94 protein-coding genes, 5 tRNA genes, 3 rRNA genes, 1 pseudogene and 1 riboswitch (2 of these 104 cut by a window edge) are annotated in these 115,343 nt (G+C 55.8%); of the genes and pseudogenes, 44 read left to right on the top strand and 59 right to left on the bottom strand.

Annotated elements, in window-relative coordinates; all coding sequences use genetic code 11:
- The 3 genes from malM to malK all read right to left on the bottom strand — a co-directional run.
- A protein-coding gene (malM, locus tag VPX56_RS01645; RefSeq protein ID WP_326469483.1) for a maltose operon protein MalM crosses the window boundary here: on the bottom strand, positions 1–723 show its 5' portion. It extends 225 nt beyond the left edge of the window; the window shows 723 of its 948 coding nt (coding positions 1–723); its start codon is at positions 721–723; the stop codon falls past the left edge of the window.
- Between the two features lie 113 nt (positions 724–836).
- Positions 837–2,162: a maltoporin gene (locus VPX56_RS01640; protein WP_131635470.1), complete on the bottom strand. Its 1,326-nt coding sequence runs from the start codon at positions 2,160–2,162 to the stop codon at positions 837–839.
- Positions 2,163–2,233: 71 nt separating this feature from the next.
- A complete protein-coding gene (malK, locus tag VPX56_RS01635) occupies positions 2,234–3,343 on the bottom strand; it encodes a maltose/maltodextrin ABC transporter ATP-binding protein MalK (RefSeq protein WP_131635378.1) in 1,110 nt (369 codons plus the stop codon).
- A gap of 372 nt (positions 3,344–3,715) precedes the next feature.
- Between malK and malE the strand changes: the two genes are divergently transcribed.
- The 3 genes from malE to malG all read left to right on the top strand — a co-directional run bounded on the left by malE (position 3,716) and on the right by malG (position 7,481).
- Positions 3,716–4,906, top strand: a complete 1,191-nt coding sequence (gene malE / locus VPX56_RS01630; protein WP_263610734.1) for a maltose/maltodextrin ABC transporter substrate-binding protein MalE — start codon at positions 3,716–3,718, stop codon at positions 4,904–4,906.
- A gap of 125 nt (positions 4,907–5,031) precedes the next feature.
- Positions 5,032–6,576: a maltose ABC transporter permease MalF gene (gene malF / locus VPX56_RS01625; RefSeq protein ID WP_326469480.1), complete on the top strand. Its 1,545-nt coding sequence runs from the start codon at positions 5,032–5,034 to the stop codon at positions 6,574–6,576.
- Between the two features lie 14 nt (positions 6,577–6,590).
- Positions 6,591–7,481 carry a maltose ABC transporter permease MalG gene (gene malG, locus VPX56_RS01620; RefSeq protein WP_131635375.1) on the top strand — a complete coding sequence of 297 codons (891 nt, stop codon included), beginning with the start codon at positions 6,591–6,593 and terminating at the stop codon, positions 7,479–7,481.
- A 97-nt stretch (positions 7,482–7,578) separates the two neighbouring features.
- On the opposite strand, the gene psiE is transcribed toward malG, so the two are convergent.
- From psiE to pgi, 6 genes are all read right to left on the bottom strand, one after another.
- Positions 7,579–7,989, bottom strand: coding sequence for a phosphate-starvation-inducible protein PsiE (gene psiE / locus VPX56_RS01615; protein ID WP_000202963.1), 411 nt, complete (start codon positions 7,987–7,989; stop codon positions 7,579–7,581).
- A 192-nt stretch (positions 7,990–8,181) separates the two neighbouring features.
- The gene (locus VPX56_RS01610; protein ID WP_326469478.1) at positions 8,182–10,278 is read right to left on the bottom strand and encodes a YjbH domain-containing protein; all 2,097 of its coding nucleotides are present in this window, start codon (positions 10,276–10,278) and stop codon (positions 8,182–8,184) included.
- Entirely contained in the window at positions 10,278–11,015 is a 738-nt protein-coding gene (locus tag VPX56_RS01605) for a capsule biosynthesis GfcC family protein (protein WP_326469476.1), read from the bottom strand. The genes VPX56_RS01610 and VPX56_RS01605 overlap by 1 nt, the downstream gene beginning before the upstream one ends.
- Positions 11,012–11,650 (bottom strand): YjbF family lipoprotein, encoded by a 639-nt coding sequence (locus tag VPX56_RS01600; protein WP_326469474.1) that lies wholly within the window; start codon positions 11,648–11,650, stop codon positions 11,012–11,014. The genes VPX56_RS01605 and VPX56_RS01600 overlap by 4 nt, the downstream gene beginning before the upstream one ends.
- A gap of 63 nt (positions 11,651–11,713) precedes the next feature.
- Positions 11,714–11,956 (bottom strand): exopolysaccharide production protein YjbE, encoded by a 243-nt coding sequence (yjbE, locus tag VPX56_RS01595; protein ID WP_119937937.1) that lies wholly within the window; start codon positions 11,954–11,956, stop codon positions 11,714–11,716.
- A 366-nt stretch (positions 11,957–12,322) separates the two neighbouring features.
- Positions 12,323–13,972 (bottom strand): glucose-6-phosphate isomerase, encoded by a 1,650-nt coding sequence (gene pgi / locus VPX56_RS01590; RefSeq protein WP_263610739.1) that lies wholly within the window; start codon positions 13,970–13,972, stop codon positions 12,323–12,325.
- A 372-nt stretch (positions 13,973–14,344) separates the two neighbouring features.
- Here pgi and lysC point away from each other — a divergent pair, with 372 nt between their 5' ends.
- The 3 genes from lysC to VPX56_RS01575 all read left to right on the top strand — a co-directional run bounded on the left by lysC (position 14,345) and on the right by VPX56_RS01575 (position 17,051).
- Positions 14,345–15,694 (top strand): lysine-sensitive aspartokinase 3, encoded by a 1,350-nt coding sequence (lysC, locus tag VPX56_RS01585; RefSeq protein WP_326469471.1) that lies wholly within the window; start codon positions 14,345–14,347, stop codon positions 15,692–15,694.
- Positions 15,695–15,783: 89 nt separating this feature from the next.
- A complete protein-coding gene (panS, locus tag VPX56_RS01580; RefSeq protein ID WP_326469469.1) occupies positions 15,784–16,728 on the top strand; it encodes a ketopantoate/pantoate/pantothenate transporter PanS in 945 nt (314 codons plus the stop codon).
- Positions 16,729–16,778: 50 nt separating this feature from the next.
- Positions 16,779–17,051 (top strand): YjbD family protein, encoded by a 273-nt coding sequence (locus tag VPX56_RS01575; RefSeq protein WP_014830263.1) that lies wholly within the window; start codon positions 16,779–16,781, stop codon positions 17,049–17,051.
- On the opposite strand, the gene rluF is transcribed toward VPX56_RS01575, so the two are convergent.
- On the bottom strand, positions 17,052–17,924 hold the full coding sequence (rluF, locus tag VPX56_RS01570) for a 23S rRNA pseudouridine(2604) synthase RluF (RefSeq protein ID WP_238460832.1): 873 nt from the start codon (positions 17,922–17,924) through the stop codon (positions 17,052–17,054). It lies immediately after the preceding gene.
- A gap of 197 nt (positions 17,925–18,121) precedes the next feature.
- On the opposite strand from rluF, the gene VPX56_RS01565 reads away from it, so the two are divergent.
- Positions 18,122–18,424 carry a type II toxin-antitoxin system RelE/ParE family toxin gene (locus VPX56_RS01565; RefSeq protein WP_039264167.1) on the top strand — a complete coding sequence of 101 codons (303 nt, stop codon included), beginning with the start codon at positions 18,122–18,124 and terminating at the stop codon, positions 18,422–18,424.
- A 6-nt stretch (positions 18,425–18,430) separates the two neighbouring features.
- The gene (locus VPX56_RS01560; protein WP_119937959.1) at positions 18,431–18,718 is read left to right on the top strand and encodes an addiction module antidote protein; all 288 of its coding nucleotides are present in this window, start codon (positions 18,431–18,433) and stop codon (positions 18,716–18,718) included.
- Here VPX56_RS01560 and VPX56_RS01555 read toward each other — a convergent pair.
- Together VPX56_RS01555 and metH are read right to left on the bottom strand one after the other, a co-directional pair.
- Positions 18,715–20,346 carry a Na/Pi cotransporter family protein gene (locus tag VPX56_RS01555; protein WP_131635366.1) on the bottom strand — a complete coding sequence of 544 codons (1,632 nt, stop codon included), beginning with the start codon at positions 20,344–20,346 and terminating at the stop codon, positions 18,715–18,717. The genes VPX56_RS01560 and VPX56_RS01555 overlap by 4 nt on opposite strands.
- Positions 20,347–20,563: 217 nt before the next feature.
- Positions 20,564–24,247, bottom strand: coding sequence for a methionine synthase (gene metH, locus VPX56_RS01550; protein WP_326469463.1), 3,684 nt, complete (start codon positions 24,245–24,247; stop codon positions 20,564–20,566).
- Positions 24,248–24,440: 193 nt separating this feature from the next.
- Between metH and iclR the strand changes: the two genes are divergently transcribed.
- Positions 24,441–25,268 (top strand): glyoxylate bypass operon transcriptional repressor IclR, encoded by an 828-nt coding sequence (gene iclR, locus VPX56_RS01545; RefSeq protein ID WP_326469461.1) that lies wholly within the window; start codon positions 24,441–24,443, stop codon positions 25,266–25,268.
- A gap of 22 nt (positions 25,269–25,290) precedes the next feature.
- Here the strand turns inward: iclR and aceK are convergent, their stop codons facing one another.
- The 7 genes from aceK to VPX56_RS01510 form a co-directional block, all read right to left on the bottom strand.
- Positions 25,291–27,042 (bottom strand): bifunctional isocitrate dehydrogenase kinase/phosphatase, encoded by a 1,752-nt coding sequence (gene aceK, locus VPX56_RS01540; RefSeq protein ID WP_326469459.1) that lies wholly within the window; start codon positions 27,040–27,042, stop codon positions 25,291–25,293.
- 51 nt (positions 27,043–27,093) lie between these two features.
- Positions 27,094–28,398, bottom strand: a complete 1,305-nt coding sequence (aceA, locus tag VPX56_RS01535) for an isocitrate lyase (protein ID WP_326469457.1) — start codon at positions 28,396–28,398, stop codon at positions 27,094–27,096.
- Positions 28,399–28,429: 31 nt separating this feature from the next.
- Positions 28,430–30,031: a malate synthase A gene (gene aceB, locus VPX56_RS01530; protein WP_326469455.1), complete on the bottom strand. Its 1,602-nt coding sequence runs from the start codon at positions 30,029–30,031 to the stop codon at positions 28,430–28,432.
- Between the two features lie 270 nt (positions 30,032–30,301).
- On the bottom strand, positions 30,302–31,231 hold the full coding sequence (metA, locus tag VPX56_RS01525; protein WP_131635361.1) for a homoserine O-acetyltransferase MetA: 930 nt from the start codon (positions 31,229–31,231) through the stop codon (positions 30,302–30,304).
- Positions 31,232–31,621: 390 nt separating this feature from the next.
- A 5S ribosomal RNA gene (gene rrf / locus VPX56_RS01520) occupies positions 31,622–31,737 on the bottom strand.
- A 69-nt stretch (positions 31,738–31,806) separates the two neighbouring features.
- Positions 31,807–34,712 (bottom strand): 23S ribosomal RNA (locus VPX56_RS01515).
- A 200-nt stretch (positions 34,713–34,912) separates the two neighbouring features.
- Positions 34,913–36,452: ribosomal RNA gene (locus VPX56_RS01510) — 16S ribosomal RNA — on the bottom strand.
- The 16S, 23S and 5S rRNA genes sit together here, the layout of an rRNA operon.
- Positions 36,453–37,012: 560 nt before the next feature.
- On the opposite strand from VPX56_RS01510, the gene purH reads away from it, so the two are divergent.
- Together purH and purD are read left to right on the top strand one after the other, a co-directional pair.
- Positions 37,013–38,602: a bifunctional phosphoribosylaminoimidazolecarboxamide formyltransferase/IMP cyclohydrolase gene (gene purH / locus VPX56_RS01505; RefSeq protein WP_326469453.1), complete on the top strand. Its 1,590-nt coding sequence runs from the start codon at positions 37,013–37,015 to the stop codon at positions 38,600–38,602.
- A gap of 15 nt (positions 38,603–38,617) precedes the next feature.
- Positions 38,618–39,910, top strand: a complete 1,293-nt coding sequence (purD, locus tag VPX56_RS01500; protein WP_326469451.1) for a phosphoribosylamine--glycine ligase — start codon at positions 38,618–38,620, stop codon at positions 39,908–39,910.
- Between the two features lie 49 nt (positions 39,911–39,959).
- Here the strand turns inward: purD and VPX56_RS01495 are convergent, their stop codons facing one another.
- The 6 genes from VPX56_RS01495 to nudC form a co-directional block, all read right to left on the bottom strand.
- Positions 39,960–40,652 carry a DUF1481 domain-containing protein gene (locus VPX56_RS01495; protein WP_131635912.1) on the bottom strand — a complete coding sequence of 231 codons (693 nt, stop codon included), beginning with the start codon at positions 40,650–40,652 and terminating at the stop codon, positions 39,960–39,962.
- 11 nt (positions 40,653–40,663) lie between these two features.
- Positions 40,664–40,936, bottom strand: coding sequence for a nucleoid-associated protein HU-alpha (gene hupA / locus VPX56_RS01490; RefSeq protein ID WP_002445246.1), 273 nt, complete (start codon positions 40,934–40,936; stop codon positions 40,664–40,666).
- Positions 40,937–41,122: 186 nt separating this feature from the next.
- Positions 41,123–41,713 carry a YjaG family protein gene (locus VPX56_RS01485; protein ID WP_119938499.1) on the bottom strand — a complete coding sequence of 197 codons (591 nt, stop codon included), beginning with the start codon at positions 41,711–41,713 and terminating at the stop codon, positions 41,123–41,125.
- A 41-nt stretch (positions 41,714–41,754) separates the two neighbouring features.
- On the bottom strand, positions 41,755–42,426 hold the full coding sequence (gene nfi / locus VPX56_RS01480; protein ID WP_131635908.1) for a deoxyribonuclease V: 672 nt from the start codon (positions 42,424–42,426) through the stop codon (positions 41,755–41,757).
- A 9-nt stretch (positions 42,427–42,435) separates the two neighbouring features.
- A complete protein-coding gene (hemE, locus tag VPX56_RS01475; protein WP_326469448.1) occupies positions 42,436–43,500 on the bottom strand; it encodes a uroporphyrinogen decarboxylase in 1,065 nt (354 codons plus the stop codon).
- A gap of 38 nt (positions 43,501–43,538) precedes the next feature.
- Positions 43,539–44,312 (bottom strand): NAD(+) diphosphatase, encoded by a 774-nt coding sequence (gene nudC / locus VPX56_RS01470; RefSeq protein WP_131635906.1) that lies wholly within the window; start codon positions 44,310–44,312, stop codon positions 43,539–43,541.
- Between the two features lie 95 nt (positions 44,313–44,407).
- On the opposite strand from nudC, the gene rsd reads away from it, so the two are divergent.
- From rsd to VPX56_RS01420, 10 genes are all read left to right on the top strand, one after another.
- Complete coding sequence (gene rsd, locus VPX56_RS01465) at positions 44,408–44,905, top strand: sigma D regulator (RefSeq protein ID WP_263611653.1); 498 nt, start codon at positions 44,408–44,410, stop codon at positions 44,903–44,905.
- A 54-nt stretch (positions 44,906–44,959) separates the two neighbouring features.
- A riboswitch (TPP riboswitch) is annotated at positions 44,960–45,069 on the top strand.
- Positions 45,070–45,146: 77 nt separating this feature from the next.
- The gene (gene thiC / locus VPX56_RS01460) at positions 45,147–47,042 is read left to right on the top strand and encodes a phosphomethylpyrimidine synthase ThiC (protein ID WP_326469444.1); all 1,896 of its coding nucleotides are present in this window, start codon (positions 45,147–45,149) and stop codon (positions 47,040–47,042) included.
- Positions 47,042–47,677, top strand: coding sequence for a thiamine phosphate synthase (gene thiE, locus VPX56_RS01455; RefSeq protein WP_326469442.1), 636 nt, complete (start codon positions 47,042–47,044; stop codon positions 47,675–47,677). Before thiC ends, thiE begins: the two co-directional genes overlap by 1 nt.
- On the top strand, positions 47,670–48,425 hold the full coding sequence (locus VPX56_RS01450; protein WP_326469440.1) for a HesA/MoeB/ThiF family protein: 756 nt from the start codon (positions 47,670–47,672) through the stop codon (positions 48,423–48,425). The genes thiE and VPX56_RS01450 overlap by 8 nt, the downstream gene beginning before the upstream one ends.
- Entirely contained in the window at positions 48,409–48,609 is a 201-nt protein-coding gene (gene thiS / locus VPX56_RS01445) for a sulfur carrier protein ThiS (RefSeq protein WP_131635901.1), read from the top strand. Before VPX56_RS01450 ends, thiS begins: the two co-directional genes overlap by 17 nt.
- Position 48,610: 1 nt before the next feature.
- Positions 48,611–49,378: a thiazole synthase gene (gene thiG, locus VPX56_RS01440; protein ID WP_326469437.1), complete on the top strand. Its 768-nt coding sequence runs from the start codon at positions 48,611–48,613 to the stop codon at positions 49,376–49,378.
- Positions 49,378–50,511, top strand: a complete 1,134-nt coding sequence (gene thiH / locus VPX56_RS01435) for a 2-iminoacetate synthase ThiH (RefSeq protein ID WP_326469435.1) — start codon at positions 49,378–49,380, stop codon at positions 50,509–50,511. The genes thiG and thiH overlap by 1 nt, the downstream gene beginning before the upstream one ends.
- Positions 50,512–50,848: 337 nt before the next feature.
- Entirely contained in the window at positions 50,849–52,390 is a 1,542-nt protein-coding gene (locus VPX56_RS01430; protein ID WP_326469433.1) for a sensor domain-containing diguanylate cyclase, read from the top strand.
- A gap of 180 nt (positions 52,391–52,570) precedes the next feature.
- Positions 52,571–52,879 (top strand): PTS sugar transporter subunit IIB, encoded by a 309-nt coding sequence (locus VPX56_RS01425; RefSeq protein WP_010425948.1) that lies wholly within the window; start codon positions 52,571–52,573, stop codon positions 52,877–52,879.
- The gene (locus VPX56_RS01420) at positions 52,879–53,196 is read left to right on the top strand and encodes a PTS lactose/cellobiose transporter subunit IIA (RefSeq protein WP_131635897.1); all 318 of its coding nucleotides are present in this window, start codon (positions 52,879–52,881) and stop codon (positions 53,194–53,196) included. The genes VPX56_RS01425 and VPX56_RS01420 overlap by 1 nt, the downstream gene beginning before the upstream one ends.
- Positions 53,197–53,285: 89 nt before the next feature.
- On the opposite strand, the gene rpoC is transcribed toward VPX56_RS01420, so the two are convergent.
- The 13 genes from rpoC to VPX56_RS01355 all read right to left on the bottom strand — a co-directional run bounded on the left by rpoC (position 53,286) and on the right by VPX56_RS01355 (position 67,351).
- Entirely contained in the window at positions 53,286–57,509 is a 4,224-nt protein-coding gene (gene rpoC / locus VPX56_RS01415) for a DNA-directed RNA polymerase subunit beta' (protein ID WP_131635896.1), read from the bottom strand.
- A 76-nt stretch (positions 57,510–57,585) separates the two neighbouring features.
- Positions 57,586–61,614, bottom strand: a complete 4,029-nt coding sequence (rpoB, locus tag VPX56_RS01410) for a DNA-directed RNA polymerase subunit beta (RefSeq protein ID WP_131635895.1) — start codon at positions 61,612–61,614, stop codon at positions 57,586–57,588.
- Between the two features lie 319 nt (positions 61,615–61,933).
- Positions 61,934–62,299 carry a 50S ribosomal protein L7/L12 gene (rplL, locus tag VPX56_RS01405; RefSeq protein WP_006176746.1) on the bottom strand — a complete coding sequence of 122 codons (366 nt, stop codon included), beginning with the start codon at positions 62,297–62,299 and terminating at the stop codon, positions 61,934–61,936.
- Positions 62,300–62,365: 66 nt separating this feature from the next.
- Positions 62,366–62,863 carry a 50S ribosomal protein L10 gene (rplJ, locus tag VPX56_RS01400; protein WP_001207203.1) on the bottom strand — a complete coding sequence of 166 codons (498 nt, stop codon included), beginning with the start codon at positions 62,861–62,863 and terminating at the stop codon, positions 62,366–62,368.
- A 291-nt stretch (positions 62,864–63,154) separates the two neighbouring features.
- On the bottom strand, positions 63,155–63,859 hold the full coding sequence (gene rplA, locus VPX56_RS01395; RefSeq protein WP_006176745.1) for a 50S ribosomal protein L1: 705 nt from the start codon (positions 63,857–63,859) through the stop codon (positions 63,155–63,157).
- A 3-nt stretch (positions 63,860–63,862) separates the two neighbouring features.
- A complete protein-coding gene (gene rplK, locus VPX56_RS01390; protein WP_004097640.1) occupies positions 63,863–64,291 on the bottom strand; it encodes a 50S ribosomal protein L11 in 429 nt (142 codons plus the stop codon).
- A gap of 156 nt (positions 64,292–64,447) precedes the next feature.
- Positions 64,448–64,993 carry a transcription termination/antitermination protein NusG gene (nusG, locus tag VPX56_RS01385; protein WP_002438628.1) on the bottom strand — a complete coding sequence of 182 codons (546 nt, stop codon included), beginning with the start codon at positions 64,991–64,993 and terminating at the stop codon, positions 64,448–64,450.
- A 1-nt stretch (position 64,994) separates the two neighbouring features.
- Entirely contained in the window at positions 64,995–65,378 is a 384-nt protein-coding gene (gene secE / locus VPX56_RS01380; protein ID WP_032644497.1) for a preprotein translocase subunit SecE, read from the bottom strand.
- Between the two features lie 227 nt (positions 65,379–65,605).
- Positions 65,606–66,790 carry an elongation factor Tu gene (gene tuf / locus VPX56_RS01375; protein ID WP_326469424.1) on the bottom strand — a complete coding sequence of 395 codons (1,185 nt, stop codon included), beginning with the start codon at positions 66,788–66,790 and terminating at the stop codon, positions 65,606–65,608.
- 118 nt (positions 66,791–66,908) lie between these two features.
- Positions 66,909–66,984: transfer RNA gene (locus VPX56_RS01370), tRNA-Thr, on the bottom strand.
- 6 nt (positions 66,985–66,990) lie between these two features.
- A tRNA-Gly gene (locus VPX56_RS01365) sits at positions 66,991–67,065 on the bottom strand.
- A 117-nt stretch (positions 67,066–67,182) separates the two neighbouring features.
- Positions 67,183–67,267, bottom strand: a tRNA-Tyr gene (locus VPX56_RS01360).
- Positions 67,268–67,275: 8 nt separating this feature from the next.
- A tRNA-Thr gene (locus VPX56_RS01355) sits at positions 67,276–67,351 on the bottom strand.
- Between the two features lie 317 nt (positions 67,352–67,668).
- Here VPX56_RS01355 and coaA point away from each other — a divergent pair.
- Positions 67,669–68,619: a type I pantothenate kinase gene (gene coaA / locus VPX56_RS01350; protein WP_131634742.1), complete on the top strand. Its 951-nt coding sequence runs from the start codon at positions 67,669–67,671 to the stop codon at positions 68,617–68,619.
- 42 nt (positions 68,620–68,661) lie between these two features.
- On the opposite strand, the gene dppF is transcribed toward coaA, so the two are convergent.
- From dppF to VPX56_RS01305, 9 genes are all read right to left on the bottom strand, one after another.
- Positions 68,662–69,660, bottom strand: a complete 999-nt coding sequence (gene dppF / locus VPX56_RS01345) for a dipeptide ABC transporter ATP-binding subunit DppF (RefSeq protein WP_131634741.1) — start codon at positions 69,658–69,660, stop codon at positions 68,662–68,664.
- Positions 69,657–70,640: a dipeptide ABC transporter ATP-binding protein gene (gene dppD / locus VPX56_RS01340; protein ID WP_131634740.1), complete on the bottom strand. Its 984-nt coding sequence runs from the start codon at positions 70,638–70,640 to the stop codon at positions 69,657–69,659. The genes dppF and dppD overlap by 4 nt, the downstream gene beginning before the upstream one ends.
- Positions 70,641–70,650: 10 nt before the next feature.
- The gene (dppC, locus tag VPX56_RS01335; RefSeq protein WP_263611085.1) at positions 70,651–71,553 is read right to left on the bottom strand and encodes a dipeptide ABC transporter permease DppC; all 903 of its coding nucleotides are present in this window, start codon (positions 71,551–71,553) and stop codon (positions 70,651–70,653) included.
- A gap of 9 nt (positions 71,554–71,562) precedes the next feature.
- Positions 71,563–72,582 carry a dipeptide ABC transporter permease DppB gene (gene dppB, locus VPX56_RS01330; protein ID WP_063145377.1) on the bottom strand — a complete coding sequence of 340 codons (1,020 nt, stop codon included), beginning with the start codon at positions 72,580–72,582 and terminating at the stop codon, positions 71,563–71,565.
- Positions 72,583–72,742: 160 nt separating this feature from the next.
- Positions 72,743–74,350, bottom strand: coding sequence for a dipeptide ABC transporter periplasmic-binding protein DppA (dppA, locus tag VPX56_RS01325; RefSeq protein ID WP_131634738.1), 1,608 nt, complete (start codon positions 74,348–74,350; stop codon positions 72,743–72,745).
- Between the two features lie 620 nt (positions 74,351–74,970).
- Positions 74,971–75,047: transfer RNA gene (locus VPX56_RS01320), tRNA-Pro, on the bottom strand.
- A 91-nt stretch (positions 75,048–75,138) separates the two neighbouring features.
- Complete coding sequence (eptB, locus tag VPX56_RS01315) at positions 75,139–76,830, bottom strand: kdo(2)-lipid A phosphoethanolamine 7''-transferase (protein ID WP_131634737.1); 1,692 nt, start codon at positions 76,828–76,830, stop codon at positions 75,139–75,141.
- A 259-nt stretch (positions 76,831–77,089) separates the two neighbouring features.
- Complete coding sequence (locus tag VPX56_RS01310; RefSeq protein WP_263611083.1) at positions 77,090–78,292, bottom strand: L-lactate MFS transporter; 1,203 nt, start codon at positions 78,290–78,292, stop codon at positions 77,090–77,092.
- Positions 78,293–78,530: 238 nt separating this feature from the next.
- A complete protein-coding gene (locus tag VPX56_RS01305) occupies positions 78,531–79,229 on the bottom strand; it encodes an autotransporter domain-containing protein (protein ID WP_326472196.1) in 699 nt (232 codons plus the stop codon).
- Positions 79,230–79,390: 161 nt separating this feature from the next.
- Between VPX56_RS01305 and tag the strand changes: the two genes are divergently transcribed.
- Both tag and VPX56_RS01295 read left to right on the top strand, forming a co-directional pair.
- Complete coding sequence (tag, locus tag VPX56_RS01300) at positions 79,391–79,972, top strand: DNA-3-methyladenine glycosylase I (protein WP_326469416.1); 582 nt, start codon at positions 79,391–79,393, stop codon at positions 79,970–79,972.
- Positions 79,950–80,396, top strand: coding sequence for an N-acetyltransferase (locus VPX56_RS01295; RefSeq protein WP_131634734.1), 447 nt, complete (start codon positions 79,950–79,952; stop codon positions 80,394–80,396). The genes tag and VPX56_RS01295 overlap by 23 nt, the downstream gene beginning before the upstream one ends.
- Here the strand turns inward: VPX56_RS01295 and VPX56_RS01290 are convergent.
- A complete protein-coding gene (locus VPX56_RS01290; protein ID WP_326472195.1) occupies positions 80,359–82,638 on the bottom strand; it encodes a molybdopterin guanine dinucleotide-containing S/N-oxide reductase in 2,280 nt (759 codons plus the stop codon). The genes VPX56_RS01295 and VPX56_RS01290 overlap by 38 nt on opposite strands.
- 213 nt (positions 82,639–82,851) lie before the next feature.
- Between VPX56_RS01290 and VPX56_RS01285 the strand changes: the two genes are divergently transcribed.
- The 6 genes from VPX56_RS01285 (at position 82,852) to ghrB (ending at position 88,852) form a co-directional block, all read left to right on the top strand.
- Positions 82,852–83,514, top strand: a complete 663-nt coding sequence (locus tag VPX56_RS01285) for an OmpA family lipoprotein (protein WP_326469413.1) — start codon at positions 82,852–82,854, stop codon at positions 83,512–83,514.
- 130 nt (positions 83,515–83,644) lie between these two features.
- Positions 83,645–84,661, top strand: coding sequence for a LacI family DNA-binding transcriptional regulator (locus tag VPX56_RS01280; protein ID WP_326469411.1), 1,017 nt, complete (start codon positions 83,645–83,647; stop codon positions 84,659–84,661).
- A 102-nt stretch (positions 84,662–84,763) separates the two neighbouring features.
- Positions 84,764–85,513, top strand: coding sequence for a sugar phosphate isomerase/epimerase family protein (locus VPX56_RS01275; RefSeq protein ID WP_326469409.1), 750 nt, complete (start codon positions 84,764–84,766; stop codon positions 85,511–85,513).
- 3 nt (positions 85,514–85,516) lie between these two features.
- The gene (locus tag VPX56_RS01270; protein WP_326469407.1) at positions 85,517–86,455 is read left to right on the top strand and encodes a sugar kinase; all 939 of its coding nucleotides are present in this window, start codon (positions 85,517–85,519) and stop codon (positions 86,453–86,455) included.
- 115 nt (positions 86,456–86,570) lie between these two features.
- The gene (locus tag VPX56_RS01265; protein WP_263611075.1) at positions 86,571–87,851 is read left to right on the top strand and encodes an MFS transporter; all 1,281 of its coding nucleotides are present in this window, start codon (positions 86,571–86,573) and stop codon (positions 87,849–87,851) included.
- Between the two features lie 26 nt (positions 87,852–87,877).
- Positions 87,878–88,852 (top strand): glyoxylate/hydroxypyruvate reductase GhrB, encoded by a 975-nt coding sequence (gene ghrB / locus VPX56_RS01260; protein WP_326469404.1) that lies wholly within the window; start codon positions 87,878–87,880, stop codon positions 88,850–88,852.
- A gap of 58 nt (positions 88,853–88,910) precedes the next feature.
- Here ghrB and cspE read toward each other — a convergent pair whose 3' ends face one another.
- The gene (gene cspE, locus VPX56_RS01255) at positions 88,911–89,123 is read right to left on the bottom strand and encodes a transcription antiterminator/RNA stability regulator CspE (RefSeq protein ID WP_032615822.1); all 213 of its coding nucleotides are present in this window, start codon (positions 89,121–89,123) and stop codon (positions 88,911–88,913) included.
- Between the two features lie 244 nt (positions 89,124–89,367).
- On the bottom strand, positions 89,368–90,078 hold the full coding sequence (locus VPX56_RS01250; protein ID WP_131634726.1) for a DUF3053 domain-containing protein: 711 nt from the start codon (positions 90,076–90,078) through the stop codon (positions 89,368–89,370).
- Positions 90,079–90,409: 331 nt separating this feature from the next.
- Between VPX56_RS01250 and VPX56_RS01245 the strand changes: the two genes are divergently transcribed.
- Entirely contained in the window at positions 90,410–90,697 is a 288-nt protein-coding gene (locus VPX56_RS01245; protein ID WP_326469399.1) for an HTH-type transcriptional regulator, read from the top strand.
- A 40-nt stretch (positions 90,698–90,737) separates the two neighbouring features.
- On the opposite strand, the gene VPX56_RS01240 is transcribed toward VPX56_RS01245, so the two are convergent.
- The gene (locus VPX56_RS01240; RefSeq protein ID WP_326469397.1) at positions 90,738–92,357 is read right to left on the bottom strand and encodes an ABC-F family ATP-binding cassette domain-containing protein; all 1,620 of its coding nucleotides are present in this window, start codon (positions 92,355–92,357) and stop codon (positions 90,738–90,740) included.
- A gap of 531 nt (positions 92,358–92,888) precedes the next feature.
- On the opposite strand from VPX56_RS01240, the pseudogene VPX56_RS01235 reads away from it, so the two are divergent.
- Positions 92,889–93,068: pseudogene (locus tag VPX56_RS01235) on the top strand (hypothetical protein); the annotation flags it as partial.
- A complete protein-coding gene (locus VPX56_RS01230) occupies positions 92,996–93,406 on the top strand; it encodes a hypothetical protein (protein WP_318156274.1) in 411 nt (136 codons plus the stop codon). The pseudogene VPX56_RS01235 and the gene VPX56_RS01230, both read left to right, overlap by 73 nt.
- A gap of 93 nt (positions 93,407–93,499) precedes the next feature.
- On the opposite strand, the gene glyS is transcribed toward VPX56_RS01230, so the two are convergent.
- The 3 genes from glyS to VPX56_RS01215 all read right to left on the bottom strand — a co-directional run bounded on the left by glyS (position 93,500) and on the right by VPX56_RS01215 (position 96,957).
- The gene (gene glyS / locus VPX56_RS01225; RefSeq protein WP_326469395.1) at positions 93,500–95,569 is read right to left on the bottom strand and encodes a glycine--tRNA ligase subunit beta; all 2,070 of its coding nucleotides are present in this window, start codon (positions 95,567–95,569) and stop codon (positions 93,500–93,502) included.
- Between the two features lie 9 nt (positions 95,570–95,578).
- Positions 95,579–96,490 (bottom strand): glycine--tRNA ligase subunit alpha, encoded by a 912-nt coding sequence (gene glyQ / locus VPX56_RS01220; protein WP_006177784.1) that lies wholly within the window; start codon positions 96,488–96,490, stop codon positions 95,579–95,581.
- Between the two features lie 161 nt (positions 96,491–96,651).
- Positions 96,652–96,957 (bottom strand): YsaB family lipoprotein, encoded by a 306-nt coding sequence (locus VPX56_RS01215; protein ID WP_326469393.1) that lies wholly within the window; start codon positions 96,955–96,957, stop codon positions 96,652–96,654.
- 183 nt (positions 96,958–97,140) lie between these two features.
- On the opposite strand from VPX56_RS01215, the gene VPX56_RS01210 reads away from it, so the two are divergent.
- Entirely contained in the window at positions 97,141–98,136 is a 996-nt protein-coding gene (locus tag VPX56_RS01210) for an acyltransferase (RefSeq protein WP_326469392.1), read from the top strand.
- Between the two features lie 54 nt (positions 98,137–98,190).
- Here the strand turns inward: VPX56_RS01210 and xylB are convergent, their stop codons facing one another.
- Both xylB and xylA read right to left on the bottom strand, forming a co-directional pair.
- The gene (xylB, locus tag VPX56_RS01205; RefSeq protein ID WP_326469390.1) at positions 98,191–99,645 is read right to left on the bottom strand and encodes a xylulokinase; all 1,455 of its coding nucleotides are present in this window, start codon (positions 99,643–99,645) and stop codon (positions 98,191–98,193) included.
- A 72-nt stretch (positions 99,646–99,717) separates the two neighbouring features.
- A complete protein-coding gene (gene xylA, locus VPX56_RS01200; protein WP_263611089.1) occupies positions 99,718–101,040 on the bottom strand; it encodes a xylose isomerase in 1,323 nt (440 codons plus the stop codon).
- A gap of 371 nt (positions 101,041–101,411) precedes the next feature.
- Here xylA and xylF point away from each other — a divergent pair, with 371 nt between their 5' ends.
- The 4 genes from xylF to xylR all read left to right on the top strand — a co-directional run bounded on the left by xylF (position 101,412) and on the right by xylR (position 106,389).
- On the top strand, positions 101,412–102,404 hold the full coding sequence (gene xylF, locus VPX56_RS01195) for a D-xylose ABC transporter substrate-binding protein (RefSeq protein ID WP_131634717.1): 993 nt from the start codon (positions 101,412–101,414) through the stop codon (positions 102,402–102,404).
- A gap of 71 nt (positions 102,405–102,475) precedes the next feature.
- Positions 102,476–104,017, top strand: a complete 1,542-nt coding sequence (locus VPX56_RS01190) for a xylose ABC transporter ATP-binding protein (protein ID WP_131634716.1) — start codon at positions 102,476–102,478, stop codon at positions 104,015–104,017.
- A complete protein-coding gene (xylH, locus tag VPX56_RS01185) occupies positions 103,995–105,176 on the top strand; it encodes a xylose ABC transporter permease XylH (RefSeq protein WP_326469388.1) in 1,182 nt (393 codons plus the stop codon). Before VPX56_RS01190 ends, xylH begins: the two co-directional genes overlap by 23 nt.
- 34 nt (positions 105,177–105,210) lie before the next feature.
- The gene (gene xylR / locus VPX56_RS01180; RefSeq protein WP_131634714.1) at positions 105,211–106,389 is read left to right on the top strand and encodes a D-xylose utilization transcriptional activator XylR; all 1,179 of its coding nucleotides are present in this window, start codon (positions 105,211–105,213) and stop codon (positions 106,387–106,389) included.
- A 40-nt stretch (positions 106,390–106,429) separates the two neighbouring features.
- Here the strand turns inward: xylR and VPX56_RS01175 are convergent, their stop codons facing one another.
- On the bottom strand, positions 106,430–107,254 hold the full coding sequence (locus tag VPX56_RS01175) for a protein bax (protein WP_131634713.1): 825 nt from the start codon (positions 107,252–107,254) through the stop codon (positions 106,430–106,432).
- Positions 107,255–107,568: 314 nt separating this feature from the next.
- Between VPX56_RS01175 and VPX56_RS01170 the strand changes: the two genes are divergently transcribed.
- Positions 107,569–109,599, top strand: coding sequence for an alpha-amylase (locus VPX56_RS01170; RefSeq protein WP_326469385.1), 2,031 nt, complete (start codon positions 107,569–107,571; stop codon positions 109,597–109,599).
- 241 nt (positions 109,600–109,840) lie between these two features.
- Positions 109,841–111,097 carry a valine--pyruvate transaminase gene (avtA, locus tag VPX56_RS01165; protein WP_326469383.1) on the top strand — a complete coding sequence of 419 codons (1,257 nt, stop codon included), beginning with the start codon at positions 109,841–109,843 and terminating at the stop codon, positions 111,095–111,097.
- A gap of 4 nt (positions 111,098–111,101) precedes the next feature.
- On the opposite strand, the gene VPX56_RS01160 is transcribed toward avtA, so the two are convergent.
- Together VPX56_RS01160 and yiaJ are read right to left on the bottom strand one after the other, a co-directional pair.
- Positions 111,102–111,557: a 4Fe-4S dicluster domain-containing protein gene (locus VPX56_RS01160; protein WP_326469382.1), complete on the bottom strand. Its 456-nt coding sequence runs from the start codon at positions 111,555–111,557 to the stop codon at positions 111,102–111,104.
- A 3-nt stretch (positions 111,558–111,560) separates the two neighbouring features.
- Positions 111,561–112,379, bottom strand: a complete 819-nt coding sequence (gene yiaJ, locus VPX56_RS01155; RefSeq protein ID WP_131634709.1) for an IclR family transcriptional regulator YiaJ — start codon at positions 112,377–112,379, stop codon at positions 111,561–111,563.
- A 226-nt stretch (positions 112,380–112,605) separates the two neighbouring features.
- On the opposite strand from yiaJ, the gene yiaK reads away from it, so the two are divergent.
- The 4 genes in view from yiaK to VPX56_RS01135 are tightly spaced (at most 46 nt apart) and all read left to right on the top strand, a layout consistent with a single transcriptional unit that may run on beyond the window.
- The gene (yiaK, locus tag VPX56_RS01150; RefSeq protein WP_326469379.1) at positions 112,606–113,604 is read left to right on the top strand and encodes a 3-dehydro-L-gulonate 2-dehydrogenase; all 999 of its coding nucleotides are present in this window, start codon (positions 112,606–112,608) and stop codon (positions 113,602–113,604) included.
- A 10-nt stretch (positions 113,605–113,614) separates the two neighbouring features.
- Positions 113,615–114,082, top strand: a complete 468-nt coding sequence (locus tag VPX56_RS01145) for a YhcH/YjgK/YiaL family protein (RefSeq protein WP_326469377.1) — start codon at positions 113,615–113,617, stop codon at positions 114,080–114,082.
- A gap of 26 nt (positions 114,083–114,108) precedes the next feature.
- Positions 114,109–115,035 carry a DUF4862 family protein gene (locus tag VPX56_RS01140; protein WP_326469375.1) on the top strand — a complete coding sequence of 309 codons (927 nt, stop codon included), beginning with the start codon at positions 114,109–114,111 and terminating at the stop codon, positions 115,033–115,035.
- A gap of 46 nt (positions 115,036–115,081) precedes the next feature.
- Positions 115,082–115,343 carry the start of an MFS transporter gene (locus tag VPX56_RS01135; RefSeq protein ID WP_131634705.1) on the top strand. 1,058 nt of this gene lie beyond the right edge of the window, so only the first 262 of its 1,320 coding nucleotides appear in the window; it begins with the start codon at positions 115,082–115,084; the stop codon falls past the right edge of the window.

The raw sequence follows: 115,343 nt of genomic DNA, 5'->3' as shown, positions 1-115,343 counted from the left end.
GTAGGCAGGTGCAGCGGTATTGCCAACGGTCACAGGGCCTGCTCCAGAGGAGCCAAACAGCGGGCCAACCAGGACGCTGGACGCGCTGCTGGTTGAAACTTTCAGCTTCACAACGCCATCGGTGGTATGTCGGGCGATCGGATCGGGAATATCCGGTACCGCGTTACCTACCCCTTTGGCATAGGCTTTAGCCGGATCGAGAAGCGTCGTAGTTTGCTGTAAATCTTTCTCAGTAGTGAACACTAAAACGTAGAGTTTCTGCTGCCCCAGTGCAGGCGTCAGGCGCATCACCCCTTCAAGACGATCGGCACTCATCACACCAGGTTCCTGATATGAGAAGTATTCGCTTGGGAAGAATGCAGATGGCGTCATGTTTTGATCAAGTATCAGCACATTCGGTGCAAACACGCTGGTTTGTTTGTTTACTTCACTCGAAAGCGTCAGCGTCAGTTCGCCGATATTCGCAGGCACGCTGTAGGCCACAACCGGACCGCTGATGCCCGGGACATTCAGCGTTTGCCCGCCCGTTGAGAGCTGGGTAGTTTGCGCTTTAGACTGGTCGACAGGCGTCCAGACCAGCTGCTGCAGCGCCGCCGCCGGAATGGCTGGCGCAGACGTGGTGTTTTGCGGGACGAAATTCACATTGGCGAGCGTCACTGCAGGCGCGCTTGCCAGCAGCCCTGCGGATAAGCAAAGGGCAAGGAGAGTTTTGTTCATTTTCATTGTTATCACCTCAAAATGCACAGGTTCAGCGGTAGCCAGGCAATAGCGCGCCGTCCCAAGGATTGAGGGGCTTGCGCCCCTCAGTTTGGTCATTACGTCAGATTAAGACGGGATTACCACCAGATTTCCATCTGGGCGCCGAAGGACCACTCGTCGTTGTCGCCGCGGCTGTAGGTTGTTGCTTTGGTATCGCTTTTCGCGATGCCGTTGTCATAACCCCATTTCTCATCCCACTTAGCGTAGGTTGCAAACACGCGGATAGCCGGACGAGACCAGATGCTGTCGCCAGCCTGCCACTGTTGAGCAAGGGTGATTTTGTATTGGTTGTTGGTATCGTCAGTTTTCTGAGATTTGACGTTGTCGTAACCCACTTCCAGCAGGGTGCTCATGATTGGCGTCCATTTGTACATTGGGCGCACACCCACGGTGTACCAGGTGGTACCGTTGTTGTCGTCGCGATCGATATCCTGATACATACCGACATACATCAGATCCCAGCTGTCGCCAAGGGAGATTGCGCCGTGGTCAAGAATACGAACCAGAGAACCATTGTTGTTAATCTTGTTATCTACAACACCGATTTCAGTGTCTTTGTTATAGTCGTTGCCGGTGAAGGAACCCTGAGAAAGACCTTTACCCTGAGTGGTCATTGCATCGGTAGCATACTGGACAACAAACTTGTTGTAGCCTTTCAGCATGCTCTGGGTGTGTTCAGCGGTGAACATCCAGCCATCTTTGGATGCGCCGTCAGCGAAGCTATAACCGTCGGTTTTGTTAGCACGACCGTAGTCAGCACCCAGTTCCAGCGTGCCGCCTGGGTTGACTTCCATCTGCGCTAAACGCACGTCGAAGACGTCGTTCGCCGTGTCTTTGAAGTTATGATAGGTATTGTTGCTGGTGAAGATGTACGAACCGCCGGCTTCCTGAGAACGGGTAGCCGCCAGGGACAGTTTACCGAAGCCTACGTCGATGTTTTCCAGACCCGCACCAGGACCGGAAATATCCCAGTAGTAGAAGTCGATCATGTGGACGTCATGACGCTGATAGAAGCGCTTACCGGCCCAGATGGTGGAGCCTGGCAGCCATTCAATCAGGTTTTTACCCTGCACGTTGGCTTCACGGAACGCGGGGTCAGTGGCTTCCCAGTCGTTCTGCTGCGCAACGGAATACGCTACGTTGGTGTCGAAGTAGAAGCTCTTATCACCTTCTTTCCACACTTCCTGGCCCAGTTTCAATTCCGCATAGGTTTCACATTCGTTACCAAGACGGTATTTACTTTGGGCACCGGTTGCCTGGAAACACTGTTGTTCGCCGCCACTACCCGTCCAGCCGATACCAGAACGAGCATAACCGTGGAAATCCACAGCCAGTGCCTGAGCAGACATTACGCCCGCTGCGACGGCAACTGCCAGAGGAAGTTTGCGCAGAGTAATCATTATTCTATCTCCTGAGATCATTGCTTTTCTTTGAACACTTCACCTGTCGGCTTCGTGTCTTCTTTTGGGATTGCTTAAACGCCTGGCTCTTTGTGCAGCCGACGACATGCAGTGCCATCCTCACGGAACAGATGGCAACGCTCTGGCGGCAAGCCGATAGCGAATGTGGCACCCTCTTCTACCAACACCACATCATTCTGGCGGTAGACCAGGTTCTGACGGATGGCGGGGATCTGGATATGAATCTGTGTTTCGTGACCAAGCTGTTCGACGACCTGAACGACACCTTCCAGCGTCACATCCGCGATGTGGCTTGGGAGTAAATGTTCAGGGCGGATACCCAGGGACATATTTGCCCCGACCTGTACGTTGGCGCTGTCGACCGGGAGCCAGACCTGCTGGCGGTTTGGCAGCTCCACCTGTACCTGTTCAATGGCTGTCGCGGTCACTTTGACGGGCAGGAAGTTCATCTTCGGCGAGCCAATAAAGCCCGCAACAAAGCGATCTGCCGGGTAGTGATACAGCTCCAGCGGCTTACCTACCTGCGCAACGCGGCCCGCATCCAGCACCACGATTTTGTCGGCCAGCGTCATCGCTTCGACCTGATCGTGGGTGACGTAAATCATCGTGCGGCCAAGGCGTTTATGCAGACGGGAGATTTCGATGCGCATCTGAACGCGCAGGGCGGCGTCCAGGTTAGAAAGGGGTTCATCGAGCAGGAACACGCGCGGTTCCGCCACCAGCGTACGGCCAATTGCCACGCGCTGACGCTGACCGCCGGAGAGCGCTTTCGGTTTACGCTCCAGAAGGTGTGCCAGCTGCAATACTTCCGCCACCTGAGTGACGCGCTGGTTAATCACCTCTTTTTTCGCCCCCGCCAGCTTCAGGCCAAAGGACATGTTCTCAGCAACGGAGAGGTGGGGATAAAGTGCATAAGACTGGAACACCATGCCCACGCCGCGTTCGGCAGGTGGGATGTCGTTCATGCGGGTCTCACCAATAAACAAATCGCCGCTGGTGATCGTTTCAAGTCCGGCAATCATACGCAGCAGAGTAGATTTACCGCAGCCTGATGGGCCAACGAACACCACGAACTCACCTTCGTGGATATCCAGATTGATGTCTTTAGACACCACTACGTCGCCCCAGGCTTTCGTTACATTACGCAGCTGTACGCTCGCCATGCCCTTCTCCCTTCGTTACAACCTGTCACCGACAGAAACATTCAAGATAAGTTCACTATGGGGTATCCATTACTTCTGTGAATCCTCCACCCCCCGGCTTTTTGATGGGGGAGGAGATGGGAGGATGAGAGAGCAGGCTCTGCGACCGCGTCAGCAGGGCTGAGGCGAAATTCGTGAAGCCGCCTGCAAAATTCGGTGGGTTTTTATGTGCGCCAGCACTCATAACTTAAATTTATGCAACACAGATCACACAAACGGGGGGTGGGGCGTAGGGCTCAGGAGGATGGAAAGAGGATGTCAAATAAGGAGACTGAGTCACGTTGAACCACCTCAGTGTATCCACGAGCACATCACCAAAAAAGGATGGCAGATATGAAGATCAAGACTGGCGCACGCGTTTTCGCATTGTCCGCCCTGGCAGCAATGATGATTTCCGCACCGGCTCTCGCCAAAATTGAAGAAGGTAAGCTGGTTATCTGGATTAACGGCGACAAAGGCTATAACGGCCTGGCCGAAGTGGGTAAAAAATTCGAGAAAGACACCGGTATTAAAGTCACCGTAGAACACCCGGACAAGCTGGAAGAGAAATTTCCGCAGGTAGCCGCAACGGGCGACGGTCCGGACATTATCTTCTGGGCGCATGACCGTTTCGGCGGCTACGCGCAGTCTGGCCTGCTGGCTGAGGTCTCACCTGATAAAGCCTTCCAGGACAAGCTGTTCCCGTTCACCTGGGACGCCGTTCGCTATAACGGCAAGCTGATCGCTTATCCAATCGCGGTTGAAGCCCTTTCCCTGATTTACAACAAAGACCTGGTGCCAAACCCGCCGAAGACCTGGGAAGAGATCCCGAAACTGGATAAAGAGCTGAAGGCGAAAGGTAAATCCGCCCTGATGTTCAACCTGCAAGAGCCGTACTTCACCTGGCCACTGATTGCCGCCGACGGCGGTTACGCGTTCAAGTTTGAAAACGGCAAGTATGACGTGAAAGACGTGGGCGTGGACAACGCTGGCGCGAAAGCGGGCCTGACCTTCCTGGTTGACCTGATTAAGAACAAACACATGAACGCGGATACCGACTACTCCATCGCGGAAGCGGCGTTCAACAAGGGCGAAACCGCGATGACCATCAACGGTCCGTGGGCCTGGACCAACATCGACAAGAGCAAAATCAACTACGGCGTGACCCTGCTGCCAACCTTCAACGGCAAGCCGTCTAAACCGTTCGTGGGCGTGCTGAGCGCGGGCATCAACGCCGCCAGCCCGAACAAAGAGCTGGCGAAAGAGTTCCTGGAAAACTACCTGCTGACCGATCAGGGTCTGGAGGAAGTGAACAAGGACAAACCGCTGGGTGCCGTTGCGCTGAAATCCTTCCAGGATCAGCTGGCGAAAGATCCACGCATCGCGGCCACCATGGATAACGCCCAGAAAGGCGAAATCATGCCGAACATCCCACAGATGGCCGCGTTCTGGTACGCCACCCGTACTGCGGTTATCAACGCTGCAAGCGGTCGCCAGACTGTTGATGCCGCGCTGAAAGATGCTCAGGGTCGTATTACTAAGTAATGACGTAGTTCCCTCTCCCTTTGGGAGAGGGTTAGGGTGAGGGTTGTCGCTATCGGCACGCCCTCACCCCGGCCCTCTCCCCCAGGAGAGGGAGAAAAGATCAAACGTTGTAGAGGAAGAACCCCATGGATGTCATTAAAAAGAAACGCTGGTGGCAAAGCGACGCGCTGAAGTGGTCGGCGATAGGTCTGCTGTGTCTGCTGGTGGGTTACCTTGTTGTTTTAATGTACGTACAAGGGGAATATCTGTTCGCCATCATGACGCTGATCTTAAGCTCTGCTGGCCTGTATATTTTCGCCAACCGTAAAGCCTATGCCTGGCGCTATGTCTACCCGGGCGTGGCCGGGATGGGGCTGTTTGTCCTGTTCCCGCTGATTTGTACCATCGCCATTGCCTTCACCAACTACAGCAGCACCAACCAGCTCGCACAGGAGCGCGCCACTCAGGTGCTTCTGGACCGCTCTTATCAGGCGGGTAAAACCTTTAACTTTGGCCTGTACCCTGCGGGTGACGAGTGGAAGTTAGCGCTCACTGACGGTGAGAGCGGCAAAAACTTCATTTCCGACGCGTTCAAATTTGGTGGCGAGCAAAAGCTGTCCTTAAAAGAGGCTGCGGCCCTGCCGGAAGGTGAACGTGCCAACCTGCGCGTTATTACCCAGAACCGTCAGGCGCTGACCCAGCTCACCGCCGTGCTGCCAGACGAAAGCAAAGTGACCATGAGCTCGCTGCGCCAGTTCTCCGGCACGCAGCCGCTGTACACACTCGCAGATGACGGCACCCTGACCAACAACCAGAGCGGCGTGAAGTACCGTCCGAACAACGATATCGGTTTCTATCAGTCGGTGAACGCAGACGGCAAATGGGGTGATGACAAGCTCAGCCCTGGCTACACCGTCACCATCGGCTGGGACAACTTTACCCGCGTGTTTACCGACGAAGGCATTCAGAAACCGTTCTTCGCCATCTTCGTCTGGACGGTGGTCTTCTCGGTGCTGACGGTGATCCTGACCGTTGCCGTGGGCATGGTGCTGGCCTGTCTGGTCCAGTGGGAATCCCTCAAGGGCAAAGCGATTTACCGCGTGCTGCTGATTCTGCCGTACGCCGTACCGTCGTTTATCTCGATTCTGATTTTCAAAGGGCTGTTCAACCAGAGCTTCGGTGAAATCAACATGATGCTGAGCGCGCTGTTCGGCATCAAACCGGCCTGGTTCAGCGACCCGACCACCGCCCGCTCGATGATTATCATTGTGAATACCTGGCTGGGCTATCCGTACATGATGATCCTGTGCATGGGCCTGCTGAAGGCTATCCCGGACGATCTGTACGAAGCCTCGGCGATGGACGGCGCGGGTCCGTTCCAGAACTTCTTCAAGATTACGCTGCCGCTGCTCATTAAGCCGCTTACGCCGCTGATGATTGCCAGCTTCGCCTTTAACTTTAACAACTTCGTGCTGATCCAGCTGTTGACCAACGGCGGCCCGGACCGACTCGGTACGACTACGCCAGCAGGCTATACCGACCTGCTCGTGAGCTACACCTACCGCATCGCCTTCGAGGGCGGCGGCGGTCAGGACTTCGGCCTGGCAGCGGCCATTGCCACCCTGATCTTCCTGCTGGTTGGCGCTCTGGCGATTGTGAACCTGAAAGCCACACGAATGAAATTTGACTAAGGAGGGCACTGATTATGTCTATGGTCCAACCCAAATCACAGAAGCTGCGCCTCTTCGCAACGCACCTGGGGCTGCTGATGTTTATCGCGGCGATCATGTTCCCGCTGCTGATGGTTATCGCCATCTCCCTGCGCTCGGGTAACTTCGCGACCGGGAGCCTGATCCCGGACGAAATCTCCTGGGAGCACTGGAAGCTCGCGCTGGGCTTCAGCGTTGAACACGCCGATGGCCGCGTCACGCCGCCGCCGTTCCCGGTGCTGCTGTGGCTGTGGAACTCGGTGAAAATCGCCGGGATCACCGCGATTGGCATCGTGACGCTCTCCACCACCTGTGCTTACGCTTTCGCCCGTATGCGCTTCCCGGGCAAGGCCGCACTCCTGAAAGGGATGCTGATTTTCCAGATGTTCCCGGCGGTGCTGTCGCTGGTGGCACTGTATGCCCTGTTTGATCGTCTGGGCCAGTACGTGCCGTTCATCGGGCTGAACACCCACGGCGGCGTGATCTTCGCCTACCTTGGCGGCATCGCACTGCATGTATGGACCATCAAGGGCTATTTCGAAACCATCGACGGCTCGCTGGAAGAAGCGGCCGCGCTGGATGGCGCAACCCCGTGGCAGGCGTTCCGCCTGGTGCTGCTGCCGCTGTCGGTGCCGATTCTGGCGGTGGTGTTTATTCTGTCGTTTATCGCTGCCATCACCGAAGTACCGGTTGCCTCACTGTTACTGCGTGACGTGAACAGCTACACCCTGGCCGTCGGTATGCAGCAATACCTCAACCCGCAAAACTACCTGTGGGGCGACTTTGCCGCGGCGGCCGTACTCTCCGCCATCCCGATTACCGTAGTGTTCCTGCTGGCCCAGCGCTGGCTGGTCAACGGCCTGACGGCGGGCGGTGTGAAAGGTTAAGTTTCATCGTGTTATGCCACTGCAACCCTCAACTTTAGACGTATTGTATTGACCCATCTTGTGACTGTTGTTTGGCGCTCCCCGGAGCGCCCTTTTTTTATTCGCGCTTCAGCCGCTTCGAGTTGCACAGCCAGAGGGTGATCACCAGCAGCAGGATCGCCGCCGAGTAGATCAGCACGTCGAGCGGGGACTTATGATCGACGATGATCAGCCGCACTATCGCGGTGATGCCAATGTAGACAAAATAGCGCAGCGGGAAGTGAAAGCCGGACTGAAAGTACTTCACAATCAGGGCGATAAATTCAAAGTAGAGGAAGTAGACCACCAGCCCTTCAACCAGCGCGTATTTGCTGGTTTGCTCGGGGGCGAACAGCACATCCGCCAGATGCACCGTCTCTTTTCCAAGAAAGACGACCAGTATCAGGCCAAGGCTCAGCAGACCGAGGTTAAGCACGGTCTGGAGGATCGTTGAGATAAACTCAACGCGCGGGCGAGTCAGGGATGTCATACAGCACCTCATTCTCCAGGGCGAGGTTCCTGTATAACGCAAAAATGTGACGGGGATCTATATTTTTTGTTTATGTTTGGCGCAATCGAGAGGATTCCCCTCACCCCGGCCCTCTCCCCAAAGGGGCGAGGGGGAAAGATAGCGCCGAGCGATCCCCTCTCCCCTTTGGGGAGAGGGTTAGGGTGAGGGGCATCAGCGGAAGTTAATGTTCTTATCGCTGGTCATGTCATACAGCTGGAACTTACGTCCAAGCTGCTGGCCGCCGTCGCGCGTCAGCGGCGTCCAGCCAATCGCCGCACGGCTGCGGGTTGCGCCTGACGAGAACAGATCCAGCGGAATCGACACGTATACGCCCTTGGTGAAGTCCCCTTCCCCGTACTCGTCCGGCGAAACGTTGGTGATGGTGGCGTAGCCGCCCACCACCACGCCGCTGTCGAAGTGTTTGGAGATATCCAGCGTGCCGCCCTTATCGCCTGCCAGGTACTGGCCGACGCTGGCTTTCACCAGCACGTCCTGCGCGAACGATGGCGTCCAGTAGGCGGTCAGGTGGCCGGTTTTGACGCTGTAATCGGTGAATTTCATCATGTCCTGCGCGCTGCGCCAGTCACGCTGTTTCACGTAGTTGGCGTCAATCCCAAACGCCCAGTTGCTGTCGACAGGGCGGTAAAGCACCTCCGCACCCGCGCCGCCGTACATGGTCTCCAGATAGCCACCGTACGCCTGGCCGTAGAAACCGTTGCCGAAGTACTGGAAGTAGTTGGCCTGCAGGTTATTCACGTAGGCGTTGTTCTGCACGTATTCACGCACGCGGGTACGCACGCGCGGCAGCTTCGAGTCGTTCGGCGGGTTGGTGTAGTTAAATTTGTCGTAGTTGTTGGCGACGTTGCCGAACAGGCTGCCGGTGGTCAGCAGGTGGTCGGTGACCCACAGATCCGCCGTCGCCATCACGCCCAGCTGATACATGTAGAAGTTTTCCGGACCGCCGACGGACTGGTTCAGCACCGGATCGATGTGGAAATCGAAGCGCGATTTGTCGATATACCAGCCCTGCTCGGTAGAGTCCGGCACCACGGGCTCAATCCGTTTTTGCACCAGCTCGGTTTCATGCCCGAGCGGTTCACCTTCCAGGTGGCGCTTGAGGCTGGCGACGTCCGTTTCGGTGGTGACTTGCGGCAGGTTGAGGCGGTTCTCCGTCACGCGGATCGTGCGGATCCCCTCCGGCAGATCGTTCATCACGATCCGGTTAGCGCGCTCGATCCCTTCGCGGGAGTCGCGGTATTTCACCTGCTCGCCGGTGACGTACAGCGTATCGCCCTTGGTCTGAATTTTCGGATCGGCAAGGCCCGCGTTGTATTTCAGCAGCGTCAGCTGATTCGCCACCACGGAGTGCTGGATGATCGCATCCTGCGGCTCCGGCTGGTATTTTGGCCGCGCGTTGTCGTTATAGTGCGGACGCATGTCGTTGAAGTTGGTGCGCAGCGTGAAGCCAAACATCACGGTATTGCCGCGCTCGTAGCTGAGGTTAACGTCGGCCCAATCGGTGACGCGGTAAATGGCGCCGACGTTAAACTTGCTCTTCTGCTCAATCTTACCGGCGAAGTCCTGCGAGTAGTCGTTGCCTTCATACTCCAGCTTCAGGCGCAGCGGCTGCCACGGGGTCTGATACTCCACGCCGCCAAACAGCGAGGCGGGGCCGTGGAACATCTGGTCGCCGTTGATGGAACCGGCTTTCTGGTAGCTGTTATCGCGATAGCAATATTTGTCGCTGTAGGAGCAGAACGGGTTTTTCACGTTACCGCTGGTGCCGAGATAGCCCCATCCCAGGCCGAGCGAGAAGTCAAACGGTCCCCAGGCTTTGCTGGCCACGATATATTCCGCGTCAAACAGGCCGGTCCCGCCGATATCCTTCGCCCCGACGGACACCTGCGGCATCCAGTAGCTCTCTTCCCACAGGCGCAGCTTAAGATCGAAGGCTTTATCTTTGTAGGTCTGGTCGCCGGAGAAGGCGTCGACGCTGCTGTACGCTTTGGTACGCACGTCGGTATAGCGCAGCGTGGTTTCAAGCCACGGGAACAGCTGAACGGAGGCGGAGTAGTAGCGGTACTGATCGTTGTCGCGATAGTTAAGGCTCAACTCCCCTTCCCGCGCCATGCGCGCGGTGGGCGTTTGCAGTAAACCGACGCCGCCAAAGTCTGACTGAGACGGGCCAATGGGTGCCGGATAGGTTTCTGCGTGGCAGGCAGCGCTGACGCACAGCGCCAGCATGCTGTAGAGATAGGTTCTTTTCATTAATCCGGTATCCGCTGTATCAGGGAGAGAAGGATATCGGCGTTAAGCCCGTCATATGCCTTCGTCCAGAAATGGTCGGCAAAACCGACAAAAATGATGCTGCCAGGCATGGGTTCGATATGGCGTTTATTCCAGTACGCTACCGGTGCTTTTTGCGTACGCCCGTCAGGATAAACCACCCAGGCGTAGCTGTTATCCGCCCCGCTCAGCAGGCTCTGTTCGTCGAGATAGCTCGCCACATCGCGGCCGGGCGTGAAGGACTTTTTACCCGGACTGCTGATAAGCCCCATCACGGTAACGGTAGCGGGCCGGGCGGGAAGCCAGAGCGTGTAGTCGCCTTCCAGAGACGGATTGCCATTTTCCGCCACGCGGACATCGTCCGGGTCCAGATTCACCTTCTGACGCCCTGTCACTTTCACTGCCTGAAGCTGCTGGCGAACGCTGTTAATGGCCGCCGCATCGTCGCCGTCTTCCTGCGCGGCTAACCCCGTCAGCCGGGCGAGCAGCGCCTTATGTTTTTGTTCTGCCGCCACCGTTGACTGGCGCTCACTGATAACCGCTCCCGGCCACCAGCTGTTAGCCAGCCGTGGCTGGCCGACAAGATCGAGCAGGTGCCCGGCATTGGTCAGGGTTTTCGGTTTTTCATCGTCCGGCGTGTAGACCTTTACCGTCCCTGCAGACCACGCCAGCGGCGCGGTAAGGCTGGCAAGAAGCGCAACGTGGATGAGCGTTTTCATGATTTCGCCGCCTTGATCAGGGTGGTTTTCACCGGGAAGAAACCAGCGCCGAGATACTGCAGGGACTGGCGGATCTGCCCTTCCTCGTCGATCCAATAGCGGTTATGCCAGGTCGCCTGGTCGGTGACGATCTCTTCATCCAGCACCCGAACCTGAGTTTCATCGCTGCCTACGCTGACGCTGTCGGTGCCGTCCCAGCGGAACGTGGAACGCGCCGTGGCGTAGCGCACCTGCTTGTGCTCTGTCCAGCCCAGGGTGCGCGTCCAGCTTGCGCCGTCGGTAATTTGATTCGGTTTGATAAGCGGGTCTTCGGCGAGGTTGTTTACCTCAAGCAGGTTGTCACCGCCGAGCAGGGTTTTCACAATGCGGCCATGCTGCGTCACGATGGTGGCCTGATCCTGCGTCACCCATTTCTGCTGCCCGTTTTCGTCGAAAGCGAGCACCACAAACAGCTGCGGGCCATCGTTGAGCTGCATGTACTGGCTGGCATACGGCATGTTCTGCAGTTCGTCATCGGTCAGGTGTACGCCCGGCGTGCCGAACAGGCTGTCCCACAGTGAGTTTCCCAGCCCTTTAGTGGTGGCTGAGCACGCCTGCAGCAGCAGGCAAATCAGGATGATTGCAGGTCGCTTCACGACTCTTCTCCGAAGGGGCGAAATAACCACACCGAAGTGTGGTTATGATTAAAACACCCGGTATTACTGGGTGCTGGTCGTCGTAGTGGTCGTGGTTCCGGTATTGGAGCCATCACCGCCACCGGTTGCCGCCAGCGCGACACCCACGGCTGAGCTTACGGTGCTGGTGCTGGCTGCGGTAGAACTCCCCGCAGACGCAGACGTAGCCGCCGAACCTGCCGCTTCTCCGACCTGAACCGGAGCTGCATAGACAGACGACGCCGCAAGCGCAGATATGGCAAAAATGCCATACAGTACTTTCTTCATAACAATTTCCCTTCAATGAATGAATGGAGATTTGCCCAAAAAGAATTTCAGGCGGAATCGAGTATACACAACTAAAGCAGCGGGATTGCCGTGCGGAGAAATAGAGGAAGGGTTTTCAGACTATTGGATAAAATTGAAATATAAGAATAATTAAATAAATATATAACCAATTAAAATCAACAAGATAAAATTAAATGGCAATAAGAGGCTTATCCGTATATTCCTAAAATAAACCGCAGTGATTAACGGGTTAAGCGCCTTTTTCAGATAAAACTCATAACCGGAATTTGAGTTAACTAACAGACATCAGGAATTATCCGATAAAAAAATGCCGGCATATCGCCGGCATTTTTCATGACATATTAATTACGCACGCCATGCTTTATAGCGGTTAATCAAACCGTTCGTCGAGCTGTCGTGGCTGTCGATCGCCTTATCATCACCCAGCTCTGGCAGAATGCGGTTTGCCAGCTGTTTGCCCAGCTCAACGCCCCACTGGTCAAAGGTGAAGATGTTCAGGATAGCGCCCTGAGTGAAGATCTTGTGCTCATAAAGGGCAATCAGCGCACCCAGGCTGAACGGCGTGATTTCACGCAGCAGGATGGAGTTGGTTGGACGGTTGCCTTCGAACACTTTGAACGGCACAACGTGGTCCAGCGTGGCCGGATCTTTACCTTGGTCGCGGTATTCCTGCTCAACTACCTCGCGAGATTTACCGAACGCCAGCGCTTCTGTCTGGGCGAAGAAGTTAGACAGCAGCTTCGGATGGTGATCGGACAGGGCGTTGTGCGTGATAGCCGGGGCGATGAAATCGCACGGTACCATTTTGGTACCCTGGTGGATCAGCTGGTAGAACGCGTGCTGGCCGTTGGTGCCCGGCTCGCCCCAGATGATTGGGCCGGTCTGGTAGTCCACGGCGTTGCCGTTACGGTCAACGTATTTACCGTTAGATTCCATGTTGCCCTGCTGGAAGTAGGCAGCAAAGCGATGCATGTACTGGTCGTACGGCAGAATTGCTTCGGTTTCAGCGCCGAAGAAGTTGTTGTACCAGATACCGATCAGGGCCAGCAGCACCGGCAGGTTTTTCTCAGGTGCGGTGGAGGAGAAGTGTTTATCCATCGCGTGCGCGCCGGAAAGCAGCTCAACGAAGTTGTCGAAGCCCACGGAGAGGATGATGGACAGGCCAATCGCAGACCACAGTGAGTAGCGGCCGCCAACCCAGTCCCAGAACTCAAACATGTTCGCGGTGTCGATGCCGAACTCGCCCACCGCTTTACCGTTGGTGGACAGGGCCGCGAAGTGCTTCGCCACGTGCTTGTTGTCGCCAGCCGTTTTCAGGAACCAGTCGCGCGCGCTGTGGGCGTTGGTCATGGTTTCCTGGGTGGTGAAGGTTTTGGACGCGACCAGGAACAGGGTGGTTTCCGGGTTCACTTTTTTCAGCACTTCGGCAATGTGGGTACCATCGACGTTAGACACAAAGTGCATGTTCAGGTGGTTTTTGTACGGGCGCAGCGCTTCGGTCACCATGAACGGGCCGAGGTCAGAGCCGCCGATACCGATGTTTACCACGTCGGTGATCGCTTTGCCGGTATAGCCTTTCCAGCTCCCGGAGATGATCGCCTCAGAGAAGGTTTTCATCTTTTCCAGCACCGCGTTCACTTCCGGCATCACGTCTTTGCCGTCAACGATAATTGGGGTATTGCTACGGTTACGCAGCGCGACGTGCAGTACGGCGCGGTCTTCGGTGCGGTTGATCTTCTCACCGGAGAACATGGATTTGATGGCGTCGGCCAGCTCGGTCTCTTTCGCCAGATCCTGCAGTTTTGCCAGCGTCTCTTCGGTAATGCGGTTTTTGGAGAAATCCACCAGCATCAGGTCATCGAAGGTCGCGGAGAATTTAGCGAAACGATCGGCATCTTTCGCGAACAGGTCCGCGATGGTGACGTCTTTCATTTCATCAAAATGTTTCTGTAGTGCCTGCCAGGCGGCGGTCTGCGTTGGGTTGATGTTTTTCATTAGCAATACTCTTCTGTTGAGAATTGTGACTGCGGTCGATTGTAGCGCCTGCAAATAAAAATTGTGATGGTTTTTATGCCATTGCCCTGGCCTGCATCAAACGCAGGTGAAAAGACCCGAAAAGTATAGCTGCTGACGTGGCCTCCTGCGGCGGCGAAATGTGGGTCAAAACAGGCTTAAAAGGAGCATAAAATATGGGCCTGTTATAAGTCCTGTTTCTCAGGGGTACCCCCCCATGAAAAATCCGCATAATCCCAGCATTGACAGGACCTCCCCCACATTTTATTTATAGGGCCGTATTTTGCGCCTGCACCTGTTCTCGCTTCACTCTTGTGCCATGGTCGCTTATTCATTCCCTGACACGAGGTTGTTATGACGAGTTTTGTGGTCGCCAAGTTTGGCGGCACCAGTGTGGCAGACTACGATGCCATGAACCGCAGCGCCGATGTGGTGCTGGCCGATCCGAATACCCGCCTGGTGGTGCTGTCTGCATCCGCTGGCGTGACGAACCTGCTGGTTTCTCTGTCTGAAGGACTGGAAGCGACAGAACGTTTCGTAAAGCTGGACGCACTGCGCAAAATTCAGTTCGACATCCTTGAGCGTCTGCAAAACCCGAACGTGATCCGTGAGGAAGTGGAACGCCTGCTGGAAAATATCACCACCCTCGCAGAAGCCGCTTCGCTGGCGACCTCCACCGCCCTGACCGACGAGCTGGTCAGCCACGGCGAGCTGATGTCGACCCTGCTGTTTGTCGAGATCATGCGCGAGCGCAATATTCAGGCGCAGTGGTTTGACGTACGCAAAGTGATGCGCACCAGCGACCGCTTTGGCCGCGCCGAGCCGGACGTGGAAGCGCTGGCCGAGCTGACCAACCAGCAGCTGGTGCCGCGCCTGGAAGAAGGCATCGTGATCACCCAGGGCTTTATCGGCAGCGAAGCCAAAGGACGCACAACGACGCTGGGCCGTGGCGGCAGCGATTACACCGCTGCGCTGTTGGGCGAAGCCCTGCACGCCACACGCGTGGATATCTGGACGGACGTGCCGGGCATCTACACCACCGACCCGCGCGTGGTGTCTGCGGCAAAACGTATTGACGTAATCGCCTTCGAAGAAGCGGCTGAAATGGCTACCTTCGGCGCCAAAGTGCTGCACCCGGCCACGCTGCTGCCAGCGGTACGCAGCGACATTCCGGTGTTCGTCGGCTCCAGTAAAGATCCGAAAGCGGGCGGGACGCTGGTCTGCAAGAAAACCGAGAATCCGCCGCTGTTCCGCGCGCTGGCCCTGCGCCGCAAGCAGACGCTGGTGACGCTGCACAGCCATAATATGCTGCACTCTCGCGGCTTCCTGGCGGAAGTGTTTGGCATTCTGGCGCGCCACAATATCTCCGTAGATCTGATCACCACGTCGGAAGTGAGCATTGCGCTGACGCTGGATACGACCGGCTCTACCTCCACCGGCGATACCCTGCTGACGCAGTCGCTGCTGATTGAGCTGTCCGAACTGTGCCGCGTTGAGGTGGAAGAAGATCTGGCGCTGGTCGCCATTATCGGCAACAAGCTGTCGCGCGCCTGCGGCGTGGGTAAAGAGGTGTTCGGCGTGCTCGACCCGTTCAGCATCCGCATGATTTGCTACGGCGCGTCCAGCTACAACCTCTGCTTCCTGGTCCCTGCCGATCAGGCCGAGAAGGTCGTGCAGAAACTTCATCAGAATTTGTTTGAATAAAATTCGTTAGCACGATAAACAATACCTATAAGCCGGGCACAGACCCGGCTTTTTCATAACTAAACACAACACAATCGCAAGGAATACCTATGTTATCCGCCATCACCCGGCTGTTCCCGCTATGGGCGCTGCTGCTCTCCGTACTCGCATATTACACCCCCACCACCTTCACCAGCATCGGGCCGTGGGTCACCACGCTGCTGATGCTGATCATGCTCGGCATGGGCGTACACCTGAAGATCGACGACTTTAAACGCGTGCTGTCTCGCCCTGCGCCCGTCGCGGCAGGGATTTTTCTGCACTATCTGGTGATGCCGCTCGCGGCGTGGCTGCTGGCGATGGCCTTTAAGATGCCGCCGGATCTCTCCGCCGGGATGGTGCTGGTGGGCAGCGTCGCCAGCGGCACCGCGTCCAACGTCATGATCTACCTGGCAAAAGGCGACGTGGCGCTCTCCGTCACCATCTCGTCCGTTTCCACGCTGGTGGGCGTGGTTGCCACGCCGCTGTTAACCCGCCTGTACGTCGATGCGCATATCCAGGTGGACGTGATGGGCATGCTGCTGAGCATTCTGCAAATCGTGGTGATCCCGATTGCGCTGGGGCTCGTGATCCATCACCTGTTCCCGCGCGTGGTGAAGGCCATTGAGCCTTACCTGCCGGCGTTTTCGATGGTCTGTATTCTGGCAATCATCAGCGCCGTGGTGGCCGGTTCTGCATCGCACATTGCCTCCGTGGGCTTTGTCGTCATCATCGCGGTGGTGCTGCATAACACCATCGGCCTGCTGGGCGGCTACTGGGGCGGGAAGCTGTTTGGCTTTGACGAATCAACCTGCCGCACGCTGGCGATTGAGGTGGGCATGCAGAACTCCGGCCTGGCGGCGGCGCTGGGTAAAATCTACTTCTCCCCGCTGGCGGCCCTGCCTGGCGCGCTGTTCTCCGTCTGGCATAACCTGTCCGGCTCGCTGCTGGCAGGCTACTGGTCCGGCAAACCGATTGATGAGCAAGCGAAAAAAGATGCGGTGAAGCAGGGTTAATTTGCCGCGCTTGCTTTACACTGAAGCCTCTCTCTCAGGAGGCTTCAGCAATGGCTACACCACGATTGACCCAGAAAGATATGACGGAAGCCGAGCAGCGCGAACTGAAAACGCTTCTCGACCGCGCCCGCATCGCCCATGGCCGCACGCTGACGAACGCCGAAACCAATCAGGTTAAGAAAGAGTACATTGATAAACTGATGGCGCAGCGTGACGCCGAGGCGAAAAAAGCCCGCAAACTGAAAAAGCAGCAGGCTTATAAGCCGGATACCGAGACGACCTTTTCCTGGTCGGCCAATACCTCTACCCGTGGACGGCGCTAATCAGCGCCCTTTCTTTTTGCGGCCAGGCTGGGCAAAGCGTTTTCCGTTGGCCGGTTTGCCTCGACCTTTCTCTTCCGCCTGCGGTGCTTTCACCACCGGGCGCTTAATGGCCTGCGTTTTCGGTTTCGCTTTAGCTTTCGGCTTCGCTTCGGAGGATGAGTTCTCGATAAGCTTGAACAGCTCAATCAGTTCGTCGCCGGTTAAATCACGCCACTCGCCCAGCGGAATACCGGACAGGCTGACGTTCATGATGCGCGTGCGTTCCAGCTTCGTCACCTCGTAGCCGAAGTGCTCGCACATACGGCGGATCTGACGGTTTAAGCCCTGCACCAGGGTAATGCGGAACGCGAACGGTGCTTCTTTCCTGACCTTACACTTCTTCGTGACGGTACCGAGGATCGGCACACCGGCACCCATGCCGCGAATAAATTCGTCCGTGACCGGCTTGTTCACCGTGACAATGTACTCTTTCTCGTGGTCGTTACCGGCACGCAGAATTTTGTTGACCAGATCGCCGTGGTTGGTGAGGAAAATCAGCCCCTGAGAGTCTTTATCGAGACGGCCAATCGGGAAAATGCGGCTGCTGTGGTTCACGAAATCAACGATGTTGTCCCGCTCGCCGTCTTCCGTGGTGCTGACAATCCCAACCGGTTTGTTCAACGCGATAAACACCAGGTCTTCAGCATCACGCGGTTCGATGACCTGACCATTCACTTTTACCACATCGCCAGGCACCACCTGATCGCCGATGGTGGCGCGCTTGCCGTTAAGAAACACGTTACCTTGTTCAATGTAACGGTCAGCCTCGCGACGTGAGCAGATCCCGCTCTCGCTAATGTATTTGTTTAATCGGGTTGATTGAGTTGGCAGCATAGTTTCTCCTGTGAAGGGCGAAATATACCTTAGGTTTGGGCCGAAAAAAAAGGTTAGCCGACGGTAACTGAAGCGGGTTTTTTAGTTTGCGAGACGCTTTCAGGATTTAGCGTCAGGCCATTTATCCTTGTGCTAACTCCTTTTAGTTTACTCTCCAGAAACAATTAATTTGTAGTTTATAAATTACAGGGAGTAATATGAAGGAGATTGTTCAGACAGAATCCTTCCAACGCTGGGAGCAAAATTTAAAAGATCGGCGAGCGAAAACCATTATCGCTTCCCGCCTCTTTCGGTTGGCAAATGGTTTAGCGGGGGACATTAAACCCGTTGGGGAAGGTATAAGTGAGCTGAGGATCCACTATGGTCCGGGCTACAGAATCTATTTTAAAGACCAGGGCAATTGCATCATCGTGCTGTTGTGTGGTGGTGACAAAAGCAGCCAGGCCAGAGACATACTTATGGCAAAAATGCTGAGCAATGTATCCCAATGGCAGGAGTGAATGAGCATGCATAAATTAACACCCTACGATCCAGCCAACGCGCTGGTGGATGACGAGGAAATCGCCGTGTTTATGGCTGATGCATTAGAAACGGGCGACTCTGCGTATATTGCTAAAGCTCTGGGCGTCATCGCGCGCGCGAAAGGAATGTCGGCCATTTCACAGCAAACTGGCCTATCACGAGAACAGCTTTATCGTTCATTCAGCGATAAGGGGAACCCAACGCTCAAAACCACGCTGGCGGTCATGAAAGCATTGGGTCTTGGGCTAACAATCAAACACGCCGGAGATTAATACTCGTCCCGCTCGTCGTCTTCATCCGGCTGTTCCATCACGCTGTACGCCACCGCACAGAACAACGAGTTGAGACGCTTCATATCCCCCAGCAGCCCCAGGTGCAGGGAGCTGGTTTCGATACTCTGCACGTTCTGCTGGTGCAGACGCTCAACGTGGGCGTGCGAGTAGCGGCGGTTCAGAATGCGGAAACGATGCTTGTTGCGGCGCAGGCGGCGCGCGCTCGGCACGTCGCTGGAGAAAAAGACCGACATCGCCAGCTTCAGGTTGCTGACCAGCTGTTCATGCAGCGCTTCCAGCTCCTTGAGGCCTTCACCTGAAAACGCACGACGCGCGGCCAGGGATTTGTCGGCGATTTCGCTCCCCATGCGCTCAACGATATCCGAGGCCTGCTCAAGGTTAAGCGACATCTCGATAATCTCCGCCCAGCGGCGGGACTCCTCTTCCGCCAGCTCGTCCTGGGGGATACGCGCCAGATAAAGCTTAATGGCGGTGTACAGCACGTTGATATCGTCCGCCAGCCTGCGCAGCTCTTTCTCTTCGCGCGGCTCGCCGTGCATCACCTTCTGCAGCCCTTCAAGCATGGTTTCCATCGCATCGCCCATGCGCAGCGTTTCGCGTGCGGCATTGGCGATGGCCAGCGCCGGGGTGTCGAGCACTGAGGTGTCCAGATGCTTCGGTTTCAGGCGCGCATCAAGCTCCGGTTCGTCGCGGATGAGGCGCTCACAGAAGCGGGCCATCGGCGCGGCAAACGGCACCATCGCCAGGCAGCGCACCAGGTTGTAGAAGACGTGGAAATAGATCACCAGCTCCGCCTTCGCCAGCGGGAGATTGTCCATGAGGTTCGCCAGCGGGTGAACGAACGGCAGAATAATCAGGCTGCCCACCAGCTTAAACAGCAGGCTGCCGAGCGCCACGCGGCGGGCCGCTGCGTTGGCGGCGCTGTTGTTGAGCATTGCCAGCAGGCCGGAGCCGAGGTTAGCACCGATCACCAGGCACAGCGCCACCGGGAAGGAGATCGCCCCCGCGGCGGTTAAGGTCGCCGTCAGCAGGACCGCCGCCAGGCTGGAGTAGCTGATGATGGCAAACACCGCGCCGATCAGCGCATCCAGCATAATATCGCCGGTCAGCGAGGCAAAAATGACCTGCACGCCGTTGGCCTGGGTGATCGGCGTGACTGCCTGCACGATCAGCTCAAGCGCCAGCAGGATGAGGCCAAGGCCGATGCCGACGCGGCCCAGCTGCCCGGCACGCGTCTGCTTGCGGCCAAGGAAGAAGATAACGCCGATGAAGATGAGCAGCGGCGACAGCCAGGAGAGGTCGAAGGTCAGGACGCGCGCCATCAGCGCGGTCCCCACGTCAGCGCCGAGAACGATCACCAGCGCCGGCGCGAGCGCGACCAGATCCTGCGCCACGAACGAGGTGACGAGCATGGTGGTCGCGTTACTGCTTTGCACCAGCGCCGTGACGCCGATGCCCGCGCAGAAGGCGAGCGGCTTCTTCTCAACGCTGCTGCTGAGGACGGTACGTAAACGCGCGCCGTAAACGCGCATCACGCCAGTACGGACAATATGGGTGCCCCATACCAGCAGTGCGACTGCAGAAAGCAGGTGTAACAGGGTCAGCACGGAAGGTTTTCCTCCTTATCGTTATGTGTATTCCTGAGGCTTGTTGCGCGTTGTCCTGCCGGATGGCGGCGGTGCCTTATCCGGCCTACGCGTAGGCCCGGCAAGCGCAGCGCCGCCGGGCAAAATGGCAATAACCTTCTTCCAGTATAAGGGTTTAAACGTAAGAAAGAGACAGGGCGCCCCATGAGCGCCCTGTTTGTTGTAAGGAAAAGTGATTTTAGTCGGCGTCGTAGCCTAAATTCGGCGCCAGCCAGCGCTCCACTTCAGACACGCTCATCCCTTTGCGCAGGGCGTAATCTTCGATCTGATCCCGCTGCAGCTGCGCCACGGCAAAATACTTGCTGTCCGGATGGCTGAAGTACCAGCCGGAGACGGACGCGCCTGGCCACATGGCGAACGACTCGGTGAGCTTCATCCCGGTATGCGCTTCCACGTCCAGCAGCTGCCAGATGGTGCCTTTCTCGGTGTGTTCCGGGCAGGCCGGATAGCCCGGCGCCGGGCGAATGCCCTGGTAGTTTTCGCGGATCAGATCCTCGTTGCTGAGGTTTTCATTCGCCGCGTAGCCCCAGTGGACCTTGCGCACGCGCTCGTGGAGGTACTCGGCGAAGGCTTCCGCCAGGCGGTCGGCAAGCGCTTTGATCATAATTTTGTTGTAATCGTCGTGCTGCGCTTCGAACGCGTCCGCCAGCGCATCTTCTTCCAGGCCGCCGGTCACGGCGAAGGCACCGATATAGTCGGCTTTACCGCTTAGCTTCGGCGCGACGAAATCGGCCAGGCAGTAGTTGGCAAAGCCCACTTTCTCCGTTTGCTGGCGCAGATGGCGGCTGACCGCCAGCACGTGGGTGCGGGTTTCATCGCGGTAGATTTCTACGTCGTCGCCCACGCGGTTAGCCGGGAACAGCCCCACCACGCCGCGCGGGTTAAGGGTTTTCTCTGCGCTCAGCGCGTCGAGCATGTCGTTGGCATCCTTGAACAGGCGCTTTGCCTCCTCGCCTACCACCTCATCCTCCAGGATGCGCGGATATTTGCCCGCCAGCGACCAGGTCATAAAGAACGGCGTCCAGTCGATGTAGTTGCGCAGCGTCTCGATGCTGGCCGTCACGTCCTGCACGCCCAGACGGTGCGCCACCGGCGGCGTGTAGCTGGACCAGTCGAAGGCCAGATCGTTGTCGCGCGCCGCCTGAAGCGAAACAGGCGGGGTGCGCGGCTTCTTGCGGCCGTGCTGGATGCGGACGGTTTCGTACTCTTTACGGGTGCGCGCCACAAAATCGTCGCGCTGGGTGTCGGAGAGCAGCGCGGAGACCACGCCCACGGTGCGCGAGGCGTTCTGCACGTACACCGTCGGGCCGCTGTAGTTCTGCTCGATTTTCACCGCCGTGTGCGCTTTCGAGGTGGTCGCCCCGCCAATCAGCAGCGGAATGGTAAAGCCCTGACGCTCCATCTCTTTTGCCACGTTGACCATTTCGTCCAGGGACGGGGTGATCAGCCCGGAAAGGCCAATCAGGTCAGCGTTCACCTCGCGCGCGGTCTTGAGGATTTTATCCGCCGGGACCATCACGCCAAGGTCGATAATTTCGTAGTTATTACACTGCAGCACTACGCCGACGATATTCTTGCCGATGTCGTGCACGTCGCCCTTCACGGTGGCGATGACCATTTTGCCGTTGCTGGAGCCTTTCTCTTTGCTGGCTTCGATGTAGGGTTCGAGATACGCCACCGCCTGCTTCATCACGCGGGCGGATTTTACCACCTGCGGCAGGAACATCTTACCTTCGCCGAACAGATCGCCGACCACGTTCATGCCGTCCATCAGCGGGCCTTCGATCACCTCAATCGGACGGGCTGCCTGCTGACGCGCCTCTTCGGTATCAAGCTCGATAAATTCGGTGATGCCTTTAACCAGCGAGTATTCCAGACGCTTTTTCACGTCCCAGGAACGCCACTCGGCCTGCTGAACGTTTGCCGCCTCATCCGACTTGCTGCCGCGGTACTTCTCTGCCAGATCCAGCATGCGCTCGGTGGCGTCGTCGCGGCGGTTAAGGATCACGTCCTCGACGCCATTGCGCAGCTCGGCAGGGAGGTCGTCGTAAATTGCCAGCTGCCCGGCGTTAACGATCCCCATGTCCATTCCGTTGCGGATGGCGTAGTAGAGGAACACGGCGTGGATCGCTTCACGCACCGGGTCGTTACCGCGGAACGAGAACGACACGTTCGACACGCCGCCGGAGATCAGCGCATGCGGCAGTTCGCGCTTGATGTCTTCACACGCCCCGATAAAGTCCTGGGCGTAGTTGTTGTGCTCTTCAATCCCGGTCGCGACGGCGAAAATGTTCGGGTCAAAGATGATATCTTCCGGCGGGAAGCCCACCTCTTCGGTCAAAATCTTGTACGCGCGGCGGCATATCTCGATTTTGCGCTCGCGGGTATCCGCCTGGCCCACTTCGTCGAAGGCCATCACCACCACGGCGGCACCGTAGCGGCGCACCATCTTCGCGTGGTGGATAAAGATATCAACCCCCTCCTTCATCGAGATGGAGTTAACGATGCCTTTGCCCTGGATGCACTTCAGCCCTTTTTCGATGACTTCCCACTTGGAGGAGTCGATCATGATCGGCACGCGGGCGATGTCCGGCTCGCCGGCAATCAGGTTGAGGAAACGCACCATCGCCGCTTCGGCGTCGAGCATCCCCTCGTCCATGTTGATATCGATAATCTGCGCGCCGCTTTCCACCTGCTGGCGGGCGACGTCCAGCGCTTCGTTGTACTTCTCTTCTTTGATCAGGCGCTTGAACTTTGCCGAACCGGTGACGTTAGTACGCTCACCCACGTTCACAAACAGGCTGTCGTCGCCGATGGTCAACGGCTCAAGGCCGGAAAGGCGGCAGGCAACCGGAAGCTCGGGCAGCCTGCGCGGGGGCAGCCCGGCGACGGCGTTGCTCATGGCCGCGATGTGATCCGGCGTGGTGCCGCAGCAGCCGCCGACGATGTTCAGGAAGCCAGACTCGGCCCACTCGCGGATTTGCGCCGCCATGGTGTCAGCATCGAGATCGTATTCACCGAACGCGTTTGGCAGGCCGGCGTTCGGGTGTGCGGTGACGTAGCATTCCGCGATACGGGAAAGCTCCTGCACGTACTGGCGCAGTTCATCCGGCCCCAGCGCGCAGTTCAGGCCAAAGGAGAGGGCTTCGGCGTGGCGCAGGGAGTTATAAAACGCTTCGGTTGTCTGGCCGGACAGTGTGCGGCCCGAGGCATCGGTGATGGTGCCGGAAATCATGATCGGCAGGTCAACGCCCAGCGCCTCGAACTCCTCTTTCACCGCGTAAATGGCGGCTTTGGCGTTGAGGGTGTCGAATACGGTTTCAATTAGGATCAGGTCGGAACCGCCTTCCACCAGCGCTTTAGTGGACTCACGATACGCGGCCACCAGCTGGTCAAAGGTGATATTGCGGAACGCCGGGTCATTGACGTCCGGTGAAATCGACGCGGTGCGGTTCGTCGGGCCAAGCACCCCGGCAACGTAGCGCGGCTTGTCCGGCGTGCGGGCCGTCCACTCGTCGGCGCAGGCGCGCGCCAGCTTCGCGGCTTCCAGGTTGATTTCCGCCGACAGGGATTCCATCTGGTAATCCGCCATGGCGATGGTTGTCGAGTTAAAGGTGTTGGTCTCAACGATATCCGCACCCGCTTCGAAGTAGGCGTTGTGGATATCCTTAATAACGGACGGCTTGCTGAGCACCAGCAGGTCGTTGTTACCCTTCAGGTCGCAGGGCCAGTCGGCAAAACGCTCGCCTCGGAAATCGTCTTCACTGAGACGATAGCCCTGGATCATGGTGCCCATGCCGCCGTCCAGCACCAGAATTCGTTCATTTAACTGCGCACGCAGTTGCTCTACTTTGCTGCTCACACTTGCTCCCGACAACGCTCAACAAGGCCAAAAGGCTGCGTTCCATACTGGCACAATCTCGCTGGGTGGAAAAGTCACACGGCGGTAACATGAGACATGTTCACCATCACTCCTCCGATCAGTCATGAAAGCGGTTGCAAATTCACCAAATAAAACGAAAATGATTTCCACGATACAGAAAAAGGAGATCGTCATGGTCGCAACCGTTCCCGCCAAACGCGGCAGAAAACCTGCTGCCACCACCGCTGCACAGCCTGGCGGACAGGTTCAATCGCTCACGCGCGGTTTGAAGCTGCTGGAGTGGATAGCCGAATCGCACGGCAGCGTGGCCCTGACGGAGCTGGCCCAGCAGGCTGGCCTGCCGAACTCCACGACGCACCGCCTGCTGACCACCATGCAGCAGCTGGGCTTTGTCCGCCAGGTCGGCGAGCTGGGGCACTGGGCGGTGGGCGCGCACGCATTTATCGTTGGCAGCAGCTTCCTGCAGAGCCGCAACCTGCTGGCGATTGTGCACCCGATTCTGCGCAAGCTGATGGAAGATTCCGGCGAGACGGTAAACCTGGCGGTGCTGGACCAGAGCGACCACCAGGCGATTATTATCGACCAGGTGCAGTGCACGCAGCTGATGCGCATGTCGGCACCGATTGGCGGCAAGCTGCCGATGCACGCGTCCGGGGCGGGGAAAGCGTTTCTCTCACAGCTGAGCGAAGAGCAGGTGACGGGGCTGCTGCACCGTACAGGGCTTCACGCCTACACCCACGCCACGCTGGTGTCGCCCGTGCATCTGAAAGAAGACCTGGCCCTGACCCGCAAGCGCGGCTATTCGTTTGATGATGAGGAACATGCGCTGGGCCTGCGCTGCCTGGCGTCCTGTATTTTTGACGAGCACCGCGAGCCGTTTGCCGCGATCTCCATCTCCGGTCCGATTTCGCGCATGACCGACGACCGCGTGACCGAACTGGGTGCGCTGGTGATTAAGGCGGCGAAAGAGGTGACGCTGGCGTATGGTGGGATCCGTTAAGATTGAGTGCGGCCTGATGCCCTCACCCCGGCCCTCTCCCACCGGGAGAGGGAGAAAATCTTATGCAAAAACGCTGCTTTCGACGGTAGGCGTACACATCTTCCACGTGCCCATTTTTGATCCGCGTTTGCAGTCCGCGCCAGTAGCTGGCGCGGAAAAGATCCTCATGCATCTCTTCGAATAGCGGCCCGATGCGCGGGTCGGCGCATAGCCAGTGGCGAAACTCCTCCGGAAACACATCGCCCGGCGAGACGCTGTACCACGGCTCGCTGGACAGCTCATCCTCCGGGTAGCGGGGCTGTGGGATATCGCGGAAGTTCACCTCGGTCATGTAGCAAATTTCATCGTAATCGTAGAACACCACCCGCCCGTGGCGGGTCACGCCAAAGTTTTTAAACAGCATATCGCCGGGGAAAATATTGGCGGCGGCAAGCTGACGAATCGCGTTGCCGTATTCTTCAATAGCATCTCTTAAAGCCTGACCGTCGGACTGCTCCAGCCAGATATTGAGCGGCACCATGCGGCGTTCAATGTAAAGATGGCTAATCGCGATTTTGTCGCCAAGATCGGTGATTTTCGCGGGCGCTTCCTGCATCAAAAGCGCCATGAGCGCCGGGTCGATCTGCTGCTTCTCCAGCACAAAGTTTTCGAATTCCTGGGTATCCGCCATGCGCCCGACGCGATCGTGCTCTTTGACCAGCTGATAGCAGGCGCGAACGTGCGCGGCGGTCATCTCTTTCTGCGGCGCGAATCTGTCTTTAATCACCTTAAAGACCCGGTCGAAGCCCGGCAGCGTAAAGACCAGCATCACCATGCCGCGAATGCCTGGCGCTTCGATAAACTGCTCGTCGGCCGTGGTGACATAGCGCAGGTACTCCCGGTAGCTTTCCGTCTTGGCGTGCTTCTGGCAGCCAATCGCCATATACAGCTCGGCGGTGGTTTTACCCGGCAGGATCTCGCGCAGCCACTCCACCAGCGCGGCAGGCAGCGGGGCGTACACCATGAAGTAAGAGCGGGCGAAGCCAAACACGATGCTGGCCTCGGCGCTGGTAGTCAGGCAGGTATCGACAAACAGTTCCCCGTCGTCGGTACGGTGAATGGGCAGCAGAAACGGCACAACGGCCGATGGCGTCACCAGTTTGCCCACCAGCCAGGCGGCTTTATTGCGGTAGAAAAGCTCATTGGCAACCTGCAGGTAGCTGTGGCTGAGCACCTCCGCGCCGAAGGTTTCGTTGAGATGCGCGTGAATATAGCCGATATCCCGGGCTTTATTCTCCCAGGGCAGGCGCAGCGGCAGATCCGTTAGCACGCGGTGCAGGAGCTTTTCCCATCCGCGATCGGGAAAGAAATCCTTCGCCAGCGGACGCGGAATGGTACGAAAGCGTCGCTCGGGCTGGGAGCTGAAGATAAATAACCGCTCAGGAGATAACGAGCGGTGGTCAAATAACCGGCAATAGACGGAGTTGAAAAAGCTCTCCGCAATCTCGAAGCGAGGGTAGTCGGGTAACAGATGAGTGTAATGCTCTTTCACGCGCAGTAAAAAATCCGCGTCCGGGCTTTTACCGTCGGTAATGCAGCGCAGCTGCTCCACCACCAGGCCCACGTGGTGATCGTAGAGATGGATACGCTGCTTCATGGCCTGCTGAACCGCATGCCAGTCGGCGTGTTCGAAGCGCTGCTGCGCGCCGGATGTCACTTCAAGAAAACGACCATATTGGGCGTCGAAGCCCTGCAAAATAGTTTGGGCAATCAGTAATTCCAGACCACGCGACATATATTCCCCCTCACCCCAACCCTCTCCCCGAGGGGGGAGAGGGGGAAAAGATTAGAACTGTGCTTCTTCTGTGGATCCCGTTAAGGCAGTAACGGAGGAGGTGCCGCCCTGAATAATCGTGGTCACATTATCAAAGTAGCCGGTTCCCACCTCCTGCTGGTGAGACACGAAGGTGTAGCCGTCTTTGCCCGCCGCAAACTCCGGCTGCTGCACCTTCTCAACGTAGTGCTTCATGCCCTCACCCTTCGCGTAGGCGTGCGCCAGGTCGAACATGTTGAACCACATGCTGTGGATGCCTGCCAGGGTAATGAACTGGTATTTGTAGCCCATGTCGGACAGCTGCTGCTGGAAGCTGGCGATGGTTTTGTCATCCAGCTTTTTCTGCCAGTTGAAGGACGGCGAGCAGTTGTAGGCCAGCAGCTTGCCCGGGTATTTCGCGTGGATGGCGTCAGCAAAGCGTTTTGCCAGCGCCAGATCCGGCGTGGAGGTTTCACACCAGACCAGGTCCGCATACGGCGCATACGCCAGGCCGCGGCTAATCGCCTGTTCAATGCCGGCATGGGTACGGTAGAAACCTTCACTGGTGCGCTCGCCGGTGATGAACTCGCTGTCGTACGGGTCGCAGTCAGAGGTGATCAGGTCTGCCGCATCGGCATCGGTACGGGCAATCACCAGCGTCGGCACGCCGAGCACGTCAGCAGCCAGACGCGCGGCAACCAGCTTCTGAATCGCTTCCTGAGTCGGAACGAGCACCTTACCGCCCATATGTCCGCATTTCTTCACTGACGCCAGCTGGTCTTCGAAGTGAACGGCCGCTGCACCGGCCTCAATCATCGATTTCATCAGCTCGAAGGCGTTCAGCACGCCGCCGAAACCGGCCTCTGCATCCGCGACGATCGGCAGGAAGTAATCCGTAAAGCGCGGATCGTTAGGTTCGATACCGGCGGCCCACTGGATCTGATCCGCACGGCGGAAAGTATTGTTGATCCGATCCACCACCGACGGCACGGAGTTAGCCGGATAGAGCGATTGATCCGGATACATGCTGGAGGCCAGGTTGGCGTCCGCCGCGACCTGCCAGCCGGAGAGGTAAATCGCCTCAATTCCGGCCTTCGCCTGTTGCAGCGCCTGACCGCCGGTCAGCGCGCCGAGGCTGTTGATGTAGCCCTTTTTGGAGCCACCGTGCAGCAGCTTCCACATTTTCGCCGCACCGTTCTGTGCCAGCGTGCATTCCGGGTTGACCGAGCCGCGTAATTTCACCACTTCCTCTGCGCTGTACGGACGACGAATGCCTTCCCAGCGCGGCTGTGTCCACTCTTTCTTTAACTCTTCGATTTGTTGGGTACGGGTTTTCATGTGCAGATGCTCCATATTGTTATGTGGTGAGTTACGCCAGGAAGCGGTAGCCCGGCAGGGTCAGGAAGTCGATTAAGTCATCTGATGTGGTGATTTGCTCCATCAGGCGCGCGGCGTCGTCAAAACGTCCGCTGCAGAAGCGGTGTTCGCCCAGTTCGTCCTGGATGACGCGCATCTCTTCGGCCAGCATCTGGCGGAACAGAGATTTGGTCACCGGCTTGCCGTTGCTGAGCGTTTTTTGATGGTGGATCCACTGCCAGATGGAGGTGCGAGAGATCTCCGCCGTCGCGGCATCTTCCATCAGCCCGTAAATCGGCACACAGCCGTTCCCAGAGATCCACGCTTCGATGTACTGGACCGCGACGCGGATATTGGCACGCATGCCCTCTTCCGTACGCTCCCCCGTACACGGTGCCAGCAGCTGTTCTTCTGCGATTGGCGCATCGTCCTCGCGAGTGACGGATAACTGGTTTTTGCTGTCGCCAAGTGCGCGGTTGAAGACCTCCATCGCCGTATCGGCCAGGCCGGGATGGGCAATCCACGTGCCGTCGTGGCCGTTACGTGCTTCAAGCTCTTTGTCGGCCTTCACCTTGTTGAGCACCTGATTGTTGCGCTCTGCGTCTTTGCTCGGGATAAAAGCCGCCATGCCGCCCATCGCAAAGGCACCGCGCTTGTGGCAGGTTTTAATCAGCAGACGCGAGTAAGCGCTCAGGAACGGCTTGTCCATGGTCACAACCTGACGATCCGGGAGCACGCGATCGGCGTGATTTTTCAGGGTCTTGATGTAGCTGAAGATGTAATCCCAGCGTCCGCAGTTCAGACCTACAATGTGGTCGCGCAGGGCATGCAGGATTTCATGCATCTGGAATACCGCGGGGAGCGTTTCAATCAGCAGCGTGGCCTTGATGGTGCCGCGCGGCAGGTCAAAGCGATCTTCGGCGTAGCTGAACACTTCGCTCCACCAGGCCGCTTCCTGCCAGGACTGCGTTTTTGGCAGGTAGAAATAGGGACCGCTGCCTTTTGCCAGCAGGCTTTTATGGTTGTGGAAGAAATAGAGTGCGAAATCAAACAGGCTGCCCGGAATGGCTTCCCCACGCCAGGTGACATGTTTTTCAGGCAGGTGCAGGCCGCGCACGCGACAGATCAGCACCGCCGGATTGGGTTTGAGCTGGTAAATTTTGCCGGCTTCGTTGGTGTAGCTGATGGTGCCGTTCACGGCATCGCGCAGGTTGATCTGTCCGTCGATAACTTTGTTCCAGTCCGGCGCCAGCGAGTCTTCAAAGTCCGCCATAAAGACCTTAACGTTGGCATTCATGGCGTTGATCACCATTTTGCGCTCTACCGGACCGGTGATCTCAACGCGACGATCCTGTAAATCTTCAGGGATGCCGCGGATTTTCCACTCACCTCGACGAATGGAAGCAGTTTCCGAAATGAAGCCAGGCAACTTGCCATCGTCAATTTCCTGCTGCTGATGAATGCGTGCCGCCAGCAGCTTGTTGCGCTGCGGCGTAAAGCGTGTCACCAGTTCAGTCAGAAACTCTACCGCTTCCGCCGTCAAAACTTGCTGTTCTTGCTCGCCGTACGGCTTGGTAAAGGCCAGTTCATCGACCGTCGTTGCCTGTTGAGTCATTACTCTGCTCCTCATCAAAGATCCAAAATCACGCCCCCGATGCGAACGAAAGATCGTTGGGTAGTTTTCGCTCAGCAGAATTAAGACTATCCATAATTTTTCCAAAATCAAAAACAATTTCCATTTTAATGTCAATTATAATGCAACCTTCTGATTAATAATAAATTAAAGTTTTATCGAATGTTGAGCGGAATTTCGGAAATAAAAAAGGCACCCGAAGGTGCCTGATGTAAACAGCTGAAACGCTTTAGGATCGTTTAGTGCAGACGATTATTCCAGCGTAGGATTCATGTGGCGAAGATCGTATGGCGTAATCTGGTAGACGTAATAGTTGAGCCAGTTGGTGAACAGCAGATTTCCGTGGCTGCGCCAGGTTGCCCGAGGCGTGTTTTGCGGATCGTTTTTCGGGAAATAGTTGTACGGAACATCGGGATTGAGACCCGCTTCGACATCACGAAAATACTCTGATGCGAGGGTATGCGGATCGTACTCAGGATGCCCGGTCACGAATGCAATGCGTTTATCCTTGCTGGCAAACAGATAAGCATCTCCATCTTCCGTTTCGGCCAGGATTTCCAGATCGGTGTAATCGCGGATCAGCTGTGCCGGGAAATCAGCATAGCGAGAATGCGGGGCCAGGAAAGAGTCATCAAAACCGCGCGTCAGCAGCGCGTGGGGATGCAGAATGTTATGTTCGTATACGCCTGAAAGCTTGTCGCTACGGGTTTGCTTGGGAATTCCATAGAGGATATTCAGTGCGGCCTGTACAGCCCAACAGACAAACAGCGTGGACGTGACGTGATCTTTTGCCCACTCCAGCACCTGTTTGATCTGCGGCCAGTATGCGACATCGTTGAATTCAACCAGGCCGAGCGGCGCACCGGTGACAATCAGGCCATCGAAGTTCTCATCACGGATATCATCAAAGTTACAGTAGAAGTTATTCAGATGCTCAGACGGGGTATTGCGTGACTCTCGGGCATCGATCCGCAGCAGCTGAATATCAACCTGCAGAGGGGAGTTCGACAGAAGACGCAGGAACTGGTTCTCTGTTTCGATCTTCTTAGGCATCAGATTGAGAATAAGCACCTTCAGCGGGCGAATTTCCTGACCTGTGGCGCGTGAAGCCGTCATCACGAAGACGTTTTCTTCACGTAAGAAATTGACGGCTGGTAGCTCGTCCTGCACCCGAATCGGCATAACCTTAAATCCTCACAGCATACGTATAAACGTTTAGACATCCAGACAGCTAACAATACCCAGAAACGGTGTAAATGTCGAGTCTGCAAGCGGAAGGTGAGAAAGTTTCAAGGAGAGGATGGTGCGGTTTGATGCCCTCACCCCGTCCCTCTCCCCCAGGGAGAGGGAGAAAACAAAAGCAAAAAACCCCGCACCTTTCGGTACGGGGTTCTTCTATTTGATGCCTGGCAGTTGTATGCCGGGCTTCCTGCCCGGCACCCTGCGGGTAGCACTCCGTGCTGTGCAAATCCGCTCCCGGCGGATTTGTCCTACTCTGGAGAGCGCTCACCGACAAACAACACGTAAAACAAAAGGCCCAGTCTTTCGACTGGGCCTTTCATTTTATTTGATGCCTGGCAGTTCCCTACTCTCACATGGGGAGACCCCACACTACCATCGGCGCTACGGCGTTTCACTTCTGAGTTCGGCATGGGGTCAGGTGGGACCACCGCGCTAAAGCCGCCAGGCAAATTCTGTTAATCTGTATCAAAGCTGAAAATCGTGTCGTCTCTTCGCCAAAACACCTTCGGCGTTGTAAGGTTAAGCCTCACGGTTCATTAGTATCGGTTAGCTCAACGCATCGCTGCGCTTACACACCCGACCTATCAACGTCGTAGTCTTCAACGTTCCTTCAGGACTCTCAAGGAGTCAGGGAGAACTCATCTCGGGGCAAGTTTCGTGCTTAGATGCTTTCAGCACTTATCTCTTCCGCATTTAGCTACCGGGCAATGCCATTGGCATGACAACCCGAACACCAGTGATGCGTCCACTCCGGTCCTCTCGTACTAGGAGCAGCCCCCCTCAATTCTCCAGCGCCCACGGCAGATAGGGACCGAACTGTCTCACGACGTTCTAAACCCAGCTCGCGTACCACTTTAAATGGCGAACAGCCATACCCTTGGGACCTACTTCAGCCCCAGGATGTGATGAGCCGACATCGAGGTGCCAAACACCGCCGTCGATATGAACTCTTGGGCGGTATCAGCCTGTTATCCCCGGAGTACCTTTTATCCGTTGAGCGATGGCCCTTCCATTCAGAACCACCGGATCACTATGACCTGCTTTCGCACCTGCTCGAGCCGTCACTCTCGCAGTCAAGCTAGCTTATGCCATTGCACTAACCTCCTGATGTCCGACCAGGATTAGCTAACCTTCGTGCTCCTCCGTTACTCTTTGGGAGGAGACCGCCCCAGTCAAACTACCCACCAGACACTGTCCGCAACCCGGATTACGGGTCTACGTTAGAACACCAGCCATTAAAGGGTGGTATTTCAAGGACGGCTCCACGCAGACTGGCGTCCACGCTTCAAAGCCTCCCACCTATCCTACACATCAAGGACCAGTGTTCAGTGTCAAGCTATAGTAAAGGTTCACGGGGTCTTTCCGTCTTGCCGCGGGTACACTGCATCTTCACAGCGAGTTCAATTTCACTGAGTCTCGGGTGGAGACAGCCTGGCCATCATTACGCCATTCGTGCAGGTCGGAACTTACCCGACAAGGAATTTCGCTACCTTAGGACCGTTATAGTTACGGCCGCCGTTTACCGGGGCTTCGATCAAGAGCTTCGCGTTGCCGCTAACCCCATCAATTAACCTTCCGGCACCGGGCAGGCGTCACACCGTATACGTCCACTTTCGTGTTTGCACAGTGCTGTGTTTTTAATAAACAGTTGCAGCCAGCTGGTATCTTCGACTGATTTCAGCTCCACCCGCAGGGGCTTCACCTACATATCAGCGTGCCTTCTCCCGAAGTTACGGCACCATTTTGCCTAGTTCCTTCACCCGAGTTCTCTCAAGCGCCTTGGTATTCTCTACCTGACCACCTGTGTCGGTTTGGGGTACGATTTCGTGTTACCTGATGCTTAGAGGCTTTTCCTGGAAGCAGGGCATTTGTTACTTCAGCACCGTAGTGCCTCGTCATCACACCTCAGCGTTAATAAACGACCGGATTTACCTAATCGTTCCGCCTACATGCTTAAACCGGGACAACCGTCGCCCGGCTAACATAGCCTTCTCCGTCCCCCCTTCGCAGTAACACCAAGTACAGGAATATTAACCTGTTTCCCATCGACTACGCCTTTCGGCCTCGCCTTAGGGGTCGACTCACCCTGCCCCGATTAACGTTGGACAGGAACCCTTGGTCTTCCGGCGTGCGGGCTTTTCACCCGCATTATCGTTACTTATGTCAGCATTCGCACTTCTGATACCTCCAGCAGCCCTCACAGGCCACCTTCAACGGCTTACAGAACGCTCCCCTACCCAACAACGCATACGCGTCGCTGCCGCAGCTTCGGTGCATGGTTTAGCCCCGTTACATCTTCCGCGCAGGCCGACTCGACCAGTGAGCTATTACGCTTTCTTTAAATGATGGCTGCTTCTAAGCCAACATCCTGGCTGTCTGTGCCTTCCCACATCGTTTCCCACTTAACCATGACTTTGGGACCTTAGCTGGCGGTCTGGGTTGTTTCCCTCTTCACGACGGACGTTAGCACCCGCCGTGTGTCTCCCGTGATAACATTCTTCGGTATTCGTAGTTTGCATCGGGTTGGTAAGCCGGGATGGCCCCCTAGCCGAAACAGTGCTCTACCCCCGAAGATGAGTTCACGAGGCGCTACCTAAATAGCTTTCGGGGAGAACCAGCTATCTCCCGGTTTGATTGGCCTTTCACCCCCAGCCACAAGTCATCCGCTAATTTTTCAACATTAGTCGGTTCGGTCCTCCAGTTAGTGTTACCCAACCTTCAACCTGCCCATGGCTAGATCACCGGGTTTCGGGTCTATACCCTGCAACTTAACGCCCAGTTAAGACTCGGTTTCCCTTCGGCTCCCCTATACGGTTAACCTTGCTACAGAATATAAGTCGCTGACCCATTATACAAAAGGTACGCAGTCACCCCATAAAGAGGCTCCCACTGCTTGTACGTACACGGTTTCAGGTTCTTTTTCACTCCCCTCGCCGGGGTTCTTTTCGCCTTTCCCTCACGGTACTGGTTCACTATCGGTCAGTCAGGAGTATTTAGCCTTGGAGGATGGTCCCCCCATATTCAGACAGGATACCACGTGTCCCGCCCTACTCTTCGAGTTCACAGCATGTGTGCTTTCGTGTACGGGAGTATCACCCTGTACCCTGCGACTTTCCAGACGCTTCCACTAACACACAAGCTGATTCAGACTCTGGGCTGCTCCCCGTTCGCTCGCCGCTACTGGGGGAATCTCGGTTGATTTCTTTTCCTCGGGGTACTTAGATGTTTCAGTTCCCCCGGTTCGCCTCGTTAACCTATGTATTCAGTTAACGATAGTGTGTCGGAACACACTGGGTTTCCCCATTCGGACATCGCCGGGTCAAAGGTTCATATCACCTCGCCGGCGCTTTTCGCAGATTAGCACGTCCTTCATCGCCTCTGACTGCCAGGGCATCCACCGTGTACGCTTAGTCGCTTAACCTCACAACCCGAAGATGTTTCACTTCATGATTGCGAAAATTTGAGAGACTCGAACACACCATTAAAGGTGTGTCGTTTCAATTTTCAGCTTGATCCAGATTTTTAAAGAGCAAAACTTCTTAATGCACTCAAAAGTACATTCAGAAGTTCATCATTTATCAGACAATCTGTGTGGACACTACAAAGGCAGGTTCTTTAAGGTAAGGAGGTGATCCAACCGCAGGTTCCCCTACGGTTACCTTGTTACGACTTCACCCCAGTCATGAATCACAAAGTGGTAAGCGCCCTCCCGAAGGTTAAGCTACCTACTTCTTTTGCAACCCACTCCCATGGTGTGACGGGCGGTGTGTACAAGGCCCGGGAACGTATTCACCGTAGCATTCTGATCTACGATTACTAGCGATTCCGACTTCATGGAGTCGAGTTGCAGACTCCAATCCGGACTACGACGCACTTTATGAGGTCCGCTTGCTCTCGCGAGGTCGCTTCTCTTTGTATGCGCCATTGTAGCACGTGTGTAGCCCTACTCGTAAGGGCCATGATGACTTGACGTCATCCCCACCTTCCTCCAGTTTATCACTGGCAGTCTCCTTTGAGTTCCCGGCCTAACCGCTGGCAACAAAGGATAAGGGTTGCGCTCGTTGCGGGACTTAACCCAACATTTCACAACACGAGCTGACGACAGCCATGCAGCACCTGTCTCAGAGTTCCCGAAGGCACCAAAGCATCTCTGCTAAGTTCTCTGGATGTCAAGAGTAGGTAAGGTTCTTCGCGTTGCATCGAATTAAACCACATGCTCCACCGCTTGTGCGGGCCCCCGTCAATTCATTTGAGTTTTAACCTTGCGGCCGTACTCCCCAGGCGGTCGACTTAACGCGTTAGCTCCGGAAGCCACGCCTCAAGGGCACAACCTCCAAGTCGACATCGTTTACGGCGTGGACTACCAGGGTATCTAATCCTGTTTGCTCCCCACGCTTTCGCACCTGAGCGTCAGTCTTTGTCCAGGGGGCCGCCTTCGCCACCGGTATTCCTCCAGATCTCTACGCATTTCACCGCTACACCTGGAATTCTACCCCCCTCTACAAGACTCTAGCCTGCCAGTTTCGAATGCAGTTCCCAGGTTGAGCCCGGGGATTTCACATCCGACTTGACAGACCGCCTGCGTGCGCTTTACGCCCAGTAATTCCGATTAACGCTTGCACCCTCCGTATTACCGCGGCTGCTGGCACGGAGTTAGCCGGTGCTTCTTCTGCGAGTAACGTCAATTGCTGAGGTTATTAACCTCAACACCTTCCTCCTCGCTGAAAGTACTTTACAACCCGAAGGCCTTCTTCATACACGCGGCATGGCTGCATCAGGCTTGCGCCCATTGTGCAATATTCCCCACTGCTGCCTCCCGTAGGAGTCTGGACCGTGTCTCAGTTCCAGTGTGGCTGGTCATCCTCTCAGACCAGCTAGGGATCGTCGCCTAGGTGAGCCGTTACCCCACCTACTAGCTAATCCCATCTGGGCACATCTGATGGCAAGAGGCCCGAAGGTCCCCCTCTTTGGTCTTGCGACGTTATGCGGTATTAGCTACCGTTTCCAGTAGTTATCCCCCTCCATCAGGCAGTTTCCCAGACATTACTCACCCGTCCGCCGCTCGTCACCCGAGAGCAAGCTCTCTGTGCTACCGCTCGACTTGCATGTGTTAGGCCTGCCGCCAGCGTTCAATCTGAGCCATGATCAAACTCTTCAATTTAAGTTTGATGCTCGTGAATTAAACTTCGTAATGAATTACGTATGTTCACTCAGAGACTTGGTATTCATTTTTCGTCCGAGGACGTTAAGAATCCATGTCACTTTGAGTGCCCACACAGATTGTCTGATAAATTGTTAAAGAGCAGTGCAACGCGGCTTTCGCTCACCGTTGCGAGGTGGCGTATATTACGCTTTCCTCTTTCAGAGTCAACCCGTTATTTCAGGATTTTTTCTCTTCAACCGACCGGGTTGTTTGTGAAGTGATTCACATGTTCCGTGTTGATGGAGGCGCATTATAGGGAGTTCTCCGCAGGCCGCAACCGCTAAATGACATAAAAATGACTGACTGCTGCATTCCACAGCAAAACCCCGCCTTATACCTTTTTACACACAGACTTATCCACAATGATGCGAAAAAGTGAAAATGTGCGAGCGTTGCGCAAACGTTTTCGTTAAAATGCTCGCGCTTAACAAGGATGCCCCGTCAGGTGTGTTAGATGAGTTTTTCGCAGGAAAATTCATCTAACGCTCTCTGTAATCGTGAAATCCAGGGGATTTACCATGCAACAACGTCGTCCAGTCCGCCGCGCTCTGCTCAGTGTTTCTGATAAAGCCGGTATCGTCGAATTCGCCCAGGCACTTTCCGCACGCGGTGTGGAGCTGCTTTCTACAGGCGGTACCGCTCGCCTGTTAGCAGATAAAGGCCTGCCGGTAACCGAAGTGTCCGATTACACCGGTTTCCCGGAAATGATGGATGGACGCGTCAAAACCCTGCACCCGAAAGTGCACGGCGGCATTCTTGGCCGTCGCGGTCAGGACGACGGTATTATGGAACAGCATGATATTGCCCCAATCGACATGGTTGTCGTTAACCTCTACCCGTTCGCCCAGACCGTTGCCCGCGAAGGCTGCTCTCTGGAAGATGCGGTTGAGAATATCGACATCGGCGGCCCGACCATGGTGCGCTCCGCGGCCAAGAACCATAAAGATGTGGCCATCGTCGTAAAGAGTAGCGATTACGAAACCATTATTACTGAGATGGATGCCAACGAAGGGTCACTGACGCTTGAAACGCGTTTCGACCTCGCCATCAAAGCCTTCGAACACACCGCCGCGTACGACAGCATGATCGCCAACTACTTCGGTAGCCTGGTGCCGGCCTACCACGGTGAAAGCAAAGATCCTTCTGGCCGCTTCCCGCGCACGCTGAACCTGAACTTCATTAAGAAGCAGGATATGCGTTACGGCGAGAACAGCCACCAGCAGGCAGCCTTCTATATAGAAGAAGAGGTAAAAGAAGCCTCTGTTGCGACCGCTCAGCAGGTTCAGGGCAAAGCGCTCTCCTATAACAACATTGCCGACACCGACGCCGCGCTGGAATGCGTGAAAGAGTTCAGCGAGCCGGCCTGCGTTATCGTCAAGCATGCGAACCCATGCGGCGTTGCGGTAAGCACCTCTGTTCTTGATGCCTACGATCGCGCCTACAAAACCGACCCGACCTCCGCATTCGGCGGCATTATTGCCTTCAACCGCGAACTGGATGCTGAAACCGCGCAGGCCATCATCTCCCGCCAGTTTGTTGAAGTGATCATCGCGCCATCCGCATCCGAAGAGGCGCTGAAAATCACCGCGGCCAAACAGAACGTGCGCGTGCTGGTTTGCGGCCAGTGGGCGGAGCGCGTTCCGGGCCTGGACTTCAAGCGCGTGAACGGCGGCCTGCTGGTGCAGGACCGCGATCTGGGCATGGTGACAGAAGCCGACCTGCGCGTGGTGACCAAACGTCAGCCGACCGAACAGGAACTGCGTGACGCGCTGTTCTGCTGGAAAGTGGCGAAGTTCGTGAAATCCAACGCCATTGTTTACGCCAAAGAGAACATGACCATCGGGATAGGTGCCGGCCAGATGAGCCGCGTCTACTCCGCGAAAATCGCGGGCATTAAAGCAGGCGACGAAGGGCTGGAAGTGAAAGGCTCTGCCATGGCCTCTGACGCCTTCTTCCCGTTCCGTGATGGTATCGACGCGGCAGCTGCTGTGGGCATCACCTGCGTGATCCAGCCTGGCGGCTCTATCCGCGACGACGAAGTGATTGCCGCCGCCGACGAGCACGGCATTGCGATGATCTTCACCGACATGCGTCACTTCCGCCATTAATTCCCGGAGCAGAAAATGAAAGTATTAGTGATTGGTAACGGCGGGCGCGAGCACGCTCTGGCGTGGAAAGCGGCGCAGTCTCCGCGGGTTGAAACCGTCTTTGTGGCGCCGGGTAACGCCGGAACCGCGCTGGAGCCGACTCTGCAGAACGTCGCCATTGGCGTAACCGATATTCCGGCGCTGCTGAGCTTTGCCCAAAGTGAGAAAATCGATCTGACCATCGTGGGCCCGGAAGCGCCGCTGGTGATTGGCGTCGTTGATGCATTTCGCGCGGCGGGCCTGACTATCTTCGGGCCAACGCAAGGTGCCGCGCAGCTGGAAGGCTCCAAGGCCTTCACTAAAGACTTCCTCGCGCGTCATAACATCCCGACGGCGGAATATCAGAACTTCACCGAAGTAGAGCCAGCTCTGGCCTACCTGCGTGAAAAAGGCGCGCCGATTGTGATCAAGGCCGACGGTCTGGCGGCGGGTAAAGGCGTTATCGTGGCGATGACGATCGAAGAAGCCGAAGCCGCGGTTCAGGATATGCTGGCGGGCAACGCCTTTGGCGACGCGGGCCACCGCATCGTGATCGAAGAGTTCCTCGACGGTGAAGAGGCCAGCTTTATCGTGATGGTCGACGGCGAGCACGTCCTGCCGATGGCCACCAGCCAGGATCACAAGCGCGTGGGCAATGGCGATACCGGCCCAAACACCGGCGGGATGGGCGCTTACTCCCCTGCCCCGGTAGTGACGGATGAAGTGCACCAGCGCACCATGGACCGCATCATCTGGCCAACCGTGAAGGGAATGGCGGCAGAAGGCAACACCTACACCGGTTTCCTTTACGCAGGTCTGATGATCGACAAGCAGGGTAACCCTAAGGTTATCGAATTCAACTGCCGCTTTGGCGATCCGGAAACCCAGCCGATCATGCTGCGCATGAAGTCCGACCTAGTCGATCTGTGCCTGGCGGCCTGCGAAGGCAAGCTTGACGAGAAAACCTCCGAGTGGGAAGAGCGCGCGTCACTGGGCGTGGTGATTGCTGCGGGCGGCTATCCGGGCAACTACAATACCGGCGATGAGATCCACGGCCTGCCGCTGGAAGAAATTGACGGCGCGAAGGTGTTCCATGCCGGTACGAAGCTGGCGGACGACGATCGCGTGCTCACCAACGGCGGTCGCGTGCTGTGTGCGACCGCGCTGGGCCATACCGTGGCAGAAGCGCAGAAGCGCGCCTATGCGCTGATGGCGGATATTCACTGGAACGGCAGCTTTAGCCGTCAGGATATCGGCTATCGTGCGATTGCGCGTGAGCAGGGCGAGTAATTTCACACCCTCACTCTAACCCTCTCCCTCAAGGGAGAGGGGACTTAAATCAAAAACTCTTCTCTGTCGGCTGCCAGGTGCAGAAGTCTTCGTTCGCCACCAGCAGCAGCTGAGAGCCTTCCGGCGCTTCCAGCCACGCCACGCTCACCTCAACTGATGAATGACGCTGACGGCGTTCAATATGTTCGATCGCCCAGGATTCGAGCTCAGGCTTCACCGTCTGCCCTTCGCAGGTCGTCACCGACCTGTCGGCATGCCAGCGCCCCTGGCGCAGCACAACGCGTCCCAGACGCAGCGCATCGCTGGTCTGACGGATTTGCTCGGCACGGTAGCGGTAGAGGGCGATTTGATCGCTGGAAAGCTGCTGTTTTTGACCGCTGACTTCGCGCTGCATAAAGCTCAGCTCGCCGCGATCGTCAAAACGCACTTTCACGTGTTCGGGGGTTTTGCTGTAGACGTTCAGTTCAATCAGCGACAGGTCGTCTCCCTGCCAGCGATACTCTGCCGTTGAGGTATTGCCGCTATGCCACGGGCTAAAGGCGGAGAGGAGATGAACCTCATCGCTTGAATCTTTGCGCCAGATCCTGACCGCTCCCTGGTTATCAGCGTAGCCGCTGGCCGTAAACGGTGGGAGGGAAGAGTCGTGGCTACAGGCCGACAGCAACAGCACGCCTGCCAGCGCGAGCGTTCCACGCCAGAAAGACAAAAGGGGCGTTGCCGCCCCTTCGTTAAAACTGTTCACTGCCACGCGTCTTACTTAACTGCGTCTTTCAGTGCTTTGCCAGAAACAAATGCCGGCACGTTAGCTGCAGCGATTTTGATTTCTTTACCGGTCTGCGGGTTGCGGCCAGTACGCTCAGCGCGGTGGTTCACTTTGAAGGTACCGAAACCAACCAGTTGTACAGCATCGCCTTCTTTCAGAGACTCAGTAATAGCAGCCAGGGTAGATTCCAGAGCAGCTTTAGCCTGCACTTTAGACAGATCAGCCTTGTCCGCAATTACATCAATCAGTTGAGTCTTGTTCATAAGTTATCCTTTCAATGTGTTTATCGCTTGCTAAGCATCGAGTGCGACGAAAATGCCAAAAAAGCACTCTCCTGCATACACGCACCGATAGCCACTTTTTTTCGCCCCCCAAATGTAGACCAGACGGGGGGCAGAAGGGAAGAGTCGAGGTGCGACAAAACAGGCGTTAAATCACGTTTTGTTGTCTCATTGGTTAAAAATTATACCAATATTGCTCTCACCGGCCTCGCGTAAGTCCGCACGCAGCCCTTTGATCAGCTCAATATCGCGTTCTTCACACTCTGCCAGCAGGCGGAAAATCTCCCACTGAATATCCCATTCTTGCTCAACGGCCGGGTTTGCGCGCAGCTCTTCGTCGGTCATTTCGCGACCTTCCTGGGTCATTTCCAGCATCGCCACGGTCGTAATGGATGCCTTACTGACCTCAATCGCATGTTCCAGGGTTTCACCGCTCAGACGGGAGTGGATCAGCTCGCTCAACGCCACGCAGGCATCAATGGCCGGATAGACACCGTACAGGTCAAAATCATCCGCCGCCGGGATCGCCTCTTCCAGCTTTTCCAGCTGGGAGTCGAAGTTCACCTTCGCGTCTTTCACCGTCAGCGTTTCCCAGATGAGATCCAGGATGCGGCGATAAATCTGGCCTTCGCCAAACTCGGTCTGCTTGCAAAACGCGGCATAGTTGGGATACATGCGCTCGCACAGGCAGGCCATGAAGGTGACGTGCTGCCAGCTTTCCAGCTTCTCAAGGCGCAGATGAATCGGGTTTTGTAACATGATGATGTCTCGAATCGAAAATTAGCCGCAGTTTACCTGAATCACGGCTGAATTTCCTGCCAACGAATGAACGCCGGACGCGACGAGGCGACGGCATCGGCCCAGCGCGTCGGTTCCGGCAAACGATAGCCCTTCATGCAGCGCTGTACCCACGCCAGGGCGCTATCCATGCTCACGCGATGCCCGGTGGCAATAAACAGCGGATTACAGCGTGCCTTGCTGCGCCACACCCACGCCAGTTGCTCACCTTTATCGATAAGCGGTGCCAGCGCGCCCGGCTCGGCAGAGAGGGGCTCAAACTTACCGCAGAGGCGTTTCTTGGCGACGCCGATGGTGGGTACGTCCACCAGCAGCCCAAAGTGGCTGGCAACGCCTAAACGGCGCGGATGGGAAATACCGTGTCCGTCAACGAACAGCAGATCGGGTTTTTGCGAGAGCTGTTCCCACGCTGCGAGCAGCGCGGGATATTCGCGGAAGGAGAGAAAGCCGGGAATGTAGGGCATGGTGGTGGCGATACGCGCAACCTTGTACTCCACCAGCTCAAGCGAGGGGTACTTCAGTACTACCATCGCCGCCCGCGTCACTTCACCGCCCTGCTCGAACCCAACGTCCGCCCCGCCAATGTACTGCGGAGGATCTTTATCCAGACGATCCTCGCGGATCACCGATGAAGCCAGTTCGATTTGCTGAGCGCGTAGCGACGCGAGATCCATAACCACTCCTTACTTGTGATACTGGGCAGAAAGCCGATGCACCGCCTCCACAAATACGCCTGCGTGTTCTGGCGGTACATCCTGATGAATGCCGTGGCCGAGGTTAAAGACGTGGCCTTCACCCTGGCCGAAACCAGACAGTATAGTCGACACTTCTTCTTCAATGCGGGCTGGCTGCGCGTAAAGCATGGACGGGTCCATGTTGCCCTGCAGCGCCACTTTGTCGCCCACGCGACGGCGCGCCTCGGCAATATCGGTCGTCCAGTCGAGGCCCAGCGCGTCGCAGCCGGTTGCTGCCATCGCTTCCAGCCACTGACCGCCGCCTTTGGTGAACAGCGTCACCGGCACGCGGCGGCCTTCGTTTTCACGCAGCAGGCCGTCGACGATTTTATGCATGTAGTACAGGGAGAACTGCTGATAATCGCGCCCGGTCAGCACGCCGCCCCAGGTGTCGAAAATCATTACCGACTGCGCGCCCGCTTTGATCTGCGCGTTGAGATAGAGCGTGACGCTCTTCGCCAGCTTGTCGAGCAGCGTATGCAGGGCCTGCGGCTCGGCGTACATCATCTTTTTGATCACGGTAAAGGCTTTGCTGCTGCCGCCTTCCACCATGTAGGTTGCCAGCGTCCACGGGCTGCCGGAGAAGCCAATCAGCGGCACTTCGCCCTTCAGCTCACGGCGAATGGTGCGCACAGCGTTCATCACGTAGCCCAGCTCGCCTTCCGGATCGGGGATCGGCAGTTTATCAACGTCGGCTTTGCTCTTAATCGGTGAGCTAAAGCGCGGGCCTTCACCGGTTTCGAAATAGAGCCCAAGCCCCATGGCATCCGGGATGGTCAGAATGTCCGAAAAAAGAATGGCCGCATCCAGCGGGAAACGGCGCAGCGGCTGGAGCGTCACTTCGCAGGCCAGCTCGGCGTTTTTGCACAGCGACATAAAATCGCCGGCCTGCGCGCGCGTGGCTTTGTACTCTGGCAGATAGCGGCCCGCCTGGCGCATCATCCACACAGGGGTGACATCAACGGGCTGGCGCAGCAGCGCACGCAGATAACGATCGTTCTTCAGTTCGGTCATTTTGCAGTTCCTTATTGCGTCAGTCCGTCAGTGTATCACTACTCATACTCGGCCCGACACATCGCCACGGTATCTTCTATCAGGCGACGCGCGACCGTTCCCGGCGGCGGCAGCAGGGGTAAATCGTCGTAGCGATACCAGTTCGCCTCCAGCAGCTCTTTCGGGTCGATAACGATCTCGCCGCTGTCGTATTCCGCCATAAATGCGGTCATCAGCGACATCGGGAACGGCCACGGCTGGGAGGTGACGTAGCGCAGATTTTTCACCTTAATGCTGCTCTCCTCCATCACCTCGCGCGCCACCGCCTGCTCCAGAGTTTCGCCGACTTCAACGAAACCGGCCAGCACGGTATGAATGCCGTTGCGATGACGGGTATGCTGCGCCAGCAGGATGGAATCATCGCGACGGATGGCGACAATGATGCACGGCGCAATTTGCGGGTAGTAACGTTCGCGACAGTGGTCGCAGAGCAACGCCCACTCGGTTTTGCTCGGGTGCATGGTATGTCCGCAGTAGCCGCAGTATTTATGCGAGCGGTAAAACTCCGCCAGCTGCACGCCGCGCCCTGCCAGCTGGAACAGCCCAACATCCAGATCCAGCACCTGACGGACAGATCCCATATCGTGTCGGCGAGCCTGCTGGATCAACCACACCGGATCGCCCTGCCATTCGCCGATCTTCAGCGCGCGCAGCCCGACAAGATCGAACGTTTCCGCTGCACCGTAGGGCAACTCTCCGGCTGGCAGCCATAACTTTTGTTCGTGACTGACGATCCACCAACCCAGATCTGATTTTTCAATAATACGATCCATATCTATTGCACTACCTTCGCTTCACTGACATGTTGTTAGCATTGTGGTTACATTTTGGGTAAGCAGATTCAATTCTAAACCTTCTGGAGTCGAACATGTTAAACCAGCTAGAAAGCCTGACTGAGCGCGTTGGAGGAAGTAACAAACTGGTGGATCGCTGGCTACATGTACGCAAGCATCTGCTCGTGGCTTATTACAATCTGGTCGGTATTAAGCCTGGCAAAGAATCGTATATGCGACTGAATGAAAAAGCGCTGGACGATTTTTGTCAGAGCCTGGTCGACTACCTGTCCGACGGCCATTTCAATATTTATGAACGCATTATCGGCGAAATGGAAGGCACAAGCCCGTATTTAACGGCGACCAAACTTTATCCGCAGCTGGAAGCCAATACCCAGCGGATCATGGATTACTACGATTCCACGCTCGAGAACGCCATCGATCATGACAACTATCTCGAGTTTCAGCAGGCGCTGTCCGATCTCGGCGAAGCGCTGGAAGAGCGATTCACGCTGGAAGACAAACTAATCTCTCTCGCGCTGGACAATGATTTGAACGTCAACAGCGAAGAGAACGTCGTGCGCCCTGCTTGAGTTCTTAATCGTTAACGAGTAGTTTACAAACATTCGCCCCTCTCATGAGGGGGATTTTTCTTGTCGGAGTGCCCAGTGCGTAAGCACGGGCTGAGACCGTTAATTCGGGATCCGCGGAACCTGATCAGGCTAATACCTGCGAAGGGAACAAGAGTCAAAAGCTGTTGTATCGCCCAAGGGCGATCTCCTCTTGCTTCATCCGTCGTCTGACAAGCCATGTCCTTCACTTTTGGAATGAGCTATGTCTACCGCTAAACTGACCCGCCGCGAACAGCGCGCGCACGCCCAACGCTTCATCGACACCCTGGAAGGCACCGCTTTCCCTAACTCAAAGCGTATCTACATTTCCGGCTCGCAGGCCGATATCCGCGTACCGATGCGCGAAATCCAGCTCAGCCCGACGCTTATCGGCGGCAGCAAAGAGAACCCGCAGTTTGAAGACAACGAGGCCGTGCCGGTGTATGACACCTCCGGGCCGTATGGCGATCCCTCTGTTGCCATCAACGTGCAGCAGGGTCTGGCAAAGCTGCGCCAGCCGTGGATTGACGCGCGTAACGACTGCGAAGAACTAAACGTGCGCAGCTCTGCCTATACCCAAGAGCGCCTGGCCGACGACGGGCTGGACGCGCTGCGCTTTACCGGCCTGCTGACGCCAAAACGCGCTAAAGCGGGCAAATGCGTGACCCAGCTGCACTACGCGCGTCAGGGCATCGTCACGCCGGAGATGGAGTTCATCGCCATCCGCGAAAACATGGGCCGCGAACGCATCCGTAGCGAAGTGCTGCGCCACCAGCATCCGGGCGAAGGCTTTGGCGCGCGCCTGCCGGAAAACATCACGCCGGAGTTTGTGCGTGACGAAGTGGCCGCAGGCCGCGCGATTATTCCCGCCAACATTAACCACCCGGAATCCGAGCCGATGATCATTGGGCGCAACTTCCTGGTGAAGGTGAACGCGAACATCGGTAACTCTGCCGTCACCTCCTCCATCGAAGAAGAGGTGGAAAAGCTGGTCTGGTCAACGCGCTGGGGCGCGGATACGGTGATGGATCTCTCCACGGGCCGCTATATTCATGAAACCCGCGAGTGGATCCTGCGCAACAGCCCGGTCCCGATTGGCACCGTCCCGATTTACCAGGCGCTGGAGAAGGTCAACGGCATCGCCGAAGACCTCACCTGGGAAGCGTTCCGCGACACGCTGCTGGAGCAGGCCGAACAGGGCGTAGACTACTTCACCATTCACGCGGGCGTGCTGTTGCGCTACGTGCCGATGACCGCTAAGCGTCTGACCGGTATCGTCTCGCGCGGCGGTTCCATCATGGCGAAGTGGTGCCTGTCCCATCATCAGGAAAACTTCCTCTACGAGCACTTCCGCGAGATTTGCGAAATCTGCGCCGCGTATGACGTTTCTCTGTCGCTGGGCGACGGCCTGCGCCCGGGCTCCATTCGCGACGCCAACGACGAAGCGCAGTTTGCCGAACTGCACACGCTGGGCGAGCTGACCAAAATTGCCTGGGAGTATGACGTGCAGGTGATGATTGAAGGCCCGGGCCACGTGCCGATGCAGATGATCCGCCGCAACATGACCGAAGAGCTGGAGCACTGCCACGAAGCGCCGTTCTACACCCTGGGGCCATTGACCACCGACATCGCGCCGGGCTACGACCATTTCACGTCAGGCATTGGCGCGGCGATGATCGGCTGGTTTGGCTGCGCCATGCTCTGCTACGTCACGCCGAAAGAGCATCTCGGCCTGCCAAACAAAGAGGACGTGAAGCAGGGGCTGATTACCTACAAAATCGCGGCGCATGCTGCGGATCTCGCCAAAGGCCATCCGGGGGCGCAAATTCGCGATAACGCGATGTCCAAAGCGCGCTTCGAATTCCGCTGGGAAGACCAGTTCAACCTGGCGCTGGACCCGTTCACCGCCCGCGCCTATCACGACGAAACCCTGCCGCAGGAGTCCGGCAAGGTGGCGCACTTCTGCTCCATGTGCGGGCCCAAATTCTGCTCGATGAAAATCAGCCAGGAAGTGCGCGACTACGCCGCCGCGCAGACCATTGAAGTCGGCATGGCGGACATGTCAGAAACCTTCCGCGCCAAAGGCGGCGAAATCTACCTCAAAAAAGAGGAGGCGTAATGTATCAGCCTGATTTCCCAACCGTGCCCTTCCGCTTAGGGCTTTACCCGGTGGTGGATAGCGTAGAGTGGATAGAACGCCTGCTGGAGGCCGGCGTTCGCACAATCCAGCTGCGCATCAAGGATAAACGCGATGAAGAGGTGGAGGCCGACGTGGTCGCCGCCATTGCGCTGGGGCGTCGCTATGAAGCGCGCCTGTTTATCAACGACTACTGGCGGCTGGCCGTTAAGCACCAGGCGTACGGCGTGCATCTGGGTCAGGAAGACCTGGAGACAACCGATCTGAACGCTATCCGAAATGCGGGTCTGCGACTGGGCGTATCAACACACGACGATATGGAGATTGACGTGGCGCTGGCGGCCCGGCCCTCCTACATCGCGCTCGGCCACGTCTTCCCGACGCAAACCAAGCAGATGCCGTCCGCGCCGCAGGGGCTGAAGCAGCTGGCGAGCCACGTCAAACGTCTGGCGAATTATCCGACCGTCGCCATCGGCGGAATCAGCCTTGAGCGCGCCCCGGCGGTGCTGGAGACGGGCGTCGGCAGTATCGCCGTCGTCAGCGCCATCACCCAGGCAGCGGACTGGCAGGCCGCCACCGCGCAGCTGCTACAGCTGGCAGGAGCAGGCGATGAATGACCGCGATTTTATGCGCTACAGCCGCCAGCTCATGCTGGAAGATATCGCCATCGACGGGCAGCAAAAGCTGCTCGCCAGCCGGGTGCTGATTGTCGGCCTGGGGGGATTGGGCGCGCCTGCCGCGCTCTATCTGGCCGGTGCGGGTATCGGCACGCTGGTGCTGGCCGATAACGACGAGGTGCATCTCAGTAACCTGCAGCGGCAGGTCCTCTTTACCACCGAGGATATCAACCAGCCTAAGGCGCAGATCGCCCGGCAGCGGTTGGGTCAACTGAACCCGGACATCAGCCTGATTGCCCTTCAGGCGCGGCTCGGCGGCGAAAATCTGGCACGTGAAGTCGCGCTGGCCGACGTGGTGCTGGACTGTACCGACAATATGGCAACGCGTCAGGCGATCAACGCCGCCTGCGTAGCAAATAATACGCCGCTTATCACCGCCAGCGCGGTCGGTTTCGGCGGGCAGATGATGGTCCTGACGCCCCCCTGGGCGCAGGGGTGCTATCGCTGCCTGTGGCCGGACGATGCCGAGCCGGAGCGCAACTGCCGTACCGCAGGTATTGTGGGCCCGGTGGTGGGCGTGATGGGAACCCTGCAGGCGCTGGAGGCCATCAAGCTGCTCTGCGGTATGGAGACGGAGCGCAACACGCTGCGCCTTTTTGACGCCCGTTCAGGCGGCTGGCGCCATCTGGCATTACACCGCACCAGCCGCTGCCCGGTATGCGGAGGGCACGATGCGTATTCTGTTTAACGATGAGCCAATACAGTGCGATGACGGACTCACCGTTGCCGTGCTGCTCGAAAGGCTCCGCCAGCTCAAGCCGGGTACGGCGCTGGCGCTCAATCAACAGATCCTGCCGCGCGAGCAGTGGGAACATCAGCAGATCGGTGAAGGCGACCAGATCCTGCTGTTTCAGGTTATAGCAGGGGGCTGAAATGTTACGTATTGCCGATAAAGTTTTTGATTCACATCTGTTTACCGGAACCGGGAAATTCGCCTCCCCGCAGGTCATGGTGGATGCTATCCGGGAGAGCGGCAGCCAGCTGGTGACGCTGGCGCTCAAGCGCGTGGATCTGCGTCATCAGAGCGATGCTATTTTGGCACCGCTGCTGGAAGCGGGCGTGACGTTGCTGCCAAACACCTCGGGCGCCAAAACGGCGGAGGAGGCGATCTTCGCCGCTCAGCTGGCGCGGGAAGCGCTCGGCACCCGCTGGCTGAAGCTGGAAATTCACCCTGACGCCCGCTGGCTACTGCCCGACCCTATCGAAACGCTGAAAGCCGCGGAAAAGCTGGTGCGGCAGGGATTTACCGTCCTGCCCTACTGCGGCGCGGACCCCGTTCTGTGTAAGCGGCTGGAAGAGGTTGGCTGCGCTGCCGTTATGCCGCTGGGGGCGCCAATTGGCTCTAATCAGGGGCTGGAAACCCGCGCCATGCTGGAGATCATCATTGAACAGGCTTCCGTGCCCGTCGTGGTGGACGCGGGTATTGGCGTACCCAGCCATGCGACGCAGGCGCTGGAGATGGGTGCCGATGCGGTCCTGGTGAACACGGCGATTGCGGTCGCTGACGATCCGGTAATGATGGCGCGGGCGTTCCGTCTGGCAGTAGAGGCCGGTTTGCTGGCACGACGGTCTGGCCCCGGCTCGCGCAGCCTTCAGGCGCAGGCGACCAGCCCGCTGACCGGCTTTCTGGAGGCGCTCTGATGACCACCTTTACCGATCGCTGGCGAGAGCTCGACTGGGACGACATTCGCCTGCGCATCAACAGCAAAACGTCGGCTGACGTGGAGCGGGCGCTCAACGCCCGCCACCTTACCCGCGATGACATGATGGCCCTGCTTTCTCCAGCGGCTGGCGCGTACCTTGAACCAATGGCTCAGCGCGCCCAGCGGCTCACTCGCCAGCGGTTTGGCAACACGGTCAGTCTTTACGTGCCGCTCTATCTCTCAAACCTGTGCGCTAACGACTGTACCTACTGTGGTTTTTCGATGAGCAACCGCATTAAACGCAAAACGCTCGACGAAGCTGAAATTGCGCGCGAGTGTGCCGCTATCCGCGAAATGGGGTTTGATCACCTTCTGCTGGTCACGGGCGAACATCAGGGTAAGGTGGGAATGGACTATTTCCGTCAGCACCTCCCGGCTATCCGCAGCGAGTTCGCATCGTTACAGATGGAGGTTCAGCCGCTGTCCCAGGAGGAATACGCGGAGCTAAAAACGCTCGGGCTGGACGGCGTGATGGTCTACCAGGAAACTTACCATGAGGCGACCTACGCCCGGCATCACCTGAAAGGTAAAAAGCAGGATTTCATCTTCCGGCTCGAAACGCCGGACAGGCTGGGACGCGCGGGAATCGATAAGATTGGCCTTGGCGCGCTGGTCGGCCTGTCTGACAGCTGGCGGGTAGATTGCTTTATGGTGGCGGAACATCTGCTGTGGCTACAGCAGCACTACTGGCAGAGCCGCTATTCCATATCGTTCCCGCGCCTGCGCCCGTGCGCGGGTGGGATCGAACCGGCCTCGCTGATGGACGAGCGTCAGCTGGTGCAAACCATCTGCGCGTTTCGCCTGTTAGCGCCGGAAGTGGAACTGTCTCTCTCCACACGCGAATCCCCGGCGTTTCGCGACCGCGTTATCCCTATCGCGATCAATAACGTCAGCGCGTTTTCCAAAACGCAGCCGGGGGGTTACGCCGACAACCATCCGGAGCTGGAGCAGTTTGTCCCGCATGATGGACGACGCCCGGAGGCGGTCGCGGAGGCGCTGACCGCCCAGGGGTTACAGCCGGTATGGAAAGACTGGGATAACTGGCTGGGAAGAACCTCGCAAGTGCGCTGAAATAGCGCGTAATGGGCACGAAAGTTTACGAGCCGACTCGAAAGGTTAAAAGCTGCCCGTTGCTCATTAACCCCCTCTTTTTTACTCTTCTCTGGTCAGCAACGGATGCTGACCAGGGCGAAAAGCTTCTTCCTCTGTTTCGCCCTGCCTTCTCGTTTGCTACAGAAAATTTTAATTCATAAAATTAATAGGTAATTTCTTATCTATTATTAAGGTAAATCATCTACGCCGTAGAAGGCCCTCTGTATAATTCGCAGCCAGCATCCGTGCAGCGACTATGCTGAGAGGATATCGATTGACGCAGCGCGTCATACCATCAGGACTGGTTTTACAACTCATGGCACTTCACAGCAGAAAACTCTCTTTTACCCGGCCGATCATGATCAGTTTCGCAGGAATACTGTTCAGCTTCATTTTGATCGCCGTGTTTATCACATTGACCCAACGAAAGGATTTTCTCGAGGATTACCATAAGATTAACGGTAACTTCACGCATAACCTTGCGGTCAACTATACCGAATCTATCCTGCGCGAAAATGATTACATCCTGGGTCGCGCAGCCACGTTTTTCGCACGTAACGATCGCCTGAATGCCACGGTCAATCTTAATCCCGGAGAAGGACTGCAGGTATTGATGCACCTGCAAAATCTGATGCCTACCGTTTCGTCCATCTCGCTGGCGGATACGCAGGGGCACTATCTTCGCGCCCCAGAAGTGCTGCCGACGGACAAAAGCAAGACGTTTGATGCCCGCACCCGACCCTGGTTTGTTGCCCAGGCGGAAGCCAGTACATTCAGCCACTACACCCATCCCTACATGGACTATTTTACCGGGCACCCCACGGTCACCCTCTACAAGCCGGTAATATCCCCTGAAGGCAGGCTTAAGGGAACAATCGCATTCCATCTGGATTTGACCTCAATGGGCTATACCCTGCGCCAGATGGTCGCCCCCGTACAGGGTGAGTTTTTCATCGTCGAACGCGACGGTGCCGTCGTGCTGCATCCTGATACGGGCGCGCTCTTCAAGCCTTACGTGAGCGAAGCGCTGATGGACAAAATGACCAGCGGTGAAGGGCACCTTTACGATCGTAAAAGCAAAACCTGGTATTACTACTACTCCTTTACCAACCCGGACTGGTTCGTGATCTACCGCGTAGCAGGCGCAACGCTGACAGATATCACCCGTCACGAAACCACAATCGTCGGCTGGGGATTTGCGCTGGCCGCGATTATCATCATTCTGTTCGGTTTGTACCTGCGCCATGCCTCGCGCACCGTGCTGATGAACATCATCAACGCCATTAAGACCGGGGATGTAAATCAGGCTCCGCGTCTTGAAGCGATGCTGAGCCATACCATTCAGTCAAACAAAGAGCGTGAGATGGCGTACGTTCGCCAGGCGACACACGATGCGCTAACCGGCTGTAAAAACCGTCGCGCCTTCGACGGGGACGTTGCCGAGCTACTGGCCAACCATCAGCCCTTCGCGCTGGCATTAATTGACATCGATAACTTTAAATCGATTAACGATACGTGGGGTCACCTGAGCGGCGATATCGTCTTGCGTAACGTGGCGCGGGAAGGCATCCAGATTATGCAGCCACACCATGTCTCTGTTTACCGCTACGGTGGCGAAGAGTTCGCGGTCATATTCCAGGGAGAACAGGCTGAAGCCGCTTCTGAGCTACTGGAAGCATGGCGTATCGCCGTTGAAAACCGCGTCTGGCGTGAAGAAAACCTGCACGTAACGTTCAGCGCAGGGCTGGGCGAATGGCATTTTGAGCCGCTGGAGCAGTTCGTTGGTAGCGTAGATGGTGCGCTGTATAAGGCTAAACAGCAGGGAAAAAACCAAATTCTTCGCACCTCCGATAGCTAACCTCCCGCCTTTCTTTGTGCCCGTTTCGACGGGCATATCGCGCCTGAACGCAAAATTGTAACCGGTTTCAGAAAAATGCGGTTTTCTTTGTGATGCCTGACACACAATCGCGGTAAAGCGGTTGTTGAAGCGGTCTGCACGGGATAATTATCAATAAACACATGTAGATCGAGGCTGATTATGAAGAACATCGTTTTATGCTGTGCAGCGGGGATGTCAACCAGCATGCTGGTTCAACGTATGAAAGACGCCGCGCAGAAAAAAGGGGTTGAAGTCACCATTAAAGCCGTTCCGGTTGCGGAGTTTAAAGACAACATCGCGACCGCAGATATCGTATTACTGGGGCCACAGGTTAAATACGAACAGGCAAAACTTCAGGCACAGGCCGACCCGCTGGGCAAAAAGGTCGCGGTGATCGACATGATGGATTACGGCATGATGAAAGGCGATGCCGTACTGGAAAAAGCGCTCAAGCTGCTGGAGTCATAATGGAAGACTTAGAAACCACCATCATGGAACTGTTGGTCAACGCGGGTGCAGCGCGCAGTGCTGCCCTGACGGCGCTACAGATGGCGCGCAAAGGTGATTTTGACGGAGCCGAGAAGGCGATGGAAGAGTCGCGCGACTATGTGAAGCATGCGCACACCATCCAGACGCAGCTGATTGGTTTTGATGAAGGCACCGGAAAGCTCCCGGTTAACCTGATCACCGTCCACTCGCAGGATCACCTGATGAATGCGATGGTTATTCAGGATCTGGCTGGCGATATGATTGAGCTGTATCGACGCATACCATTGATCAACTGAAAAAAGCCCGGTGGCGCTACGCTTACCTGGCCTACAAAACACAATAAAAAAACCCGCCGAGGCGGGTTTTTTATTTACGGCATCAACGATTACTCGTTGTCGGAACCACCCAGACCTGCGTTCAGCAGTTCTGCCAGGCTCGCGGATGCATCTTCTGCAGTGACCTGCGGTGCTGCTGGCAGTTCGCCCGCTGCACGACGACGCATACGATCCTGATGGTACGCATAACCCGTACCAGCCGGGATCAGACGACCCACGATAACGTTCTCTTTCAGACCGCGCAGTTCATCACGCTTACCTGCAACAGCCGCTTCGGTCAGGACACGAGTCGTTTCCTGGAACGATGCTGCAGAGATGAAGGACTCGGTTGCCAGAGACGCTTTGGTGATACCCAGCAGATCGCGCGCGAAGGTCGCACCGATTTTGCCGTTCGCTTCCAGATCGCGGTTAGCGATCTTAACGCGAGAGTATTCAACCTGCTCGCCTTCCAGGAAGTCGGAGCTGCCCGCGTTTTCGATGGTTGCTTTACGCAGCATCTGACGAACGATAACTTCGATGTGCTTATCGTTAATCTTAACGCCTTGCAGACGGTAAACGTCCTGTACTTCGTTGGTGATGTAACGCGTTACCGCGTGTACGCCACGAAGACGCAGAATGTCGTGCGGTGCTTCTGGACCATCGGAAACAACGTCACCACGTTCTACACGTTCACCTTCGAACACGTTGAGCTGACGCCACTTAGGAATCATCTCTTCGTACGGCTCGCTGCCATCAACCGGGGTGATCACCAGACGGCGTTTACCTTTGGTTTCTTTACCGAAGGAAATGATACCGCTGATTTCAGCCAGGATTGCCGGCTCTTTCGGACGACGCGCTTCGAACAGGTCCGCAACGCGCGGCAGACCACCGGTGATATCCTTGGTACCGCTAGATTCCTGAGGAATACGCGCCAGAGCATCACCCGCACCGATCTGGATACCATCTTCCAGCTGAACAATCGCTTTACCCGGCAGGAAGTACTGCGCAGGCATGTCGGTACCAGGGATCAGAACGTCGTTACCCTGACCATCAACGATTTTCAGTGCAGGACGCAGATCTTTACCACCGGCAGTACGCTCAGCAGAATCCAGAACCACCAGAGATGACAGACCGGTCAGTTCGTCGGTCTGACGAGTGATGGTCTGGCCGTCGATCATGTCAGTGAAGCGGATGAAACCACTTACTTCGGTGATAACCGGCATGGTGTGTGGATCCCAGTTTGCAACGGTTTCACCGCCGGCAACCTGCTCGCCATCACCTTTAGCCATAACCGCACCGTAAGGCACTTTATAGCTCTCTTTGGTACGACCAAATTCGTCGATCAGCTTCAGCTCGGTGTTACGAGAGGTCACAACCAGCTTGCCTGCGGAGTTAACAACAGACTTCGCGTTGCTGAGCTTGATGCTACCTTTGTTTTTCACCTGGATGCTGGATTCAGCAGCCGCACGAGATGCCGCACCACCGATGTGGAACGTACGCATCGTCAGCTGTGTACCCGGCTCACCGATTGACTGTGCCGCGATAACGCCGATTGCTTCACCTTTGTTGATGATGTGGCCACGCGCCAGGTCACGACCGTAGCAGTGCGCACATACACCAAAGTCGGTGTCACAGGATACAACGGAACGCACTTTCACTGAGTCAACAGAGTTCTCTTCCAGCAGGTCACACCACTGTTCGTGCAGCAGCGTGTTGCGTGGAACCAGAATGTCTGCGGTACCCGGCTTCAGAATGTCTTCCGCGGTTACACGACCCAGTACGCGATCGCGCAGTGGCTCTTTAACATCACCACCCTCGATAACCGGGGTCATGGTGATACCTTCGAGGGTGCCACAATCGTCTTCGGTAACAACCAGATCCTGTGCAACGTCAACCAGACGACGCGTCAGATAACCGGAGTTCGCTGTTTTCAGTGCGGTATCCGCCAGACCTTTACGCGCACCGTGAGTCGAGATGAAGTACTGGAGTACGTTCAGACCTTCACGGAAGTTCGCGGTGATTGGCGTTTCGATGATGGAGCCATCTGGCTTCGCCATCAGACCACGCATACCTGCCAACTGACGAATCTGTGCTGCAGAACCACGCGCACCGGAGTCGGCCATCATGTAGATGCTGTTGAAGGAAACCTGCTGCTCTTCTACGCCGTCACGGTTAATCACGGTTTCGGTCTGCAGGTTATCCATCATCGCTTTGGATACACGATCGTTCGCCGCTGCCCAGATATCGATAACTTTGTTATAGCGTTCGCCCGCGGTTACCAGACCAGACTGGAACTGCTCCTGGATCTCAGCAACTTCAGCTTCCGCTTCAGAGATGATCTCGTGTTTCTTCTCTGGGATGACCATGTCATCAATACCAACAGATGCACCTGAACGCGCTGCATAAGCAAAGCCGGTGTACATTGTCTGGTCAGCGAAGATAACGGTCGGCTTCAGACCCAGAATGCGGTAACAGGTGTTCAGCATTTTGGAGATCGCTTTCTTGCCCAGCGCCTGGTTGACGATGGAGAAAGGCAGACCTTTCGGTACGATCATCCACAGAATGGCACGGCCAACGGTCGTGTCTTTCAGGCTGGTTTTCGCAACGAATTCGCCGTTTTCATCTTTTTCGTATTCGGTGATACGCACTTTAACGCGCGCATGCAGAGAGGCCAGGCCAGCGCGATAGATACGCTCAGCTTCTTTCGGGCCAGTCAGCACCATGCCTTCGCCTTTGGCGTTAACACAGTCACGGGTCATGTAGTACAGACCCAATACAACGTCCTGAGAAGGAACAATGATTGGCTCACCGTTCGCTGGAGACAGGATGTTGTTGGTAGACATCATCAGCGCACGCGCTTCGAGCTGGGCTTCCAGCGTCAGCGGTACGTGAACAGCCATCTGGTCACCATCGAAGTCGGCGTTATAGGCCGCACAAACCAGCGGGTGCAGCTGGATAGCTTTACCTTCGATCAGTACCGGCTCAAATGCCTGGATACCCAGACGGTGCAGGGTTGGTGCACGGTTCAGCAGTACCGGGTGTTCGCGGATCACTTCGTCCAGGATATCCCAAACGACAGCTTCTTCGCGCTCAACCATTTTCTTAGCGGCTTTGATGGTGGTGGCCAGGCCACGCAGTTCCAGCTTGCCGTAGATGAACGGTTTGAACAGCTCCAGCGCCATTTTCTTCGGCAGACCGCACTGATGCAGACGCAGGTATGGACCTACGGTGATTACAGAACGACCGGAGTAGTCAACACGCTTACCGAGCAGGTTCTGACGGAAACGACCCTGTTTACCTTTGATCATGTCGGCCAAAGATTTCAGAGGACGTTTGTTAGAACCGGTGATCGCACGACCGCGACGGCCGTTATCCAGCAGGGCATCAACCGCTTCCTGCAGCATACGTTTTTCGTTACGTACGATGATGTCAGGCGCAGCCAGATCCAGCAGGCGTTTCAGACGGTTGTTACGGTTAATGACGCGACGATACAGATCGTTCAGGTCAGACGTTGCGAAACGACCACCATCCAGCGGAACCAGCGGACGCAGATCTGGCGGCAGAACCGGCAGAACGGTCAGGATCATCCACTCTGGCTTGTTACCAGACTGAACGAACGCTTCCAGCAGTTTGATACGCTTGGTCAGCTTCTTACGCTTGGTTTCGGAGTTAGTTTCGTTCAGCTCTTCACGCAGCTGCTCGCACTCTTGCTCCAGATCCATGCTCTTCAGCAGGGCCTGGATAGCTTCCGCACCCATCTTCGCGTCGAATTCGTCACCGAACTCTTCCAGCGCGTCCAGATACTGTTCTTCGGTCAGAATCTGGTGGCGTTCCAGGTTCGTCATGCCGCCTTCGATAACAACATAAGATTCGAAGTACAGAACACGTTCGATATCGCGCAGCGGCATATCCAGCAGCAGACCGATACGGGACGGCAGAGATTTCAGGAACCAGATGTGGGCAGTTGGAGACGCCAGCTCGATGTGGCCCATGCGCTCACGGCGCACTTTGGTCTGGGTCACTTCAACGCCGCACTTCTCACAGATCACACCACGGTGTTTCAGGCGCTTGTACTTACCGCACAGGCACTCGTAGTCTTTTACTGGCCCGAAAATACGCGCACAGAAAAGGCCGTCACGCTCAGGTTTGAACGTACGGTAGTTGATGGTTTCCGGCTTTTTAACTTCACCGAAAGACCATGAACGGATCATGTCTGGCGAAGCCAGAGCAATTTTGATCGCATCAAACTCTTCGGTTTTAGTCTGCGCTTTCAGAAACTTTAATAAATCTTTCACGGATTTGCTCCCGTCGGAGTTAGCACAATCTGGTGCCGGGGGTTAACCCGGCACCAGTGACCTGTTTGAGCGAGAATTACTCGTCTTCCAGTTCGATGTTGATACCCAGCGAACGAATCTCTTTCAACAGTACGTTGAAGGATTCTGGCATGCCCGGCTCCATCTGATGGTTGCCGTCCACGATGTTTTTATACATCTTAGTACGACCGTTCACGTCATCAGACTTAACGGTGAGCATTTCCTGCAGGGTGTATGCTGCGCCGTATGCTTCCAGCGCCCACACTTCCATCTCCCCGAAGCGCTGACCACCGAACTGTGCCTTACCACCCAGCGGCTGCTGAGTAACCAGGCTGTAAGAACCGGTAGAACGAGCGTGCATCTTGTCATCGACCAGGTGGTTCAGTTTCAGCATGTACATGTAACCTACGGTTACCTGACGCTCAAACTGCTCGCCGGTGCGACCATCAAACAGCGTAATCTGACCAGAAGATGGCAGACCACCCAGTTGCAGCAGCTCTTTAATTTCAGCTTCTTTTGCACCGTCGAATACCGGCGTTGCAATTGGCATACCTTTACGCAGGTTTTCCGCCAGACGCAGAACTTCATCATCGCTGAAGGTGTTCAGATCGACTTTCTGACGAACGTCGGTACCCAGATCGTAGGCACGCTGGATGAATTCGCGCAGTTTCGCGACTTCCTGCTGCTGTTTCAGCATGGCGTTAATCTTGTCGCCAATGCCTTTCGCAGCCATACCCAGGTGAGTTTCCAGGATCTGACCAATGTTCATACGAGACGGTACGCCCAGTGGGTTCAGTACGATATCTACCGGCGTACCGTTAGCATCGTGCGGCATATCTTCGATCGGGTTGATCTTAGAGATAACACCCTTGTTACCGTGACGACCTGCCATCTTATCACCAGGCTGGATCTGACGTTTAACGGCCAGATACACCTTAACAATCTTCAGCACGCCTGGTGCCAAATCGTCGCCCTGAGTGATTTTGCGGCGTTTCGCTTCGAGTTTCTTCTCAAACTCGTGTTTCAGTTCGTCATACTGCTCAGCCAGCTGTTCCAGCTGATTTTGTTTCTCTTCGTCGGTCAGGCCCAGTTCCAGCCAGCGATCGCGTGGCAGTTTGTCGAGCTTCTCAGCTTCAACGCCACCGGCAACCAGCACCGCATAGATACGGCTGAACAGACCCGCTTCGAGGATCTGCAGTTCTTCAGACAGGTCTTTCTTAGCCTGTTTGAGCTGCATCTCTTCGATTTCCAGCGCACGCTTATCTTTCTCAACGCCGTCACGGGTGAAGACCTGAACGTCGATAACCGTACCGGAAACACCGTTTGGTACGCGCAGAGAAGAGTCTTTAACGTCAGACGCTTTCTCACCGAAGATTGCACGCAGCAGCTTCTCTTCTGGCGTCAGCTGGGTTTCACCTTTCGGCGTAACCTTACCAACCAGAATGTCGCCACCGGTCACTTCTGCACCGATGTAAACGATACCGGATTCATCCAGCTTGGAGAGCGCAGCTTCACCCACGTTAGGGATGTCAGCGGTGATCTCTTCTGGCCCCAGCTTGGTGTCACGGGACACACAGGCCAGTTCCTGAATGTGGATGGTGGTGAAACGATCTTCCTGAACCACACGCTCGGAGACGAGGATGGAGTCTTCGAAGTTGTAACCGTTCCACGGCATGAACGCTACGCGCATGTTCTGACCGAGCGCCAGTTCACCGAGGTCGGTGGACGGACCGTCTGCCAGCACGTCGCCGCGCTCAACTGGCTCACCCAGAGATACGCAAGGCATCTGGTTGATACAGGTGTTCTGGTTAGAACGGGTGTATTTGGTCAGGTTGTAGATGTCGATACCCGCTTCGCCCGGATACATCTCGTCTTCGTTAACTTTGATAACGATACGGGATGCGTCGACGTACTGAACGGTACCGCCACGCTTAGCAACTGCAGTAACACCGGAGTCAACGGCAACAGCACGTTCCATACCGGTACCAACCAGCGGCTTATCAGCACGCAGAGTTGGAACGGCCTGACGTTGCATGTTCGCACCCATCAATGCACGGTTGGCGTCATCGTGTTCCAGGAACGGGATCAGGGACGCACCGACGGATACCACCTGCTGGGTGGAAACGTCCATGTAGTCAACCTGGTCGCGGCTGAACAAGCTGGATTCGCCTTTGCTACGGCAGGTAACCAGATCTTCTACAAAGTGGCCTTCGTCATCCAGGTTGGAGTTCGCCTGAGCGATAACGTAGTTGCCTTCTTCGATAGCAGACAGGTAGTGAATTTCGTCAGTTACAACACCGTCGGTCACTTTACGGTACGGGGTCTCGAGGAAACCGTATTCGTTCGTCTGTGCGTACACGGACAGGGAGTTGATCAGACCGATGTTTGGACCTTCAGGCGTTTCGATTGGACATACGCGACCGTAGTGAGTCGGGTGTACGTCTCGAACTTCAAAGCCTGCACGTTCACGGGTCAGACCGCCTGGGCCGAGTGCAGAGATACGACGTTTGTGCGTAATCTCAGACAGCGGGTTGTTCTGGTCCATAAACTGAGACAGCTGGCTTGAACCGAAGAACTCTTTCACTGCTGCAGAAATCGGCTTGGCGTTGATCATATCCTGAGGCATCAGGGTATCCAGATCGCCCAGAGACAGACGCTCTTTCACCGCACGCTCAACACGTACCAGGCCAACGCGGAACTGGTTTTCCGCCATTTCGCCTACGGAACGGATACGACGGTTGCCGAGGTGGTCGATATCGTCCACTTCGCCTTTGCCGTTACGGATATCGATGAGCTTCTTCATCACTTCAATGATGTCGTCTTTGCTCAGGATACCGGAACCTTCGATTTCGTCGCGCAGCAGAGAACGGTTGAACTTCATACGACCAACCGCGGACAGATCGTAGCGGTCTTCGGAGAAGAACAGGTTCTCGAACAGGCTTTCAGCCGCTTCGCGAGTTGGCGGCTCACCAGGGCGCATCATGCGGTAGATTTCTACCAGTGCGCTCAGACGATCGGTCGTTGGGTCGACGCGTACAGTCTCAGAGATGTACGGACCGTGGTCCAGATCGTTGGTGAACAGCGTTTCGATACGTTTGTGGCCAGACTGGCTCAGCTTAGCCAGCAGATCCAGGCTCAGCTCCATGTTCGCCGGGCAGATCAGCTCGCCAGTTGATTCATCAACGTAATCTTTCGCGGATACTTTTCCTGCAATGTATTCAACCGGAACTTCGATGTGTTTGATATCATCTTTTTCCAGCTGACGGATATGGCGCGCAGTGATACGGCGGCCTTTTTCCACATACACTTTGCCGTCGGCTTCGATGTCGAACGATGCGGTCTCACCACGCAGACGTTCCGGCACCAGCTCCATCTGCAGCTTGTTGTCGCGGATCTCAAAGACCACTTTCTCGAAGAACAGATCCAGGATCTGCTCAGTGGTGTATTGCAGCGCACGCAGAATGATGGTTGCAGGCAGCTTACGACGACGGTCGATACGGACAAACAGGTTGTCTTTAGGATCGAACTCGAAGTCCAGCCATGAACCACGGTAAGGAATGATGCGTGCGTTATACAGTACTTTACCGGAAGAGTGTGTTTTACCTTTATCGCTGTCGAAGAAGACGCCCGGGCTACGATGCAGCTGGGAAACGATAACACGCTCAGTACCGTTGATTACGAAAGTACCGTTGTCCGTCATGAGTGGAATTTCACCCATGTAGACTTCTTGTTCTTTAATGTCTTTAACGGTGCCTTCCGGCGCTTCGCGCTCGTAGATCACCAGACGCAGTTTTACGCGCAGCGGTGCGGAATAGGTCACGCCACGGATCTGACATTCCTGAACGTCAAACACCGGTTCGCCAAGGCGGTAGCTGACGTACTGCAGCTCGGAGTTACCGCTGTAGCTCTGAATCGGGAACACGGAGCGGAAGGCTGCTTCCAGACCGTACTGCCCTTCAGGATCTTGCTCGATAAACTTCTGGAACGAGTCAAGCTGGATAGAAAGGAGATATGGAATGTCCAGAACTTGTGGACGTTTACCAAAATCCTTACGAATACGTTTTTTCTCGGTATAGGAGTAAACCATAGGGTTCCTCAGCTCGCTGACAAGTCGACCCATCTGTCCGACGAAGGGACAGTTTGTGCAACACCATTTTGTGGACCGGAAAATTGAATACTTTCCGCAATACCTGTTGCTATCACGCTTAAATCATTTCGTCGCGATTTACACAGAGCGAGCACCCTGTCGCAATATATTAAGTCGTCGATAGAAACATGCATTGTCAGGACAACCAGCAGTCAAACAGTGTGAAATGCTGCTGATGCCTTACAGCGCAAAAAGGCTGGTGACTAAAAAGTCACCAGCCATCAGCCTAATGACTTAGGCTGCAACCAGAAAAGTTGGCTTATTTAACTTCAACTTCAGCGCCAGCTTCTTCCAGAGATTTTTTCAGTGCTTCTGCGTCGTCTTTGCTCACGCCTTCTTTCAGCGCAGCTGGAGCAGATTCTACCAGGTCTTTAGCTTCTTTCAGACCCAGGCCAGTTGCGCCACGTACTGCTTTGATAACAGCAACTTTGTTAGCGCCAGCAGCTTTCAGAATTACGTCGAATTCAGTTTTTTCTTCAGCAGCTTCAGCCGGGCCCGCAGCTACAGCTACAGCAGCAGCAGCAGAAACACCGAATTTTTCTTCCATTGCAGAAATCAGTTCTACAACGTCCATTACGGACATAGCTGCAACTGCTTCAATGATTTGATCTTTAGTGATAGACATTTAAATTGTTCCTGAAAATCAGAATAAGTTTATACGTAAGCGAATGCTTTATAAAGATAACTGCTATTAAGCAGCTTCTTTCGCATCGCGAACAGCAGCCAGAGTGCGAACCAGTTTGCCAGCCGAAGCTTCTTTCATGGTTGCCATCAGGCGTGCAATTGCTTCTTCGTAGGTCGGCAGGGTTGCCAGGCGATCGATTTGCGATGCCGGGATCAACTCACCTTCAAAGGCTGCAGCTTTGACCTCAAATTTTGCATTCGCTTTCGCGAACTCTTTGAACAGACGAGCAGCAGCGCCCGGGTGTTCCATAGAGTATGCAATCAGGGTCGGACCAACAAACGTGTCTTTCAGGCACTCGAACTGAGTACCTTCAACTACGCGACGCAGCAGGGTGTTACGAACAACACGCATGTATACGCCAGCTTCACGACCTGCTTTACGCAGTTCAGTCATTTTGTCTACAGTAACGCCACGGGAATCCGCAACTACTGCAGACAGCGCGCCTTTGGCTACTTCGCTGACTTCAGCAACAATCGCTTGTTTGTCTTGAAGATTTAAAGCCATTAGCTTTGCTCCTGGATGTTTGCCGGAACTCATGTTCCGGAACTCACTTCACTCAACCCAACGGGAAGAGCGTCTTAATACGGTGAGCAGAAACAAGCCAGAGTATTCAAAAAATAATCTTAGCGTTCTGTCACCGTCTACGCAGGGGATTAAGTTTCTTGCGAAACACCTGCGGTCTTCGACGGAGGCCTGGATAGGCCAGGCTCCAACGAACAAATCTTTTAGCCGCTAACTTTCGTTAGCAAACGTGGGGGTAAGATTGTAGACAAAATCACCGCCCACGTAAAGGCATTAGTTTGCAGCAGCGCTCAGGCCAGCCTGGTCAACTGCAACACCTGCACCCATGGTGGTGGAGATGCTAACTTTCTTGATGTACACGCCTTTCGCCTGAGTTGGTTTTGCTTTTTTCAGCGCAACCAGCAGAGATTCCAGGTTTTCTTTCAGTTTGTCAGCGTCAAAGTCCACTTTACCGATGGTGGTGTGGATGATGCCGTTTTTGTCGTTACGATAACGAACCTGACCTGCTTTAGCGTTCTTAACCGCTTCAGCAACGTTAGGGGTTACAGTACCCACTTTCGGGTTTGGCATCAGGCCGCGTGGACCCAGAACCTGGCCCAGCTGGCCAACAACGCGCATTGCATCTGGAGAAGCAATAACAACGTCAAAGTTCATTTCGCCTTTCTTGATCTGATCAGCCAGATCTTCCATACCTACCAGTTCAGCGCCGGCAGCTTTAGCAGCTTCAGCGTTTGCACCCTGAGCAAATACAGCTACGCGAACGGAACGGCCAGTACCGTGTGGCAGTACAGTTGCGCCACGAACGTTCTGATCGGATTTACGCGCGTCGATGCCCAGGTTAACGGCAACGTCAACGCTTTCAACGAACTTAGCAGTTGCCAGTTCTTTCAGCAGAGCGATAGCTTCGTTGATGTCGTACTGTTTGGTCGCATCAACTTTGTCACGGATCACGGACATGCGCTTGGTCAGTTTAGCCATTTCTTAGTCCTCCACTACCAGGCCCATGGAACGTGCAGTACCTTCGATTGAGCGAGTCATCGCTTCAATGTCAGAACCAGTCATGTCGGCAGCTTTGGTCTGCGCGATTTCCTGCAGCTGAGCGCGGGAAATTTTACCCACTTTGTCTTTGTTCGGTTTACCGGAACCAGACTTAATACCAGCCGCTTTCTTCAGCAGAACTGCTGCTGGAGGGGTTTTGGTAACGAAAGTGAAAGAACGGTCAGCGTAAACAGTGATTACGACTGGGATTGGCAGACCTTTTTCCAGGGATTCCGTTTTTGCGTTGAACGCTTTACAGAATTCCATGATGTTCACACCCTGCTGACCCAGAGCTGGACCAACTGGTGGACTTGGGTTCGCCATACCAGCTGCAACCTGCAGCTTGACGTAGGCTTGTACTTTCTTAGCCATTCTAAAATCCTCTGATTGGGTGATAGCGCCTCAGAGAGGCTCCCCGTGAATAAAATTCGTTTTACGGGCCAGAGCCCATAAAAACAAAAGGCGCGAAATTGTATTCCAATCTCGCGCCCTGTGCAACGATTAAATCGCCGCTTTTTTGATCGCAGCTTAGGCTTTTTCGACCTGCGCAAAGTCCAGTTCTACCGGGGTCGCACGACCGAAGATAGAAACGGAAACTTTCAGGCGGGACTTCTCGTAGTCCACTTCTTCAACCACGCCGTTAAAGTCAGCAAACGGACCGTCGCTAACACGAACCATTTCACCCGGTTCAAACAGCGTTTTCGGACGCGGCTTATCACCCACCTGCTGCAGGCGGTTCATGATCGCATCAACTTCTTTATCGCTGATTGGCGCCGGACGGTCGGACGTGCCGCCGATAAAGCCCATCACGCGCGGTACGCTGCGCACCAGGTGCCAGCTCGCGTCGTTCATCACCATCTGAACCAGCACGTAACCCGGGAAGAATTTACGCTCGCTTTTGCGACGCTGGCCGCCACGGATCTCGACCACTTCTTCGGTCGGAACCATCACTTCGCCAAACAACTCTTCCATATTGTGTAATTTGATATGCTCACGCAGCGAAGTCGCTACGCGGCCTTCAAAACCGGAAAACGCCTGAACGACGTACCAACGCTTTTTAGGGGCTTCAGACATCTTAGAACCTCAGGCCAGTAATAAAGGAAACCAGTCGAACCAGAATACCATCCAGTCCCCACAGGATCAGTGACATTACCGCAGTCACTGCAGCCACGATCAGCGTGGTGTGCAATGTTTCCTGGCGAGTCGGCCAAATCACCTTACGGACTTCGGTACGTGCTTCGCGCGCGAAAGCAACGGTTGCTTTACCTTTAGTCGTCAACAGCGCGACACCGCCCGCTGCAGCAATCAGAATCACCACTGCCAGCGCGCGTAGCGGCAGCATCATGTCACGATAAAGATAGTTGCCAACGATTGCCACAATCAGCAGCACGGCAACAGCGATCCACTTCATCGCTTCCAGGCCGCGCCCGCTCCCTTGAGCTTCGGTATTCGCACTCATAAACCAACCTGTCAGAAGAATTCTACAAATAATTTCACCCCGCGATTGCGAGGCGAGCCAAATCGAAACGCTAATCCCTTATGGATTATACGCTCTCTGCAGAGCCTGTCTCAGCAATGATTATGACAAAAATAATCACTGATGAGCCAGGTTCTGATGTGAAAGCGTGCAAAAAGGGCATCAAATGATGCCCTTTTCATGCGCATTGCGTCAAATGTTATCAGCGATTAGCCGAGAACTTTAGCAACAACGCCCGCGCCAACGGTACGGCCGCCTTCACGGATTGCGAAACGCAGACCGTCGTCCATCGCGATTGGGTGGATCAGAGTCACAACCATCTTGATGTTGTCGCCTGGCATTACCATCTCAACGCCTTCTGGCAGTTCGATGGTGCCGGTCACGTCAGTTGTACGGAAGTAGAACTGTGGACGGTAGCCTTTGAAGAACGGAGTATGACGGCCGCCTTCGTCTTTGGACAGGATGTACACTTCAGATTCGAACTTGGTGTGTGGCTTGATTGAGCCTGGCTTCGCCAGAACCTGACCACGTTCGATTTCTTCACGTTTGATACCACGCAGCAGAACACCAACGTTCTCACCAGCACGGCCTTCGTCCAGCAGTTTGCGGAACATTTCAACGCCAGTACAGGTAGACTTAGCAGTGTCTTTGATACCAACGATTTCAACTTCTTCGCCAACTTTGATGATACCGCGCTCTACACGACCGGTAACAACGGTACCACGACCGGAGATGGAGAATACGTCTTCGATTGGCAGCAGGAATGGCTTGTCAATCGCACGCTCTGGTTCTGGGATGTAAGAATCCAGGTAGCCAGCCAGTTCGATGATTTTTGCTTCCCACTCTGCTTCGCCTTCCAGCGCTTTCAGCGCGGAACCACGAACGATCGGAGTGTCGTCGCCTGGGAAATCGTACTGAGACAGCAGTTCACGAACTTCCATCTCTACCAGTTCCAGCAGCTCTTCGTCATCAACCATGTCGCATTTGTTCAGGAACACGATGATGAAAGGAACGCCTACCTGACGACCCAGCAGGATGTGCTCACGGGTCTGAGGCATTGGGCCGTCAGTCGCAGCAACAACCAGGATCGCGCCGTCCATCTGCGCAGCACCGGTGATCATGTTTTTAACATAGTCGGCGTGGCCTGGGCAGTCTACGTGTGCGTAGTGGCGAGTCGGGGTGTCATATTCAACGTGAGACGTGTTGATGGTGATACCACGCGCTTTTTCTTCTGGTGCGTTATCGATCTGGTCGAATGCGCGAGCAGAACCACCGTAGGTTTTAGCCAGTACGGTAGTGATTGCAGCGGTCAGCGTTGTTTTACCATGGTCAACGTGGCCGATAGTACCGACGTTAACGTGCGGTTTTGTACGTTCAAACTTTTCTTTAGACATCGATTGTCCCTCTAAGACACGGATAAATCGGTGATATCACCACATCAACCAGGCGAAATGCCTGAACTGTTGAATACATTTAAATTGAAACAGAGAGAAACGGGAGGGAGAAGTGAAGTGGTGCTGATACCCAGAGTCGAACTGGGGACCTCACCCTTACCAAGGGTGCGCTCTACCAACTGAGCCATATCAGCACGTATTGGAGCGGGCAGCGGGAATCGAACCCGCATCATCAGCTTGGAAGGCTGAGGTAATAGCCATTATACGATGCCCGCATCCTGAAACTCGGCTACCCAGTTCTTTCTGTAACAAAAAAAGAGATTTCTCTCTTTTTATGTTCGAGCTGGTCGATTTTTCCAACCAACTCCGGCGGCGTTAACGCTGCCAGAAAGTGGTGGTGGGGGAAGGATTCGAACCTTCGAAGTCTGTGACGGCAGATTTACAGTCTGCTCCCTTTGGCCGCTCGGGAACCCCACCGGACTTGATGGTGCCGACTACCGGAATCGAACTGGTGACCTACTGATTACAAGTCAGTTGCTCTACCTACTGAGCTAAGTCGGCATCAAGTAGCGCGCATTCTATGGAGACATGCGCAGTCATGCAACTAAAAAATTGCATAAAACGTTCTTTCGCTCACATTTTATGCGAAAGAAGCGCTGAGTGCTGTAAAAACAGTCATGCACGGTCAAATATGCAGCAAGAACAGGCGATTTACCTCGTCAATGCGCTAGCGTGACGGCTCCCGCGTAAGCATCGCTTGCCCATATTTTTTCTTATTATTCCTGTCATCTGGTGTTAACCTCCTGCCCATTGTCCAAAATTAACTATGTGATGAGCCACGGCGGGCGGTTTTGTCGATGACTCACAGAAGCATGCTTATGAGCAAAAAAGAGCAAACGTTAATGACGCCTTATCTTCAGTTTAACCGCAGCCAGTGGGCTGCTCTGCGTGACTCCGTCCCGATGACGCTGACGGAAGGTGAAATCGCACGGTTAAAAGGGATAAATGAAGATCTCTCGCTGGAAGAAGTGGCAGAAATTTATTTGCCCCTCTCTCGCTTGCTTAACTTCTATATCAGTTCCAACCTGCGCCGCCAGGCCGTACTGGAGCAGTTTCTCGGCACTAACGGCCAGCGCATTCCTTATATCATCAGTATTGCAGGCAGCGTGGCGGTGGGCAAAAGCACGACCGCGCGCGTGCTGCAGGCGCTGCTGAGCCGCTGGCCGGAGCACCGCAGCGTTGAGCTGATCACCACCGACGGCTTTCTGCATCCGAACGAAGTATTAAAAGAACGCGGCCTGATGAAGAAGAAAGGCTTCCCTCTTTCTTATGATATGCATCGGCTGGTGAAGTTCGTCTCTGATCTGAAGTCAGGTGCGCCTAACGTTACCGCACCGGTTTACTCACACCTGATTTACGACCGCATCCCGGACGGGGATAAAACGGTGGTGCAGCCGGACATTCTGATTCTGGAAGGATTAAACGTTCTGCAAAGCGGAATGGATTATCCACACGATCCTCATCACGTGTTCGTCTCCGACTTCGTCGATTTCTCTATATATGTCGATGCGCCGGAAGATTTACTGCAAAGCTGGTATATCAACCGCTTCCTCAAGTTCCGCGAAGGGGCGTTCACCGATCCTGATTCTTATTTCCATAACTATGCCCAGCTCTCTGAAGAAGAAGCCGTTAACGTGGCGACAGGGCTATGGAATGAGATCAATTACGTCAACCTCAAAGAGAACATTCTGCCGACGCGCGAGCGCGCGAGCCTGATCCTCACCAAAAGTGAGAAACACGCCGTCGACCAGATTCGTTTGAGGAAGTAATCAAGCAGATAAAAAAAACCGGCTCAGCGCCGGTTTTTTTGTTTATGCATGCGGCTTTTCGCCGTTTTCATCCTGGTCGACTGCGAAGCAGGCCACCAGCTGTCCGCCGTAATCCTTGAGCTGCGGCTGCAGCTGCGTGCATGGGCCAAAACGACGACGGCAGCGGGCGTTGAACGCACATCCCGGAGGCGGATTCAGCGGGCTTGGCAGCTCGCCGGTCAGCTTGATACGCTCGCGACGGTCGTCCGGGTTCAGGCGAGGCGTCGCGGAGAGCAGCGCCTGGGTGTACGGGTGACGAGGGTTATTGAAGATCTGGTCTTTCGTCCCCTTCTCCACGCAGCGGCCCAAATACATCACCATCACTTCATCAGCAATGTGCTCCACCACCGACAGATCGTGGGAAATAAACACGTACGACAGCCCCAGATCCTGCTGCAGATCCATCATCAGGTTCAACACCTGCGCGCGAACGGAAACGTCGAGCGCAGAGACCGGCTCGTCGGCAATCACCACGTCCGGGTCGAGCATTAGGCCGCGGGCGATTGCAATACGCTGGCGCTGGCCGCCGGAGAACATGTGCGGATAGCGATCGTAATGCTCGGTTTTCAGGCCAACTTTCGCCATCATCGCCAGCGCTTTTTCACGGCGCTGCTCTTTGCTCAGATTGCTGTTAATCAGCAGCGGCTCTTCCAGAATCTGCCCCACTTTTTTGCGCGGGTTCAGTGAACCGTACGGGTTCTGGAACACAATCTGGATTTTTTGGCGACGCAGCTTCTGCGCCTGCGGATCGTGCTTGAGCAGATCCTGGCCCTGATAGTAAAGCTCGCCGCCGGTTGGCACTTCAATCATCGTCAGCAGACGGCCCAGCGTGGATTTCCCACAGCCGGACTCCCCTACCACCGCCAGCGTTTTACCGCGCTCAAGCGTAAAGGAGACGCCGTCCAGCGCTTTCACCAGGCGCTCCTGGGCAAACAGCCCCTTCTTCACCGGATAGTGTTTTTTCAGGTCGATGGCCTGCAACAGCAGTTGTTGCGTACTCATAGTGTTGGCCTCCCGGCATCATCGAGTGGGTAGTGGCATTTGGACTGACGACCGTCCGCTAACAGGTTCAGCTCCGGTTCTTCTGCGCGGCATTTGTCCGTCGCATACGGGCAGCGCGGGTTAAGCAGACAGCCCTGCGGACGGTCATATTTACCCGGCACGACGCCCGGCAGCGACGCCAGACGCGCTTTGTCCTGCGCAAACTCAGGCAGCGCGCGCAGCAGTGCCTGGGTATACGGATGACGCGGCGCGCGGAAGATGTCGTGCGAGCTTCCGGTTTCCACTACCTGCCCTGCATACATCACGATGATTTTGTGTGCCGCTTCGGCCACCAGCGCCAGGTCGTGCGTAATCAGCACCAGCGCCATATTCTCTTTCTGCTGCAGTTCCAGCAGCAGCTCGATGATTTGCGCCTGAATGGTGACGTCCAGCGCGGTTGTCGGTTCGTCCGCAATCAGCAGCTTTGGTCGACAGGCAATCGCCATTGCGATCATCACGCGCTGGCTCATCCCGCCCGACAGCTGGTGCGGGTAAACGTCCAGACGCGATGCCGGATCGGGAATACCCACCTGCGTCAGCAGATCGATAGCGCGCTGGCGACGAGTTTGCTTGTTACCGCCCTGATGCACCTTAATCGCTTCCATAATCTGGAAACCGACCGTATAGCAGGGGTTCAGGCTGGTCATTGGGTCCTGGAAGATCATCGCCACTTCCGCGCCGACCAGCTGGCGGCGCTGCTTCTCGGAAATACGCTGCAGATCCTGACCGTTGAATTCCAGGCTTTCCGCCATTACGCGTCCTGGATAATCAATTAGCCCCATGATCGCCAGCGAGCTGACTGACTTACCGGAACCGGACTCCCCTACGATGCCAACCACTTCGCCCTGATTTACGCTGTAGCTAATGCGGTCCACGGCGCGAAACGGTGTGCCTTCGTCACCGAAGTGCACCGATAATTTATCAACATTTAATAACGCCATCTCGTGCCTCTTACTGCTTCAGTTTGGGATCAAGTGCATCACGCAGACCATCACCCATCAGGTTAAATGCCAGCACCGTCAGCAGAATCGCCAGACCCGGGAAGGTGACGACCCACCAGGCGCTTTGCGCGAACTGCAACACGTCGGAGAGCATGGTGCCCCACTCCGGTGTTGGCGGCTGCGCACCCATGCCAAGGAAGCCAAGAGCGGCCATATCGAGAATGGCGTTTGAGAAACCGAGCGATGCCTGAACAATCAGCGGCGCAAGGCAGTTAGGAAGAATATTGACGAACATCTGGCGCATTGCACCGGCGCCCGCCACGCGGGAAGCGGTCACGTAGTCGCGGTTCACCTCGACCAGCACGGCCGCACGGGTTAATCGGACGTAGTGCGGCAGCGCAACGAACGTCAGCGCGAGCGCGGCATTGCCTATCGAAGGTCCAAAGACCGCGACAAGCACCAGCGCAAGCAGCAGGCTTGGCAGCGCCAGCATGATGTCGACGATACGCATAATGACGTTATCAACGACGCCGCCGAAGTAGCCCGCCACCAGACCGAGCACCACGCCCATGATCAGCGACAGCACAACAACGAGACAGCCCACCAGCAGCGACAGACGCGCACCGTACATCAGGCGCGACAGCACGTCGCGACCCACGTCATCGGTACCCAGCAGGTGCGCAAAACTGCCCCCTTCCTGCCAGAACGGCGGTGCCAGCAGTGAATCACGGAACTGATCCGCCGGGTTGTACGGCGCAAGCACGTTAGCGAACACCGCAATCAGGATCATGATGGTGACATACACCAGCCCTACGACCGCGCCTTTATTGCGCTTGAAATAGTGCCAGAACTCCTGCAGCGGCGTCATGGGTACCGGTGCAGCGACCACTTTATTTTGAGTAACTTGTGACATGATGGCCCCTTACTTCTTATGACGAATACGCGGGTTCACCACGCCGTACAGCAAATCGACCAGCAGGTTGACGAGGATAATCATCGTCGCGACCAGCAGTACACCGCCCTGCACAACCGGATAGTCACGGCGCTGCAGTGCATCAATCAGCCAGCGTCCAAGGCCCGGCCAGGAGAAGATGGTTTCCGTCAGGATCGCCCCTGCCAGCAACGTTCCCACCTGCAGGCCGATAACGGTCACCACCGGCAGCATGGCGTTACGCAGAGCATGAACGATGATCACGCGCATACGGGTTAACCCTTTGGCACGCGCGGTACGGATGTAGTCTTCGCCCAACACTTCCAGCATCGACGAACGGGTCATACGCACGATCACCGCCAGAGGAATGGTGCCCAGCACCATCGCAGGCAGGATCATGTGCGCGACGGCATCAATGAAGTTGCCCTCTTCGCCCCAGATGGCCGTGTCGATCAGCATAAAGCCGGTCAACGGATTGGTATCGTCGAGGAAGACCATGTCGCTGACGCGTCCGGAGACCGGCGTCAGGTTCCATTGCACCGAAACCAGCATAATCAGCATCATGCCCCACCAGAAGATAGGCATGGAGTAGCCGGTCAGCGCCAGGCCAACGGCGGTATGATCGAAGATAGAACCACGCTTAACGGCAGCCAGCACCCCTACAGGGATACCCACCGCAGTGGCAAAAATCATGGCGCAGACGCCCAGTTCCAGCGTCGCTTTAAAACGCGGCACGAACTCGTCCCACACCGGGAGACGGCTTTTGAGTGAAATCCCTAAGTCGCCGTGCAGGACACCCCAGATATAGTGGAGGTATTGCTGCCACATCGGCTTATCGAGGCCGAGCTCTGCCAGCAGCTGCGCATGACGCTCAGGGGAGATACCACGCTCGCCCGCCATAATCATTACCGGGTCGCCGGGGATCATATGGACGAAGGCAAAAGTGAGAAGGGTGATACCGATAAACGTGGGGATAACAAGCCCCAGACGTCGGAGGATGAACTGCAACATAACCCGGATTCTCTCTGAAGACGCACGACAGTGGCGTGACGTCTGTATTGCTCACAAATGTAAATTCCCTCTCCCCGTGGGAGAGGGTTAGGGTGAGGGGATGCATGCAAGACCCTCACCCCTGCCCTCTCCCAAAGGGAGAGGGAGAACACCCTACTTATTATTCAACCGATACGTTTTCGAAGTGGTGTTTGCCCAGCGGATCAACCACGTAGCCCTTCACTTCTTTACGCACTGGCTCGTACACGGTGGAGTGAGCAACAATCAGCGCCGGAGCCTGATCGTGCATAACAACCTGAGCCTGCTTGTACAATTCAATACGTTTGTTGTGATCGTCGGTCGCACGCGCCGGCTGGATCAGGTCTTCAAACGGCTTGTAGCACCAGCGAGAGTAGTTGGAACCGTCTTTCGCTGCCGCACAGCTGAACAGGGTGGCGAAAAAGTTGTCCGGGTCCCCGTTGTCGCCGGTCCAGCCCATCATCACCGCCTGGTGCTCACCCGCTTTGGCGCGCTTCAGGTACTCGCCCCACTCGTAGGTCACAATCTTGGCCTGAACGCCGATCTTCGCCCAGTCAGCCTGAACCATTTCCGCCATGCGACGTGCGTTCGGGTTGTACGGACGTTGAACAGGCATCGCCCACAGCTCAACGGTAAAGCCTTTATCCTGGCCTGCTTCCTTCAGCAGCGCTTTCGCTTTCTCAGGATCGTAGGTGTAGTCCTTAATGTCGTCGTTATAGCCCCACATGGTTGGTGGGATCAGGTTCTTGGCGGCTACGCCTGCACCCTGATAAACGGCTTTGATGATCGCTTCTTTGTTCACCGCGTAGGTCAGCGCCTGACGCACTTTCACGTCATCAAACGGTTTCTTCTCGGTGTTGAAGGAGAGATAGCCCACGTTCAGGCCAGCCTGCTCCAGCAGGTTGATGTTTTTGTCCTGCTTCATGCGAGCAATATCAGCCGGGTTCGGGTACGGCATCACCTGGCATTCATTCTTCTGCAGCTTAGCGTAACGTACGGAGGCGTCAGGGGTGATAGAGAACACCAGGCGGTCGATCTTCGGCTTGGTGCCCCAGTAACCTTCAAACGCTTTGTACAGAATGCGGGAATCTTTCTGGTACTGCAGCAGCTGGAACGGGCCGGTACCAATTGGGTTCAGATCCACTTTTTCCGGCGTGCCGGCTTTCAGCATGTTGTCCGCATATTCTTTAGAGAGAATAGAGGCGAAGTCCATTGCCAGGTCAGCAAGGAATGGCGCTTCCGGGCGAGACAGCACGAACTGAACGGTGTTGTCGTCCACTTTCTTCACTTCAGCGATCAGGTCTGGCAGGCCCATCCCCTCGAAGTATTCATAGCTGCCGCCAGACACTTTATGGTACGGGTTCTGAGCGTTTTTCTGACGGTCGAAGGAGAACACAACGTCGTCGGCGTTAAAGTCGCGCGTTGGTTTGAATTCTTTGCTGTCCTGCCACTTCACGCCCTGGCGCAGGTGGAAGGTATAGGTTTTGCCGTCTTCGCTGACGTCCCACTTCTCTGCCAGGCCCGGAATCACTTCCGTGGTACCGGTTTTGAATTCAACCAGACGGTTATAGATAGGTACAGAGCTTGCGTCGTACGTTGTACCAGAGGTAAAGAGCTGTGGGTTAAAGCCTTCCGGCGAGCCTTCAGAACAGTAAACCAGGGTTTTTGCCTGTACGCTTGCTGCCACGGTCATAGCCACCAGGCTCAGACCAAGCTTCAGCATCCCTGACTTCTTCAAGGAAATACTCATTATTCTGCTCCAATGTGATGTTTTGCTTTGTTGTGTTACGCCGCCTGACCTTTATTTATTTTTTACCCGGTCTGGTCGGTGATGCCCGAAGGCGTTAAAGGGATGGAGAATCCTTTCAGAAGAGCGTTTGAGTTGCAGCGCAGATCGTCCCTGAAATGCCCCTCGTGCCCTACAATCTGTCAACAGAATGTGAAAACGTCAATACAGGTGACGGGGATTTACGCGGAGTGTGAGAAACCGCAAACAAAGATTAAAAAAACCTACAGCGGCAGTTTTCAGCAGGGAAATTTATGCTACTCGTTATCTTGCAGCACAAATATCTTCATATTTCGCAACATCCAGTGATTAACTTTTATTCAGAACGGGTAAATTTTCTTGCAGAATGGTGATTATCTGAGCACTAAATTCCGCGAACGTTAAAACGCACAGCGAAAAATGCTGAGGTTATCCATAAGCAACGCGAAAAAAGATCAATCCATATATAAAAAAATACAATGGATAATGTCACAAAATCGTTAACAGGCAGGGTGAAGCAGGGCTAAGGGGCATTTTGATGAATCGGGTTGGCTAACGCCATAATGCAAAAAGGGCTAACCTTGCGGTTAGCCCTTTTTTAAATGTGGTCGGCGAGAGAGGATTCGAACCTCCGACCCACTGGTCCCAAACCAGTTGCGCTACCAAGCTGCGCTACTCGCCGAATGCGGAGCGCATCTTACTGCTGCGGTGCGCACCCGTCAATCCCTTAATTTAAAAAAGCCATTCAACTGGCGATATTCTCGCCAGAGTCCTTACTGGGCGGCTTTCGTGGCGTTTGCGGGAAGCTTACACCAGTTGTTATTTTCGTTAATGCCACCGTCTGGCGACGTGTAGCCCAGGCATCCCATAATGGTGTCGTACAGTTCTACGTGGCGACGCGGTACCTTCATTTCCGCCTCTTTTTTCAGGTGAGCAAACATCTGTGCTTTCTCCGGATCTTCCAGGTACTTGTCAGACATCCACACCATCATCGGGACGCGGAACTGCTCTGGCGGCGCCATCTTGCGCGGCGTACCGTGCAGGTGCTCAAATTCGTTGATAGATTCACCGTGGTCCGCAGCATAAAACACAATCGCTTTCTTATCGCGAACCTGGTCAATCACCGTATCGATAAAGTGGTCAACGTAGGTGACGGAGTTATCGTAGGAGTTAATCAGCTGCTCTTTGGTACAGTCTTTATCCACGCCCACGCACTCTGGCGTCCATTTGGCGAAGCTGCGCGGATAGCGCTGGGTGTAGTTAAAGTGGGACCCTTTGGTATGCAGGATGATCATGTGCTTACCGTCCGGATTACCGTTCAATGAGTTCTTCATCTCATCAATCAGCAGCATGTCATCAACCGCCTTGCCACGGTTACGCGGCTCAGCGCCAATCTGCTCGCGGTAGGAGATATTCTGCGCCATGGTGTTGCTGTAGAACCACATCTCGCTTTGCATCGCATAGAGGTCGGAGGTAAAGCCGAGCTGATGGAGCACAGAGAATACGTTCTGCTCTTTCAGGGTGCGCTGCGGGTTATCGCTCGCCCCGCCTTCGCGGACGAACATACAGCGCAGCGAGAGCTTCGTCGCCGTATCGCAGGAGTAGCCGCGATAGGCAATCAGGTTTTTCTCCTGTGCCAGCTTCGGCGTGGTATCACGGTCATAGCCCAGAATGCCCATGTGATCCCAGCGGGTGGTTTCACCGATGATAAAGACAACGTAGGTGTCATCGATATCTTTCGGCGCGGTATAGGTAAATTTCTTCGCCGGATTCATCAGCGATTTATTGTCTGAAGATTCATCCACCTGCGCCCACGCATACAGCCCCAGCGCGGAGATCCAGTTCGATGGCAGGTAAGAGTTTGCCACCACGCCGCCGTAGCTTGGCATATCAACGCCAGAGGTGCGTTCATCGTACTTCTGCTTCACATCCAGCAGGCGAATTGGCCCCCAGACCATCAGCCCGGCCAGCAGCACAATCGCGACGCTCCTGAAGCGTTTACCCGGCGTGCGGATCTGGTGTACCAGCGTGTAGCGGCAGCGGTTGCTCCAGATGAGCAGCAGCGGCAAGGCGCTCACCGCCACCAGCCAGAGAATAAAGTGCAGGCCCACGACCTCTTTGGAGAGATCGATATCCGTGGTCATCACTGAGGCAATAATGCCGTAGCCAATCACCACGTTCATAAAGGTCATGTAATAGCTGGCCCCCGCCGAGCACAGCACGATAAACGTTGCCAGCACTCGCCACACGCGGCGGCCAAACAGAGTAAGAATACGGAGTAAAAAGAAGGTGACCAGTACCGCAGCGACCAATTCGACAACCGCTGCAATTCCTTTCCAGGCGGTAAAATCTTGCGCGTAACCGTCAAACCGACGGATAAAGACTGCGCCATTCATAAACAGGCCGATGTACAACGCCAGCAAAAAGCAGAGCTTTTGTTGCGCCATCGATTTAATGTATTTCATGCAAGCTACCCGGAAAAAGGGATGGTATTGCTGTTCACTTTTGAACTGAAAGGTGAACAGATTGAAGAATCGCTATGGGAGTCGTTATCGGAAACGTCTACAAGCGTGGTAAGTAGACCACAGGGAAAGGAAAAAGTGGCAGCAGAGAATGTGATCGGTACAGTTTTTTACAAAAAAGACAATTTGATAACGAGCGAAAGTGGCTAAGCCTCGGTTTAACAAAAAAAAGGCCGGAGAGCCGGCCTTTTCGTAGCATCACTTACGCGTGCGCTTCATTAAACACTTCACGCTGCGGCTGGCGAATGGTGGTCGACAGCGCCAGGGAGATAATCAGCAGGGCAAAGATCACGCAGAAGGTCACGTAGAACCCGCCGAACAGCGAGGCTATCAGCGAGCCGCAAATACTGCCGATCCCAAAGCCTAAGTAGATGACGCCGTAGTTTTTCGCCAGATTGTTCAGGCCGAAGAACTCGCTGACCAGCGACGGGAAAACCGTAATCGTACCGCCGAAGTTAAAGGCGACGCAGGCAATGGCGGCGAAGAAGGTCGCTTCATTCAGCGGTGCGAACAGCAGTGCCGCCATGCCCACCAGCGAAACCACCTGCCCGATAGTAATCACCCGGATGCGAGCAATTTTATCAGACAGAATGCCCAGCACCAGGCGACCAGAAAGGTTAGCAATGGAGATAACGGTCACCGCGTTAGCTGCCGTGGCCACATCCAGTTTCACCATACCCTGAGCGATATCTTTCGCCACGCCAATCACATACAGGCCGCTCATGCAGGCCGTCAGGAACATCACCGCCAGCATCCAGTACTGCGGTTTGCGCATGGACTGCGCCAGGGTGAAGTCGTTCTCAACCACGCCGTTAACGGATTTTACTTCCTGCTGCGGGGCATCTTTCATCAGGGTTGCGCCAAACAGGATCATCACCAGAACGATAACGCCCCAGATCATAAAGGTTTTTTCCAGCCCCACAGAGGCCAGCAGATGAGAGTCGATAAATTTAAAACCGAGGCTGCCCAGTCCATACGAGCCGATAGCAAAGGCAGAGATCAACCCTTTACGCTCCGGGAACCACTTCACGCAGTTAGAGAGCGTCAGCAGGTAGCCCGCACCGTCCGCCAGCCCCACCAGCACCCCGGCACTCAACCACAGCATCAGCAGGTTATTGGAGTGCGCCGTCAGGAAAAAGCCAACGCCCAGCAGGATGCCGGAGGCCATGGTCACGCGCTTAACGCCGAAGCGCTCCTGCAGCTTGCCCGCCACTGACGAGGAGATCGCCAAACCCAGGCTCAGCAAACCGAAGGAAAACGCGACCTGGCTAACGGGCGCATTGAGCTTATCGGAAAGCGCGCTGTTAAACAGGCTCCAGGTATAGACCGAGCCCAGCGCAAACTGGGTAACGATGGTGCCGAAGAGAGTCAGCCAGCGCGTACGATTATAGGTTGATGTATTCATGGCAGTTGTCCTGCAGGAGAAATTAAGGAAATTCGCTGTGGACAACGATAAACAAAACCATAAGGCGTATGGGGTAAAACGGCATGAAGTGCAGGAAGGACGGAATGAAATGCCTGGAATCGGGAATGAACGACCTTGCCGGGGAATGAAGCGATGATTTGTTAGTACCCGCTATCGCCACAATCCCCGTCATTGTTGTATTCAGGATGTTACAACAAGGTTGAAAAAAGTTACAACGCTAAAAATTTGCACTGACGCCCAGGGTGTACATAAATTCTTCCCCCGTCATCGTGTTTTCGCCCTGCGCTAACGAAGCATAGGCCGCCATATGGGTATTAAAGGGAATATCCGTTCCGACGGTGACATCCATCCAGCTGCCGTTTTGCACGGGCGCAGGGGTTTGCGGCATCCCGTACTGGGATTTCCACTGGTTTTCACCTAACTGCTGATTAAAGCTTATCTGCGCCCAGGGACGAAGCTCGCCATATTTCGTATCCACGCGCCAGCCAAGGGTACTGACGCTGGCATGCCAGAGCGGATCGGTAAGCCCTTGCGTGGTGACGCTATCACCGAACTCATTTATCATCGTCGGGGCAGAGCCATCATAACGCCACGCCATCACAGGGCCGGTTGAAATTTGACCATACAGCGGAAAATTCCAGCCCACGCTCATAGCGCCTTCTGCCGCCGAGCCGGTGGGAAGACTCAGGGCGAACCCGGGCGTATTTTGCGAAGACTGAATACGCTCAGCGAGAATATCCTCATAACGCGGTTGGTGATCCGCATCCCATGTATAGCGTTCGGCCGTATTACTTTGTGCGTCTGAAACGATATATTCCTGTTGCCAGGCAAATGCTGTATTACAAAAAAACAGGCAGGCTGAGATCCCCACCAGGCCAGAAACAGCATGGCGGCCACTGATTATTTTTATCATCATCAAAGCGACTCCAGAAAGAGCCGAATTCGGCGACATTTGTCATTGTTAGAAAGCGGTATGAGGGCATATAACCCTTTATTAACTATTGTCTCTTTAGCAGACACGTCAAGCCGGACAGATTGAAAATTTTGCGATTTCAGTATGAATAAGGGAGATAACCTATGCAGCGTTGCGGTTGGGTAAGCCAGGATCAGCTTTATATCGACTATCACGACCAGGAATGGGGCGTGCCGGAAACGGATGGCAAAAAGCTCTTCGAAATGATCTGCCTGGAGGGCCAGCAGGCGGGGTTATCCTGGATTACCGTGCTGAAAAAACGAGAAAACTACCGCAAGGCCTTCCACCGGTTCGATCCGGTCGCCGTTGCCGCCATGACCGACGACGATGTAGAAAGGCTGGTGCAGGATGCCGGTATCATCCGCCATCGCGGTAAAATTCAGGCCATCATCGGTAACGCGCGAGCGTATCTGGCGATGGAACAAAGCGGTGAGCCGTTTTCAGAATTTGTCTGGGCATTCGTTGATAACGACCCGAAAGTCACCCACGCGGCCACGCTTGCGGAGATCCCCACCTCAACGCCCGCGTCAGACGCACTTTCTAAGGCGCTGAAAAAACGCGGTTTTAAATTCGTGGGCACCACCATCTGTTACTCCTTTATGCAGGCCTGTGGGCTGGTCAACGACCACATCACGGGCTGCTTCTGCCACCCGGGAGGAGACCATGATCCGCAAATGGCAAAGTGACGATCCCGCCCCGCTCCTGAGCCTGTGGCTGGAAAGCACTACGGCGGCGCACCCGTTTATCAACGCGGGCTACTGGAGAGAAAATGAAGCCATGGTGCGGGACGTGTACCTGCCCGCGGCTGAAACCTGGATCTGGGAAGAGGACGACAAGCCGCTGGGCTTTGTTAGCGTGATGCAGGCGCAGTTTGTGGGTGCCCTGTTTGTCTCCACCTCGCTAATCGGAAAAGGGATTGGGCATGCGCTGCTGAACCATGTTCAACAGCGCTTCCCCTATTTAACGCTGGAGGTGTACCAGAAAAACATTCGGGCGGTGAATTTCTATCATGCGCATGGCTTTCGCATTGAAGATAGCGCATGGCAGGATGATACCCAGCACCCGACGTGGATCATGAGCTGGCAGGCGGATCAAACGCCGTTAACGTAAGCTCAGGTCCCTGATATTTCTCAACCCAGGCCAGCGCGGTATTTCCCGCACAGCCATTCCCCAGCTTCGAGCTGGGGAGATCCTTGGTTAACACGTTAACCGCGCCGTTCTTGCAGATACCGCCCTCGCTCAACGCCAGATCCGGCCATGCGCCCTGGTGGATGCAGAACACGCCAGGCCTAATCCCGTCAGTGACTACGGCGCCTGCCAGCACCTGTCCCCGCGCGTTCCAGACGCGCACCACGTCACCGTCAGCAATCCCGCGCGCTTTTGCATCAGCACTGTTCAGGGTGATAGGTTCCCGATCGGCAACGGCATACCGCTCGCGCAGCGACGTAAAGTTAAGCTGGCTGTGCAGGCGGTGCGCCGGGTGCGCGGAGAGCACCTGAAGCTGCTCCGGCTGGGCGTTGCCGTGCCACTCGTCCGGCTCCAGCCACGTCGGATGCGGCGGGCAGTCGGCATACGCAAAGCTGGCGATGCGCTCGCTGTAAATCACAATCTTACCGCTCTCGGTTTTCAGGGGATGGCCGTCCGGGTCGCGGCGGAAATCAGCAAAGCGGACAAACCGTGCGTTCTGCTCGCTCTCCGGCATTTCGAAGATCGCATTCGCGTCCCAGAATTCAGCAAACGGCGGCAGCGTCACGCCCTGCGTAGCGCCGCGCTGACCGGCAATCTGGTAGAACGTCTCCAGCCATTCCAGATCCGTTTTGCCCTCGGTAAAGCGCTCGCGCCCGCCGGTTTCCCACAGCTCGCTCAGGTCGGCAAAGACGTCAAAATCATCACGTGCTTCATCGCGAGGTGGCACCACGCGCTTCATCGGCACCATATGCTGGTTGCTGTAGTCGCCGGTCATGGTGAGATCGTTACGTTCAAACGAGGTGGTCGCCGGCAGCACAATATCGGCATGCCTGGCCGACGCGGTCCAGAAGCACTCTGAGATCACCACCAGCTCCGGCTTCTGCCAGGCGCGGATCAGGCGGTTGGTGTCCTGATGATGGGTAAAGTTCGCCCCGCCCGCCCACCAGATAAATTTGATATCGGGGAAGTGGCGGTCCAGGCCGTTGTGCTGATAAAAACCGCCCGGGTTTTCCAGCGCTTCAACTATGCGCGCTACCGGAATTTTATCGACAGCATCGACGCCGCCCTGCACGGAACCCTGCATCGAGGCCAGCACCGCCGCTTTGCGGGTCGGGTTACCGCCGTTCGCAAAGTGATAAGAAAGGCCAAAACCACCGCCCGGCGTGCCGATCTGCCCAAGCATCGCGGCAAGCGTCACCAGCATCCAGTGCTTTTGCTCGCCAAACTGCTGGCGCTGCATCCCCCAGCCGGACATCAGCATAGTGGTGTTTTGGTAAAATAACGCCGCCAGCTCGCGGATTTTGTCTGCATTTACGCCACAAATGTCAGCGGCCCACTCTGCGGTTTTGGCTACACCGTCCGCTTTACCCGTCAGGTAGTCGGCAAATTTGCCGAAGCCGGACGTACAGCGGGCGAGGAAATCAGCATCGTGCCAGTCGTTTTCAACCAGCGTATGGGCAATGCCCAGCATCATCGCCACGTCGGTGCCCATATGGGGGGCAATCCACTCGGCGCTATCGCCGAGAAAACCCATAGTTTCAGAGCGCATCGGATCGATGCAGATAATGCGCTTGCCGCTTTTGCGCAGCGCGTCGAAATACCCAATCCCCTGCTCGTCGCTGGCGTTCCAGGCAATTTTCAGCGTATTCAGCGGGTTGGCGCTCCAGAGCACCACCACGTCAGTGTGCTCCAGCACCAGCGGCCAGCTGGTCTGCTGCTGGTAAACTTCGTTCCCCCCCACCACGTACGGCATGATCGCCTGCGCCGCGCCGGTCGAGTAATCGCCCAGATGGCCGGTATAGCCCCCCGCCAGGCTCATGTAGCGCTGCAGCAGGGTCGCGGCCTTGTGCAGCACGCCGTTAGAACGCCAGCCGTAGGATCCGGCGAAAATGGACGACGGACCGTAACTGTCGCGAATGCGCTTGTGCTGGGCGTGGATCAGCGCCAGCGCGTCATCCCAGCTTACGCGAACAAACTCATCCTGACCGCGAATGCCCTGCGGCTTATCCGGCGATGCCAGAAAGCCTTTGCGCACCATCGGCCAGCGCACGCGGGTTTTGCTATGCACCTGATCGCGAACGGCGGTCTGCAGTGAGTTGGGATGCTGCGCAGGCAATGCCCCGCGCGATGACAGGACGTTTTCGCCGTCGGTTTCGACCAGCATCGGCCCCCAGTGGGCGGCGGTCAGAATGGTTTTTGTTGAGGTGCTCAAAGCGTGCGCTCCTGGTTGCGTGCAGGTTTTACGGCCTTCTTGCCGAGGCTGTTTATGATTAGTCACAAATTTCAGAGTTATACACTGAATTTTCTCCGTATCCGGACGTCATAATCAACTGCCACGCGCGTCGTGGCAAAGAATAAAAAGGATTAAGGAAAGAAGATGAATAAACGCGTACTCGTTATTGCTGCTCTGGTGAGCGGCGCCCTGGCTGTTTCTGGCTGCACAACAAACCCTTACACCGGTGAACGCGAAGCGGGCAAATCCGGCATCGGCGCGGGCATCGGCTCGCTGGTAGGCGCAGGCGTTGGCGCGCTCTCCTCCTCCAAGAAAGATCGCGGCAAAGGCGCGCTGATCGGCGCAGCAGCAGGGGCAGCACTGGGCGGCGGCGTCGGTTATTACATGGATGTGCAGGAAGCGAAACTGCGCGACAAAATGAAGGGCACAGGCGTGAGCGTAACGCGCAGCGGTGACAACATCATCCTGAACATGCCAAACAACGTCACCTTCGACAGCAGCAGCGCAACGCTGAAACCGGCGGGCGCCAACACCCTGACCGGCGTGGCAATGGTGCTGAAAGAGTACAACAAGACCGCCGTGAACGTGATTGGCTACACCGACAGCACCGGCAGCCAGGATCTGAACATGCGCTTGTCCCAGCAGCGCGCCGACTCCGTGGCCAGCTCGCTGATTACCCAGGGCGTTGAAGCAACCCGTATCCGCACCAGCGGCATGGGGCCTGCAAACCCAATCGCCAGCAACAGCACGGCGGAAGGCAAAGCGCAGAACCGTCGCGTTGAGATTACGTTAAGTCCCGTGCAGTAATCGCATTTCCCCCCTCTCCCTGTGGGAGAGGGTCGGGGTGAGGGCATCAGACCGCACACCCCAACATGAACCACTTGCCATCGTTGATTTTCCCGCTAAGGTGTTCTCACTAAAGTCAGGGAAATCAGCGATGAGCAAACCAGCACGGGCCACCATCAGCGACGTGGCGAAAGCCGCGAAAACCGGTAAAACCAGCATTTCGCGCTACCTCAACGGCGAGAAACACCTGCTGTCCGAGGCGCTGCTGTCGCGAATTGAACAGGCCATTGCTGACCTCGACTACCGCCCCAGCCTGATGGCGCGCGGCCTCAAACGCGGGCGCACCCGGCTAATTGGGCTGATCATCGCCGACATTACCAACCCCTACTCCGTTAACGTGCTGAGCGGCATCGAAGCCGCCTGCCGCGAGAAGGGCTTTACGCCGCTGGTCTGTAATACCAACAACGAAGTCGATCAGGAGCTGCACTACCTCGACCTGCTGCGCAGCTACCAGGTGGAAGGAATCGTGGTGAATGCGGTGGGGATGCGCGAAGAGGGTTTAAACCGCCTGCAGCAATCCTCCCTGCCGATGGTGCTTATCGACCGAAAAATTCCCGAATTTGCCTGCGACGTTGTCGGGCTGGATAACGTTCAGGCCGCCACCACCGCCACCGAGCACCTCGTCGAACAGGGCTTTGAAGCGATTCTTTTCCTCAGCGAACCGCTGGGCATGGTTAACACGCGCCGCGAGCGTTTGAGCGCGTTTCGCACCACTCTCGAGCGCTATCCCGGCACCATCGCCGAAAATGCCGAAACGCCCCTGCACGAGGCCGGGCAGATTGACAACATCCTGCGTCAGTTTCACACCCGCCATCGCGGAATGCGCAAAGCCGTTATCTCCGCCAACGGGGCATTGACGCTGCAGGTCGCCCGCTCCCTCAAGCGCATTGGCCTGCACTGGGGCAGCGACATCGGCCTGCTGGGCTTTGATGAACTGGAGTGGGCAGAGCTGGCAGGGGTCGGCATCACCACACTCAAGCAACCGACGTGGCAAATTGGCTATGCTGCTGTAGAACAGGTGGTTCGCCGGATTGAGGGCGTCAGCGATGCCGTCCGCGAGCAGGTTTTCTCTGGCGAACTGATTGTTCGCGGCTCTACCGCACGTTAACGTTCCCTTCGTGACAGCGATCATAAATTCAACATCCTGACCTTTCCTTTGGAACCGGTTCCATCTAGCGTAATACTATCGAATACGTGATGGAGTCCGGTAATGAGCAGGAAAATAATGGTGGTCACCGCCGCTTACGGCGCGGATCGGGTGCGACAGGCGGGTGGCCAACGGGCCATGCTTCCGGTGATTGCGGGCGCGGGTGCCGACGGCGTAGAGATCCGCCGCGAACTGTTCAGCGCAGAGGAGCTGCTGGCCCTGCCCGCGCTGGGTGAGTCCATCGAGCTGCTGGGCCTGCTGGCATGTTACTCCGCTCCAGCCGCCCTGTTTATGCCCGATAGCCAGCTCAACCCGGACCTCCCGCGCTATCTGGCCGAAGCCAACACCCTCAACGCGCTGTGGCTGAAGGTCTCTCTCGGCCATTTTAGCGACAAACATTCCCTTGAAGCCCTGCGCGCGCTGCTGGACGACAGCGGCATGGCGCTGGTCGTGGAAAACGATCAGACCGACTGCGGGCAGCTCGCCCCGATGCAGCGCTTCAAAGCCGCCTGTCGGGTGATGGCGCTGCCCGTCACCCTGACGTTCGACATGGGCAACTGGCTGTGGGTAGGTGACTCACCCGAAGAAGCCGCGCGTCACCTGGCACCTGCGGTGAGCTATATTCACGTTAAGGCCGCCGTTCAGCACAAGGACCAGTTCCGCGCCGTTGCGCCGGACGCCACCGATGCGCGCTGGCTCGACCTGCTCAATCAACTGCCTGCCGATGCCCCACGCGGTATTGAGTTCCCGCTGGAGGGAGCCGATTTAACCGCCGTCACCCGCCACTACGTTAACCTGCTGCGCGAGGAGTAAACCATGCACAAGACGCTGGATGTCATCACTATCGGCGAGGCCATGGCGATGTTTGTCGCTACCGAAACCGGCGAGCTGAGCGCGGTTGAACACTTTATCAAACGCGTGGCGGGCGCAGAGCTGAACGTCGCGACGGGGCTGGCGCGCCTCGGCCTGAACGTCGGCTGGGTCAGCCGCGTGGGGGATGACAGCTTTGGCCATTTCGTCCTCGACTCGCTGAAAAAAGAGGGCATTGATGCCGCCGGCGTCACGCTGGACGCCCGCTTCCCAACCGGCTTTCAGCTGAAATCGAAGGTCGATAATGGAACCGATCCCATCGTGGAGTACTTCCGCAAAGGATCGGCAGCCAGCCATCTCTCCGTTGACGACTACAACGCCCCCTATTTCTCGTCCGCACGCCACCTGCACCTGAGCGGCGTGGCGGCAGCGCTCTCAGCCAGCTCGTACGAACTGCTGGATCACGCAGCCGCCGCGATGAAGGCACAGGGAAAAACGATCTCGTTCGATCCCAACCTGCGCCCGGTGCTGTGGAAAAGCGAAGCCGAGATGGTTGAAAAGCTGAACCGTCTGGCGTTTCAGGCCGACTGGGTTCTGCCCGGCGTAAAGGAAGGGATGATCCTTACCGGCGAAAGCTCTCCGGAAGGGATTGCCGATTTTTACCTGAATAAAGGGGTAAAAGCCGTGGTGTTGAAAACCGGCGCCGACGGCGCATGGTTCAAAACGGCCAGCGGTGAACAGGGCGCGGTCGCGGCGGTAAACGTCGAGAACGTGGTCGACACCGTAGGCGCGGGCGACGGCTTTGCCGTAGGCGTGATTAGCGCCCTGCTGGAAGGCAAACCGCTGCTGCAGGCCATTGCGCGCGGCAACACCATCGGCTCGCTGGCGATCCAGGTGCAGGGCGACAGCGAAGGATTACCAACGCGCGCGCAGCTCAACGAATAGCTCCCCTCACCCCGGCCCTCTCCCCAAAGGGGAGAGGGTGCAAATCATCCCCTCGCCCCTTTGGGGAGAGGGTTAGGGTGAGGGGGGTGACCACCTCAACAACAGAGGCAAGCCTATGAACAGTTCGACCAATGCAGTTAAACGCTGGTGGTACATCATGCCTATCGTGTTCATCACGTACAGCCTGGCGTACCTCGATCGTGCCAACTTTAGTTTCGCATCCGCTGCGGGGATCACCGAAGACCTCGGCATTACCAAAGGTGTGTCCTCCCTGCTCGGCGCCCTTTTCTTCCTCGGCTACTTCTTCTTCCAGATCCCCGGCGCTATCTACGCCGAACGCCGCAGCGTGCGCAAGCTGATCTTCGTCTGCCTGATCCTGTGGGGCGGCTGCGCGTCGCTGACCGGCGTGGTGAATAACATTCCAGCGCTTGCCGCCATTCGCTTTATCCTCGGGGTCGTAGAGGCTGCGGTGATGCCCGCGATGCTTATCTACATCAGCAACTGGTTTACCAAATCCGAACGCTCGCGCGCCAACACTTTCCTGATCCTCGGTAACCCGGTCACCGTGCTGTGGATGTCGGTTGTATCCGGCTACCTTATCCAGTCTTTTGGCTGGCGCGAAATGTTTATCATCGAAGGGGTTCCGGCGGTGATCTGGGCATTCTGCTGGTGGGTGCTGGTGAAAGACAAGCCTGCGCAGGCGAAGTGGCTTTCCGAAGACGAAAAAGCCGCGCTGCAGGCGCAGCTGGATAAAGAGCAGCAAGGGCTGAAGGCGGTACGTAATTACGGCGAGGCCTTCCGCTCCCGCAACGTCATTCTGCTGTGTGCTCAGTACTTTGCGTGGAGCATTGGCGTATACGGTTTTGTGCTGTGGCTGCCGTCAATCATTCGCAGCGGCGGTGAAAACCTCGGCATGGTGGAAGTGGGCTGGCTGTCGTCCGTGCCTTATCTGGCCGCGACAATCGCGATGATTATCGTCTCCTGGGCATCGGACAAGCTGCAAAACCGTAAGCTGTTCGTCTGGCCGCTGCTGCTGATCGCCGCCTTTGCCTTTATTGGCTCCTGGGCCGTGGGCGCAAACCACTTCTGGGCTTCTTACACGCTGCTGGTGATTGCCGGTGCAGCCATGTATGCCCCGTATGGTCCCTTCTTCGCGATTATCCCGGAAATGCTGCCGCGTAACGTGGCGGGCGGCGCGATGGCGTTGATCAACAGCATGGGCGCGCTGGGCTCCTTCTTCGGCTCCTGGTTTGTTGGCTACCTTAACGGCGCAACCGGCAGCCCGTCGGCGTCGTACATATTTATGGGGGTAGCACTTTTTGCCTCGGTGTGGCTTACTCTGATTGTTAAGCCTGCTAATAATCAACAATTACCCGTCGGCGCACGCCACGCCTGACCCTTTAAATATCAACGGAGATTAGCATGAAGCCGTCCGTCATTTTGTATAAAGCACTGCCTGAAGATCTGCAAAAACGCCTCGAGGAACACTTCACCGTGACGCAGGTGAAGAACCTCAGCCCGGACACCGTGGCACAGCACGCGGATGCGTTTGCCCGCGCCGAAGGATTGCTGGGTTCAAGCGAAAAAGTGGATGTGGCCTTGCTGGAGAAAATGCCGAAGCTTCGTGCTACCTCGACCGTTTCCGTGGGGTACGACAATTTTGACGTAGATGCCCTGAATGCCCGCAAAATCCTGCTGATGCATACGCCGCATGCCCTGACGGAGACGGTAGCCGACACGCTGATGGCGCTGGTGCTCACCACCGCCCGCCGCGTGGTGGAGGTGGCCGAGCGCGTCAAAGCGGGCGAGTGGACCAAGAGCATCGGTCCGGACTGGTTTGGCGTGGACGTACACGGTAAAACGCTGGGGATAGTGGGCATGGGCCGCATTGGGCTGGCGCTGGCACAGCGCGCGCATTTCGGCTTCAACATGCCAATTCTGTACAACGCGCGCCGTCATCACGGTGAAGCTGAAGAACGCTTCAACGCTCGCTACTGTGAGCTTGATACGCTGCTGCAGGAATCTGACTACGTGTGCCTGATCCTGCCGCTGACGGAGGAGACCCACCATCTGATCGGCAAATCTGCATTTAAGAAGATGAAGAAATCGGCCATTTTCATTAACGCAGGCCGTGGCCCGGTGGTGGACGAAAAAGCACTGATTGAAGCCCTGCAAAACGGTGAGATCCACGCCGCCGGTCTGGACGTGTTTGAGCAGGAGCCGCTGCCGGTTGATTCCCCGCTGCTACAGCTGCCAAACGTCGTCGCCCTGCCCCATATCGGTTCGGCAACACACGAAACGCGCTATAACATGGCAGCCACCGCGGTGGACAATTTGATCGCCGCACTGGGCGGGAAAGTGGAACGAAACTGCGTTAACCCGCAGATCCAGAAATAGAAATGAAAAAACCCGCCAGAAGGCGGGTTTTTGAATTTTGTGCTACTGGGTTGGAAGCTTACAGGCTTACAACGTTACCAGCTGCTGGGCCTTTAGCGCCGCTTTCGATGGTGAAGGAAACTTTCTGACCTTCGTCCAGAGATTTGTAGCCATCGTTCTGGATAGCAGAGAAGTGTACGAACACGTCTTTTGAGCCATCGTCAGGAGTGATGAAGCCGAAACCTTTATCAGCGTTGAACCATTTTACCAGACCAGTCATTTTACCAGACATAGAAATTACCTTATTAAAAATATGTTTTGCCTTCCGGCATGATGGTTGCGTTACAGATTTTTAAGCGATGAAGGAAGGGTCACTACGAAGGGTATCTATGGATAACAATCTGGACTGCTTTACTAAACTGCTTTAGGTCTGTGTAACAAACCGACGGGGATAGTTATACCGATGTGGTAGATGAATGACAAGCATTATTTTCTATAGTCATAAAAAAAACCCCGCTCGAGGCGGGGCTTTTCTTTTATTCGGTTGCAGCGACTGCTGCACTCCACGCCTGACTAAAGGCCTGATGCTGGGAAGCCAGCGGCCCAATCAGCGTATTGTACTGGCTCGCCTGCTGGGACGTCGGGAACTGAATGCCGTTAGAGACAAAGCTCACCTGAGTGCCCTGCTGGGAGATAAAATCACCAACCTGAACCAGCTGCTGCGTGAAAATCTGAGCGGCAGGGATCAGCGGTTGCAACGCGTCTGAAGGCTTCGTGACCACTTTCTCATAGACCTTGTCGAAGACCGGCTTGAGATCGTCGCCCTGCTTCAGCGCAGAACGTGAGGCATCAGCCTGCATTTTCGCGTTTTGCAGCTGTTGACTCAGCACGCCGAGCGCACCGTTAGACTGGCGCAGAGGTTCACGCTGGGTCATGTAATCCTGAGGGACACGAATAGCGTTAACGCTGTCCAGTACCGGACGCAGACCGGAGTCCATCGCCTGACTCACCTGCTGTGAATAACCATAAATAATGGCGTAATCAGACACGAACGGACCAAACTGTTTTTTCTGATCCGCAGTCAGCGTTGGTAAACGCTCGCCGCTGCGCATCACTGTATTCTGCAGAAAATCGATAAACGCTTTGCGCTGATCGCCTTCTTTATCAAAACACCCACTCAGGCTAACCACCATCAGCAACGCCGCAATAGGCGCAAACCAGCGAGAGCAGGACTTTCCTGTCGCCATTTCATTACTCCTTTCACCCAAAAAAGCGCACACCGGCACACGCGTGCCCGACGCTGACAAGGATAGTCCAGGTCAGCCCTGCAAGATACTCTTTTCATGCAAAACGGCTATTGCCGTTTTATATCTTACTATTTACAAAAAAATACGCATCGCGGCCGTCATATGGTTAATCAGGTAATTAGCATAACTATCCATATAGCTGAAACGGGTAAAGCGATCGTTACCGCACAATTAATCACAGGCGTGACGATCCCGTGTCCGCTTTTGAGTCTATTCTTAAATGGCTCTCTGATGTTCTTGATCCCTGTGTGAGATTTAAGAGGAGTTCTCAATGGAATATAAAGATCCTGAGTTTGAGCTGCTGAGCAGCCTGGAACAGATTATTTTTAAAGGTGTACCGCAGGCGATTACCCTGCAACAGAAACCCAATCCCTTTACAGAATTTGAGCAATTGCGCAAAGGGACGGGCTTAAAAAATGAAGAATTCGCCAGAGCAATGGGTGTCAGCGTAGCGATGGTGCTGGAGTGGGAGTCGAAACGTGAAAAACCCACGCCTGCTGAGCTAAAGCTGATGCGCCTTATCAAGGCCAACCCGGCACTCAGCAAGCAGATAGCCTAGTAAAGTTTGTTACCGCCCCCGCCTCTGCGGGGGTTTGTGTTTAAAGGGTTTCACAACGCCACCCTGCCTTTTCCCACACCATCTCATGCGTCAATGTTAACCCTTTCAGAAAGGCCACATCGTGCGATACCACCACCAGCGCACCGGGGAAATCAGCCAGCGCGTGTTCAATCGCCTGCACCGATGCCAAATCCAGATGGTTAGTCGGCTCATCAAGCAGCAGGAGCTGCGCGGCCTCCTCACGCCACAGCGCGCAGGCCAGCGCGGCCTTCAGACGCTCTCCCCCGCTCAGGTCCGCCAGTGGCAGCATGACCTTATCGGCACCGAGCTGAAGCTGAGCTAACCGGGTCCGCAGGCTGCCTTCCTCGAGGGGCGTATTGCTCAGGTTGAGATGCGTCATCACGGACTGCGTAAGATCTAACTGAGTTAGATGCTGATCGAGATACGCGCAGGAGACCGATACGCTGCACGTACCGGAGCGTGGCGCGACCTCCCCGAGGATCGCCTTTAGCAGCGTCGACTTACCGCAGCCGTTCGGCCCTTTAAGCGCAACGCGCATCGGCCCGTCCATACGCCAGTGAATCGGCGGGTTATCCACATGCGGTAATACCAGCCCCTCCAGCACCAGCACCTGTTTCCCGTCGGCAATCTGGCTACCGGGCAGGGTGAACATTACCGGATTATCCTCCTCAACCCGCTCGCGCGCCTTGTTTACGGCGGCGTTCAGGGCATCGTTCCGATCGCTATGCTGTTTTTTCCAGGAACCAATCCGCTCCTTTGCCGCGCCTTTGTATTTGACCCGCTCAAACGAGGCGATGTTCAGCGTATCGACCGTACGCAGCGTTTTTGCCGAACGACGCTGGCTGTCGTCATGCTCTTTTTGCATACGAGAGCGGGTGCGTTTACGCTCCGCCGCCGCATGTTCCAGCGCCGCGCGGGCGGCCTGCTGCTCGGCATCGCGCTGAGTTTGATAATCAGCATAATTACCGCCAAAGCTGCGCAGGCCTGAGGCGCTCAGTTCCAGAATGCGCGGCACCTGTGCCAGCAGCTCCCGGTCATGGGAGGCAACCAGCACGCCGCCCTGATAACGAGCAAGCTGGCTGTAGAACCACTCGCGCCCGTCCCTGTCGAGATGGTTAGTGGGTTCATCCAGCAGCAGATAATCCGCCCCCGCCGTGAATGCCCCGCACAGCAGGGCGCGAATTCGTTCGCCGCCGCTGAGTTCAATGGCGAGTTTATCCGGTTCAAAAGGCGGGAGTTTCGCAGCGATAAACGCGTCGCGAAGCCGTTCTGCTAAATCCCAGTATCCATCGAGCGTTTCCAAATCGTCAGGCAGATAGTCACCGCTGTCGATACGCTTGCGCGCCGCGAAGAGAGCATCATAGCCGAGCAGTTCCGCCAGCGTAGTCTGCGGCGAAATATCCTGCTGCTGCGCCACATAGACGTGCGTCCCGGAACGTTCGATATGACCACTGTCGGGTTCATCAAGGCCTGCCAGCAGGCGCAGCAGGCGTGTTTTTCCGCTGCCGTTGCGGCCCACCAGTGCGCACAGCGCGGGCTCCAACGACAAATTCAGCGGACCAAAAAGGATATCGCCCGTCACAAACTGACAGGTGACCTGATGCAAAATAAAAGAAGGGGACTGCGCAAAATGAGCCATAAGCACTCCTGAATGAAATCAAAACATCCCCTGCCGACGCGGTGGCGTTTAGCAAGGATCGAAATTCATCAGTCGTGTTTGTTCATTTTTGGGGGGCACTCCAGCACAAGAAAGTTAACGGGGGTAAGGATAGCGGTAATGTAATGACCATTTCAAGGTTAAATTTTGGACGACTTATACCCCCTCTCCCTTTGGGCTGAGGGATCCCCACAAATTAATGCGAGCAGTGAACAATCCCCTCGCCCCTTTGAGGAGAGGGTTAGGGTGAGGGGAAACAGACGGTAATTTTGCGAGCCTCTTTCCAGAAATGGTAATATCCTCAGTGGTATAGCTCAAATCTGTTGCCGCCTGTTTTGATGAGCAGTAAGTTCTCTTCGCACCTGCAAAATCAGGTGCCGGGTTTAGCATCCTGGCTTATCTTATCGGCGGCACATTATGTGCAGCATGCTTTGCTACATCTCAATGGTGGGCTGAGCAGGGGCATCGAAAGATGCGCCGGTATCCGATAAGGCCGGTAATGCTAACTCTGTTCAGTCCACCACCAGCGAAGTTAGCATTTCCGGAGGTGGAAGCTTTATCACTTATCGGAGGCTGCCAATATGGCTACTACCCCAACCCAAGTTCATTCTTTATTCACCCTGCCCTTCAACCACGCCACCGACTTCACCGAACTGGCGGATAACTGCGAACGTTTTACCGACGCACTGGTAGATTGCGAAGAACCCGCCCCAAAAATGGCGCTTTACGGCAGACTTTATGCCTGCCTGAATCTCCTGCAACCCACGCTTCTGGATCCTGTTCCGGACGCTTTAAAAGCCAGCCTGACCGTGAAGGAACTCCCGTCACGCGTTCCGGCTTTCGAACCCGAATGCGATCAGCTGGGGCGCTACTGTCAGGAGATTACGCAATTGCTGATGAACGGCTCACTGCCGCGACAATCTGAAATCGTGATGGAAGATTTGCTGTGCGAACTGGTCAGCTACTTTGCCGATACGCTGAAGGCACCGCGCTGGCTGCAGACAGACGAAGGCACAATCGCGATCGGCTAAAGCTGCCGAATGACGCTGCGCTTATCCGGCCTACAAAAGCCCCATAAAAAAACCCGCCGAAGCGGGTTTTTAGCATTTATAACAACGGGCACGTTACTGCAGGAGCGAAATATCCGCCACGCGCAGGAACAGCTCGCGCAGTTTTTCGAGCATAGAGAGACGGTTAACACGCAGCTCTTTATCCTCTACGTTCACCATCACTTTCTCGAAGAAGGCGTCGATCACGTCGCGCAGCTCGGCCAGATCCACCAGCGCTTCCTGGTAACGACCTTCCGCGAAGTACGGCTCGAGCTTGTCGCGCAGCACAACAACCTGCATTGCCAGCGCGATCTCTTCCGGCTCTTTCAGGGTCGCCGCGTTCACGCGCTCGTTCAGCGTTTCGTCGGATTTCGCCAGGATGTTGGATACACGCTTGTTGGCCGCAGCCAGAGCAGATGCCGCTTCAAGCGTACGGAAGTGGGACACGGCTTTCATGCGCGCATCGAAATCAGCCGGACGGGTCGGACGACGCGCCAGCACCGCCTGAATGGTATCGACGGTGTAACCTTCGTCCTGATACCAGGCGCGGAAACGGCCCAGCATGAAGTCGATCACGTCATCCACAACCTTGGCGTTGGTCAGCTTGTCGCCGTACAGACGCACCGCTTCTTCGGTCAGGGTCTGCAGATCGAGGTTGAGGTTCTTCTCAACGATGATACGCAGCACGCCCAGCGCCGCACGACGCAGCGCGAACGGGTCTTTGTCGCCTTTCGGATGCTGACCGATACCGAAGATACCCGCCAGGGTATCCATCTTATCGGCGATCGCCACGGCGCAGGCAACCGGGTTAGACGGCAGATCGTCACCGGCAAAGCGCGGCTGATACTGCTCGTTCAGGGCAACGGCTACATCTTCCGCTTCGCCATCGTGACGCGCGTAGTGCATGCCCATCACGCCCTGGGTGTCGGTAAATTCGAACACCATGTTGGTCATGAGGTCGCACTTGGACAGCAGGCCCGCGCGCGTCGCGTGGTTGACGTCGGCACCGATTTCACGGGCGATCCAGCCGGACAGCTCCGCGATGCGGTCGGTCTTGTCGCGCAGCGTACCCAGCTGCTGCTGGAACAGCACGGTCTGCAGGCGCGGCAGGTTATCTTCCAGACGTTTTTTACGGTCGGTGTTGAAGAAGAACTCTGCATCCGCCAGACGCGGACGAACGACTTTCTCGTTACCGGAGATAATCTGGATCGGATCTTTCGATTCGATGTTCGCCACGAAGATGAAGTTTGGCAGCAGCTTGCCGTCGTTGGCATAAACCGGGAAGTACTTCTGGTCACCCTTCATGGTGTACACCAGCGCCTCTGCCGGAACGGCCAGGAACTTCTCTTCGAACTTCGCGGTCAGCACAACCGGCCATTCAACCAGAGAGGTCACTTCTTCCAGCAGGCTTTCGCTCAGGTCAGCGTTACCGCCAATCTGGCGCGCCGCTTCTTCGGCGTCCGCTTTGATTTTGGCTTTACGCTGTTCGTAGTCGGCAATGACCTTACCGCGCTCCAGCAGGATCTGCGGGTACTGGTCAGCATTGTCGATGGTGAACTCTGGCTCACCCATAAAGCGGTGGCCGCGGATCACGCGATCGGACGCGACGCCCAGAATGGTGGCCGGAACAACGGTATCGCCCAGCAGCAGGGTCACGGTGTGAACCGGACGCACGAAGTGAACGTCGGACGCGCCCCAGCGCATCAGCTTAGGAATAGGCAGCTTAGCCAGCGAAGTTGCGATCATGTTTGGCAGCAGCGCTTCGGCGCTTTCGCCTTTCACATGGGCACGGTACAGCAGCCACTCGCCTTTGTCGGTGGTCAGACGCTCGGCCTGGTCAACGGTAATACCGCAGCCGCGCGCCCAGCCTTCTGCCGCCTTGCTCGGTTTGCCTTCGGCGTCGAACGCCTGCGCAATGGCCGGGCCACGTTTTTCGACTTCACGATCCGGCTGAGACGCCGCCAGGTTCGCCACTTTCAGCGCCAGACGGCGCGGTGCGGCAAACCACTCAATTTTACCGTGCGCCAGGCCAGCGTTATCCAGCTCGGCGGTCACGTTCGCAGCAAATGATTCAGCCAGGCTGCGCAGGGCTTTTGGTGGCAGCTCTTCGGTGCCGATTTCCACCAGGAAAGTTTTATCAGACATGGCCGCCTCTTATTTGTTTCGGTTGCACATCGGGAAGCCAAGGGCTTCACGGGACGCGTAGTAAGCTTCTGCAACGGCTTTGGTCAGGGTACGAATACGCAAAATGTAGCGCTGACGTTCAGTCACGGAGATGGCTTTGCGGGCGTCCAGCAGGTTGAAGCTGTGGGCGGCCTTCAGAATACGCTCGTAGGCAGGCAGCGGCAGCGGAGTTTCAAGCGCCAGCAGCTGCTGGGCTTCTTTCTCGTACTGCTCGAAGCAGGTGAACAGGAAGTCCACGTCCGCGTATTCGAAGTTATAGGTGGATTGCTCCACTTCGTTCTGATGGAACACGTCGCCGTAGGTAGTTTTACCCAGCGGGCCGTCGCTCCAGACCAGGTCGTAAACGCTGTCTACGCCCTGAATGTACATCGCCAGACGTTCCAGACCGTAGGTGATTTCACCCGTGATCGGTTTACATTCCAGACCGCCGACCTGCTGGAAGTAGGTGAACTGCGTCACTTCCATGCCGTTCAGCCACACTTCCCAACCCAGACCCCAGGCACCCAGCGTTGGGTTTTCCCAGTTATCTTCCACGAAACGAATGTCGTGGATGGTCGGGTCCATACCCAGCTCTTTCAGTGACCCGAGGTACAGTTCCTGAATGTTCTCTGGTGATGGCTTAATCACCACCTGGAACTGATAATAGTGCTGCAGACGGTTCGGGTTTTCGCCGTAACGGCCATCGGTCGGACGACGGGAAGGCTGCACGTAAGCGGTCGCCATCGGCTCCGGCCCCAACGCGCGTAAGCTGGTCATTGGGTGCGAGGTGCCTGCGCCAACTTCCATGTCCAAAGGTTGAACAATGGTGCAGCCCTGACGAGCCCAGTAATCCTGTAAGGTCAGGATCAGGCCCTGGAAGGTCTTGGTATCAAACTTTTGCATAGTATTTCGTGCTGGATACGTGTGGTTTTAAATGGAAGGGATCAGTATACCCGCTGGCTGCAAGATATACAGTACGAAACGGGGTTGTTTAGGGAAAATTGGGGAAATAACCCTTTACGCCAGAGCACCTGAGCGCTCTGGTTGCTGAATATACGCGCGTATTAGCGCATCGAGAGATGTAAAAACTGGCCGTCCGCGTCAAAAGAACAGACAAAGCCCTCTTTGCGCGCCGTATATCCCTTTAGCTCATAGCTGCCCTGAAAGCGCTCAAATCCGATTACGTTGATTTTTTGCACCTCGGCGTTATAGCGTCGAGCAGCCCGATCTTTGCAGAGCTGCTCCATGTCCAGCGAGCGTTCCGGGCTGATTTTCCCCTGCTGAGCTTTCTGTACCGGCGCTTCTTGCGAAGCGCTGCATCCTGCAAGCACGAGCAGCAGAAAGAGTGATACCACGCGCGTCATCATCATTTTTATTACCGCCCTGGTCAGTGGCTGTTATTTTTAATATCAAAGGTTTTATAGATTAAGGTCTGGCATTCTGCGAATCTCGCGGCGCTCATACAAGCTTGCTTAATAAAACTCAGATTTTTCCAAGGGAAGGCTTTTTCCCATTGGCAGTCACACTCTATTTACAGGGAATAAGAGGAACTGATGCAGTCAAAAATTAGCTGGATTGATAACCTGCGAGGAATAGCCTGTCTGATGGTGGTGATGATTCACACCACGACGTGGTACGTCACAAACGCGCACAGCATCAGCCCCGTTAACTGGGATATCGCCAACGTTCTCAACTCCGCGTCCAGAGTAAGCGTGCCGCTGTTCTTTATGATCTCCGGCTTTCTGTTTTTTGGCGAGCGAAGCGCGCAACCGAGGCATTTCATCCGTATTGCGGCATGTCTGGGGTTTTATAGCGCCGTTGCGTTGCTCTATATCACGCTGTTCACCTCAATTAATGCCGGGCTGTCGCTTAAATATCTGCTCCAAAAACCGGTGTTTTATCACCTGTGGTTCTTCTTCGCCATTATCGTTATTTACCTGGTTTCACCGCTCATTCAGGTGAAAAACATCAGCGGTAAGATGTTGCTGGCGCTGATGGTGGTGATTGGCATCGTCGCGAATCCGAATACCGTCTCTCAGAAGATTAATGGTTTTGAATGGCTGCCGGTTGATCTCTATATCAACGGCGATACCTTCTACTACGTGCTTTACGGCATGCTGGGGCGTGCCATTGGCATGATGGATACGCAAAAACGCGGAATGAACTGGCTCTGCGGGGGGCTGTTTATCATCAGCGCGATCGTGATTTCACGCGGGACGCTTCATGAACTGCAGTGGCGAGGTAATTTTGCCGATACCTGGTATCTCTATTGCGGCCCAATGGTCTTTATCTGTGCCGTTACCCTGCTGACGCTGGTTAAAAACACCCTGAATAATCGCCCACTTCCAATACTGGGATTTATCTCGCGCCACTCGCTGGGAATTTATGGTTTTCACGCGCTGGTGATCCACGCGCTGCGCACCCGCGGCGTGGAGCTTAAAAGCTGGCCGGTGCTGGATATTGTCTGGATATTTTCCGCTACGCTGGCTGTCAGCCTGCTCCTGTCGATGGCACTGCAAAAAATGGATACGCGCAGGTTTGTAAGCTAACCAGATACACAAGGGATAGTAGGCCGGGTAAGCGCCGCGCCACCCGGCGAAGTTTTAGGACATAAGCGGCACAAGCTGCTGATAGATTTTGCGGAAAACATCACGCTGTTCTGCATAGCGCGCATGTTTTTTCGCATCAGGACGATGCTGCTGCTCAAGCGGCAGCTGTGGCAAAAGCAGGTTCAACGGCTTCTCAGGGTTCACCGCAATTTGAGCCAGACGCGCCGCGCCGAGCGCAGGACCGACATCCCCACCGGTACGGTAGTCCAGCTGCAATCCGCTGATATCGGACAGCATCTGCCGCCAGAAGCTGCTGCGTGCCCCACCGCCAATCAGGGTAATGCTCGCCGGTTTAAGGCCGCAGTCGTGCACCACGTCCATGCCGTCCGCAAGGGCATATCCCACCCCTTCCAGTACCGCTCGCGCCAGTTCCGCCGGGCCGTGCTGATGGGTTAAGCCAAAGAACACCCCTTTCGCTTCCGGGTTGTTGTGCGGCGTACGTTCCCCGGAAAGGTACGGTAAAAACCACACCGTCCCCGCGTTTTCATCTGCCTGCTGTGCTGCTGCGATCAGCGCCGGTACGTCTGCCATTCCGGTCAGCTTCGCTGCCCAGTCCAGGCATGATGCCGCGCTCAGCATCACCGACATCAGGTGCCATTTCCCCGGCAGGGCATGACAGAAACTGTGAACCGCGCTTTCAGGATTGCTGCGATAACCGTCGCTGACGGCAAAATAAACGCCGGACGTGCCGAGCGAGAGCATCGCCTGCCCTGCATCGACCATGCCGACACCCACCGCTCCCGCCGCATTATCACCGCCACCGGCGACCACCGGCACGGCTGGCATATTCCAGCGCTCGGCAATGGATGGCTGCAACGCCCCCGTGATGTCACTGCCTTCATAAAGCGCAGGCATGTGCTCGCGCGTCAAATGGCAGGCTTCGAGCATCGTCTCGCTCCAGTCGCGCTTCGCCACGTCGAGCCACATTGTGCCCGCCGCGTCTGACATGTCGCTGGCGAAATCGCCCGTCATGCGAAAACGCAGATAATCTTTTGGCAGCAGGACTTTCGCCACCTGACGGAAAATTTCCGGTTCGTGGCGTTGGACCCACAGGATTTTCGGTGCGGTAAAACCCGGCATCATCAGGTTGCCGGTAATCTGGCGAGACGCAGGCACGCGTTCCTCAAGGATTGCGCACTCTTCTGCACAGCGGCCATCGTTCCAGAGAATGGCGGGCCTTAACACGCGATGCTGGTCATCCAGCAGCGTTGCGCCGTGCATTTGCCCGGCAATGCCCAGCGCCTTAACGTCACGCAGACTGTGATGTTCACCTAAGGCTTTCATGGCGCGATCCGTCGCCAGCCACCACTGCTCCGGCTCCTGTTCCGACCATAGCGGATGCGGACGTGAAACCTGCAGTTTTTCAGTCTGCGTGGCTAACACGTCGCCCTGCTCATTCAACAGGATGGCCTTCACGCCCGATGTGCCAAGATCGATCCCGATATACATTACGGTGACTCCTTTAACAGAAATGCCCGGTGGCGCTAACGCTTACCGGGCCTACGTGCATCCTCAGCTAAATCACTTATCAAACAGATAGTGGTTTACGAGATTTTCCAGCAGTTCCTGATGTCCGCTCTGATGCTGCGGCGCCAGTTGATGCTGTTCAGCGTACTTCGCGATTTCGGCCAGCGATAACTGCCCTTTCAAAATTTGCTGGCCCAGCTCACTGTTCCAGCCGCTGTAACGCTTCGCAACACGCTTATCCAGCTCACCGTCTTCGATCATGCGGGCAGCCACTTTCAGCGCCAGCGCCATGGTATCCATCGCACCGATGTGACCATAGAACAGATCGTATTTATCGGTACTCTGACGACGTACTTTGGCGTCAAAGTTCAGGCCGCCGGTCGTAAAGCCGCCCGCTTTGATGATTTCGTACATCACCAGCGCGTTCTCTTCCACGCTGATTGGGAACTGATCGGTATCCCAGCCCAGCTGCGGGTCGCCGCGGTTAGCATCCACAGAGCCGAAGATGCCGAGCGCAATGGCTGACGCGATTTCGTGGTGGAAAGAGTGGCCAGCCAGCGTGGCGTGGTTCGCTTCGATGTTTACCTTGATCTCTTTTTCCAGGCCAAACTGCTTCAGGAAGCCGTACACCGTTGCAACATCATAATCGTACTGATGTTTGGTTGGCTCTTGCGGTTTAGGTTCAATTAACAGCGTGCCGCGGAAACCGATTTTGTGCTTATGCTCAACGACCATCTGCATAAAGCGGCCAATCTGCTCGCGCTCCTGACGCAGATCGGTATTCAGCAGGGTTTCATAACCTTCACGCCCGCCCCACAGCACGTAGTTTTCGCCGCCCAGCTGATGCGTGGCGTTCATCGCAGTCACAACCTGCGTCGCCGCCCAGCTAAAGACCTCTGGATCGGGGTTAGTCGCTGCGCCCGCGCCGTAGCGTGGGTTGGTGAAACAGTTTGCCGTACCCCAGAGCAGCTTAACGCCACTTTGCTGCTGTTTTGCGGCCAGCACGTCAACCATCTGTGCAAAGTTATTCAAATACTCTTTCAGCGACGCGCCTTCCGGCGACACATCGACATCATGGAAGCAGTAGTACGGCACGTTGAGCTTGTGGAAGAATTCAAAGGCAACGTCTGCTTTGCGCTTTGCCAGCTCAATGGCCTCGCCCGGCTGCTGCCATGGGCGATCAAATGCGCCAACGCCGAACATATCCGCGCCGTTCCAGCAGAAGGTATGCCAGTAACAGGCGGCAAAGCGCAGATGATCTTCCATGCGCTTACCCAGCACCAGCTCATCCGGGTTGTAGTGACGAAATGCTAAAGGATTGGTCGTTTTCGTGCCTTCGTAACGGACGCGATCGAGTTGGTCGAAATAAGCTTGCATATTCAGCTCCATTATCAGGGTATGCGGCGAGTCGTAGATACAGGAGTAATAGTGAATACTCATTCCAGCTTGCTCAATTACGTTATTTCACACTGCTATTGAGAGAATGCACAACTGTGCGCTGGCTCGCAAAATAATGTGCAAGCAAACTATTTTTCGGCGCAGATTCCAGAATCAAATGTAATTAATAAGTTACGTATTTTAAAACCCGATCGCGGTCATAAATTCGGAAATAAACCAAATATCGTAATGAGAAGATAAAAATCTGTAATTGCCAGCAGGCCTTTCCACGTTAAAAATTTGCTGCGTCTCAGCAGTGAATGTTTCTTTTATCTCAGCAACACATACCCCTACATAAAGGCCTAATAATTATGAAGATAAAGAACCTGACCCTAACGCTCTGCACCACTCTCCTGCTTGCAAGCTTTGCCGGGCACGCTAAAGAGGTCAAAATCGGTATGGCGATTGACGATCTGCGCCTGGAGCGCTGGCAAAAAGATCGCGATATTTTTGTGAAAAAAGCGGAGTCACTGGGTGCAAACGTGTTTGTTCAGTCGGCAAACGGCAATGAAGAAACGCAAATGTCCCAAATCGAAAATATGATTAACCGCGGCGTCGATGTCCTGGTCATTATCCCGTACAACGGTCAGGTATTAAGTAACGTGGTGAAGGAAGCCAAACAAGAAGGCATAAAAGTGCTGGCCTATGACCGCATGATTAATAATGCGGATATTGATTATTATATTTCTTTCGACAACGAAAAAGTGGGCGAATTACAGGCCAAAAGCCTGGTCGAAAAAGTGCCTCAGGGGAATTATTTCCTGATGGGCGGCTCACCGGTCGATAACAACGCCAAACTGTTCCGCGAAGGGCAGATGAAAGTCCTGAAACCCTATATCGACGACGGGAAGATTAAGGTGGTCGGCGATCAGTGGGCGGATGGCTGGCTGCCAGAGAACGCGCTGAAAATAATGGAAAATGCGTTAACAGCCAATAACAACAAAATAGATGCTGTTGTCGCGTCCAACGATGCCACCGCCGGTGGCGCTATTCAGGCGCTCAGCGCCCAGGGGCTCGCAGGGAAAGTCGCAATATCCGGCCAGGATGCCGACCTGGCTGGCGTGAAGCGCATTATTGCCGGCACCCAAACCATGACGGTCTATAAACCGATCACCCAGCTTGCCAACACGGCTGCCGAAATTGCCGTAGAGCTGGGTAACGGACAGCAACCTAAAGCCGATGCCACGCTGAACAACGGGCTGAAAGATGTTCCTGCTCGCCTGCTCACGCCAATTGAAGTCAATAAAGAGAACATTGACGCCACCGTGGTAAAAGACGGTTTCCATAAAAAGAGTGAACTGTAATCCCGCGCAGCCCCCGCCGTGCGGGGGCTCGCCGACGTGCCCTGTTCGCCCTTCGGTTATGTGGAGCAGTTATGTCTTATTTACTTGAAATGAAAAGCATCACAAAAGCCTTTGGCGCGGTGAAAGCAGTCGACAACGTAAGCCTGCGGTTGAATCCTGGCGAAGTCGTCTCACTGTGCGGCGAAAACGGTTCGGGCAAATCGACGCTGATGAAAGTGCTGTGTGGGATCTATCCGCACGGCAGCTACGAAGGCGAAATCGTTTTTGCCGGCGAGGTCATTCAGGCCACCCATATTCGCGATACCGAGCGTAAAGGCATTGCCATCATTCATCAGGAGCTGGCGCTGGTGAAGCACCTCACCGTGCTGGAGAACATTTTCCTCGGCGCTGAAATTTCACGCCACGGCGTGCTCGATTACGACACCATGACGCTACGCTGTGAAAAGCTTCTGGCGCAGGTCAGCCTCAGCATTTCACCCGACACCCGCGTGGGCGATCTGGGTCTGGGTCAGCAGCAGCTGATTGAGATCGCCAAGGCGCTGAACAAACAGGTGAGGCTGCTGATTCTCGACGAGCCCACGGCTTCACTCACCGAGCAGGAAACGGCGGTCCTGCTCAATATCATTCGCGACCTGCAAAACCACGGTATCGCCTGCATCTACATTTCGCACAAGCTGAACGAGGTCAAAGCCATTTCGGATACCATCTGCGTCATCCGCGACGGTCAACACATCGGCACGCGCGACGCGGAAGGCATGAGTGAAGATGACATCATCACCATGATGGTGGGGCGCGAACTCACTGCGCTTTATCCGAACGAACCTCACGCCGTCGGAGATGAAATCCTGCGCGTGGAAAATCTCACCGCATGGCATCCGGTAAACCGCCACATCAAGCGGGTTAACAATGTCTCCTTCTCGCTGCACCGGGGTGAAATTCTTGGCATCGCGGGCCTGGTTGGCGCCGGGCGAACCGAAGCCGTGCAGTGCCTGTTCGGCGTATGGCCGGGGCGCTGGGAGGGCACGATTTATATCGACGGCCAGCCGGTGAAAATCGATAACTGCCAGCAGGCGATCGCGCGGGGTATCGCCATGGTGCCGGAAGATCGCAAAAAAGACGGCATCGTGCCGGTCATGGCGGTCGGGAAAAACATTACGCTCGCCGCGCTTAATCAGTTTTCCGGCACGCTGACCAGCCTGGACGATGCCGCAGAGCAGCAGTGCATTCTCCAGTCGCTCGCCCGACTCAAGGTCAAAACGTCTTCCCCGGAGCTGGCGATTGGACGCCTGAGCGGCGGAAACCAGCAGAAGGCCATTCTGGCGCGCTGCCTGCTCCTCAATCCACGCATTCTGATCCTTGATGAACCGACGCGCGGAATAGACATCGGCGCGAAGTATGAAATCTACAAGCTGATTAATCAGCTTGTGCAGCAAGGCATTGCCGTCATTGTCATCTCGTCCGAATTACCCGAAGTGCTGGGCCTTAGCGACCGCGTGCTGGTCATGCACGAAGGGAAACTGAAAGCCAATCTGATTAACCAAAGCCTGACGCAGGAGCAGGTAATGGAAGCCGCTTTAAGGAGCGAACGTCATGTCGAAAAGCAATCCGTCTGATATCAAAGTCGCTGTTCCGACGCCCGGCGCATTCTCGGGGCTAAAAGCGCTAAACCTGCAGGTTTTCGTCATGATTGCGGCGATTATCGCCATCATGCTGTTCTTCACCTGGATGACCGACGGCTCTTATTTAAGCGCGCGTAACGTTTCAAACCTCCTGCGCCAGACGGCGATCACCGGCATTCTGGCCGTAGGGATGGTCTTCGTGATTATCTCGGCGGAAATCGATCTGTCCGTCGGGTCGATGATGGGGTTGCTCGGAGGCGTGGCGGCGATTTTTGACGTCTGGCTCGGCTGGCCCCTGCCGCTGACGATTGTCGTCACGCTGGCGCTGGGTCTGGTACTCGGTGCGTGGAACGGCTGGTGGGTGGCCTACCGCAAAGTCCCGTCATTTATCGTCACTCTAGCGGGGATGCTGGCTTTCCGTGGCATTCTGATTGGCATTACCAACGGCACAACTGTCTCCCCCACCAGTGCATCCATGTCACAGATTGGGCAGAGCTATCTCTCCGATGGCGTGGGCTTTACCATCGGCGCGGTGGGTCTGATGGCGTTTGTTGGCTGGCAGTGGCGTGGACGTATGCGCCGTCAGGCATTGGGGCTGGCTTCACCTGCATCGACATCCGTTGTGGGCCGTCAGGCACTTACCGCGGTGATTGTGCTGGGTGCCATCTGGCTTCTGAATGACTATCGCGGCGTCCCAACGCCCGTTCTGCTGCTGGCGCTCCTGCTGCTGGGCGGCATGTTTATGGCGACGCGTACCGCATTTGGTCGACGTATTTACGCCATTGGCGGCAACCTGGAAGCGGCACGTCTGTCGGGCATCAACGTCGAGCGCACCAAGCTGGCGGTCTTTGCCATCAACGGCCTGATGGTCGCTATTGCGGGCCTGATCCTCAGCTCGCGCCTGGGTGCCGGTTCCCCGTCTGCGGGTAACATTGCAGAACTGGATGCCATTGCCGCCTGCGTTATCGGCGGAACCAGCCTCGCGGGCGGTGTCGGCAGCGTCGCAGGTGCGGTAATGGGCGCATTTATTATGGCTTCGCTGGATAACGGGATGAGTATGATGGACGTTCCGACGTTTTGGCAGTATATCGTCAAGGGTGCCATTCTGTTGCTGGCAGTCTGGATGGACTCTGCTACCAAGCGACGTGCCTGAGAACAGTATCGTTACCTATTTGGGAAAGTGAGCCATGTTTGAAAAGCGTCACCGCATTACGTTGTTATTCAATGCTAACAAAGCCTATGACCGCCAGGTGGTTGAAGGGGTTGGCGAATATTTGCAGGCGTCGCAATCCGAGTGGGATATCTTTATTGAAGAAGATTTCCGCACCCGTCTGGAGAACATCAAAGACTGGCTGGGCGATGGCGTGATCGCTGATTTTGACGATCCCGTGATCGAACAACTACTGACCGACGTCGACGTCCCCATCGTGGGTGTCGGCGGCTCCTATCATACACCTGAACACTACCCACCGGTTCACTATATCGCCACCGATAACCATGCGTTGGTGGAGGCCGCTTTTCTGCATCTCAAAGAGAAAGGCGTTCACCGCTTTGCCTTTTACGGTTTACCCACCACCAGCGGCAAACGCTGGGCGGTCGAGCGCGAGCACGCGTTTTGCCAGCTGGTCGCGCAGGAGAAGTATCGTGGCGTGGTCTATCAGGGGCTGGAAACCGCACCGGAAAACTGGCAGCACGCGCAAAACCGCCTGGCAGACTGGCTGCAAACGCTGCCGCCGCAGACCGGGATTATTGCCGTCACGGATGCACGCGCCCGCCACGTGCTGCAGGTCTGCGAACACTTACACATCCCGGTGCCGGAAAAGCTGTGCGTGATTGGTATCGATAACGAAGAGCTCACCCGTTATCTGTCTCGCGTGGCGCTCTCCTCGGTGGCACAGGGAACGCGTCAGATGGGCTATCAGGCTGCGAAGCTGCTGCATCGCCTGCTGGATAACGAATCTCTTCAGCTTCAACGCCTGCTGGTGCCCCCGGTGCGCGTGGTCGAACGCCGCTCTACTGATTATCGTTCTTTGAGCGATCCGGCCGTCATCCAGGCCATGCACTACATCCGCAACCACGCCTGCAAAGGTATCAAGGTCGATCAGGTGCTGGATTCGGTCGGCATTTCCCGCTCGAATCTGGAGAAGCGCTTCAAAGAGGAAGTGGGCGAAACTATTCACGCGGTGATCCATGCCGAAAAACTGGAAAAAGCGCGCAGCCTGCTGATCTCCACGTCGCTGTCGATCAACGAGATTTCACAGATGTGCGGTTACCCGTCGCTGCAGTATTTTTATTCGGTGTTCAGGAAGGAGTACGACACCACGCCGAAAGAGTACCGCGAGCGCCATAGCGAGGTGCTGATATAAAAAGAAAAACGCCTTCCAGTGGAAGGCGTTTTTTTGAGAATTACATATGTGCGGCGATTAAGCGCTGGTTATCCTGGTACATCGCGAACAGGTAGTTGTTATAACGCTGTCCCTGAGTGGAATACCCTTTCAGCTTATGAATCATCGTGCTTGCCGTCACTTCCTGATCCGCTTTACGCAGTTGAGCGCGTGACTTACGGAACGAGGAGTAAGCGGGATGCGTGTTGAGATTCACCACGTAGGCATTCACGGAATCTTTAACCGACTCAAACTGCGAATACCCTTTAACTTTGCCCGGCGCGTTGTTACAACGCCCTTTCGCACACTTCATGCCGAAGAGGTTGTTGTTGCTGCGCGCCAGCTTCGACGTACCCCAGCCGCTTTCGGCTGCAGCCATCGTTGCCACCATGCTTCCTGGGATAATATCCACACGTTCTAACAGTGAATTCCACGGCACGCGACGCGTGTTCCCGCTCCACTTCACTTTATAACGTTTGGTGATATCTTTCAGGCGCGTGCGCTCAGACGGCGACCAGCGGCTATCGTACTGTTTTGAGATCAGCCAGTTACGATCTGCCGTAATCGCAGAGTTTTGACTTGTAATATAAGGCATTACCGTCCGGAGAAACGCTTTTTTCCTTGGTGTCCCGGAAGGGTATTTTCGCAAATCAGGAAGTGAACTACTCTTTGCACTATTGCGAGAATACTCTTGTTTACTGCTAACCTTACTACTTGTCGTCTTTATTACGTGGGCTTTCTTACTCGTTGTATCCGTGTGCGTCTTCGCAAGCACCTCACCCGAAAATGCCATGGTGAGTAACATGAGTATCGCGGCCCCATATCGTCGAATGGGAGTCGATATCATTAGGTCTCCTGGTCGGATGTAATCATCCCAACACCTTATTTTTTTCACAAATTTGAGAGCGGAATCTCAAATCATATCAAAAATAGCCTTCAAGAGCACGTATAGAAATAGTCCATTTCCGAAACTATGTCACCTAAAAGCTGCTCATAAAAGCATCGCTGCCGGAAAAATGTGTGCGATATCGCAGATAACTGCCTAATTTTGCGCGGGATCACTCATCCCTTCGCGTCCTCCTGGCAGAAAGCGTCAGGGGATGAGTTTTTCGGCTGCGCCCGATGGCAAACTGGTCAAAAATGCCGCGACAGGAAAAGGTCATGAAACGCACCGCATTGGCACTACTGATGTTACCCGCACTGGCGCATGCCGACTGCTCATCGCCGGGGTTCGGCGCGTTTAGCGCGGAAGGCACCGGGGTTTTCACCAGCCAGGCAAAGCTTGCGAAGGGTACGCGTCCTCTTACGCTGAGTTTTGACAAGACGTGCTGGCAGCCTACCGATGCCATAAAGCTCAACGAGATGCTGTCGCTCAAGCGCTGCCAGGGTACGCCTCCGCAGTGGCGTCTGTTCCGCGACGGTGAGTACCAGATGCGCATCGATACCCGATCGGGTACGCCGACGCTGATGCTGACCATAAAGAGCGCAGCGGAACAACCCGTCGCTAATGTTATCCGTCAGTGTCCTAAGTGGGATGGTAAGCCTTTAACGCTGGAGGTGAGCAACACCTTCCCCGAAGGCACGGTGGTAAGGGATTTCTACAGCAAGCAGACCGCAACGGTGCAGAACGGCAAAATCACCCTCCAGCCTGCCGCCAGCGCCAATGGCCTGCTGCTGCTGGAGCGTGCCGAAACCGACAGGCCCGCGCCGTTCAGCTGGCAAAACGCCACGGTATATTTCGTGCTCACCGATCGCTTTGTTAACGGCGACCCGAGCAATGACAACGGCTATGGCCGCCATAAAGACGGCATGCAGGAGATCGGCACTTTCCACGGCGGCGATCTCAAGGGGCTCACCGGCAAGCTCGATTATTTGCAGCAGCTTGGCGTGAACGCGCTGTGGATAAGCTCCCCGCTGGAGCAGATCCACGGCTGGGTAGGCGGCGGAACCAAAGGGGATTTCCCGCATTACGCCTATCACGGCTACTACACGCAGGACTGGACGAAGCTTGATGCCAACATGGGCACCGAAGAGGATTTACGCCGCCTGATCGACGAAGCGCACAAGCGCGGGATCCGCGTTCTGTTCGATATCGTCATGAACCACGTCGGCTACGCCACGCTTGCGGACATGCAGGAGTACCAGTTTGGTGCCTTGTATCTGCAGGGCGATGAGCTGAAAAAGACGCTGGGTGAGCGCTGGACGGACTGGAAGCCGGGCGCAGGTCAAAGCTGGCACAGTTTTAACGACTACATCAACTTCAGCGACAAAGCGGCCTGGGAAAAATGGTGGGGCAAGAAATGGGTTCGCACCGATATCGGGGATTACGACAACCCAGGATTCGATGATTTGACGATGTCCCTGGCGTTCCTGCCGGACCTGAAAACCGAATCCACAACGCCTTCCGGCTTGCCGAACTTTTACCAGCATAAGGCCGACACCAATGCTAAAGCGATAGCGAACTTCACGCCCCGGGATTACCTGATCCACTGGCTCAGCCAGTGGGTGCGTGACTACGGTATCGATGGCTTCCGGGTCGATACCGCCAAACACGTTGAGCTTGACGCGTGGCAGCAGCTTAAAGAACGTGCAGAACAGGCGCTCGCCGCCTGGAAAGCCGCGAATCCGGACAAAAAGCTCGACAATGCGCCATTCTGGATGACGGGCGAATCCTGGGGTCACGGCGTGATGCAGAGCGAGTTTTACCGCCACGGCTTTGACGCGATGATTAACTTTGATTACCAGGAGCAGGCGGCGAAAGCGGTGAGTTGCCTGGCCGATATGGATCTCACCTGGCAGCAGATGGCGGAAAAGCTGCAGAGCTTCAACGTGCTGAGCTACCTTTCGTCCCACGATACCCGCCTGTTCCGCGAAGGCGGCCAGCGCGCCGCCGAGCTGCTCCTGCTGGCGCCGGGAAGCGTGCAGATTTATTACGGTGATGAATCTGAGCGTCCGTTCGGCCCGACAGGTTCCGACCCGCTTCAGGGCACCCGTTCGGACATGAACTGGCAGGACGTCACGGGCAAACAGGCCTCAACCGTCGCCCACTGGCAAACGCTGGGCCAGTTCCGCGCCCGCCATCCGGCGATTGGCGAAGGCAAGCAAACCACGCTGTCGCTGAAAGAAGGCTACGGATTTGTGCGTGAGCACAAGGGCGATAAGGTGATGGTGGTATGGGCGGGTAATCAGTAATTCTCCCCCTCACCCTAGCCCTCTCCCCGCAGGGGAGAGGGAACCGGACGGCGCCGTCTTTTCCCCCTCGCCCCTTTGGGGAGAGGGCCGGGGTGAGGGGAAACCCATCAGAACTATTCACTACATAAATCCAAACCAACCACATAAAACAACAAATCCGACCACATCCACCGATTTGCACCCGCACGGTGCTAGCGTTATGGTTACCCCCTTTCATAATAAGCCCGACAGATCACCTGCTATGACGTTTTCACTTTTCGGCGACAAATTTACCCGCCATTCAGGCATTACCCGCCTGATGGAGGACCTCAACGACGGGCTGCGCACACCGGGCGCAATCATGCTCGGCGGCGGAAACCCGGCTCAAATCCCGGAGATGAATACCTATTTCCAGACGCTGCTGGCCCAGATGCTGGAGAGCGGCAAAGCAACCGAGGCACTCTGCAATTACGATGGCCCCCAGGGCAAAACCGAACTGCTGAAACTCCTCGCCGATATGCTGCGTGAAGAGCTGGGTTGGGATATCGAACCACAGAATATTGCACTGACAAACGGCAGCCAGAGCGCGTTTTTCTACTTGTTTAACCTGTTCGCAGGACGTCGCGCCGACGGCACGACCAAAAAAGTGCTGTTCCCGCTGGCGCCGGAGTACATCGGCTACGCCGATTCCGGCCTCGAGGAAGATCTGTTCGTCTCCGCGCGCCCGAATATCGAACTGCTGCCGGAAGGTCAGTTCAAATATCACGTCGATTTTGAACACCTGCACATCGGTGAAGAGACGGGCATGATCTGCGTCTCGCGCCCTACCAACCCAACGGGCAACGTCATCACCGACGACGAGCTGATGAAGCTGGATGCGCTTGCCCATCAGCACGGCATCCCGCTGGTGATCGATAACGCCTACGGCGTACCGTTCCCGGGGATTATCTTCAGCGAAGCACGCCCGCTGTGGAACCCGAACATCGTCCTGTGCATGAGCCTCTCCAAGCTGGGCCTGCCGGGCAGCCGCTGCGGCATCATTATCGCCAACGAAAAAATCATCACAGCCATCACCAACATGAACGGCATTATCAGCCTTTCACCGGGCGGTATCGGCCCGGCGATGATGTGCGAAATGATTAAACGCAACGATCTGCTGCGTCTGTCGAATGACGTGATAAAACCGTTCTATTACCAGCGGGTTCAGGAGACGATCGCGATACTTCGCCGCTATTTGCCGGAAGAACGCTGTCTGATACACAAACCGGAAGGGGCTATTTTCCTGTGGCTATGGTTTAAGGATCTGCCGATCACGACAGAACTCCTCTACCAGCGCCTGAAGAAACGCGGTGTGCTGATGGTGCCGGGGGATTACTTCTTCCCCGGGCTGGATAAGCCGTGGCCGCACACGCACCAGTGCATGCGCATGAACTACGTGCCGGACCCGGAAAAAATAGAAGCAGGCGTGAAGATCCTGGCCGAAGAGATTGAAAACGCCTGGCGTGAAGGCGGTCAGTAACGCGTTACGCCAGATTACGCAGCCGTTCGGTGCGTAATCTGGCTGGATCGACGCAGCTCAGCGCGCGGGTTGGACATGCCTCCACGCAGGCAGGCCCGCTCTCGCGATGGCTGCACAAATCACACTTCAACGCCTGAGCACGATCCCCCGCCGACTGTACCTGCATCGCCCCGAACGGGCACGCCACCATACAGCTTTTGCACCCGATACAGCGCGCCTGCTCCACGAGCCAGACGCCCGCTGAACGTTGAATGGCGCCGGTTGGGCACACGTTCGCACAGGGTGCATCCTCGCACTGATGGCACCCCACCGCCGTGGTGTATGAATCCCCTTTAACGACCCGAATGCGGGGCGTAAAGGCGTTTGCGTAGACGAATTCCTGATGCGACACCGCACAGGCCGCTTCGCAGGTGCGACACCCAATGCATTTTGCCGAATTCGCCGTGATAAATCGGTTCATCTGCTACGCCTCGCGCACGTTAAAACCCAGCTCTCTTGAGATGGCCTCAGCCGTTTCTCGCAACGGTTTGAGAAGGTTTTTCTCGCCAATCTGCTTCATGCGCGAGGTCGACAGCGAAATGGAGATCGCATACGGCACCCGACCATGAATATCAAACACCGGCACGGCAATGCAGGATACACCCAGCTCGTTCTCTTCTTTGTCCATCGCCATGCTGCCCTCGCGGATTTCCGCCAGCTCATCATACATCGCGCTCAGCTCGGTAATGGTGTTGCGGGTCAAGGGTTGGATCTGTTCCTGGTGGCTCTCCCAGTAGGTCGCCACGTAATCCTGATGGCCAAACGCCATGTAGATTTTACCCATCGCGGAGCAGTAGAGCGGCATATGCTGGCCGATATAGGCGCGCGTGCGCAGCATGCCGGTTGTCGGCTCAAGCTTATAAATCAGGATCGCGTGGTCGTCCTCGCGGCTGGAGAAGTTCACCGTCTCGCCGGTGGCAATGTTCAGCGCCTCAAGATGCGGAGCCGCCACGTGAATGATGTTCAGCGACGACAGCGCCTTTTGCCCGACGGCAATGAACTTGGTGGTCAGGCGATAGCTGCCCGCGGCAGGCGCCGGGGTGACGTACCCGCACGACTGCAGCCCCTGCAGCAAGCGGTGCACGGTGCTCTTATTCAGCCCCGCGAGTTCAGATAAGTGCGCAAGCGGACATCCGTTTGGATAGTTGCTGAGGATTTCAATCAGCATCAGGCCGCGAAACAAGCTCTGGCTACCTGCTGGCCTCTCTTTTTCTTGCGTCATTTCGCTCTCTTTCATGCTCATAAAATCGCTCCTGTTTTATCGCGCCCTGATGGTAGCGCAAAGTGTGGTTTAGTTCACGATCTCAACAGAAAAAACACAACCACTTGATTTTAATCGATTTTGAAAATCATGAATGTCGTTGATCTGACAAAATTTGATCGCTATATTTGAAATCAGATTTCGCATAGTGAAATTTAGCGATAAAAAAGCACTCGCACTTGCCCCGAAAAAGAACAGGAGAACAGGGATGAAAGTGACCTTTGAAGAGTTAAAAACGGCGTTCAATCGGGTTCTGCTCGATCGCGGCATAAAAGCGGACACCGCAGACGCCTGCGCCGAGATGTTCGCCCGCACGACGGAATCCGGCGTCTATTCGCACGGCGTTAACCGCTTTCCGCGTTTCATTCAGCAGCTTGATGCCGGCGACATCATCCCTGACGCCCAGCCAAAGCGGGTGATGACATTAGGGGCGATCGAACAGTGGGATGCCCAGCGCTCCATCGGCAACCTGACGGCGAAAAAGATGATGGATCGCGCCACCGAGCTGGCGTCCGATCACGGGATTGGTCTGGTGGCACTGCGTAACGCGAACCACTGGATGCGCGGCGGCAGCTACGGCTGGCAGGCGGCGGAGAAGGGCTACATCGGCATTTGCTGGACCAACTCTATCGCCGTGATGCCCGCATGGGGATCAAAAGAGTGCTGCATCGGCACCAACCCGCTGATCGTGGCGATCCCCTCTAACCCGATCACCATGGTCGATATGTCGATGTCGATGTTCTCCTACGGCATGCTGGAAGTGAATCGCCTGGCCGGACGCGAGCTGCCGGTCGATGGCGGCTTTGACGACGAGGGCAATCTCACCCGAGAGCCGGGCGTGATTGAGAAAAATCGCCGCATTCTGCCGATGGGCTACTGGAAAGGCTCCGGCCTGTCTATCGTGCTAGACATGATCGCCACCCTGCTCTCCAACGGCTCGTCCGTCGCGGAAGTGACCCAGGACAACAGCGACGAGTACGGCGTGTCGCAGATCTTTATCGCCATCGAGGTTGATCGTCTGATCGACGGCCCAACCCGCGATGCCAAACTGCAGCGCATTATGGACTTCATCACCACCGCAGAACGCGCTGATGAAAACGTCGCCGTCCGTCTCCCGGGGCATGAGTTTACGCGCCTGCTGGAAGAGAACCGCCGCGACGGCATCACCATCGACGACAGCGTGTGGGCGAAAATCCAGTCTCTGTAAGGAGTGGGCGATGATATTCGGACATATTTCACAGCCAAATCCGTGCCGCCTGCCGCAGGCGATTGAAAAAGCGCTTCATTTTCTGCGCACGACGGATTTCACCACTCTGGCGCCAGGCGTGGTGGAAATCGAAGGGCGCAACATTTTCGCTCAGGTACTCGACCTGACGACAAAAGAATCGCATGAGAATCGCCCTGAAGTACACCGCCGCTATCTGGATATTCAGTTTCTGGCATGGGGTGAAGAAAAAATCGGTATCGCTATTGATACCGGCAATAACGAAATCAGCGAATCGTTACTGGAACAGCGGGATATTATTTTTTATCACGACAGCGAAAATGAATCCTTTATCGAAATGACACCCGGCAGCTATGCCATATTTTTCCCGCAGGATGTGCATCGTCCTGCCTGTATTAAGAACAAGGAAGCCGCAATTCGTAAAATTGTGGTGAAAGTGGCAGTCAGCGAATTAGATTAATTTTCTGATATATACAGGAACGCGAAATGGCCAATACCAGTTTTATTATTGGTGCGTACCCCTGCGCACCCTCGTTTCACCAAAAAGGGGAACAAGAAGAACAAACATTCTGGCGGGAACTTTCCGACACGCCCAACATTCGCGGGCTGGAACAGCCGTGCCTTGAGCATCTCCATCCGTTTGGTGATGAATGGCTGTTCCGCCATACGCCCGGCGACTGGCAACTTGTCGTCACCGCAGTCATGGAAACCATGCGCCGTCGCGGCATCAACGGCGCATTTGGCCTGGCGTCAGCCGACGAAGAACAGCGTAAAGCCTGCGTCGATTACTACCGTCATCTGCAGCAGAAAATTGCTGCAGTGAACGCCCGTTTTCCCGGCAAAGTGACTGCCCTGGAGATGCAGGCGGCCCCGCAGGCGGGCAATGCGTCCGTCGAACAGGCTACCGAAGCGTTTTCCCGCTCGGTCCGGGAAATCGCGAGCTGGGACTGGGACTGCGATCTGGTGCTGGAACACTGCGATGCCATGACCGGCCCGGCACCGCGCAAGGGCTTCCTGCCCTTAGCGCAGGTGCTGGAGGTGGTGAAAGATACCGATATCAGCGTTTGCATCAACTGGGCGCGCTCGGCCATCGAAGGCCGTAATACGACGCTCCCGCTGGAACATGTTCAGGCTGCTCTCGGTGCCGGAAAGCTGGGCGCGCTGATGTTTTCGGGCACGACGACGCGCGGGGAATACGGTGAATGGCAGGATCTGCACGCACCGTTTTCTTCATTCTGCGCCGACAGTTTGATGTCAACTGAACACGCAACATCACTCTTTACTGCGGCGAGCGCCGCAACGTTGAAATTCTCCGGTATTAAATTACTGGAAATAAATGCTAATGCTGACGTCAGCCATCGCATCGCTATTTTGCGCGACGGCATTAGCCAAATGAATAAAGCAACGCAATAACAATAAAAATATCCCTATTCCGGTTACTCTGACTGAGACAGTAAATATGAACACTTACTCGAATGCTCTACAAGCGGACATTCCGCGCCAGCGCTGGCTAAGAATTATTCCTCCGATTCTTATTGCCTGCATTATTTCCTATATGGACCGCGTAAATATCGCTTTTGCCATGCCCGGCGGCATGGATGAAGAACTGGGTATCACCGCCACCATGGCGGGCCTCGCAGGTGGGATCTTCTTTATCGGCTACCTGTTCCTGCAGGTTCCCGGCGGCAAGATTGCCGTGCACGGCAGCGGCAAGAAGTTTA

The sequence above is a fragment of the Enterobacter wuhouensis genome (genome assembly GCF_035835995.1).
Classification (GTDB): domain Bacteria; phylum Pseudomonadota; class Gammaproteobacteria; order Enterobacterales; family Enterobacteriaceae; genus Enterobacter; species Enterobacter wuhouensis.
This window is presented reverse-complemented; position numbering and strand designations above follow the sequence as displayed.

Excerpts from the sequence above, each read along its gene's own strand:
- VPX56_RS01160 (WP_326469382.1), bottom strand. The coding sequence starts at position 111,557 with ATGAACCGATTTATCACGGCGAATTCGGCAAAATGCATTGGGTGTCGC.
- VPX56_RS01310 (WP_263611083.1), bottom strand. The coding sequence starts at position 78,292 with ATGAATACATCAACCTATAATCGTACGCGCTGGCTGACTCTCTTCGGC.
- ghrB (WP_326469404.1), top strand. The coding sequence starts at position 87,878 with ATGAAGCCGTCCGTCATTTTGTATAAAGCACTGCCTGAAGATCTGCAA.
- thiC (WP_326469444.1), top strand. The coding sequence starts at position 45,147 with ATGTCTACCGCTAAACTGACCCGCCGCGAACAGCGCGCGCACGCCCAA.
- VPX56_RS01210 (WP_326469392.1), top strand. The coding sequence starts at position 97,141 with ATGCAGTCAAAAATTAGCTGGATTGATAACCTGCGAGGAATAGCCTGT.
- aceB (WP_326469455.1), bottom strand. The coding sequence starts at position 30,031 with ATGACTCAACAGGCAACGACGGTCGATGAACTGGCCTTTACCAAGCCG.
- VPX56_RS01240 (WP_326469397.1), bottom strand. The coding sequence starts at position 92,357 with ATGGCTCATTTTGCGCAGTCCCCTTCTTTTATTTTGCATCAGGTCACC.
- VPX56_RS01560 (WP_119937959.1), top strand. The coding sequence starts at position 18,431 with ATGCATAAATTAACACCCTACGATCCAGCCAACGCGCTGGTGGATGAC.
- hemE (WP_326469448.1), bottom strand. The coding sequence starts at position 43,500 with ATGACCGAACTGAAGAACGATCGTTATCTGCGTGCGCTGCTGCGCCAG.
- VPX56_RS01485 (WP_119938499.1), bottom strand. The coding sequence starts at position 41,713 with ATGTTACAAAACCCGATTCATCTGCGCCTTGAGAAGCTGGAAAGCTGG.
- eptB (WP_131634737.1), bottom strand. The coding sequence starts at position 76,830 with ATGAAATACATTAAATCGATGGCGCAACAAAAGCTCTGCTTTTTGCTG.
- VPX56_RS01145 (WP_326469377.1), top strand. The coding sequence starts at position 113,615 with ATGATATTCGGACATATTTCACAGCCAAATCCGTGCCGCCTGCCGCAG.
- VPX56_RS01305 (WP_326472196.1), bottom strand. The coding sequence starts at position 79,229 with ATGATGATAAAAATAATCAGTGGCCGCCATGCTGTTTCTGGCCTGGTG.
- VPX56_RS01275 (WP_326469409.1), top strand. The coding sequence starts at position 84,764 with ATGAGCAGGAAAATAATGGTGGTCACCGCCGCTTACGGCGCGGATCGG.
- VPX56_RS01430 (WP_326469433.1), top strand. The coding sequence starts at position 50,849 with ATGGCACTTCACAGCAGAAAACTCTCTTTTACCCGGCCGATCATGATC.
- VPX56_RS01610 (WP_326469478.1), bottom strand. The coding sequence starts at position 10,278 with ATGAAAAGAACCTATCTCTACAGCATGCTGGCGCTGTGCGTCAGCGCT.
- VPX56_RS01420 (WP_131635897.1), top strand. The coding sequence starts at position 52,879 with ATGGAAGACTTAGAAACCACCATCATGGAACTGTTGGTCAACGCGGGT.
- VPX56_RS01565 (WP_039264167.1), top strand. The coding sequence starts at position 18,122 with ATGAAGGAGATTGTTCAGACAGAATCCTTCCAACGCTGGGAGCAAAAT.
- thiG (WP_326469437.1), top strand. The coding sequence starts at position 48,611 with ATGTTACGTATTGCCGATAAAGTTTTTGATTCACATCTGTTTACCGGA.
- panS (WP_326469469.1), top strand. The coding sequence starts at position 15,784 with ATGTTATCCGCCATCACCCGGCTGTTCCCGCTATGGGCGCTGCTGCTC.
- rplK (WP_004097640.1), bottom strand. The coding sequence starts at position 64,291 with ATGGCTAAGAAAGTACAAGCCTACGTCAAGCTGCAGGTTGCAGCTGGT.
- VPX56_RS01605 (WP_326469476.1), bottom strand. The coding sequence starts at position 11,015 with ATGAAAACGCTCATCCACGTTGCGCTTCTTGCCAGCCTTACCGCGCCG.
- metA (WP_131635361.1), bottom strand. The coding sequence starts at position 31,231 with ATGCCGATTCGGGTGCAGGACGAGCTACCAGCCGTCAATTTCTTACGT.
- tag (WP_326469416.1), top strand. The coding sequence starts at position 79,391 with ATGCAGCGTTGCGGTTGGGTAAGCCAGGATCAGCTTTATATCGACTAT.
- VPX56_RS01245 (WP_326469399.1), top strand. The coding sequence starts at position 90,410 with ATGGAATATAAAGATCCTGAGTTTGAGCTGCTGAGCAGCCTGGAACAG.
- yiaK (WP_326469379.1), top strand. The coding sequence starts at position 112,606 with ATGAAAGTGACCTTTGAAGAGTTAAAAACGGCGTTCAATCGGGTTCTG.
- rplL (WP_006176746.1), bottom strand. The coding sequence starts at position 62,299 with ATGTCTATCACTAAAGATCAAATCATTGAAGCAGTTGCAGCTATGTCC.
- xylA (WP_263611089.1), bottom strand. The coding sequence starts at position 101,040 with ATGCAAGCTTATTTCGACCAACTCGATCGCGTCCGTTACGAAGGCACG.
- nusG (WP_002438628.1), bottom strand. The coding sequence starts at position 64,993 with ATGTCTGAAGCCCCTAAAAAGCGTTGGTACGTCGTTCAGGCGTTTTCC.
- VPX56_RS01175 (WP_131634713.1), bottom strand. The coding sequence starts at position 107,254 with ATGATATCGACTCCCATTCGACGATATGGGGCCGCGATACTCATGTTA.
- VPX56_RS01425 (WP_010425948.1), top strand. The coding sequence starts at position 52,571 with ATGAAGAACATCGTTTTATGCTGTGCAGCGGGGATGTCAACCAGCATG.
- yiaJ (WP_131634709.1), bottom strand. The coding sequence starts at position 112,379 with ATGAGCATGAAAGAGAGCGAAATGACGCAAGAAAAAGAGAGGCCAGCA.
- rplA (WP_006176745.1), bottom strand. The coding sequence starts at position 63,859 with ATGGCTAAACTGACCAAGCGCATGTCCGTGATCCGTGACAAAGTTGAT.
- VPX56_RS01250 (WP_131634726.1), bottom strand. The coding sequence starts at position 90,078 with ATGGCGACAGGAAAGTCCTGCTCTCGCTGGTTTGCGCCTATTGCGGCG.
- VPX56_RS01290 (WP_326472195.1), bottom strand. The coding sequence starts at position 82,638 with ATGCTGGTCGAAACCGACGGCGAAAACGTCCTGTCATCGCGCGGGGCA.
- xylH (WP_326469388.1), top strand. The coding sequence starts at position 103,995 with ATGTCGAAAAGCAATCCGTCTGATATCAAAGTCGCTGTTCCGACGCCC.
- purD (WP_326469451.1), top strand. The coding sequence starts at position 38,618 with ATGAAAGTATTAGTGATTGGTAACGGCGGGCGCGAGCACGCTCTGGCG.
- purH (WP_326469453.1), top strand. The coding sequence starts at position 37,013 with ATGCAACAACGTCGTCCAGTCCGCCGCGCTCTGCTCAGTGTTTCTGAT.
- malF (WP_326469480.1), top strand. The coding sequence starts at position 5,032 with ATGGATGTCATTAAAAAGAAACGCTGGTGGCAAAGCGACGCGCTGAAG.
- xylB (WP_326469390.1), bottom strand. The coding sequence starts at position 99,645 with ATGTATATCGGGATCGATCTTGGCACATCGGGCGTGAAGGCCATCCTG.
- lysC (WP_326469471.1), top strand. The coding sequence starts at position 14,345 with ATGACGAGTTTTGTGGTCGCCAAGTTTGGCGGCACCAGTGTGGCAGAC.
- VPX56_RS01140 (WP_326469375.1), top strand. The coding sequence starts at position 114,109 with ATGGCCAATACCAGTTTTATTATTGGTGCGTACCCCTGCGCACCCTCG.
- VPX56_RS01190 (WP_131634716.1), top strand. The coding sequence starts at position 102,476 with ATGTCTTATTTACTTGAAATGAAAAGCATCACAAAAGCCTTTGGCGCG.
- VPX56_RS01215 (WP_326469393.1), bottom strand. The coding sequence starts at position 96,957 with ATGATGATGACGCGCGTGGTATCACTCTTTCTGCTGCTCGTGCTTGCA.
- malG (WP_131635375.1), top strand. The coding sequence starts at position 6,591 with ATGTCTATGGTCCAACCCAAATCACAGAAGCTGCGCCTCTTCGCAACG.
- thiE (WP_326469442.1), top strand. The coding sequence starts at position 47,042 with ATGTATCAGCCTGATTTCCCAACCGTGCCCTTCCGCTTAGGGCTTTAC.
- VPX56_RS01295 (WP_131634734.1), top strand. The coding sequence starts at position 79,950 with ATGATCCGCAAATGGCAAAGTGACGATCCCGCCCCGCTCCTGAGCCTG.
- VPX56_RS01265 (WP_263611075.1), top strand. The coding sequence starts at position 86,571 with ATGAACAGTTCGACCAATGCAGTTAAACGCTGGTGGTACATCATGCCT.
- thiS (WP_131635901.1), top strand. The coding sequence starts at position 48,409 with ATGCGTATTCTGTTTAACGATGAGCCAATACAGTGCGATGACGGACTC.
- dppC (WP_263611085.1), bottom strand. The coding sequence starts at position 71,553 with ATGTCACAAGTTACTCAAAATAAAGTGGTCGCTGCACCGGTACCCATG.
- glyS (WP_326469395.1), bottom strand. The coding sequence starts at position 95,569 with ATGTCTGATAAAACTTTCCTGGTGGAAATCGGCACCGAAGAGCTGCCA.
- glyQ (WP_006177784.1), bottom strand. The coding sequence starts at position 96,490 with ATGCAAAAGTTTGATACCAAGACCTTCCAGGGCCTGATCCTGACCTTA.
- secE (WP_032644497.1), bottom strand. The coding sequence starts at position 65,378 with ATGAGTGCGAATACCGAAGCTCAAGGGAGCGGGCGCGGCCTGGAAGCG.
- dppB (WP_063145377.1), bottom strand. The coding sequence starts at position 72,582 with ATGTTGCAGTTCATCCTCCGACGTCTGGGGCTTGTTATCCCCACGTTT.
- thiH (WP_326469435.1), top strand. The coding sequence starts at position 49,378 with ATGACCACCTTTACCGATCGCTGGCGAGAGCTCGACTGGGACGACATT.
- xylF (WP_131634717.1), top strand. The coding sequence starts at position 101,412 with ATGAAGATAAAGAACCTGACCCTAACGCTCTGCACCACTCTCCTGCTT.
- VPX56_RS01170 (WP_326469385.1), top strand. The coding sequence starts at position 107,569 with ATGAAACGCACCGCATTGGCACTACTGATGTTACCCGCACTGGCGCAT.
- hupA (WP_002445246.1), bottom strand. The coding sequence starts at position 40,936 with ATGAACAAGACTCAACTGATTGATGTAATTGCGGACAAGGCTGATCTG.
- VPX56_RS01270 (WP_326469407.1), top strand. The coding sequence starts at position 85,517 with ATGCACAAGACGCTGGATGTCATCACTATCGGCGAGGCCATGGCGATG.
- nfi (WP_131635908.1), bottom strand. The coding sequence starts at position 42,426 with ATGGATCTCGCGTCGCTACGCGCTCAGCAAATCGAACTGGCTTCATCG.
- VPX56_RS01575 (WP_014830263.1), top strand. The coding sequence starts at position 16,779 with ATGGCTACACCACGATTGACCCAGAAAGATATGACGGAAGCCGAGCAG.
- psiE (WP_000202963.1), bottom strand. The coding sequence starts at position 7,989 with ATGACATCCCTGACTCGCCCGCGCGTTGAGTTTATCTCAACGATCCTC.
- aceA (WP_326469457.1), bottom strand. The coding sequence starts at position 28,398 with ATGAAAACCCGTACCCAACAAATCGAAGAGTTAAAGAAAGAGTGGACA.
- rpoB (WP_131635895.1), bottom strand. The coding sequence starts at position 61,614 with ATGGTTTACTCCTATACCGAGAAAAAACGTATTCGTAAGGATTTTGGT.
- rluF (WP_238460832.1), bottom strand. The coding sequence starts at position 17,924 with ATGCTGCCAACTCAATCAACCCGATTAAACAAATACATTAGCGAGAGC.
- xylR (WP_131634714.1), top strand. The coding sequence starts at position 105,211 with ATGTTTGAAAAGCGTCACCGCATTACGTTGTTATTCAATGCTAACAAA.
- aceK (WP_326469459.1), bottom strand. The coding sequence starts at position 27,042 with ATGTCGCGTGGTCTGGAATTACTGATTGCCCAAACTATTTTGCAGGGC.
- malK (WP_131635378.1), bottom strand. The coding sequence starts at position 3,343 with ATGGCGAGCGTACAGCTGCGTAATGTAACGAAAGCCTGGGGCGACGTA.
- cspE (WP_032615822.1), bottom strand. The coding sequence starts at position 89,123 with ATGTCTGGTAAAATGACTGGTCTGGTAAAATGGTTCAACGCTGATAAA.
- dppA (WP_131634738.1), bottom strand. The coding sequence starts at position 74,350 with ATGAGTATTTCCTTGAAGAAGTCAGGGATGCTGAAGCTTGGTCTGAGC.
- avtA (WP_326469383.1), top strand. The coding sequence starts at position 109,841 with ATGACGTTTTCACTTTTCGGCGACAAATTTACCCGCCATTCAGGCATT.
- VPX56_RS01450 (WP_326469440.1), top strand. The coding sequence starts at position 47,670 with ATGAATGACCGCGATTTTATGCGCTACAGCCGCCAGCTCATGCTGGAA.
- nudC (WP_131635906.1), bottom strand. The coding sequence starts at position 44,312 with ATGGATCGTATTATTGAAAAATCAGATCTGGGTTGGTGGATCGTCAGT.
- dppF (WP_131634741.1), bottom strand. The coding sequence starts at position 69,660 with ATGAGTACGCAACAACTGCTGTTGCAGGCCATCGACCTGAAAAAACAC.
- coaA (WP_131634742.1), top strand. The coding sequence starts at position 67,669 with ATGAGCAAAAAAGAGCAAACGTTAATGACGCCTTATCTTCAGTTTAAC.
- VPX56_RS01285 (WP_326469413.1), top strand. The coding sequence starts at position 82,852 with ATGAATAAACGCGTACTCGTTATTGCTGCTCTGGTGAGCGGCGCCCTG.
- tuf (WP_326469424.1), bottom strand. The coding sequence starts at position 66,790 with ATGTCTAAAGAAAAGTTTGAACGTACAAAACCGCACGTTAACGTCGGT.
- iclR (WP_326469461.1), top strand. The coding sequence starts at position 24,441 with ATGGTCGCAACCGTTCCCGCCAAACGCGGCAGAAAACCTGCTGCCACC.
- rplJ (WP_001207203.1), bottom strand. The coding sequence starts at position 62,863 with ATGGCTTTAAATCTTCAAGACAAACAAGCGATTGTTGCTGAAGTCAGC.
- VPX56_RS01280 (WP_326469411.1), top strand. The coding sequence starts at position 83,645 with ATGAGCAAACCAGCACGGGCCACCATCAGCGACGTGGCGAAAGCCGCG.
- pgi (WP_263610739.1), bottom strand. The coding sequence starts at position 13,972 with ATGAAAAACATCAACCCAACGCAGACCGCCGCCTGGCAGGCACTACAG.
- dppD (WP_131634740.1), bottom strand. The coding sequence starts at position 70,640 with ATGGCGTTATTAAATGTTGATAAATTATCGGTGCACTTCGGTGACGAA.
- yjbE (WP_119937937.1), bottom strand. The coding sequence starts at position 11,956 with ATGAAGAAAGTACTGTATGGCATTTTTGCCATATCTGCGCTTGCGGCG.
- rsd (WP_263611653.1), top strand. The coding sequence starts at position 44,408 with ATGTTAAACCAGCTAGAAAGCCTGACTGAGCGCGTTGGAGGAAGTAAC.
- malE (WP_263610734.1), top strand. The coding sequence starts at position 3,716 with ATGAAGATCAAGACTGGCGCACGCGTTTTCGCATTGTCCGCCCTGGCA.